This window comes from Arthrobacter gandavensis (assembly GCF_039528575.1).
GTDB lineage: Bacteria > Actinomycetota > Actinomycetes > Actinomycetales > Micrococcaceae > Arthrobacter_B > Arthrobacter_B citreus_B.
Genome location: NZ_BAAALV010000002.1, coordinates 818,039 through 900,761 on the forward strand (window position 1 = coordinate 818,039; position 82,723 = coordinate 900,761).

Below are 82,723 nucleotides of genomic sequence, written 5' to 3' on the forward strand. Positions count from 1 at the left end.
CCGTATCTGCCATCTCGATGGGGGAATGGGGAAGGGAGCTGAACCTAGACTGGACGGGTGACTGACTTCTCCCGCGTTCCGGGCACACCCCAAAGTTTTAACCTTCCGCTGCTGGCTGCGCTCGCCGCCGATCTGTCCGACGCCGGCTACACGGTCGACGGCGTCGCAGCCTTCCTGGGGGAGGAGGCCAGCTCCGCCCTGTCCCGGGACCAGCTGGTTCCTGCCATGCTCGCCTGCAGGGCAGCAGCCGACGGCGGCGCCCCGGCCCCGGTGGCCGCTGCGGTGGCGCTGTGGCTCGTAGGCTCCTCCGTTCCAGCGCAGCAGGTCCGGGACGCATTCCCCCGGACGGGCACGGAGGGGCTGGCGGAGCTCGGACTGGCGGAGGAGGACCCTGAGGCATCCGAAATGCTGCGCGCCAGCGTGGACCTGCGGCCCTACGAGTTCGACGGCCGCGCCGGCAGCACGCACCTCTGGGTGGCCAGCGACCTCGGGGCCCACCAGCGTCCGGGAGTGCTGCCGCACGGGCATGTGCTGGGCATCGGGCAGGCATCCCTGTCCCTGGCCCAGCTGAGCATTAACACTCCGGTGGACCGGGCGCTGGACCTGGGCACCGGCTGCGGGATCCAGGTCTTCCACCTGTTGGGACACGCCCGGCACGTAACCGCCACGGACATCTCCGAGCGGGCCCTGGGTTTCACCCGTTTTAACCTGGTGCTGAACGCCCCGGCCCTCGGACTTGACCCGGACCAGCTGGATCGCCGCGTTCAGCTTCGGCTTGGCAGCATGCTGGAGCCGGTGGCGGGGGAGCACTTTGACCAGGTGGTTTCAAACCCGCCGTTCGTGATCACCCCGCGGGTGTCCGGCGAGGATGAAGAAGACCGCTTCACCTACCGTGACGGCGGACTGCCGGGGGACCAGATCGTTTCCGGTCTCTTCCGGAACCTTGAATCCGTGCTGGCTCCGGGCGGCATCGCACAGATGCTGGGGAACTGGGAGATCCAGGGGCCGGCGGAAGACGGCGGGAAGGACACCTGGAACGCCCGGCTGCGCTCCTGGCTGCCGGAGGGCATGGACGCCTGGGTGATCCAGCGTGAGGTGCTCAGCCCGGCCGAATACGCGGAAATGTGGCTTCGGGACGCGGCAGAGAACCGGGACCGGGACGAGTACGCCGCCTCTTACGCCGCCTACCTGCGCGACTTCGCCTCCCGCGGGACCACCGGCGTCGGCTTCGGCTCAGTGTGGATGCGGCGGCGGGCCAACTCAACGGCAGCCCCGCTGCTCCGGTTCGAGGAAATCACCCACCCGCTCGAGTCCCCGCTCGCACCGCACCTGGCTGCCGCCGTCGAACGTTTTGACTGGATCCAGGCGCACCCTCACCTGGGCGCCGAGCACCTTGTAGTGGCCGAGGATGTCACCGAGGAACGCCATGCCCGCCCCGGCGCTGAGCATCCCGGTGTGATCCTGCTCCGCCAGGGCGCCGGCCTGCGGCGGACCAACCTGATGAGCACCGAGCTGACAGGCTTTGTGTCAGCGTGCGACGGCGACCTGCCCGCCGGGGCGATTATCGCGGCACTTGGCTCGCTTCTGGGCCGTGGGGATCCGGAGTTCGCCGCCGCGCTGGAGGAAGAAGTGCGCAACCTGGTCCTGGACGGGTTCCTCCTTCCGGCAGCACCGTAACCCAGCGCACAGCTAAATTGGTCCGGGTCCGCCCGCCGGTGCAGTTATGGTTACCCTTGTGCTTGGGGTTTCCCCATACTGTCTAAGGATGAGCGAGCATGCGGTGCGCTGCACGCGCCGTTGATCATCCGTTTTGAACCATCCCGTACGTAGGAGAACAGTGCCAGTTAAGGCAACGGAGAAGTCGACCGGCAAGAAGAAGAAGCTGGTAATTGTCGAGTCACCGGCCAAGGGCAAGACGATCGCCGGCTATCTTGGCGACGGCTTTGAGGTCACGGCGTCGATGGGTCATATCCGTGACCTTCCGCAGCCCTCGGACCTTCCCGCCGAGCTGAAGAAGAGTTCGCTGGGCAAGTTTGCCGTTGACCTGGATAAGGACTTCGAGCCCTATTACGTTGTCTCCACGGACAAGAAGAAGAAGGTTGCGGAGCTCAAGGCCGCGCTCAAAGACGCCGACGAACTCTACCTCGCAACTGACGGTGACCGCGAAGGCGAAGCCATCGCGTGGCACCTGCTCCAGGTGCTGAAGCCGAAGGTTCCCGTCCACCGCCTGACCTTCCCGGAAATCACCAAGGAAGCGATCCAGCGGGCGTTGCTGGAAATGCGGGACATCGACATCTCCATGGTCGATGCCCAGGAAACCCGCCGCATCCTGGACCGCCTCTACGGCTACGAGATCTCCCCTGTGCTCTGGCGCAAGGTGGCCCGCGGCCTCTCCGCCGGCCGCGTCCAGTCCGTGGCAACCCGCCTGGTCGTAGAGCGCGAACGCGAGCGGATGGCGTTCCGCTCCGCGTCCTACTGGGACCTGCTCGGCACGTTCTCCACTGCCTCCTCGGAAAGTTTCAAGGCGCGCCTGACTTCGGTTGACGGCGCCCGGATCGCGTCCGGCAAGGACTTCACCGACCGCGGCGAGCTCAAGTCCAAGAACGTCACGCACCTGGATGAAGCGGCCGCCCTGTCCCTCGCCGAAGGCCTGCAATCGGCGTCGTTCACCGTCCGGTCCCTTGAAACCAAGCCGTACACCCGCCGCCCCGCAGCCCCGTTCACCACCTCCACGCTGCAGCAGGAGGCCAGCCGCAAGCTGCGCTTCTCCTCCCGCGTGACCATGCAGGTTGCGCAGCGGCTGTATGAAAACGGCTACATCACCTATATGCGTACCGATTCCTCGTCCCTGTCGGACCAGGCAATCAACGCTGCCCGCCGGCAGGCTTCGGAACTCTACGGACCCGAGTATGTGCCCGAAGCCCGCCGCGTCTACAAAGGCAAGTCCAAAAACGCTCAGGAAGCCCACGAGGCCATCCGCCCCGCCGGCGACTCCTTCCGCACCCCGGCGCAGGTTGCATCCTCGCTGCGCGGAGACGAGTTCAAGCTCTATGAACTGATCTGGAAGCGCACCGTCGCCTCCCAGATGGCGGACGCCAAGGGTTCGACGGCGTCAGTCAAGCTGGGTGCCGTCTCGGCTGACGGGCGTGACGCCGAATTCTCGGCCTCCGGTACCGTCATCACCTTCCGCGGTTTTATGGCCGCCTACGAAGAAGGCCACGACGCTACCCGGGACGAGGACGAAGGTTCCGAAGGAGGACGCCTGCCGGTCCTCAAGAAGGACGATCCGCTCAGCGCCGCCGACCTGGCAGCCAGCGGCCATGAAACTTCCCCGCCGCCGCGCTTCACCGAAGCTTCGCTGGTGAAGACGCTCGAAGAGCTGGGAATCGGACGCCCGTCCACGTACGCCGCGACGATCTCCACGATCATGGACCGCGGGTACGTCACGCAGCGCGGCCAGGCACTGGTGCCCAGCTGGATTGCGTTCTCCGTGGTCCGGCTGCTGGAGGAACACTTCACTGACTACGTGGACTACGACTTCACCGCCGAAATGGAAGAGGACCTGGACCGCATTGCGCGCGGCGAAGCCGGCCGCGTGGAGTGGCTGAACCAGTTCTACTACGGCGACCGGAAAGACACCGGCCTGCACACCATCGTCAACGACCTCGGTGAAATCGACGCACGTGCCGTGAACTCCATCGAGATCGCCGACGGCATTGTGCTGCGCGTGGGCAAGTTTGGCCCGTACCTGGAGCGCCCGCTGCCGGCGGACGCCCCGGAAGGCACCGAACCCGACCGCGCCAACGTACCCGAGGACCTTGCCCCGGATGAGCTGACCGCTGAGAAGGCCATTGAGCTGATGAACAGTGCCGGCCCCGAGGAGCGCGTACTGGGGGAGGACCCCGAGACCGGGCGGACCATCGTGGCGCGCAACGGCCGTTACGGCCCGTACGTCATTGAACTCATTCCGGAGCCCACGGCCGAGGAACTGGCGAACCAGCCGGTGGAGTATTACAAGAACGGCAAGCCCAAGCCGCCGAAGAAGCCTGCCAAGGTTAAGCCGCGCACGGGTTCGCTGTTCAAGTCCATGAGCGTGGAGACTGTCACCCTGGAAGAGGCGCTGAAGCTGATGCGTCTGCCCCGGGTGCTGGGCACCGACGCCGAGGGCAATGAGATCACCGTGCAGAACGGCCGGTTTGGTCCGTACCTGAAGAAGGGCACCGACTCCAGGTCGATCGGCTCCGAGGAGGAGATCTTCACGATCACCCTGGAGCAGGCACTGGAGATCTACTCCCAGCCCAAGCAGCGCGGCGGGCGGCAGGCTGCGGCTCCGCTGGCCGAGTTCGGCACCGATCCCGTCTCGGAGAAGCCGGTAGTGGTCAAGGACGGCCGCTTTGGTCCCTACATCACCGACGGCATCACCAACATCACCGTTCCGCGGTCCATGGCCATTGAGGAACTGACCCGGGAACGGGCGCTTGAACTGCTCGCGGAGAAGCGCGAGAAGGGCCCGGCCAAGAAGCCGGTCCGCAAGCGCGCGACGGCCAAGAAGTAAGACGGTGCCGGCTGCCGCGCACATTTTCCGGTCCCCTGCACAGGGGCCCGGAAAGGTGTGCGGCCGGTACGGCCGCATAATGGGATCATGCGACTAGGAGTCCTGGACATTGGGTCCAACACCGTGCATCTGCTGCTGGTCGATGCACACCCCGGTGCGCGCCCTGTCCCGTTCGCGTCCCATAAACGTCCCCTGCAGCTGGTAGCCCACCTGGACGCCGGCGGGGCGGTAACGCCCCAGGGCCAGCGCCTGCTGGCGGACTTCGTGGCTGAGGCCCGCGACTTCGCCCTCCGCCACCGCGCGCAGGACATGCTCGCGTTTACCACCTCCGCGATCCGCGAGTCCGCCAACGGCCAAAGCGTGCTGGACTTTGTGGAGCTGGAAACCGGCGTGACGCTCAAGGAGCTCAGCGGCCGGCAGGAAGCTTCCATGACCTACCTCGCGGTCCGCCGCTGGTTCGGCTGGGGCGCCGGCACCCTGCTGGACCTGGATATTGGCGGCGGGTCCTTCGAAATGGCGCAGGGACAGGATGAACTGCCCGACGTCGCTGTCTCGGTGCCGCTGGGCGCCGGACGGCTCACCCGCGACTGGCTGCACGAAGACCCGCCCGGTCCTGCCGCCGTCCATGCCCTGCGCAGCCATATCCGCGGCGTCGTGCAGGAAGCCGCGGCAGAGTTCAAGGAGTATGGTTCCCCCCACCTTGCTGCGGGAACCTCCAAGACGTTCCGGTCCCTGGCCCGCCTCACCGGGGCCGCGCCTTCCGGTGCCGGGGTGTACGCACGCCGCAAGCTGCGCCGTGCCGACCTCTCCGCCCTCATCCCGCGGCTGGCAGGGATGACCGCGGCCCAGCGGGCGGAGCTTGACGGCGTTTCGGACCTGCGCGCCCCGCAGGTCCTTGCCGGCGCCCTGGTAGCGGAAGCAGCAATGGAAGCCTTCAGCATCAAGTCCCTGCGGATCTGCCCCTGGGCACTTCGGGAGGGACTCATCCTGCAGCGTTTCGACACGCTGCGCTTCGACACAGGAAATGCCGGCCCTCTGGGCAGGCCGCCTGCCGGTCCCCACATCCTCCCGCCGGGACCGGCCGGGGCACTGGTCCTGGCTGCGGCCGGCGAACCGAACGGAAGTGCACCACTATGACACTGACCTCCCCCCAGAACGTGCAGCCCGCGGCGAACCTACCGCAGATCCCCGTGGCGCTGTCCAGTTCGTCCGTATACCCGCTGTCCGTCCATGACACGTTCGCCGTGGCACACGACCTGGGCTACGACGGCGTGGAAGTGATGGTCACGGGCAGCCAGATCAGCCGCAACCCGGAGACCATCCGCGGCCTGATCGAGCGGTACCAGATGCCGGTGCTTGCCATCCACGCGCCGACACTGCTGCTGACGCAGCAGGTATGGGGAAAGGCCTGGACCAAGATCGAACTCTCCGCCGCGATGGCCGCGGAAGTCGGAGCGACAACCGTAGTGGCACATCCGCCCTTCCGCTGGCAGTCCGGCTACGCGGAGAACTTCGCTGAGGGTGTCCGCCGAATCGCAGAGGAATACGGCGTCACCATCGCGGTGGAGAACATGTACCCGTGGAGGGTCCGGGGCAGGGAGGCAAAAGCCTACCTCCCGCACTGGAATCCCCTGCCGGAACCTTATGAGCATGTGACCTGGGATTTCTCCCACGCCGCCATCGCCGGAATGGACTCTTATGAGGAGATCCGCAAGCTGGGCAGCCGGCTGAGCCACGTCCACCTCACCGACGGAACACCCAACGGCAAGGATGAGCACCTGCTTCCGGGGCAAGGCACCCAGCGCTGCGCGGAAACCCTGCAGTATCTGTCCGAAACCGGATACACCGGCACTGTGGCGATCGAAGTCAGTACCCGCAAGGCAAAGGAAGCAGGGGAACGGGAAGAGATGCTGCGGCAGACCCTTGAATTTGCCCGCGTGAACCTGAACCAGGTGCTGGACGAATAGCCGCCGCTTAAACGAGTGGGTGCCGGCGGTCAAACGGGACGGTTGGGGGGAAACGTCCGCGGATCGCCGGCACCACCGGGCCGGTAAACCGGCCCTTCATCACTCGCACCTCCAAGAGGCAATAATTACGATACGCACCAAAGTTGTGGACCGGCACAGAGCTGCCTGAATGTCTGCTTGGAATCTTCGTATTCGGGCGCTGCGGGGCACCGTGCGAGAATCGGGGCATGCAGAATCTTCCCCGACTTTCTTTCCTGGGCTGCGGCTCCATGAACGAGGCCATCCTTGGCGGCATCCTTGCCGGCGGCTTCCCGCCCGAACTCATCACCGCCACGGTGCGGCGGAGCGAACGTGCCGGGCAGCTCCGCGAACGACACGGCATCACCGTGCTGGCCGAGTCTGAGGACGCCGGCGCCAACCGCACCGCCGCGGAATCCGCGGACGTCGTCATCATCGGTGTTAAGCCCGTGGGCGTGCGCGCCATGCTGGAAGACGTTGCTGCCACGCTTCGCCCGGAAGCCGTCGTCGTCAGTGTTGCAGCGGCCGTCCCGCTGGAGCTGATGGAGGCTGCCCTGCCCGCCGGCACCCAGGTGATCCGAACCATGCCCAACACGCCAGCAAAGCTGGGCCGCGGCGTGACCGCACTTGCGCCGGGTTCGGCTGCAACTGCGGACTCCGTGAAGCTGGTGCGTTCCCTGCTGTCGGGCACCGGCCGGGTATTCGAGGTGCGCGAAGACCAGATCAACGCCGTTGGCTCCGTCAGCGGATCCGGCCCCGCGTACGCCTTCTACCTTGCCGAGGCAATGGCGAAGGCGGGAGCAGACCTGGGCCTGGATCCGGAACTGGCAGCACTGCTGGCCGCTGAGACCATTGCCGGAGCAGGCGCGATGCTGGCAGAACCCGAAGCGGACGCCGCAGCCCTGCGGAAGGCCGTGACCAGCCCCAACGGCACCACGGAAGCAGCGATCGGCGTTTTTGACGCCCGGGGGCTGCCAGGCATCATCGCCGGCGGCATGCACGCCGCAGCGGACCGCTCAGCGGAGATCACCGCCGGGCTCAGCGCTGCGCGGCAGCCCTAGGGCCGGGAGGCGAAGCGTTCCAGCAGGTCCACGTGGCCGGACACGATCAGCACGTCCCGGCTGGAGACCTTGGTGTCAGCCTGCGCATAGGTGAAGTCCTCGCCCGGGGACTTCACCCCCACCACCGTGACCCCGTACTTCGAGCGGACGTTGGATTCGCGCAGGGTGAAGCCCTGGGTTTCCTTGGGCGGGTACATCTTCACGATTGCGAAGTCGTCGTCGAACTCGATGAAGTCCAGCATCCGTCCACCCACCAGATGGGCGGCACGCTGCCCGGCGTCGGCCTCGGGGTAGATCACATGGTTGGCGCCGATCCGGGTGAGGATCTTTCCGTGGGCCGGGGTAATGGCCTTTACCCACAGGTGCTCGATGCCCAGGTCCACCAGGTTTACGGTAATGAGCACGCTTGACTCGATGGACGTGCCCACGCCCACGACGGCGGCAGAGAAGTCCTGCGCGCCAAGCTGCTTGAGCGCATCGATGTTGGTTGCGTCCGCCTGCACCACGTGCGTGAGCTTGCCCGACGCTTTCTGCACCAGGTCCGGGTCCCGTTCGATGGCCAGGACTTCACGGCCCTGCTTCACCAGCTGCTCGGCGGTGGCGGAACCAAAGCGGCCCAGTCCAATAACCAGGACGGGGGCATTGTGCGGCGGTCTCTCAGCCAATGATGGGCCTTTCCTCAGGGTAGTGGTACAGCGGCTTGCGCTGGCGCAGGGCCAGGGCGGCCGCCAGCGTGATTGTTCCGACGCGGCCGGCGAACATCAGGCCGGCCAGGATGTATTTGCCCGACGGCGGCAGCTCGGGACTGAGCCCGATGCTCAGGCCCACGGTGGCAAACGCGGAGATCACTTCGAACAGTACCGGCTGGAGGGTTTCCTCCGTGACGACCAGCAGTCCGATCGTGGCCACTGCCACCATGGTGGCGCCCAGGATCACCACCGAAATGGCCACCCGCAGCGCTCCGGCCGGAATGTTCCGTCCGAAGGCCCGCACATCGGTATCGCCGCGTGCCTCCGCGACGATGGCCAGGAAGATCACGGCAATGGTGGTGACCTTGATGCCGCCCGCGGTGGAAGCGGAACCGCCGCCGGCGAACATCAGCATGTCCGTGATCAGCAGGGTGGAAGCGTCCTGGTCCGCCATGTCCACCAGGCTGAACCCGCCGGAGCGCATCATCACGGAGGCGAACACCGCATGCAGGATCTTCTCGCCCACTCCCATCCCGGCGATCGTGCGCTGGTTGAACCATTCAAACAGGGCCCACAGCACTGAGCCGGCGGCCAGCAGGATCAGGGAGACCAGCACCGTGAGCTTGGTGTGCAGGTTCCACCTCCGTGTCCGCATGCGGCTCTGCAGCAGGACCATGATCACCGGGAAGCCCAGGCTGCCGATGAAGACGCCGGCCATGATGGGGATCAGCACCCACAGGTCATATTCGTACGGCACCAAACCGTCCGAGTGCGGCGTGAACCCGGCGTTGTTGAAGGAAGAGATGGAGTAGAAGACGGCGTGCCAGATGGCCTCGCCCGGAGACTCGCCCAGGATCATGAACCGGGGTGCGAGCACGGCAGCCAGTGCGAGTTCGATGAGCACGGTGGTACTCACGACGATCCTCAGCAGGTTGCCCACCTCACCCAGGCGGCCGGTGTTCATGCCTTCCTGCGCGATCAGCTTGCCGCGGACGCCCAGGCGGCGGTTCACAGCCAGCGCCAGCAGCGATGCCATGGTCAGGATGCCCAGGCCGCCCACCTGGATGGCAATCAGGATGAGGACCTGGCCAAAACCGGACCAGTAGGTGGCGGTAGAGACCACCGTCAGCCCGGTCACGCACACTGCGGACACCGCCGTGAACAGGGCATCGTGCAGGGCTGTGGCCTCACCGGAGGACGACGCTACAGGCAGGGCCAGCAGCGCCGTAAAGAGCAGGATCACCAGCGAGAAGACGATCAGGGCCAGTCTCGCCGGGGAAGAATTGGCCACGGCGTCAATGAAGTCCCGGCCTGCGACGATGAAGCCGAAGGGACGGCGCTGCCGCGTCTGCAGCGTGTGCTGCGGTTGGGATGCCATGGGTCGAAAAGTCCAGTTCTGTGCGCGGGGTCCTGCCAAGTAGTAAACCACTTAACCGGGCGTCCGGCGGTGCAGGCCGTCCGGGGCGGATCGCGTAGCCTGTGAGCATGACGAGTACCGGGCTGGGCCTCACCGCTGTGCCCACGCACATCGTGTGGGACGAATCGCTGCTGGCGTATAACTTCGGCTCCACGCATCCCATGAGTCCGCTGCGGCTGGACCTGACCGCCCGCCTGGCGAAGGAGCTCGGTATTTTCGATCTTCCCCAGGTCACCCTGGGTGCTCCGTACGTCGCGGAGGACCGCCAGCTGGAGCGGGTGCACGATACCGCTTACGTAGCAGCCGTGAGGGAAGTCAGCCGGAATCCCCAGACGTCCAACGCTGCCCTGGGCCTCGGAACGGAGGACGATCCCGCGTTCGAGGGGATGCACGAGGCCAGCGCCAGGCTGGTGGGCGGTTCCCTTGCCGCGGCTGAGGCCGTGATCTCCGGCCGGGCCCGCCACGCGGTCAACTTTGCCGGCGGAATGCACCACGCGTTTGCGGGAAAGGCATCCGGTTTCTGCATCTACAACGACGCCGCTGCGGCCGTCGCGCGGTTCCTGGACGCGGGCTACAGCCGGGTCCTGTATATCGACGTCGACGCGCACCACGGGGACGGCACCCAGTCCATTTTCTGGAACGACCCAAGGGTCATGACCATCTCGGTCCACGAAACCGGGATCTCCCTTTTTCCCGGAACGGGGTTCGCCAATGAATCCGGAGGGCCTGACGCGCCGGGCACAGCCGTGAACGTTGCACTGCCGCCCGGCACCCGGGATGCCGGGTGGCTGCGCGCCTTCCACGCCGTCGTCCCCCAGCTCACAGCCGCCTTTGCGCCGGAAGTGATCATTAGCCAGCACGGCTGCGACGGCCACCGCGATGACCCGCTCTCCAACCTGCGCGTATCCGTGGATACGCAGCGGCAGGCAGCCCTGACCATTTCCGGGCTGGCAGACCAGTTCTGCGAGGGACGCTGGATTGCCACAGGCGGCGGCGGATACAACGTGGCCAGCGTGGTTCCGCGGTCCTGGACGCTGCTGCTGGCAGTGGCCGCGAATACCCGGATGCCGCTGACCACCCCCGTGCCCCAGCCGTGGCGGGAGTACGTCCGCGAACGGCACGGAATCGACACCCCGGCAGAGATGGGTGACGGCGTGGATATGTGGTGGCGGTCGTGGGAGGTTGGATACGACCCGAATGACGACATTGACCGAACGGTCATGGCCACCCGCAAGGAAGTCTTCCCGCTGCACGGTCTGGACCCCTGGTTCGACTGAATGGACCGCTCTCCTGCCGAAACTGAGACAGCACAGATATGCCGCTAAGGTAATGCATATGGTCATTGACGATGTTTTCGCTGTCATAGCAGAGGGAACCCGGCGGGAAATCCTCGGCGCGCTGCGCTGCGGCGACAAGTCCGTAGGGACATTGGTCCAGGAACTGGAGGTCAGCCAGCCCACGGTATCCAAGCACCTGAAGGTCCTCCGCGAAGCGGGACTGGTTGATATGCGCGCTGAAGGCCAGCGGCGCTTCTACTCCCTGAAGACCGGCCCCCTCGACGAAGTAGTACTATGGCTAAGCGCATTTGATCTGCCATCACTTACAGCCGCCCAGGCCACCACACCTCGCCTGGCGGGCGTCGCCGCCGGACACAGCGGTGAAGCCCGCGGCCGTTCCCTGTTTGCCGGCCTTCCCGGTACAACACGGCAAACCACTGCTGCAGCAGCCGCGGCCAAGATGCCGTCCGGTGCCGCCGAAACCCCGGCAGCAGCAGTCGATGCCAGTGTCCAGCAGCAGCTGGGCCGAACTGTAGGCCGCGCCGCGGAACGCGCAGCCGATCTGTTGGGAGCTCTACCGAAGTTCCGCCGGCGCCGCCCGTAGGCGGCACCCCAACCCGATCCTGGATCGCTTACCGGCGCTGACCGGTCTAGCGTGGTTAACGGGTGGGGGCATCGATAAGGAGCAACACATGGACGCAACACTCACCCGCGTGCGCGACGAAGTTTTCCGCCGCAATCCCGGCGAAACAGAATTCCACCAAGCAGTCGTCGAAGTCTTCGAATCCCTGGAACCGGTGCTGCGCAAGCACCCCGAGTTCGGTGAAGCCGCAATCCTGCAGCGGATCTGTGAGCCCGAGCGCCAGATCATTTTCCGTGTGCCGTGGGTGGACGACCAGGGCCATGTCCGCATTAACCGCGGCTTCCGCGTCGAATTCAACTCCGCCCTCGGCCCGTACAAGGGTGGTCTGCGCTTCCATCCCAGCGTCTACCTGGGCATCGTCAAGTTCCTCGGTTTCGAACAGATCTTCAAGAACGCCCTGACCGGCATGCCCATCGGCGGCGGCAAGGGCGGATCGGACTTTGACCCGCGCGGAAAGTCCGATGCCGAAGTCATGCGCTTCTGCCAATCCTTCATGACGGAGCTCTACCGGCACATCGGTGAATACACTGACGTGCCCGCCGGGGACATCGGCGTCGGCGGCCGGGAAATCGGTTACCTCTTCGGCCAGTACAAGCGGATCACCAACCGTTATGAATCCGGTGTGCTCACAGGCAAGGGCGTCAGCTGGGGCGGCTCGCTGGTGCGCCCCGAGGCAACCGGCTACGGCGTGGTCATGTTCGTCGAACAGATGCTCAAGACCCGCGGACTGAGCCTGGACGGGCAGCGGGTGATCGTCTCCGGCTCCGGCAACGTGGCCGTCAACGCAATCGCCAAGGCGCAGGAACTGGGCGGCAAGGTTGTAGCCTGCTCCGATTCCTCCGGTTATGTGGTGGATGAGGCAGGGATCGACGTCGACCTGCTGCGCCAGATCAAGGAACACGAGCGTGGACGCATCTCCGAGTATGCCCAGCGCCGAGGCGGCAAGGTCTCCTTCGTGGCCGGCGGCTCGGTGTGGGACGCCGGTGCCAATGTTGCCCTGCCCTGTGCCACGCAGAACGAACTGAGCGAAGACGATGCCACCTCGCTGCTGAAATCCGGCGTCGTGGCCGTGGCAGAGGGCGCCAACATGCCCTGCACCCCCAAGGCGATTGAGGTCTTCCAGGAGGCGGGCGTGCTCTTCGGCCCGGGCAAGGCGGCGAACGCCGGCGGCGTGGCCACTTCCGCCCTGGAAATGCAGCAAAACGCCAGCCGGGACTCCTGGTCCTTCGAGCACACCGAGCAGCGGCTGAGCCAGATCATGGTCAACATCCATGACCGGTGCGCCGCGACGGCCGACGAGTACGGATCCCCCGGGAACTACGTGGTGGGCGCCAACATCGGCGGCTTCGTGAAGGTTGCCGACGCGATGCTGGCCCTCGGCGTTATCTAGCGCACGGCACCGAGCCGGACGTGGTCCGGTGTCAGCTCGCTGACGCCGGCCACGCCCATCAGCGCCATGGTCCGGGCGGCCTGGGCAGCGAGGATGCTGATGCTGCGGTCTACACCCGCCCGCCCTCCGGCCATGAGGCCGTACAGGTAGGCGCGGCCAATAAGGGTGAAATCAGCGCCCAGGGCCAAGGCGGCGACGATATCCCCGCCGTTCATGATTCCGGTGTCCAGGATGATGCTGGTCTTGCCCTTGAGCCGCGCCGCGACCTCCGGAAGCAGCTGCAGGGGAATGGGCGCACGGTCCAGCTGGCGTCCGCCATGGTTGGAGAGCACGATTCCGTCAGCGCCGTGGTCCACGGCCTGCTGCGCGTCGTCAAGGGTCTGGACGCCCTTGACCACCAGGTTCCCCTTCCACACTCCGCGCAGCCAGTCCAGGTCCTCATACGTGAGGGTGGGATCGAACATGGAGTTGATGAGTTCTGCCACCGTCCCGGAGTACCGGTTCAATGAGGCGAAGGACAACGGCTCATGGGTCAGGAAATTGAACCACCACGCCGGCCGGTAGGAGGCATCAAGCACGGTCTTCAGGGTCAGCGCAGGCGGAATGGTCATGCCGTTGCGTACATCCCGCAGCCGTTCGCCGGCCACCGCGGTATCCACGGTGACCATGAGGGTGTCGAACCCGGCGGCTGCGGCCCTGTTGATCAGTTCCAGGGACCTGTCCCGGTCCGTCCAGAGGTAGAGCTGGAACCAGTTCCTGCCGTCGGGCGCGGCCGCTGCAACGTCCTCGATGGACGCGGTCCCCATGGTGGAGAGTGTGTACGGGATGCCTGCTGCCGCGGCAGCCTGTGAACCCGCGTACTCGCCCTCGGACTGCATCATGCGGGTGAAGCCCGTGGGGGCGATGCCAAACGGCAGGGCCGAGGACCGGCCAAGCACTGAGGTGGAAAGGTCCACCGTCTCAACGTTCCGCAGCACCCCGGGACGGAACTGCAGGTCCGCGAAGGCCTCCCGTGCCCGCCGCAGGGTGATCTCGGCCTCGGCCGCGCCGTCCGTGTAATCGAAGGGTGCCTTGGGGGTGCGCCTCTTGGCCATGTCCCGCAGGTCCCAGACGGTGCTGGCGCGCTGCAGCCGGGCAGTGGTTCCCAGCTGCGGCTTCTTGAACTGCATGAGGGGAGCCAGATCCTGGACACGGGGAATCCGGCGGGTCAGGGCCCGGGGTTTGGACGTCACCAAATACTCGCTTTCACTGCAGGCTGTTCTTGGCACCCGAGCCTACGCCGTCCGCTGCGGGACCCGCGTCACAAAGAAAGATTGTGAACATGTGAACTTGCGGTGCTTCCGGAACCGGCCTACGGTCTTACCCATGACTAACCGTTGGTATGCGTATTTTTCGTTGGCTCTGGAGGAGCCCGCGCGATAATACGCTGACGCCAACCTTCAGAGCCAACAGGACAGGGATCATTCCCTGTCCTTCGCCATATCCGGCGGGTTCTGGAGACGAGTCCCGCCGGTCCACCCTCAAACGGATACGGGACCATGAACCTCACCGCCACACAGCACACCAAGACCACCTCAGACCAGCGGGTACGCGAATTCCGCCCGCTGCCGGCACCGGAACAGCTGCTGGCCGAACTGCCGCTTTCTCCTGAACTGGCCGCCACTGTGCGCAGCGGACGGGAAGCTGTCCGGGCGGTGCTCGACGGCGTTGACGACCGCCTGCTCGTCATCGTCGGGCCCTGTTCCATCCATGATCCGGACGCTGGCCTGGAGTACGCCCGGCGCCTGGCAGCCGTGGCGGAAGAGCACCGCGATGACCTGCTCATTGTGTTGCGGGCCTACTTCGAGAAGCCGCGGACCACGGTGGGCTGGAAGGGCCTGATCAACGACCCGCACCTGGACGGCAGCCATGACATCGAGGCCGGCCTGTACGCCGCCCGGAGGTTCCTGATTGCCGCCGGTGAGCTGGGACTGCCGGTCGCCACCGAATTCCTCGAACCCATCAGCCCGCAGTACGTCGCGGACCTGGTCAGCTGGGGAGCCATCGGCGCGCGGACCACAGAAAGCCAGATCCACCGCCAGCTCGCATCCGGGCTGTCAATGCCGGTCGGCTTCAAGAACGGGACGGACGGTTCGCTGCAGATCGCCCTGGACGCCTGCGCGGCAGCGGCTGCTCCGCAGTCCTTCCTGGGGATCGACGGAGCCGGCCGCGCCTCCATGGTCCGCACCGCCGGCAACGCGGACACCCACCTGATCCTGCGCGGCGGAAGCGCCGGCCCCAACTACTCAGCGGCCGACGTCGCTGCCGCCTCGCAGGCGCTGGCGGCCAGGGAGCTGAACCCGCGGCTCATTGTCGACGCCAGCCATGCGAACTCCGGCAAGGACCACCACCGCCAGGCGGAAGTTGCACTCCAGCTCGCCGCCCAGCTGGAATCGGGAACGGAAGGCGCCGGTATCCTGGCAGGGATCATGCTGGAGAGCTTCCTGGTGGGAGGTGCCCAGGCGCATGACTCCGCCAACCCGGGGCCGCTGGTCTACGGCCAGAGCATCACTGACAAGTGCATGGACTGGGAAACTTCGGCAGGGATCCTTACTGTCCTGGCCCAGGCAGCACGCAGCCGGCGGAATGCGTCATAGGAGCCGCAGAATGAGCGGCAAAACTTCCACTATGGTTACTCCAGCCACTAGAGTAGAGTGCTAGACGGTCACGAGATGGTCATCAAGGCGACACGCCGCCTTCAGTTGTATGGCGCAGGTTGCTTCCGAGCGAAGGAACAAGAGATAAATGGCAGACGAGAGCAATTTCTCGGACGTGCGGTTTCTGACGGTGTCAGAGGTCGCGGATGTCATGCGCGTGTCCAAGATGACCGTTTACAGGCTGGTGCATTCCGGGGAACTCCCGGCAGTCCGTTTCGGGCGGTCCTACCGCGTTCCGGAGTCTGCGGTGCAGCAGGTTCTGCGCAACGCCGTCATCGACCGGCAGTCCGGAACGGCTTAGGCACTTTTCAGTCCGTAACCTGATTCGGGGCTGCTCCCGGCGCTGTCCATCAAGGCTGCGCGGAGGCGGTACCCTGTTAAAGAACGTTTCATTCTGGCTAGTAATTGCCGGAACCGATGCTGGCGGGCCATGAGGCCTGACGGAAGCGGGGACCGGCATGGCTCCTAATTTAAGTTTGTGAGGACTCTGTGGGTTCAGTAATCAAGAAGCGCCGCAAGCGTATGGCCAAGAAGAAGCACCGTAAGCTGCTTCGTAAGACCCGCCACCAGCGCCGCAATAAGAAGTAAATTCTTCTTAGCTGCCGCGAAGCCCGCCGTCCGAACAGGACCTGGCGGGCTTCCGCTTTTAAGCCACTGCTGCTCCAGTGCTCCGGCGGGCTGCTGTTAGCGGGAACGTACCCAGGAGAATCCGCGCCACAGCCCGTAAGCCGCACCTGCGAGTGAAGCCGTCTTCAGGCCCAGCGTTGCCGCCCGGCGTCCGGAGCGGAAATCATAAACCGGCCAGTTGTGGTCACGGGCATGGCGGCGCAGCCGCGCGTCCGGGTTGATCGCCACGGGATGCCCCACCATGCTGAGCAGCGGCACGTCGTTGTAGGAGTCGCTGTACGCCCAGCAGCGCTCCAGGTCCAGGCCCTCCTGTTCGGCCAGTTCCTTCACACCGGCTGCCTTCGCCGGTCCGTGCAGGAATTCACCCACCAGGCGCCCGGTGTAGAGCCCGTCCGTGACTTCGCTGACGGTTCCCAGTGCACCGGTGAGGGAGAGCCTGCTCGCAATCACAGAGGCGACTTCAACCGGGGTACCGGTAACCAGCCAGACCGGGCGGCCCGCTTTGAGGTGCTGTTCGGTCAGTGCACGGGTTCCCGGCCAGATCTTGGAGACGATCATCTCGTCATAAACTTCTTCGCCCAGGATGCGGACGTCCTCGGCGGCCAGTCCGGTGGCGAACGCCAAGGCGGCGTCCCGGACGCTGTGCACGTCCTTCAGGTTCTCGCCTTGGAGCATAAAACGCAGCTGCTTGACGGCGAACCCCGCCGCTTCGCGGAGCGTAAAGACCTTCTTTTGGTACATTTTCCGGCCCACGTGGAACAGGCTGGCACCGCGCATCAGGGTGTTGTCGACGTCGAAGAATGCTGCTTCTCCCGGGTTGCCTGCCGCGGCCGGAGAATCGGCGGCACGGACGAGCGTGGGACGGGGCATGCAAGAAGTCTACTGAAAAACCTCACCGGAACGCGGAAGCGCGGCTTGGGAGGCTAAGTTGGAAGTCATGAAAGATGCCTCTTCCGGAGCCCATGTACCTGAGCTCCTTCTGCTGACCCGCCCAGGCTGCCATCTTTGCCAGGCCGCCCGTGAGGTTCTGGACCGGGTCTCGGCCGATCTCGGAGTCCCCTGGCAGGAACGCTCGATCGAGGAGGACCCCGAGCTTCAGGAACGTTTCGCCGAAGAGATTCCAGTGCTGATGATCGACGGCGTGCAGCGCGATTTCTGGCAAATCGATGAAGCGCGCCTGCGCCGCCTGCTGGCAGCGTAACCGGGCGCTACACACACTTGGACGCCGGGAGAACCGGTCATAAAGTGGAGAATCTCTCGGGGCCGCCCCGCCTGCAGGAGCCGCACCGCAGCCCATAGCTAACGAAAGTTGCCGAAGTGAGTATGCCGGATGATCCAGACGCCGCGGGTCCTGCCGTGTCTGCGCACGGGCGGCACATTCCGCCGGCCTCCCTTGCACGGCTGACGGTTTACCTCAGGGTCCTGGGGACCATGCTGACTGAGGGCGTTGAGCGGGTGTCGTCCGAGGAGCTCGCGGAAGCGGCGGGGGTGAATTCTCCCAAGCTGCGCAAGGACCTTTCCTATCTGGGTTCCTACGGAACGCGCGGGGTTGGCTATGACGTGCCTTATCTCAGCGGCCAGATTTCGGCAGCCCTGGGCCTGACCCTGGACTGGCGGGTGGCGATAGTTGGTGCCGGGCACCTGGGACGTGCCCTGGCCGGGTACCCGGGTTTTGGGTCCAGGGGCTTTGAGGTGGTGGCGCTTTTTGACGCCGATCCGCTGACCGTGGGGCAGGAAGTAGGCTGGCTGCGCATTTCTGACGTGCAGTCGCTGGAAGCCGTGCTGGAGAAGACCCGGGCCAACATGGCTGTCCTCGCGGTTCCCGCTGATGCGGCGCAGGAGATGTGCACACGCCTGGTGGACGCCGGAATTACGAGCATCCTCAGCTTTGCGCCGGTGGTCCTGCAGGCGCCTCCGGAGGTCCAGATCCGAAAGGTGGACATGGCCACTGAACTGCAGATCCTTGCTTACCACGCGCAGCGCGCCCAGGTTTCCGCACTCGCAACCGATGCCCAGGCGCGCCTGATGCGCTGAGAGCCTAGGCGGTCCTTCCGCCATGGGTTGCGAAATACCGGCTGCTGGCCGGCATGAACGCAAGACCGGTTCCCAGCCCAGCCAGCAGGGCCCCGGCCACATGGACAAAGGAACCATCCCGGAACCCAAAGAACAGGGCTGCGGCCACCACCACGCAGGCACCGGTCCGTGCCCAGCTCCTGCCGTCCCGTACCAGGGAAGCCAGCAGCAGGAAGATTCCGAACGCGACCGCGGCAACGGCAACATCCGCAACCCTGGCAAGCGAAAGGATCGTCTCAACCGGAACGCGCAGCTCCGCCAGCTGGGCAGCTGCCTGGGGGGCCGGCCGATCCGGATCCAACGCCGCACGCAGGCCGGCAATCAGGCCCAGCACACCCCCTGCAGTGATGAACAGGACTGCGGCCTTCACGGGAAAAGGAGCCGGACGCCTGGTCTTGCGGTCGGAGATCCGCGGCGGCCGCGGTGCTGCTGCAGGAGCCGACGGCATGTGGCTCGGGCGGGACGGCGTTTTGGCTGCGGGGCGCGGCAGTACCGGCGGTTTGGCAGGTTGCCCTGCGGGGACGGCTGCCGGGCTGGACACCGTCCGGGCGGTACTGTCTGCGGGCAGGTTCACCGATCCGTTGAGGACAGACTCGCTCCGGCGCGGGCGGTGGGCAGCGGGCGAGGAAAGAGCCAGTTGGATGACTGCGTCCGGGAACCGGGCCCAGCCGAACAAGCGGCCCATGCCGGCGTGGCCGGCAGCGGGTTTGGGCGGATGCGGGGCAGCATCGCCGGTTTGCAGATCCCGGCCCGGGGACGAATCATCCTTTTCGGCGGGCCGGTGAAGACCGGGATGCAGGATGCGGTTGGCGAGGGAGTTGGTGCCTGCTCGGGATGAGCGGGGCGCTGCGGGAGGAGTCGTCATAATCGTCGCCGCCTTCACAAGACCGGGAGAATCGAAGCCCCGCCGTGCTCCCGAGGGTGCCCGGCGGAGACTCAACGCTACGCGTCACTGCTTCTGCTGTGACCTGTGCCGGCCTGAACCCGTGCGCGGACTGCCCAGATTCTCTTGCATGGGCCCGGGGCCCGGCACGGATTCCCTAGTAGGCACGGTAGGGATTGAACTCCCGGCGCCGGAAGTAGGGGTTGCTCGGGCGCAGGTAGAGCATGACGATTCCTGCGATTCCGGCCAGTGAGGACAGCAGTGAGAGCCAGCCAAGCAGTGAGGTGACATAGACCGGCAGGGAAACCAGCAGCCCGACGGCGGAAAAGGCGGCAAACACTGTGCCCAGGATCCGAGCCCAGTTATGTCCCTTCAGGATGAACCAGGCGATCAGGACGTACAGGCCGAGTCCAATGATGCTCAGGACCACGGAGAACCAGACGACGAAGCCTCCGGCGTCCTGGATGTCCACATTGGCGTCCCGCAGAGAATCCAGCTGGGCAACGGTGAGGACGTCCGGCAGGCGGAAGGAAGTCACGAGGTTGCTAATCAGGGACAGCACCCCGGCGGCGATGATCAGCCAGAAACCAATGACGACCTCCCGGGGCGCCGGTCCCTTTGGCTGGCTTTGCTGCGGTGCCCCCGGGTAGCTGTAGCCGGAGGGCTGGGCCGGCTGGTACCCGTAGGACTGTCCGTACTGGCCCTGTCCGTACGGACTTTGGCCGGACTGCCCCGGGGGCGGCCCCTGCTGGCCGTACGGCGTGCCCTGGGGATCGGATCCCTGTGCCGGATGCTGCCCGGGCTGCGGAGGAATGTGCGGCTGGGCCTGCTGCTCAGGCGTCTGGCCATACTGGCCATAGCGCGGTTCGGGCCGGGGATCGCCTGCGGAGCCGTCGCCGTGCGCGGGGTTTCCTTGATCCTGGGGATCGGGAACGTTGGGAGTGCTCATTGGGGCCCGCCTGCCGTGTGGATTGGCCTGCCGGCAAGTCGCCGGCAGGGCAGATAACCCATCTGCGAAGTCGGAAGCCAGTCTATGCCTCCAGACTGTCCCTCCACACGGGGAGCGGAGCATTTCCCGCGGCTCGGCAGCGCTTAAAGAACGCAGATCCGGGGCGCGTTCAGCGCTCCGGATCTGCGTGGATGTCCTGTGGAGGATCAGGCCTTTACGAAGGCTGCGTCCACGTTGATGGTCACCTTGTCGCCCACGAGGACGCCGCCGGTCTCCAGCGCTGCGTTCCAGGTCAGGCCGAACTCCTTGCGGCTGATGGCCGTGGAACCGGAGAAGCCGGCGCGGGTGGCGCCGAAGGGGTCAACGGCCACACCGTTGAATTCGACGTCCAGGGTCACCGGGCGGGTGGTGTCCTTGATGGTCAGGTTGCCGGTGAGCTTGTAGCTCTCACCCGAGCCTTCAATGCCGGTGGCGGTGAAGCGCAGTTCCGGGAACTGCTCCACGTCGAAGAAGTCTGCGCCCTTGACGTGTGCGTCGCGGTTGGCATCGTTCGAGTTGAAGGACGCGGCGTCGATCACGGCTGTGATCTTGGAGTCGCTGAGGTCCTGGCCAACCTCCAAGGCGGCGGTCACCTTGTCGAAGTTGCCGCGGACCTTGCTGATGCCGGCGTGGCGGACGGTGAAGCCAACCTCGCTGTGGGAGGAGTCGAGGTTCCAGGTGCCTGCTGTCAGACCGGTGGGGATCATGTGTTTCTCCTTGGTTTTAGTTGGTGGCAGGCACTTTGTGCCATCGCCAGTAGATGCATTTGCATCCACTATTACACACATTGGTCAAAGGTTCAAGCGTTTGTGAAGATTTAATCTTCCCCGGCGTGTCTGCGAGACTGGGAAGCATGTCCCGCGCCTCAATCCACCTCGTCCGTCACGGTGAAGTCTTCAACCCGGACGGCGTTCTCTACGGCAGGCTGCCCGAATTCCATCTCTCCGACCTCGGCCGCCAAATGGCGGACCGGGTAGCAAAGCACTTCGAAGAACGCCGGAACGACGGCGCGAAGCTGGTTTACCTGGTCGCTTCACCGCTGACCCGCGCCCAGGAAACGGCGGCTCCCATCGCCCGCGCCCTCGGAGTTGAAACGGTCACCGACGAGAGAATCCTCGAAGCGGAGAACCGCTTCGAAGGGCTCCCCGGGGTGAAGCGGCAGCTGCGCAATCCCAAGTACTGGCCGCTGCTGCGCAATCCCATGAAGCCCTCGTGGGGCGAGCCATACGCTCAGCAGGTGGACCGGGTCATGGCTGCGGTGCATGAGGCGAGGATCCGCGCACTGGAGCTGGGCGGCAGCGGCGCCGAAGCCGTCCTGGTCAGCCACCAGCTGCCCATCTGGGTCACCAGGCTCGCCGCGGAAGGACGCAGGCTTTGGCACGATCCCCGGAGCCGGGAATGCACACTCACCTCCGTGACGACCCTTGACTTCAACGACATGGAACTCACCGGGGTCCGGTATGCCGAGCCGTCAGCCGACCTCCTGCCCGGGGCAGCGAATCTGCCGGGCGCATAATACAATTACTACGCGTTGTAGAAGTGGCCGCCCCCTGCCGCGATGAAAGCTGGAGATCCGTGAAGAAACCGACAAGCGAAACACCGCCCTCCGCCATGCACCGCAGGTCGTTCCTGCGCCTTGGTGCCGGGCTGGCGGTTGGAGTGCCGCTTGCGGCTGCACTGGCCGGATGCTCGGCGGACGATCCGCTGGCTGAACAGGCCAAGGCCGGAGACAACAAGAACTACATCGCCGGTGACGGTTCCGTCACTGAATATGCCCCCTCCGAACGCGGTGAGCCGGTTCGGCTGAGCGGAACCCTCTTCGACGGCACGGAAGTCAGTGCTACGGACTGGGCCGGCGACGTCGTCGTCCTGAACTTCTGGTACGCCGCCTGCGCTCCCTGCCGGAAGGAAGCTCCGGACCTCGTGGAACTCCATGACACGTATGCCCCGGAAGGCGCCCGCTTTTATGGGGTCAACATCCGGGACGAGGCCAAGACCGCAGAGGCTTTCGAGCGGAACTTCGCCATTCCCTACCCCAGCTTCGAGGACCGTAACGGGGGAGTGCTGCTGGCCATGACCAGCTTCGTGCCGCCGCAGGCCGTCCCCACCACGCTGGTCCTTGACCGCGAAGGCAGGGTTGCCGCGCGCATCCTGGGCCTGGCGGACAAGGGCACCCTGAAGACCCTCATCGCCGACGCGCTGGCCGCGTAGCCAAGGTGCCGCCCGTGCTTCCCGCTGCCGCCGTGCCGGCAGCCAACGTCTTCGCCGAGACGATCCTGAACGGATCGATGCTTCTGGCGATCCCCGTTGCCGTGCTGGCCGGGCTGGTTTCCTTCCTGTCCCCGTGTGTGCTGCCCCTGGTGCCGGGCTACCTCGGCTACGTCACCGGCCTGACCGGAATCGACCTGCAGAAGCAGCGCCGCGGCCGGATGTTCACCGGGATTGCCCTGTTTGTCCTGGGTTTCTCCGTGGTGTTCGTGGCCATAGGTGCCGGAATCGGACAGCTCGGTGCCTGGCTGCGCGGTGCCGAGCAGGCCTGGATACAGCAGGTGCTCGGCGCGTTGATCATCCTGCTGGGCATCATCTTCATGGGCGGCCTTTCCTGGTTCCAGCGGGACCGCAAGATCGAGGCGCGCCCTCCCGCCGGGCTCTGGGGCGCCCCGCTGCTGGGAGTTACCTTTGGGCTGGGCTGGGCTCCGTGCCTGGGCCCCACCCTCTCTGCCGTGCAGCTGCTCTCCTTCTCCGGGGATGACGCCTCCGCCGCCAAGGGTGCCCTGCTGACCTTTGTCTACTGCCTCGGCCTGGGCCTGCCGTTCCTGCTGATCGCACTGGGCTTCCGGCGCGGCATGGGAGCCCTGGGCTTCTTCCGCCGCTACCGCGTGGGCCTGCAGCGTTTTGGCGGCGGCATGCTGATCGCCCTTGGCCTGCTGATGGTCACCGGCATCTGGAATCTTTGGATCAACCAGCTGCAGGGCTGGCTGGACAGCGTGACCCTGCCGATCTGATGAATAAACCTCCAAACCCGTCCCCAGAGAACAATGAGAACCAGTTGAAACCTGAACCGGAGAGCGAAATGACGCCACAGCCTCCCGTGGAGAACACGGAAGCGGATACCGCTGCTGCGGACCGCCCGGGAGAAAAGGCTGGCAACGACGTCGCCCTTCCCGCCCTGGGCCTGCGCGGCACCCTGCGCTGGGCGTGGACGCAGCTCACCAGCATGCGCACGGCGCTGTTCCTGCTGCTGCTGCTCGCGGTGGCCGCGGTGCCCGGCTCGCTGTTCCCCCAGCGCCCGGCCAACCCCGGGGCGGTAACCCAGTACATTCAGGACAATCCGGACACCGGGCCCTGGCTGGACCGGTTCCAGCTGTTCGACGTGTACTCCTCGGTCTGGTTCTCGGCAATCTACCTGCTGCTGTTCATCTCCCTGATCGGCTGCGTCATTCCCCGTGCCAAGGTCCACTGGAAGGCGCTGCGCTCCAAGCCGCCCCGCACACCCACACGGCTCTCGCGGCTGCCCGAATACGGGACCCTGGCCGTGCCTGCGGGCACCGGACTCACCGCTGCCGGCGCCGCCCGCGACGCCGCAGCCGTGCTCCGCAAGCGGGGATACCGGGTTGAGGCCCGGGACCTGGACGGTACCCGTCCGTCTGTCGGTGCCGAGCGCGGTTTCGCCAAGGAAACCGGCAACCTGATCTTCCACGTCTCGCTGATCGGCGTGCTGGCCTCCGTCGCCGTCGGCGGGCTGCTGGGCTACAACGGGCAGCGCATCGTGGTCGAAGGGGATACCTTCGTCAACACCCTGGTTGGCTACGACACCTTCAGCCCGGGCACGAACTTCTCCGAATCCCAGCTCAGCCCCTATTCCCTGACCCTTGATGACTTCGATGTCACCTTCGACCGGCAGCCGAACGGCAACGTCCAGCCGCTGGACTTCACTGCAGGTGTCACCGTGCAGGAAGACCCGGAGGAGGAACCCCGCTCCGAGACGCTGAAGGTCAACGAGCCGCTGAACGTTGGCGGCACCAAGGTCTACCTGGTCGGCAACGGCTACGCCCCGGTTGTCACCGTCCGCGACGGTGAGGGTGAGATCGCCTTCCAGGGCCCGGTGGTGGGTGTCCCGACCGACGGCGTCTACACCTCGCTGATGGTCATCAAGGCACCGGACGCGAAGCCGGACCAGCTTGGATTCGTCGGGTTCTTCCTGCCCACGGCCATGCTGGATTCAAACGGTGTCTCCTTCTCAGGGGACCCGGATCCGGTCAACCCCCAGCTGAACCTGAACTCCTACTACGGCGACCTTGGCCTGGACAACGGGGTACCCTCCAACGTCTTCGTCCTGGACACCGAGGACCTCACGGAGCTGAACAACCGCGACCTTGATTCCGGCGGCATTGTCCTGGGCATGAACCAGAGCTACGACCTGCCTGAGGGCAAGGGGTCCATCAGCTTTGACGGGCTGCTGCGCTACGCCGCGCTGGATGTGCACTATGACCCGGCGAAGACGGCGGTGGGCATTTTCGCCGCGCTCAGCCTGGCCGGGCTCTCTGCGTCGCTCTTCATTGCACGCCGCCGCGTTTGGGTTCGTACCGGAACCGCCGACGATGGACGCATAATGGTCGAGTACGGATTGCTGGCCAGGGGCGAAGACCCGCGGCTGGAAACTGAGGGCGAAGCACTGCGGACCCTGCTTGAAAAGAAGTGGCTGGCGGGCGCCCCCGCCGCAACCCCAGCGGAAGGCCCGGAAACCCTGGCCGATGCATCAGTGACCGGCAGCACCGGACGCACGGAAGAAACAGGTAAGGACTCCTAATGCCCTCCATTGACTACCAGCTCGCGGAATACAGCGACCTCTTTATGCTGCTGGCGGCGTTCACCTATACGGTCGCGCTGCTCGCCTTTGCCTGGGATCTGGCAAAGAGCAGCAAGACGCTGAAGGCGATCGACCAGAAGGCCGCAGTCCAGGCCGCTCCGAAGGTCATGGCGACTGCGGGAGCTCCGACGGGACCGGCGGACTCCAGCCGCCAGTGGAACACCGGCGAAGCAGTAACCGCTGACGACGCGATGGGCTACACCGGTGCCCGCCGCAACGCTGCCCGCGTCGCCGTCGCCCTCACCGCGCTGGCCACGCTCATCCACGCAGCCGCCGTGGTTTCCCGTGGACTCGCCGCACACCGCGTGCCGTGGGGCAACATGTACGAGTTCTGCACCACCGGCGCCCTGGTGGTCTCGGTGGTCTTCCTGCTGGTGCTGCTGCGCCGCGACATCCGGTTCCTGGGCACCTTCGTGGTTGGCCTGGTGCTGATCATGATGATGGCAGCGACCATCGGCTTCCCCACCCCGGTTGGGCACCTGATTCCGGCACTGCAGAGCTACTGGCTGATCATCCATGTCTCCGTTGCCGTGATCGCCTCCGCCCTCTTCACCCTGACCTTTGCCATGTCCGTGCTGCAGCTGCTGCAGGCTGACCGCGAGGCCAAGGCCCGCGCCGGCGGCAAGGAGCGCTTGGCGTTCCTGAAGATCGTTCCCTCGGCCCAGTCCCTGGAGAACTTCTCCTACCGCATCAACGCTGTTGCCTTCGTGCTGTGGACCTTCACCCTGATGGCCGGCGCCGTGTGGGCCGAGCAGGCCTGGGGCCGTTACTGGGGCTGGGACACCAAGGAAGTCTGGACTTTCGTGATCTGGGTTGTTTACGCCGGCTACCTGCACGCGCGCGCCACCCGCGGCTGGACCGGCACCCGTGCCGCCTGGCTCTCGATCGTCGGCTACCTCTGCGTGGTCTTCAATTTCACGATCGTGAACGTCTACTTCGCCGGCCTGCACAGCTACTCCGGCGTCTAGGATCTCCACCTCAAAAACCCCGCTCCGGCTCCTGCCGGGGCGGGGTTTTTGCGCCGGACCCACTCCGCAAACGCTCTGAACGGTGCCAGACTGGGCCAATGAGTCTCCGCGCAGGGTACATCCGGCGAGCAGCACTTGTCCGGGTCGACACGTCTGGGCGTTCATGAAGCCGGCGGGCAAAGCCGTCATCGCGCTGACCGCGTGCTGCATCGCCCAGTTCGTCCTGACGGTCAACGGCTCGATCGTGAGCATCGTCCTTCCCGACATTGCGAGGGAGTTCGGCTCCTCGATGACGTTGCTGCAGTGGACGGTAGGAGTCTACGTCCTCGCTTTCGCGTGCCTCCTGACAGCGGCGGGCAACATGGCCGACCGGCTCGGCCGCCGCCGCATCCTGATCGCCGGACTCGCCGTAATCCTGATCGGCTCCCTGGTCTGCGCGCTGAGTTCCGATGCCGCTGTGCTCATCGCCGGGCGCGTCGTGCAGGCCGTCGGCGCAGCAATGCTCGCTTCGTCGGGGCTCGCCGCTGTCTCGGCCGAGTCAACCGTCACCGCGGTGCGGGTCCGCGCGATCGCGTGGTGGGCCGCGATTGGCGGTGTCGCCCTGGCCGCCGGACCCTTCATCGGTGGCGTCCTCAGCGAGTACTTCGGATGGCGCGGCGTGTTCTGGATGAGCGTCCCGGTCGCCCTCATCGGCCTGATCCTGGTGCCGGTCTCCGTCAAGGAGTCACGCAACCCCTCGCCGCAGCCGTTCGATGCCGTCGGGCAGATCCTGCTGTCGGGGTTCCTCGCTGCGCTGGCCTTCGCGATGATCGAGGGCACGCAGCTTGGCTGGACCTCGGCGCCTATCCTGATCGCGCTCGGGGCCGCGGCTGTGCTCCTCACTGTCGGGCTGCTGCGTGCCCGGCGCCGGCCGGATCCCCTGATCCCGCTCCGGCTCTTCGCCGACCGCCCCTTCGTCCGGGCCTCGCTCACCTCGATCATCGGCTTCGCCGCCGCCGCAGGCTTCTTCTATGTCGCCCCGCAGTATCTGCGCTCGATCCGCGGGGAGAGCGCGCTGGAGGCGGGCATCTTCCTCCTGCCGCTCGCGATCGCCGCTCTGGCTTCCGCCCAGCTGTCCGGGCGGATCGTCGCGGCCGGGCGGGCGGGCCAGGACCTGGTGGCGGGCGGAGTGGTCATGGCACTCGGTTCGGTGATGCTGCTGGTGTGGTCGGACGGCTCGCTGTGGGTGGTCGCGGCGGCGTTCATCATCTTCGGATTCGGCTACGGACTGCTCAACGATCCGCTCAGCGTGGAGGAGCTCGCATCGCTTCCCGACTCGGAGGCGGGCCTGGCTTCGTCGCTGTTCTCGACGTCGAAGCAGACCGGTCAGCTCTTCGGCATCGCGGCGGTGGGCACCATCCTGTCCGCGGCCTCGCCGGACTTCGCGCCAGCCTACCGCGATGCGGGCGGGTGGGGCTGGGCTGCACTGGTAGTCTGCGGCGTCGCGGTCTCCGCCCTCAATGTCCCGTCCCTGGGAAGCCGCGCCAAACCGATCCGCACCCGCACCACCACGACACCGGACGGGCCTTCCCGTTAAAGGCGGCTAGCTGCTGCTGGGCTTCTCGTCGTCGTTCTGCTTGGAGCGCTTCTCACGGTCGGCGATTTCCTGCTCGCGGCGCTTGAGCTCTTCTTCCTTCGCCTTCTGCCGGCGTCGGATCTCCAGGTTGCGGAGGAACTCGGGATCGTCGTCCGGGGCGGTGGGACGCCGGGGCGCGCGGGGCTTGGGCTCAGGTCCGTGGCCGGGGCGGCCAAAAAGGAACCAGAGGATCGCGCCAAGGACCGGCAGCAGCAGGATCACCGCGAGCCAGAAAGGTTTGGAGATGCTGCGCACTTCATGGGCCCGGGACATAAGGCAGTCGATGACGGCGTAGATAATTACGGCTGCGACGACGATGACGCCGAGGAGTACGAAGCGGGGCATGCCACCCAGTGTAGTGGAGCCAGCTGGAGGCGGCCTGAATGGTTTCCAAAGGCACCCAATTCGTGATCCCGTGAACTGTCTGGGAACCGGATCAGGTGCGTACCCGTAGAATGGGGACGTGGCTTTCTGGAAATTTACCGCTCTCCGCCTTGGTCTGGTGGCAATCTTCTTCGTTGCAGGCATTTACCTGCAGCTTGGGCTGGTGCTGTCTGCCATCGTCTCTGCCGTCCTGGCGTGGTGCGTGACGTACCTGTTCTTCCGGGACATGCGCGACGCCGCGGCCGTAGGCCTGCAGAGCCGCTTCAGTGAAAAGACGCCTCCCTCCCGTAACCGTGCCGAGCTGGACGACTCCGCTGCCGAGGACTCGCTGCATGACGCGAACCCCGACGTCACCATCGACGCCGACCGCAAGCCCCGCGAAAACTAACCCACCCCTGCCTCCGCCGGCATCTTTGCTAGGGTCGACGGACAGTATTGCCCGGCTTCAGCCGCCGGGCCGCGGCAGGGGGAGCGCTTGGAGAATTCAGAACTGAAGGACCGCCCTGGGCAGGGCGAAATCGCCTACAACCGGCGTTGGCTGATTGGTCTTGTAACCGGACTCTTCGCACTCGGAATTGCTGCGGCGGCATGGATGGCGAGCGTGGCCGGCCGCCTGCCCGATCCGATGGCAAGCCACTGGGGCCCGAACGGCGTGGACGGTTACATGTCCCTCTGGGGCAACGCAGGTATTGCCGTGTTCGTCGGCGGGGGCAGTGGAGCGCTCATTGCCGGACTGTCCATCCTGACCCGCGGCTATTCGGCTTTTACTGCCCGGCTCGGTGTTGGCTTCGGAGTCGGTTTCGGAATGCTCATGACGGGCCTGGCGGTGGCTGTCGCCGCAGGCCAGCTCGATCTGGCAGACGCCTCACAGGCGGAGATCTCCGGTCCGGTGATGTGGGCTGCCGCCGTGGCCGGCTGCATTGCCGGTGGCGTGAGCGGCTGGCTGTACCGGCCCGCAGAAGTGGACCGGACTCCCAGCCCGGCTACGGACGCTGCGGCGGCTGAGGCAGCCAGTGAAGAGTCGGCCCTGGCCGCCGATGCGCGCCGGGCCGCTGCCAGCGGGGAAAGCCTGGTCATCAAGGTCTCCATGGGACCGGCCAAGTGGCTGCTCTGCCTCGGAACCGGCGCAGTAGTTGCGCTGAGCCTGGTGTTCCTCCATCCCGCCCTGGCCCTGCTGGGGATTCCAACCGCCGTGCTGCTGTGGATCTTCTGCTCGGGCAAGGCCGTGATTGACGACGCCGGCGTGCGGGTGTTGGCTGGCGGGTTCTGGAAGCTGATGCCGCTTTCCCACAGAGAGATCCAGGCGGCTTCCGTCCAGGACATCCAGGCGATGGACTTTGGCGGCTGGGGCTACCGGCTGACCGGCGGCAGCGTCGGCTTCATCATGCGCAGCGGTCCGGCCCTGGTCCTGACGGCAGGATTCAAGCAGCGTTTCGTGATCTCGATGCCCGACGCCGGGACTGCCGCCCTCGCCTGCGCGCTGGTAAACGCGCACCGGACTGGCCTCCGGGATGAATCCCGCCCACCTGGGGTCTGAATTGACGGCTCCATGCCGGGTTTCGCCACTTTGGGTCCCTAAGCGTCGCTAGGGTGGCTGCTATGAGGTCACTTCTCTCCATCTCAAGGCGCTGGGCGGCTCCTGCTGCGGCTGCTGTCTTTTTCGTCGCCTGGTGTGTGGCCGAGTGGGGAGAGATGGGGCCGATCATCGGTTTCTTTCCGACCTATTGGACTGGAACCGTGCCGCTGCTGGTGCTGACGGCGGCAATCGGGACAGCCGTCCGCTGGCCTGTCCTGTCTCTTTGCCTGACTGCGCTGCTCCTGCTGGGCCAGCTCTTGCGCGCCGTATCATCGATGGATTCCTCGCATTGGGCCATGTATGTTGGCTCGTTTATAGCGCTGGGCCTGATCGCCTGGACCGGCAGCAGGCGGATACGGATTATCGCCGCCCTCTCCAACGTCTTCTTCGCTGCCGTGATGACCTTCCTGATGCTCTCGTGGCGCTATGGGCACGGCCGCGGATTCGGGGCGGACTGGCTTCCTACGTTTTATGCCGGCGACAGGGCAACCCTGGCAACCTTCGCACCCCAGCTGTTCCTGCAGCTTCTTCTTATCGCAGGGTCGTTTTTCGCCGCAGGCCTGCTGCTGGCACTGGTCCAGGAACGGGGAAGTCTGTTCCGGGCCCGTGAGCTGGCCCAGTCCACGTTGAAGGACCGTGAAATCGACCTGGTGGTGGAGCAGGAACGGACCCGCATCTCCCGCGACCTCCATGATGTCCTGGCACATTCTCTGGCAGTCATCGCCGCGCAGGCTGATGGCGCACGCTATTCGGTGAAAGACCAGCCCGAACCGGTGCTCAAGGCGCTGGAAACCATCGCCTCATCCGCCCGGAGCGCCCTGGTGGATGCCCAGCGGGTCATCGAGGGAGTCGAGGATGACGGGATGAGAGCACCGCAGCCGAGGCTGAATGACATCACAGAGCTTATTGACGGCATGAGCAGCAGCCTGGAAATCACCCGGGGGACGTCCGGGCACCCAGTCGATCTCTCCGACGGCCAGCAGCTTGCCGTCTTCCGGATTGTGCAGGAATGCCTGACTAATGCCTTGAAGCATGTGGGCCGGGGAACAACGGTCCGTCTGCACTTCGACTGGAGCGGTCCGGGACTGACGATGCACGCGGCCTCGGGCCTGCCGGAGCGCCACGGGTCAGAGGAGGCCCAGGCGCGCCGGCCGGGGCGGGGGATACCCGGGATGCGGGAACGTGCGCATCTGGCCGGCGGCTGGCTTACGGCGGGTCCGGATGGAGAGCAGTTCCGGGTGACTCTGTTCCTGCCGTACGGCCCGGGGGAGAACCGTCCCGCTGCGGCAAGCCTGGCTGAAGACCCGGCACCTGACGAGCCGGAGCACGAAGACGCGACAAGGCTCGCCTTGAGCACTGGCGAAGAACGGAATAACAAGAATGCCTGAGTCGAATACGCGGATCTCGGTAGCGCTGGTCGATGACCAGCCCCTGTTCCTGGCCGGGATCCGGATGCTGGTGGAGAGCCAGAAGGACATGGTTTTCAGCTGGGAGGCCGGCGATGGACTGAAAGCGGCAGAGCTGGCCGCCGAACTGCGCCCCGACGTGATCTTGATGGACCTGCGCATGCCGGTCGTTGATGGGGTGGAGGCCACCCGTCGAATTGTTGCCGAAGCGGAGGGCACGGGATCAGACCCGCCCCGGATCATTGCCTTGACAACTTTCAACCGTGACCAGGCCGTTGTCCAGGCCGTTCAGGCCGGAGCCAGCGGCTACCTGTTGAAGAGCGCCGAACCCGAGTTCCTCCTCGCAGCGATCAGGACAGTGCACACTGGCTACTCGGTGATCGCACCGGGATCGATCCACTCGCTGTTCGAGCATGCGGCCCGCAGTGCTCTTCCCCGGGAACCGGATCTGTCCGCTATCGAGGTGCTCTCGGCGCGGGAGAGGGATGTGTTCCTGCTGGCCGCCAAAGGGCTGAGCAACCAGGAGATAGCGCAGAGCCTTTTCATCTCGGAAGCCACGGTCAAATCCCACCTGAGGAATGTGCTCGACAAATTGGAACTGCGTACCCGGATCCAGCTGGTGTCCTTCGCCCACGAGCACCGATTGCTGGGTACCTGAGGTGGAAGGGGGCAGGCGGATTCCGCGGGGACGGCAGTGTGTGTCCGGCCACCTGGGTGTCCTGGCGGCAGCAGCACACGCTCTTTCCTGGTTTGGTGCGGGCGCACTTATGGCGGCATCAGGCATGGGAACCTCGAACGGATGGAACCAGGCTGCCTGGATTGTCATCCTCGTTGTGCTGCTCGGATCTGCTGCCCTGCTGCTGGGCGTAGTCCTCGGCGTCGTCCGTTCCGGCCCGCCGGGGCTGCGCCCCGCCAATGTTCCGGTGTTAGGCCAGCAGCCGGGTCAGCACCAGCGCCAGGCCGTAGATCACGCTGAAGCCAAGGTTGATCAGGCCGGTCTGCTTTAGCACCGGAATCAGGCTGCGGCGCTTCTTGCCCTTGAGCATCAGCCAGCTCGGCATCAGGCACGCCGGCAGCAGCAGCAGGACCAGCAGCACCCAGGGGTAGTCACCCACCAGGAGCAGCGGAAGCAGCAGTGCCAGGGCCAGCATCATCACGTAGCTGATCCGGGCGGCGTCGTCGCCCAGTCGAACGGCCAGCGTCCGTTTGCCCGACTCCCGGTCGGTGGGGATGTCCCGCACATTGTTGGCCATCAGCAGGGCGGTGGCAATCAGCCCGGTGGAGACCGCACCGATCCAGGCGGCGGCATTGACCGAACCGGCCTGGGTGTAGGTGGTGCCCAGCGTGGCTACGAGCCCAAAGAAGACAAAGACAAAAACGTCGCCCAGGCCCAGGTACCCGTACGGGTTGCGGCCTCCGGTGTAGCCCCAGGCCGCCGCAATGCAGCCGACCCCTACGAGCAGCAGGAACCAGGCCTGGGAGAGGATCACCAGGGCAAGCCCGGCAGCCATGGCCAGGCCGAAGCAGAGGAACGCTGCGTACTTCACGTGCTTGGCAGCTGCTGCGCCGGATCCGGTGAGGCGCAGCGGGCCAACGCGGTTGTCATCGGTGCCGCGCACGCCGTCGGAATAGTCGTTGGCGTAGTTAACGCCCACTTGCAGCAGGACTGCCACCGCGGCGGCGAGCACAGCGTTGAGCCAGCGGAAGCCGCCCAGGTCGAACGCAGCCGCGGAACCGATAATCACCGGAGCAACCGCCATTGGAAGTGTCCGGGGGCGTGCCCCCTCGAACCATTGCGCCGCTGTGGCCACAGTCAATTCCTTCTATGTTGGCTTGGTGCTGATGCTCTCCGGCAGGAACCGCACCTGCCGGCCAGCTACATTCTCCCGCACCTCTGCCGGGAGCGCGAAAACGCCCCTCCGCGCGCCGAGATAGCAGAAAGTGCACGTCCCAGCGCTGAGACGTGCACTTTCTGTCATCTCGATGAGAGAACAGGGCAGTCCTAGCCGCGGGCGGCAGCGAGCAGCCGGCGGACGGCCAGCCGGTCGGTCTTCCCTCCGGGCAGCTGGGGGAGGCGCTCGAGCTCCACTACCACCTTGGGCACGGCGGGGGCTCCGAGTGCGGAGCGGACGGCGCTGCGCAGCAGGCCCGTGTCCACGGAGCCGACGACGACGATTCCCACCACCGCGCCCCACTCCGGGTCATCCAGTCCCATGGCCACTGCCTGATGCACCTCGGGAAGCTGTTCAGCTGCAGCGGCTACCGCAGCACCGGAGACTTTCACGCCGCCGGTGACGATCACGTCGTCGAGCCGGCCCGTCACCGTGACGATGCCGCGGGCATCCACCGAACCGGTGTCATCGGTACGGAACCAGCGCTTCCCGGAATGGAAGGCAAACCGCTCGGCGCTTAGCTCCGGCGCACCCAGGTACCCTTCGGCCAGCATATCTCCGGCGATCCAGAGCCGGCCCTGGTCCTCCTGGACCTCGACGCCGGGCAGCGGAACGCCGTCGTACACGCAGCCCCCGGCTGTCTCGCTCATGCCGTAAGTGCGCACCACGTTCAGCCCGGACTCCGCTGCCTGCGCCAGCAGGGAACGGCTGGAGGCAGCGCCGCCGAGCAGGATCGCGTCGAACCGGCGAAGCACGGCGAGCGTGTCCGGCGCCGGATCGGTGAGCAGGCGGTGCAGCTGGGTCGGTACCAGGGACGTGAGCCGGGTCCGGTCCGTCAGCGCCTGGGCCGCCGTGGTGAAGGCCTCGGGGCTGAAGGGCGCCCCGGTGTCCATGAGCACGGGTTCGGTTCCCGCGTAGAGCGAGCGCACCAGCACCTGCACCCCGGCAATGTAGTGCACCGGCAGGGCCAGCAGCCACTGGCCGTCCCGGCCCAGATGCATCGCGGTCGCCATGGAGGACGCCGCGAGGGCATCGGTGCTGAGCATGGTCTGCTTGGGCGTACCGGTGGAGCCTGAAGTGCTGATCACCAGTGCCACGTCGTCATTGGGCAGTTCCCCGGTGAACGTCTGCGCCGGATCGGCATGCGGGGCGACGGCGGGGCCTTCCCCTGCCAGCGCGGCAGCAAGCGGCGGCAGCAGGTCCCCGGCATTGAAACCGGCCGGTGTGTGGACGGGAAGCAGTTCCATGACGTCCTAGAAGTAGTAGGGGAAGTTGGACCAGTCCGGGTCCCGTTTCGCCAGGAACGCTTCCTTGCCCTCCACCGCCTCATCCGTCATGTACGCCAGCCGGGTGGCTTCGCCGGCGAAGACCTGCTGGCCAGCCAGTCCGTCGTCTGCGAGGTTGAAGGCGAACTTGAGCATGCGGATGGCCTGCGGGGACTGCCGGGCAATGTCCGCAGCGTATTCCAGGGCCACCTTTTCCAGGTTCTCGTGGTCCACCGCTTCGTTGACGGCGCCCATGGCAACCATGTCTTCGGCAGAGTATTCGCGGGCCAGGAAGAAGATTTCCCGCGCACGCTTCTGGCCGATCTGCCGGGCCAGCAGCGCCGAACCGTAGCCGGCGTCGAAACTGCCGACAGTGGCGTCGGTCTGCTTGAACTTTCCGTGCTGGCGGGAAGCGATGGTCAGGTCGGAAACAACATGCAGGCTGTGCCCGCCACCGGCTGCCCAGCCGTTGACGACGGCGATGACCACCTTGGGCATGGTGCGCATCAGGCGCTGCACTTCCAGGATGTGCAGCCGGCCGGCGCGGGCCGGATCAATTGTTTCCTGGGTCTCGCCGTCGGCGTACCGGTACCCATCCCGGCCGCGGATCCGCTGGTCTCCGCCGGAGCAGAAGGAGTGCCCGCCGTCCTTGGGGGAGGGGCCGTTGCCGGTGAGCAGGACGGTGGCAACATCGGGAGTCATGCGGGCATGGTCCATGGCCCGGTAAAGCTCGTCCACGGTGCCCGGACGGAATGCGTTGCGTACCTCCGGGCGGTTGAAGGCGATCCGCACGGTGGGCAGGTCGCGCACCACGGCGCCGTCGGCGTCGCGCTCCACCTGCCGGTGGTAGGTCATGTCGGTGAAGTCGTCGAAGCCGCCAACCACCCTCCACTGCATGGGATCGAAGATGTCAGAGACCTGCTCGGGTAGTTGTGTGCTCACGGATCGAGTTTATCGCGGTCACAAAAGTCGGCTTTCGGAGCGGCAGCCGGAGCATCTTCGCCGGTGCCGGACCGGAATCCGCACGCACGCTGTTGACCCCGGAAGACGGCGCGTAGCTTGAGTAAATGGCTAGCAGCTCCGTGACGGGGACAGACGGCCCCGCTTCCGATGCACTCCTGAAACTCGGCAGGTTCTTCACCCGCTGGGACGAGACGGCCGACGGCCGTGCGGTCTTCCGCGAAGGCGGGCGGAAGGGCGACGCGTTCTACCGGAACCGGTGGAGCCACGACAAGGTGGTCCGCTCCACGCACGGGGTGAACTGCACCGGGTCCTGTTCCTGGAAGGTGTACGTCAAGGACGGGATCATCACCTGGGAAGCGCAGGAAACCGACTATCCCACGGTGGGCCCGGACCGGCCGGAGTACGAACCCCGCGGCTGCCCGCGCGGCGCTGCGTTCTCCTGGTACACCTACTCACCCACCCGGGTCCGCTACCCCTATATCCGCGGCGTCCTGCTGGAAATGTACCGTGAGGCCAAACGCTCTTCCGGCGGGGACCCGGTGCTGGCCTGGGAAGCGCTGGTGGCTGATCCCGAGAAGCGCCGCACCTGGCAGCAGGCGCGGGGCAAGGGCGGGCTGGTGCGCTCCAGCTGGCAGGAAGCCCTGGAAATGACGGCGGCGGCGCACGTTTCCACGATCAAGAACTTCGGCCCGGACCGCTGTACCGGCTTCTCCCCGATCCCGGCCATGTCCATGGTCTCCCACGCTGCCGGAGCCCGGTTCATCAACCTGATCGGCGGGGTGATGAACAGTTTCTACGACTGGTACGCGGACCTGCCGGTAGCGTCCCCGCAGGTTTTCGGTGACCAGACCGACGTACCTGAATCGGGGGACTGGTGGGACGCGACCTACCTGATGATGTGGGGCTCCAACATTCCGGTGACCCGCACCCCGGATGCGCACTGGATGGTGGAAGGACGCTACCGCGGCACCAAGGTGGTTTCTGTCAGCCCGGATTACGCGGACAACACCAAGTTCGCCGATGAGTGGCTGCCGGTCCAGGCCGGCTCCGATGCGGCCATGGCGATGGCCATGGGGCACGTGATCCTGAAGGAGAATTTCGTGGACCGGCGGGTGCCGTTCTTCGAGGACTATGTGCTGCAGTTCACCGACCTGCCGTTCCTGGTCACCCTGGTGGACGGGCCGGACGGCACAACAGTTCCGGGTAAGTTCCTCACCGCACAGGACCTGGGCGGCGAGAGCGCGCAGGCTGCGGACGCCGCGTTCAAGACCGTCCTGCTGGAGCGGTCCAGCGGCGCCGCGGTGGTGCCCAACGGTTCACTGGGCTTCCGGTACAACGACGACGACGCCGGCAAATGGAACCTGGACCTGCAGGGCGTGGTTCCCTCGCTCTCGCTGGGGGACACTGCCGGGTGGTCCGGAGAGACCTCGGGCGTGGACCTGCCCGTTTTCTCCGATCCATCCGGTGCCGGATCCGTGGTGCACCGCGGCGTGCCGGTCGCGGAAGTTGCAGGCCGGAAGGTCACCACGGTCTTCGACCTGATGCTCGCCCAGTACGGTGTGGGCAGGGAGGGGCTGCCGGGAGACTGGGCGGCAGGGTACGACGACGCTGCCACCGCCTGCACCCCGGCCTGGCAGGAGGAACTGACCTCCGTCAAACCCTCCGCAGTGATCCGCACCGCCCGGGACTTCGCCGCGAATGCGGAAAAGTCCCGCGGCCGGTCCATGATCATCCTGGGTGCCGGGATCTGCCAGTGGTACCACGGGGACGTCACGTACCGGGCCATCCTGGCCATGCTCATGCTCACCGGCTGCGAAGGACGCAACGGCGGCGGCTGGGCACACTACGTGGGGCAGGAGAAATGCCGCCCCATCACGGGCTGGGCGGCTATGGCGTCGGCGGGGGACTGGAACCGCCCGCCGCGCTTTATGATCGGCACCGCGTTCTGGTACATGCACACGGACCAGTTCCGCTCCGACGGCTATTCCACGGACGGCGTGCAGTCCCCGCTGGCGGAAGGCCACCTGCGCGGCATGCATTCAGCCGATGTGATTGCCAAGTCCACCCGGATGGGATGGATGCCGTTCTTCCCGCAGTTTGACGCGAAGAACTCACTGGACGTGGCCGATGAAGCCGCCGCCGGCGTCGAACGCGGCGAAGCCGAAACACCGGCCCGCTGGGTGGCGGACCGGCTGAAGGGCGGGCAGCTGCGCTTCGCGGTGGAGGACATTGACGCCCCTCAGAACTGGCCGCGGACACTGATCCTCTGGCGCTCCAACCTGCTGGGCTCCTCAGCCAAAGGCGAGGAGTACTTCCAGAAACACCTCCTGGGCACCCTGAACAACGTGCTGGGTTCTGATCACGGGGACGCCCGGCCCAAGGATGTGGTGTGGCGGGAGGAAGCACCGCAGGGCAAGCTGGACCTGCTGGTCTCAGCCGACTTCCGGATGACCAGCTCCACCCTGCTCTCCGACGTGGTTTTCCCGGCCGCCACCTGGTACGAGAAATACGACCTCTCCTCTACAGACATGCACCCCTACGTGCATGCGTTCACCCCGGCCATCGCGCCTCCGTGGGAATCAAAGTCGGACTTCGAGCTGTTCCGGCTGCTTTCCGTGGAATTCTCCCGTCAGGCACAAAAGCACCTGGGGGTCCGCAACGACCTGGTGGCCACCGCACTGACGCATGACACCCCGGGGGAGATCGCGCAGCCCGGCGGCCATGCCCCGGACTGGAAAGGCACGGACATCCCGGCTGTGCCTGGAAAGAACATGCCGAGCCTCGCCGTCGTCGAACGCGACTACACGGCCATCGCGGACAAGTTCGTTGCCATGGGCCCGCTGGCGGAGAAGCTGGGTTTCACCACCAAAAACATCACGTACAAAGTCGACAAACAGGTGCGGCAGCTGGCGCAGAAGCACGGTGTCTTCGATTCCGGTGCAGCCCGCGGCAGGCCGGCTGTGGACACCGACGCACGGATGGCGGAGGCAATCCTGCTCTTCTCCGGCACCACCAACGGCGAACTGGCGGTCCAGGGCTTCGAAACCCTGGAACAACGCACCGGCACCCCGCTGGCCGACCTGGCGATCGGCGCCGAAGATAAGCTGATCACCTTCCGTGACACGCAGGACCGCCCGACGCCGGTCATCACGTCCCCGGAATGGTCCGGTTCGGAGTCCGGCGGCCGCCGCTACGCCCCGTTCACCATCAACATTGAACGGCTGAAACCCTTCCACACGCTCACCGGGCGGATGCACTTCTTCCTGGACCATGACTGGATCCGGGACATGGGGGAGGCCCTGCCGGTGTTCCGCCCGCCCCTGGACATGAACCGGCTCTTCGGTGAACCCAAGCTGGGCACCAAGGGAGAACTGTCCGTGGCGGTGCGGTACCTGACCCCGCACAACAAGTGGTCCATCCACTCCGAATACCAGGACAACCTCTTTATGCTTTCGCTCTCCCGCGGCGGCACTGCGGTCTGGATGAGTCCCCAGGACGCGGACCTGATCCAGGTCGCGGACAACGACTGGGTGGAGTGCGTGAACACCAACGGGGTGCTGGTGGGCCGCGCCATCGTTTCCAGCCGGATGCCCGCCGGGGTGGTCTACGTCCACCACGCACAGGAACGCATCATCGATACGCCGAAATCCGAGGCCACCGGACGGCGCGGCGGCATCCACAACTCCGTCACCCGGATCCTGGTCAAACCCAGCCACATGGTCGGCGGATACGCCCAGCTCTCCTGGGCCTTCAACTACCTGGGCCCCACGGGCAACCAGCGGGACATTGTCTCCGTGGTCCGCCGGCGCTCGCAGGAGGTGAGCTACTGATGAGGATCATGGCGCAGACGGCGATGGTCATGGCACTGGACAAGTGCATTGGCTGCCACACCTGCTCGGTGACCTGCAAACAGGCCTGGACCAACCGGGCCGGTACCGAATACGTGTGGTTCAACAACGTTGAAACCAGGCCGGGGCAGGGCTACCCCCGCCGCTACGAGGACCAGGAGAAGTGGCGCGGAGGGTGGGAACTCAACCGGCGGGGGAACCTGAAACTGAAGTCCGGCGGCCGGGCGGCGAAGCTTTTTGGCCTGTTTGCCTCACCCGTGCAGCCTGAGCTCAGCGACTACTACGAACCCTGGACCTACGACTACGAGAACCTGATCCAGGCCCCGGCCGGGAACGATTTTCCGGTGGCCCGGCCCAAGTCCCTGATTACCGGGGACAACATGAAAATCCAGTGGTCGGCGAACTGGGATGACAACCTGGGCGGCGCACCGGAGACCGCGCAGCAGGATCCCGTGGTGGAAAAGCTGCGCCGGGAGGCCGAGGACAAGGTCAAGTTCGAGTTCGACCAGACCTTCATGTTCTACCTGCCGCGGATCTGCGAGCACTGCCTCAACCCGTCCTGCATGGCATCCTGCCCCTCCGGCGCCATCTACAAGCGGGAGGAAGACGGAATCGTCCTGGTGGACCAGGACCGCTGCCGCGGCTGGCGGCAGTGCGTCACCGGCTGCCCGTACAAGAAGATGTACTTCAACCACCGCTCCGGCAAGGCGGAGAAGTGCACGTTCTGCTACCCGCGGATCGAAGTGGGGCTGCCCACGGTGTGCGCGGAGACCTGCGTGGGGCGGCTGCGGTACATCGGCATCTTCCTGTACGACGCCGACCGCGTTACCGAAGCGGCGGCCACCCCCAACGAGCAGGACCTCTACGAAGCGCAGCTGGACCTGATGATGGATCCGAATGACCCGGAGGTCATTGCCGCCGCCCGCGCAGAGGGCATCCCGGAGGACTGGCTGGACGCCGCACGCCGGTCACCGGTGTACGCGCTCGCGAAGGAGTTGCGGGTGGCCCTGCCGCTGCACCCGGAATACCGGACCATGCCCATGGTCTGGTACGTTCCGCCGCTGTCTCCGATCGTGGATGTGCTCAAGGACCAGGGGCACGACGGCGAGGACGCCCGCAACCTGTTCGGCGCTATTGAGGCGCTGCGCATCCCGGTGGAGTACCTTGCCGAACTCTTTACCGCCGGGGACACGGACCTGGTGACCGCAGTGCTGCGCAAGCTGGCGGCCATGCGTGCCTACATGCGGGCCATCACCCTGGGCGATGCCCCGGACGAATCGATCGCCGCCGACGTCGGAATGACCGGGGAATCCATCGTGCGGATGTACCGGCTGATGGCTGTGGCCAAATACGAGGAACGGTACGTGATTCCCAGCGCCCACCTGGAGGACGCGCACAACCTCGAGGAAATCGGCTGCTCACTGGATACCGACGGCGGGCCGGGCATGGGCCAGACCGGAGTTTTCGGTGAAGCGTCCGGGCGTCCCATGCCTGTGGCCGTTGAGAACTTCAACGCACTGGAAGCCCGGCAGCGCGGCGACGACCCGGCCGGGAACCGGGACATGACGGGCCGGGTCAACCTGCTGAACTGGGACGGCCGGGGAGGCACGCAGGGGCTGTTCCCGCCCGGTCCCCAGGACGGGGGCGAGCGGAAATGAGCCTGCTGGAGAAGCTGCTGGGCAAACCGGGCAAGGGCACTCTCGCGCCCGAAGCGTACGCGGACAGCAATCCCCGGCGCAGCGCCGTCGTACGCCAGGTCGCGTCCCTGCTGCTCCAGTACCCGGACGAGGACCTGCTGGCGTCCCTGCCGCTGCTGCGCGGCGCCCTGGAAGAGGAAGGCGCGCTCACCGACGGCATGGAGGAATTCCTGGACTCGTTCACGGACCGGCCGCTGACGGATCTCCAGAGCGAGTACGTCCAGGAATTCGACCTGTCCAAACGGCACAGCCTGCACCTGACCTACTGGACCGACGGCGATACGCGCCGCCGCGGCGAAGCGCTCGCCGCCTTCAAGGAGGTCTACCGGGAGCACGGGCTGCTGCCCGAGGGTACGGAACTGCCGGACTACCTGCCGCTGGTCCTGGAGTTCGCGGCCAAGGTCTCACCGGCGGACGGCTATGAACTGCTGCAGCGCTACCGTCCGTCCGTGGAACTGCTGCGGCTGGCGCTGCGGGACGCCGGCCTGCCCTACAGCCACGTCCTGGCGCTGGTCTGTTCCACACTGCCAGGGGTCTCGCCGGAGGACGCGCAGACGGTGATGCGCACCGCCGGCTACGGCCCGCCCACTGAAAGCGTGGGCCTGGAACCCTACAGTTCGCGGCTGCTGCCGCTCTCTGAGAGGAACCGGACATGATTGCCACAGGATCGCGTTTCCCCGCCGATGTGCTGCCGCCCGAAAACGTGACCGTCACCCTGGGCGACGTCATGCTCTGGGGAGTGCTCCCGTATGTGGTGATAGCCGTCCTGGTGCTGGGTTCCATCTGGCGGTACCGGTACGACCAGTTCGGCTGGACCACCCGGTCCTCGCAGCTCTATGAGGCGCGGATCCTTCGCATCGCTTCTCCGCTGTTCCACTTCGGGATCCTGGCAGTAATCGCCGGGCACTTCATCGGGCTGGTGATTCCCCAGTCCTGGACAAAGGACGTGGGGATCTCCGAGGGGCTGTACCACGCGATGGCCCTGGGGATCGGTCTCATCGCCGGGATCGGAACCATGGTGGGGGTGGTCCTGCTGATCTACCGGCGCCGCACCACCGGACCGGTGTTCATGGCCACGACCCGGAACGACAAACTGATGTACGTGGTCCTGGTCGCGGCACTGTTCGCCGGCCTGGCAACAACCCTTATTTCCGTGTTCGACCCGAACATCACCGATTACCGCGAAACTGTCTCGCCCTGGTTCCGGTCCATCTTCATCTTCCAGCCGGACATCGCCGCGATGACCGCTGCGAGCCTCTCCTTCAAGATCCATACGCTGTGGGGCCTGGCCCTGTTCGTGATCTGGCCGTTCACCAGGCTGGTGCACGCCTTCACCGCTCCGCTGCAGTACATTTTCCGCCCGTACATCGTCTACCGCTCCCGCGGGAAGCGGAAGACGCCCGGCGCGGTGGCGCCGCGCCGCGGCTGGGCGCCGGTGGGTACGCCGGACCGGGACCGCAGGGGAGTTCCCCGGCAGTAAGGACTTCGCGAAAGGACAGCCATGGCATCCGCACCCTCCGCACCTGCCGCCCCGGACCTGAAATCCGGGCAGCTGCTGAACCTGGTTACCGCCACCGTAGCCTCCACCGTGGGTTTCTGGGCCTGGACCATCATTGGCCCGCTTTCCGCCCGATACACCCAGACACTTGACCTGAATCCATCCCAGGCTTCCATCCTGGTGGCCATGCCCATCCTGGTGGGTTCCCTGGCCCGGATTCCGGTGGGTGCCTGGACCGACCGCTACGGCGGAAGGCGCATGTTCACGCTGGTCCTGGGCGCGACGGCGCCGCTGGTGCTGCTGACTGCGCTGGCGGGTGAATCGGAAAGCTACGCGCTGCTCATCATCGTCGCGTTCTTCCTCGGCATCGCCGGTACGGTCTTCGCGATCGGCATTCCGTTCTGTTCCGCCTGGTATGACCGCAGCCGCAAGGGCTTCGCCACCGGCGTCTTCGGCGCCGGAATGGTTGGCACCGCCGTGTCCGCGTTCTTCACGCCCCGGCTGGTCACCGGCGTGGGGTACTTCAATGCCCACCTGATCATTGCGGGGGTAGTGGCGCTGATGGCGGTGATCAGCTGGCTGGTGCTGCGTGAATCCCCGGCCTGGAGTAGGCCCACCGAGCCAACGCTGCCCAAGATCCGGCATGCATTCACGCTCAAGGCCACCTGGCAGCTGTGTTTCCTCTACGGCATAGTCTTCGGCGCATTCGTTGCCTTCTCCAACTACCTGCCCACCTATCTCGGCAACGTCTACGACTGGGACGCCACGGACGCCGGAACCCGCACCGCAGGCTTTGCCGTCGCTGCGGTGATTGCCCGGCCCATCGGCGGTACTGTCGCAGACAAAATCGGGCCCAGGATCGTCACCCTCGTATCCTTCGCCGGAACCGTGGTCCTGGCCATGGTGGTGGCGTTCCAGCCCAGCCAGGAGCGGGTCTACGGGACGGCGTTCCTGCTCATGGCGCTGTTCCTGGGGCTGGGCACGGGCGGCGTCTTCGCCTGGGTGGGACGGGCCGCTCCGCCCAAGGACGTGGGTACCGTCGGCGGGATCATAGCCGCTGCCGGGGGACTGGGCGGCTACTTCCCGCCGCTTGTCATGGGTGCAACCTACGACGCCGAGAACTCCAGTTACTTCGTGGGACTCACCCTGCTGGCGGTCTTCGCGGCGCTGGCGCTGCTGCTGACCTTCACCGTGCGCAACGGCGGAAAAACCGACGAACGGGCGGCGGCGCCGTCGTCGTAGCCCTTGGCCCCGGCGGGCGCCGGAGTAGAGTCGGACGATGGGTGCAACAGAGCTGATCCTCATCCGCCATGGCGAGAGCGCCGGCAACGTCGCCGCAACCCACGCCCAGCGCACCGGAGCCGAGGTGATCGACGTCGGGCTCCGGGATCCGGATGTGCCGCTCAGCGCTGACGGGGAGCGGCAGGCCGTGGCCCTGGGCGCATGGCTGGCGTCGCTGCCCGCCGAGGAGCGGCCGGATTCAGTATGGTGTTCCCCGTACCTGCGGGCCCGGCAGACAGCTGAACTGGCAGGGCTGTCCCCCTTCCGGGTGGATGAACGCCTGCGGGACCGCGAACTGGGAATACTTGACCTGCTGACTTCCCGCGGCGTCGCCGCACGCTATCCGGTGGAAGCCGAACGTAAACAGTGGCTGGGTAAATTCGCGTACCGCCCGCCGGGAGGGGAGTCCTGGGCAGACGTTGCCCTCCGGCTGCGCTCGCTGCTGCGGGACCTGGACGACGCCGAGGACGGGCGCCGGGTATCGGTCGTGTGCCATGACGCGGTGATCCTGCTGCTGCGCTACGTCTGTGAAGGGCTGCTGGAAGCCGAGCTGCTGGATATCGCTGCCGCGAACAGTGTGCGCAATGGTTCGATTACCCGTCTGGTGCGTCCCTCCGGTACCGGTTTCTGGAACGTTGCCGCCTTCAACGGAGTGGACCACCTGGCCGCTGGCGGCGCCCCGGTCACCGAACATGCAGGAGATGAAAATGTCCACCCGCGCTGAACTGGTCACCCCCGCGCTGCTGCGCTCCTGGCAGGTCTCCCGGGATGCCGAAGGCAAGGATGACAGGGGTACCGTCCTGGTGGTGGGCGGTGCGCGGCGGACACCCGGTGCTGCGATCCTCACCGGCCGGACGGCGCTGCGTGCCGGTGCCGGCCGGCTGACGCTTGCCGTGGCCGAAGCGGCCGCCGTTGCCTCCGCCGTTTCGCTGCCTGAGTGCGGCACTGTGGGCCTGCAGGAAAAGGGGCAGCGCATCGACGGGAGCGCTGCTGCCGACGCACTCGGTGCGGATCTTGAAACCGCGGACGTCCTGGTGGTGGGACCCGGCCTGGACAACGCCGAGGACACCGCAGACCTGCTGCGCAGTATCAGCCCCAAGATCCCGCAGGACGCAGCAGTGGTGCTGGACGCGTACGCGCTGGGTGTGCTGCCCGGTCTGCCGGAACTGGGGGAGCTGCTCTCGGGGCGCCTGGTGCTCACCCCCAACCGAACCGAAGCTGCACGCCTGCTGGACACCGATGAAATAGAGGACGCCGACGCCGCAGCCCTGGATATCGCCCGCCGCTACGGTGCGGTCGTGACCAGCAAGGGGCGGATCACCGCCCCGGACGGCCGTGCCTGGGAAATACCGGCGGGCAATCCCGGCCTGGCCACCTCGGGAAGCGGAGACGTCCTGGCCGGAGCCGTGGCCGGCTTCCTTGCCCGGGGAGCATCTCCTGACCAGGCAGCCTGCTGGGGCACGTACCTGCATGCTGCGGCGGGTGACCGGTTGTCTTCTTCCAAGGGCCCGCTGAGTTTCCTGGCAAGTGAACTGCTCGAAGCCATGCCGCAGGTGATGACGGAACTGACGGTGTAATACCGGAGCGGCTGGCTGTGGACCTGCTCGTCACGTTCCGGAAACCGTCATCACGATGCTTCCCTGTACCTGGCCGGATTCGAGTCTTGCCATGGCAGCCGCGACGTCGGCCAGCGGGAACCGGCTGTCAATGTGCGGTACAACAGCGCCCGATTCCAGCAGCCCGTTCAGCCGCTCAAGTTCCGCGCCGCTCTCCTTCGCCAGCACATTCCTGAAGCGCCTGTGGCCCCGGTCCAGCATTGAGAGGAAGCGTCCGGCCAGTTGGCGCTCGATCATTCCTCCGGTCACCCTGCCGCCTTCCTCACCGCCCACCAGTGCAGCGGTTCCACCCGGTTTCAGTGCCCGCCGGAGCCTGGCGAGGGAAGGGTTGCCTGCGATGTCGATGACCGCGTCATAAGCACCTGCTGACGCGGCGAAGTCCTCCGACTGATAATCCAGGACGTTCTGCGCCCCCAGGCCACGCACAAAACCGGCCTTGCCGGCAGAGCAGACGCCGGTCACCTCCGCACCGGCCGCAACCGCGAGCTGCACGGCGAGACTGCCCACCCCTCCGGAGGCGCCGGTGACCAGCACCCGCTGCCCGCGGGACACCCGTGCGGCGTCGGCCACTGCCTGAAGCGCGGTAAGCCCGGAGACCGGAACGGCAGCAGCCCGCTCGAAATCCAGGCCCTCGGGCATCGGCGCCAGCTTGCGTTCCAGTGCCGCGGCGTAGCCGGCGAAGGAGCCCTTCCCGATGCCGTACACCCGGTCTCCGGGTTTGAACCGCGTGACATCCTCGCCGACGGCCATGACGGTGCCGGCCAGATTGTGCCCGGCCACCTGCTGACGAGGGGAACGGAGACCAAAGAACACTCTGAGCAGATAGGGAGTACCCGTCATCACGTGCCAGGCTCCTTTGGCAAGTCCTGCGGCGTGCACTTGGACGAGGACGTCGCCGGCCGAGATCACCGGAATCGGCACCGTTTTTATCGTGAGTACGTCAGTGCCGCCGTAACCGTCCTGAACCACGGCGGTCATCTGTGGAGGCAGGGCGGCGCCTTGCCCCGGCACAGTTCGGCTGAGCGGAGATCGGGAGCTGGTTCCAAACATAAGAAGCCCTTCTTTGTCTCGTTGCCTTACTTAGTAAGGCTGACGCTACCGTACAAAGTAAGGCGGCGGTAGAGTTGGCGGAAATGAATGAACAAACGGATTTCTCCCGCCGCCCGCTGACCCGCGAACTGGTGCTCCGCCGCGCCGTCGAACTCGCTGATGAAGGCGGCCTCAGTGCGCTCACCATGCGCTCACTGGCGCAGGCCCTGGGGGTCAAGCCCATGTCCCTCTACCACCACGTTGCCAATAAGGATGACATCCTGGACGGCCTTGTGGACCTCGTCTTCGCGGAAGTCGACCTGCCGTCGGACGGGCCGTGGCGCCGGGAGATGGAACACCGGGCGGCATCCCTGCGGAGCGCCCTTGCCAGGCATCCCTGGTCGGTGGGGTTGCTGGAAACGCGCACGTCTCCGGGCGCTGCCACCCTGCAGCACCACAATGCCGTGCTGCGTGTGCTGCGGGAGGCCGGTTTCAGCATTGAGGGAGCAGGGCATGCGTATGCGCTGCTGGACAGCTATATCTACGGGTTCGCGCTGCAGGAGGCGGGCCTGCCCGTTGGCACTCCGGACTCAGACCCCGAGGTCGTGGAAGCAATGGCGAGGTCCTTTTCCCCGTCTGACCTGCCCTACCTCGCCGAAACGGCCATGTACCGCGTGATGCAGCCGGCCTATGCCTTCGGAGACGAGTTCGGATTTGGTCTGGGGATCATTCTGGACGGGCTGGAGGGACTCCTGGCACGCGAGCGGGAATTGGGTGCGGAATAGCGGCCGGCTGATGCCTGCGCGCGGCCTGGCCGATAGTGTGGATTGATGGCAACACCTGACCTCCCGGCCCGATCACGCCGCACTGTCCTGCAGGAAGCGCCGCTGTCCTACCGCTTCACCAAGACCGACGGCGCGGCCCTGGCCTTCTATGTCGGTGCGATGCTGCTGCTGAGCCTGACGCCGGTGGCGCTCGCGGTGACCGCCGTGATCACGGACCCGGTAACGGCGTCGTACGCCGTGAACTTCACGTTCTACCTGATCGCCGGAATCCTCGCACTGGTTGCCGCCCGGGAGTACGTGGTGCGCGAAACCAGGATCCTGGCGACGCGGCCCTGGCTCACGCTGGGCGTGATCCCGCTGTCCATCATCGCGATGCTGGTCGCCACGATGATCCTGGTACTCCTGACCGGCCCGCCGGAAACCGCAGTGAACCAAGTTGCGGCACAGGACCTGATGACGTCGGTGTCCCCGTGGCTGATCGTGCCGCTTTTCGTAGTGCTTGCCCCGTTTGTGGAGGAGTACATCTACCGCCACCTGCTGATTGGAAAGCTGTCGCGGCGGGTGAATATCTGGGTGTGCAGCCTACTCTCCGTGCTTGTCTTCTCCGGCATCCACGTGCTGGGGGAGTCTGAGTTCTCCCTGGCCGTGCTGGTGCCGTACCTGGCCATGGGAGCTGTGCTGGTGGGAGTCTACGTCTGGGCAGGAAATAACTTCATGCTGTCCTACTTTGTGCACGCGGCGAAGAACCTGCTGGCCGTGGTCCTGACCTACGCTGTGCCGGCGGAGCTGCTGCAGCAGTAAGGCAATCCAGCGGCCGCCTAGCTGATGCAGAACTCGTTGCCCTCCGGGTCCGCCATCGTGTACCAGAGATGCGGACCCTGGCTGGCCTCCCAGAGGAACGTGGCGCCGCGGGCTTCAAGGGCTGCGCGGGTGGCGTTGATGTCCTCGCCCGAGAGCCGGATGTCCAGGTGGATCCGGTCCTTGACCGTCTTGGGCTCCGGAACCGGCTGGAACAGGATGCGCATGGGAGTCACCGGGGATCCCGGCGGAACCGGCTGCAGGACCGCTGATCCGGCCGCCCACATTCGGGTTCCGTTGTGGTCAATGACGTCATCCGGGGAGGCAAAGCCCTTCGCGAGCATTTCGTCGATGAAGTCCTGGTTGGTTTCCTCGACCGGCCAGCCGAGGGTTTCCGCCCACCAGTCGGCCTGGTCGTGGGCGTTCTTGCAGTCGATGCAGATCTGGATGTCGTAAGCCATAGGGCCAAACCTAGAGCAGCTTCGGCCGTGCGGCCTTCATAATGCGGACAAGTGCCGTCCGGAATCGGGCCTGCCCCTAAACTGGGCGGCACATATGGCAGGGGGAATGATGCTTGAGTTCCACGACGACGCAATGCTGCGGCTGCAGGGCATGCAGCCCAACTGGATGGCACCAAAACCCATTCCTGCAGGCTTGGACGCCCTTCTGAGGTGGCCGGCGCTTTTTCGGAACCTGCCGCAGCGCGAGGCCACTGCTGTGCGGGAGGCCTGTGCTGCCGTCTGGTGTGCGGGATGGACTGCTCCGGACCGGCGGGACGTAGCGGACCTTGTGGCGGAGATCGAGGGCGGAATCGACCTTACGGAGTATCGGCGTCGTATGCGGCTGCGTTACCCGAATGCCCCGGAAGAACCGTCACGTGTTTGACCGCCCCTGCCTGTTCTGCGAAGTCCGTGAGATGAGGACGAGACCCCGGTTTCGACCGCAATACCGCCGAGGACGGCTGATGCCACTGCCAACTGCCCACTGCCTCACGAGCATCATCTCTGTGTTGAACGGTTTGCGCTTGTTTGGGGAACGATGGTCAGTGAACGGGCCGCCGGTTGATGCCAAGCCAACATGGTTCCGCTCTGCGGAAAAGGGTTCCGGGCATTTTCATTGTGGCTGGTCAGCCGCTCTTCCTAGGCTGAAAGCACATTGGAGTACAGCCACAGGGGAGTGTAGATCGTGCGGGTTGGGGTCGTAGGGGCAGGGGTTATGGGGCGGGGCATCGCTGCCGCCTCGGCAGTCGCAGGACATGAAGTTCTGCTTTACGACGTCATTCCAGGCGCTGCACAGACTGCCCTGGACGGAATTGAACAGAGCCTGGCGCGCCGGGCGCTCAAGGGCAGGATTACGGAGTCAGAGGTTGTCCTCGCCCGTGGGCGGCTCCGGGCAGCTGGTGCACTGACTGAGCTCAGCCTCTGCCGTATCGTCGTCGAGGCAGTCATCGAGTCGCTTGAGGCCAAACAGCAGGTTTTTGCAGCACTGGAGGACAACGTCAGCACGGATGCGATCCTGGCCACCAACACCTCGTCCCTGTCCGTGGCAGCCATCGCCCGCGGAACCGCGCATCCGGAACGCTTCCTGGGAATGCACTTCTTCAACCCCGTCAGCGCCATGGACCTCGTGGAGATCGTCCCGGGCCCGGCCACGGGACCCGAGGTACTCGCCGGCGCACAGGCCTTCATCCGGGGCCTGGGCAAGACGGATGTCGTGGTTAGGGACAGCCCAGGTTTCCTGGTGAACCTCGCTGGTCGTGCACTCGCCACGGAAGCCCTGCATATCGTCCAGGACGGCGCGGCCAGTTTCCGGCAAGTGGACACCGTCGCCCGGAGGAACCTTGGTTTTCCGTTGGGGCCCTTCGAGCTCATGGACCTAACCGGCATGGACGTGAACTATCCGGTGACAGCCAATCTTTTCGAACACAATTTCGCAGACGACAGGCTGCGGTCGACCTGGTATCACCGCTGGTTGTTCGAAGCCGGCATGCTGGGCAGGAAGACGGGGCAGGGATACTACGCGTACCCCGAGCGGACGCCTGAGCCATCTGCTCAGGACGTACTGGCGCCATCCGGCAACGACGTGCCTGCGGTAACGGTCGCGGGCGGATTCGCCGCGCTGCTTAAGGACTGGCTTACGGAACGAGGAGTGCCTGTCACCGACGTCGTGGCAGATGCGGCCCTCTGTGTGGTGGCAGCGGAGGGCCTTGATGCCTCCCGAACGGCCGCGGCCCTGGGGGTTGACCCCAGACGGACCGTTGCCCTTGATCTCTGGGATCCCGACGCGCCCGTTACGGTCCTCATGGTTCCGCCCGGTGTCCCCACTGAGACCGTGGGAGCCCTGGCGGCGCATCTGCGTCGCAGGCAGGACGTGGAGGTGATCGCCGACACTCCCGGATTCATTGGCCAGCGTTTGCTGGCCGCGGTCATTAATCTGGCTTGCGACATTGCCCAGCGGAGGATCGCTTCGCCGGCTGACATCGACACTGCCGTGACACTCGGACTTGGGTACCCCTACGGACCCCTGGCCTGGGCTGATCAAGTGGGGCCTGAAAGGATCGTCCGTGTTCTCGATGGCATGTTCGAGGCGACTCGGGACCCGCGTTACCGCTGCAGTCCCTGGCTGCGCCGCCGCGCAGCGGCCGGCCTTTCCTGTCTCGAACCGGACTATGAACCCGGGGCTCCGCTTTCCCAGCTTTGAACCCAGCAGCAACAACCGTTACAACACGAAGGAATGACCAGATGTCGGTATATGACGCATACGAGCACCTGCTGATCGAGGAAGTTGAGGAGGGCATTCTCAGAGTCACCATGCACAGTCCGGGACGGCTTAATGCCGCTCACGCAGGAATGCACACCGAGCTGGCCCGGATCTGGAAAGACATAGACGAGGATCCGAACGTCAACGTCGCCATCCTGACCGGATCCGGGGGAGTCTTCTCAGCGGGCGGGGACCTGGACCTGGTAAAGGACATGTCGGAAAATTTCGATGTCCTGACCCGGGTCTGGAAGGAAGCCCGTGACCTCGTCTACAACGTCATTAACTGTTCTAAGCCGATTGTCTCCGCGATGGAAGGTCCAGCCGTGGGCGCCGGGCTGGCCGCTGGCCTGCTTGCCGACATTTCCATCGCCGCGAAGGATGCTCGCATCATCGACGGACACACCCGCTTGGGCGTGGCGGCGGGGGACCATGCGGCTATCGTATGGCCTCTGCTCTGCGGCATGGCCAAGTCGAAGTACCACCTCATGCTTTGTGAGCAAGTGACAGGTGAGGAAGCCGAACGCATGGGCCTCGTTTCGCTGACCGTCGACGCCGGCGACGTTCAGGACCGGGCGCTTGAAGTGGCTAGGAAACTGAACCGCGGTTCCAAGACAGCACTTCGTTGGACCAAGTACGCGCTCAATAACTGGCTGCGGATGGCAGGGCCAACCTTTGACGCAAGCCTGGCGCTGGAGTTCATGGGTTTCAACGGGCCGGACATCAGGGAAGGCCGGGCCTCCGTGCTGGAGAAGCGCCGTCCGCAGTTCGGCGCTCCGGCAGAGACACGCTGAACATGGTTGCAAGCGACGTGGGCGCTGTGGGACATATCCTCGTCGAGGCGCCTGCCCCGGGAGTAGCGCTGGTGCGCATCTGCCGGCCGGAGGCGCGCAACGCCCTGTCCATGCCACTGCGTGAGGAACTTGCGGACGTCTTCCACGCGCTGGAAGCGGACCACGCCGTCCGGGCCGTGGTCCTGGCCGGGACGGATGGGTTCTTTGCCGCCGGCGCGGATGTCAGGAGCATGGTCGGGGTTGGGCCCATTGAGATGTACCAGCGTCACACAGAGCGGCTGTGGGGAGCGGTGGGTTCCTTCAGCCGCCCGGTCATCGCCGCCGTTAACGGGCATGCTCTCGGTGGCGGACTTGAACTGGCGATGAACACTGACATCATCATCGCCGCCGATTCAGCGAAGCTCGGTCAGCCCGAGGTCCGCCTGGGCATTATGCCGGGCGCAGGGGGGACCCAGCGGCTGCTGCGGGCAGTTGGAAAATTCCACGCAATGCGGCTGTGCCTGACGGGTGAGACCATCACGGCCACCGAAGCGCGGGATATGGGACTCGTCTCGATGGTGGTCCCGTCCGCCGAGGTGGAAGAGACCGCTGTCCGGATGGCGCAGGATATCGCGGCCCTTCCGGCGGTAGCGGTGGAACAGATCAAGGAAGTGATCACTCTGGGCGCGGATGCGCCGCTGGAAGCAGCCATGGCTCTGGAGCGCAAGGCGCTGCAGCTGCTATTCGCCAGCGCGGACAAGGAAGAAGGACTGGTCGCTTTCACCGAAAAACGCCGTCCGAACTTCACGGGCCGGTAACAATGATTGTGGGGCAGCTGCTGAAGCAGCTGCCCCACAATCATTCCCAGTTAGTCGGCGAGGTAGTCCGCGGACTGGAGCAGCGGCGGGACCAGTTCGGCGGCGATATCCGCCGCCTCAAGCTGACTGGTCCGGGCGATGAGGGTCAGGGCATACAGTTCGCCGCTGCACCGGACAGGAACAGCTACGCCGCCGAGGTCCGTGTTCCAGCCTCCGATGCTGGACACATACCGACCCGATGCCGCCGCCAGACGTTCCTCGAAAGGTGTGACGGGCTGGCCGCGGCGTTCAAGGTCATAACGGATGGATGACGTCAGTCGGCTCTTCTCGGGTTCCTCCGACGCTGCGACAAACGCCAGCCCTGCCGCCGAAACCGAGATGGGCAACCGTCCGCCAACTGCGAGGTTGACACTGCTGGAATTACGCGGACGCGTAACGCTCATAAACGTCATGTGCAGGCCGTCCCGGGTTGCCAGGGCAGCAGTGAGCCCGGTCGTATCGGCAAGGCTGTCCAACGCCCTGCGCGCCCGTCCGGCGATCGGAAGGTTCACCAGGACCGGGTAGCCCAGACGCAGGTTTTTCGGAGTCAGATAGTAGGCGCCGGAATCAGAACTGACTCTGAGATACCCCAACTGGACCAGACTGTCCGTGAGCCGGGAAACAGTGGAAGGCGGGAGTCCGGTGGCACGTGAAAGCTGTCCGTTGCCCATGGAACCCGTTGCGCGGGAGAGGACTTCAAGGATCTTTAGCCCGCGGGCGAGGGCTTCTATGGGTCTGGTAGGGGAGCTCACATATCTGATCGTAGCGATCAACCGCTGCCCCGGCTGAAACTGGACGCACGTTCCGACAGGCGGAAATAGCTTCCGACAATTTTCATTGAAGCCTGCGACAGTGCCTCATTAGCGTGATGGGACGGGCAATGCCGAGAACCCCGTATCCACTCCGAAACGAAAGTCGAGCTGTCCATGTCAATGACGACTGCGCGCCGAAAGCTCTCCCTCTCAGAAAAAGTTGCGACCGGTTACTCACGTTATTTTCCTGATTCTTTGATATTTGCGCTTGTACTAACCGTCATCGCCATGATTCTGGCGCTGATCTACACCGACTCGGGGGTAGGGGAGGTGATGGACGCCTGGTTCGTGGGTATTCCCATGCTCTTCACCTTCGCGTTCCAGCTGGCCTTCACTTACGCCGCAGCCCTAGTCCTCGTTGACACTCCCAGAATCCAGCAGCTCATCCGGCGTCTTGCACAGCTGGTGCGTACGCCGCAGGCGGCCTACATTTACACCGGTATCTTCGGTGCGCTGACGTCATTCGTCGGGTGGTACATCGGTCCAGTAGTCACCGCCATTTTTGCCCGGGCCGTGGCCAAGGAATTGAAGGGTGTCGATTACCGTCTCATCTCGGCCATTGCTTATTCATCCTTCGTCATTTCCCTGACTGGTATTTCCGGAACGATTCCGCTGTTCGTGGCATCGGAAGGCCCGCTGACGGAAACCCTGGGTGGGCTCATCGGCCTCCAGGACACTACGTTCTCCGTCATGAACCTGGCCTCGGCCGCCATGATTGTCCTGGCCACGACGGTCACGTTTTACTTTATCGCCCGTAACAAGAAGCACGTGGTGTCCTTCGCTGACCTTGCCGTCGGTGCCGCCGACGAGCGGACGGACCGTGTTGAGGACGAAGAGAGCGCCGACCTGGCAGACGGTGGCAGCTTCGCCTCCCGGGTCAACCGAAGCCGGCTGCCGATCCTCATCATCGGTCTGCTGGGCCTTGGCTACCTGGTCTTCTACTTTGTCCAGAACGGCCTCAGCGGCCTGGACCTGAACACCGTGGCCTTCATTGCTCTCGTCATGGGACTGCTGGTCCAGCGAAACGCAGTGACATACTCCGCGTCCTTCGCCCGCAACCTCGTCTCGACCGGCTCAATCATGCTGCAGTTCCCCATCTACGGGGGAATAGCCTCAATTTTCGCCGTGACGGGCCTGGCCGGCGTGCTCACCGAGGGTCTGGTGAGCATCTCTAACGAGTACACCTACCTGACGATCACATTCCTCATCACGGGGGTGCTGAACCTCTTCGTCCCCTCTGCGGGATCACAGTTCGTTGCCACAGCTCCCTTCTTCATTCCGGCGGGTGAGAGCTTCGGGATCGACAACACCTTGACGGTGATGGCCATCACCTATGGTGACATCTGGACCAACCTGATTCAGCCGTTTTGGGCACTGCTGTACTTTCCGATCCTTGCCGCTGGTACTCGCCTGAGGGTTCGGGACTTTCTAGGGTACTGCCTCCCCATTCTGGTGGTGGTCGGCATCATCTGGATCATTGCCCTGAACTTCATTCCGCTGCATCTGTGACCGAGAAAAACCAAAATAACCCTGAAACAACGTACGTGAGGCCATAAGCATGACCACTCCCCACCGCCCTGCGGTCCGCCCGCCCTACTACTACGAGTCCCTGGACTGGGCAGGGCTCGTCAAGGAGTACGAGCCGCCCTTCGAGTTCATGACCGGGGCCCGTCTATGGTCCCGGGACCAGATTGCTGAGGAGCAGCTCAAACGGCTGCGGGGTGCAATGTCCCGCGCCGCGACGGTTCCGTTCTACCAGCGGTTGTGGGGGGAAGCCGGTTTCCATCCGGAGGACGTCAAATCGCTTGAGGACCTCTCCCGGATGCCCCTCTACACGATCGACGACATCCGGGACAGCATCGAACGCCGGCCGCCGTTGGGCGACTATCAAGGCTTGGGCTTCGAAGACGGGGCAGCCACCCCCTTGCGCCTCTACACCAGCGGCGGTACCACCGGGGCGCCCCGGCCGACCATCTACAGCCAGTGGGACCGGGAGGTAGGCGCTATCCTCAGTGCGCGGACCTTCTACATGCAGGGGGTCCGCCCTGGCGACGTCGTGATGAATGCGTGGGCATACTCGACCCACAATGCAGCATGGATCATGGACCATGCGCTTTGGCACTGGTTAGGGGCCACCCCCCTGACCACCAGCACCGGAAATGTCACGCCCACGGAGAAGCAGGTGGAGCTGGCACACCTCTTTAAGGCATCCTCCATCACCGCCACCTCTGATTATCTTCTGCACATCGCGGACACAGCACGGAAGATAGGCCTTGACCCGAAACATGACCTCTCCCTGAAAACCCTGCTTTCGTTTGGGGACACAGCGGCCGTAGAAGAAGCCTTCGGGGTACCCACGTACGACTCGTACGCCTTCCATGAAGTCCAGTACGTGGCCGCCGAGTGCCACGCAAAAGACGGACTGCACGTCTTCGAGGACGCCTTCATTGTGGAAGTCGTCGATTTCGAAACAGGTCAACCGCTGCCACCCGGCCATCGGGGCAACCTCGTGGTTACAGCGCTTTACAAGACTGGAACATCGCAACTGCGCTACAACATCCAGGATATTTCTGCCGCGTATGAGGATGTCGAGTGTGCGTGCGGGAGCCGGCACCGGAAATTGGACTACTTCCAGGGACGAAGCGACACCATGGTGAAGCTGCGCGGTGTCAATGTCTGGCCGGAGGCGTGCGGCAGGATCGTCCGTGAGCACCCGGGCGTGACCGGTGAATACTTCTGCATCGCCCAGCGGGTTCAGCCTGAGGGCAAGCCAGCTCGGGACGCCATGACGATCATGGTCGAAACGGTAGAAGGAGCGGAGGGCTCCTTCCAGCTGCGCGCGGAATTGGAGAAACTGCTCAAGCAAAAAGTCGGAGTCCAGATCGACGTGGAACTCGTCGGCCGTGATTCGCTTCGTGGCCTCACCGGCCACGGAGAACGTGCCAAGCTCAAGCGGTTCGAGGACCAGCGGACGGTGAACCGGTGAAGGCGTACGTTCAGCAGGAGCACGGCCGGCCCGTGGAGGCTGTCGAGATGCCCGATCCTTCTCCGCAGCACGGAGAGATCGTGGTGTCCGTGGCCAGCTGCGGCCTGAACCATCTGGACCTGTGGCTGAAACAGGGTTCCACGGGCGATGACCTGAGACTGCCGCGGGTTCCCGGGAGTGACGTTGTTGGGCGCGTCACTGAGCTGGGAGCGGGCGTTGATCCCGCGCTGGCCGGGAAGAACGTGGTCCTCTACCCGGGTAGAGGCTGCGGAAACTGTGACTGGTGCTCGTCCGGGCATCCCAGCGCCTGCCGGGGGTTCCGGATCATGGGATATTCCTTCGACGGGGGATATGCCGAGCAGGTCGTCGTACCTGCTGAATCAGCCATGGTGTTGGGCGATGACCCGGATCCTGCCTGGGCTGCGGTGCCGGTGGCCTACGTGACGGCTTGGAACGCCCTGGTGACTAAGGGCGGGCTGGAGAAGGGAAAGACGGTAGCGGTCTGGGGAGCTGCGGGAGGTTTGGGTAACGCCGCGCTCCGCCTTGCAAAGGCCATGGGCGCCATCCCATTGCCGATCGTCGGTTCCGAGGAAAAAGCCTCCTGGTTGGCAGCCACGGGATGGTCCGGGGACATTGTTGTCAGAGGAGAAGACGTGGCGTCCGAAGTCCGGTCCCTCACCGGCGGACGAGGCGTAGACGTGGTCCTGGATCATGTCGGCGCCGCTGCGGTCAACAGCAGCCTGCGGATGTTGGCGGTACGTGGACACCTGGCCTTCTGCGGGGTCACCACAGGGCACAGCGTGGAGATGGATCTGCGGCAGATTTTCGGAAAGCAACTTACGGTTGCGGGAACATGGATCGGTGATCCCTCGGACATGCGTGATGTCGTGCGTTTCCTGGACCAGAATCCGCAGGCACTGCCAGTCGTCCAAGCGTCCTATGCATTCGATGACGCCCGCGCTGCGCAGGACGCCCAGTCCGATCCCGGACGCAGCGGAAAGGTAGTACTGCGTTCGAGTGGACCTGCGCAGGCCTAGTGGGGAGCTGGCGGATGTCACCTGTTTGACCGCCCCGCCCTGTTCTGCGATTGTTTATAGAACGATTGGTCGGTAAATCCGGCAGCCGTGCGGGCAGCGAAGCCCGGCGGCGAACTGGCAACTCTTTGGGAGCAGACATGGCTGAGGCTTTTCTCGTTGGCGGAGTGCGGACCCCGGTGGGCCGCTACGGAGGTGCGCTGTCCAGCGTCCGTCCCGATGACCTCGCAGCACTGACACTGCGTGAACTCGTAGCCCGCGAAGGCCTGGACCCCGCCGTCGTGGACGAAGTCATCCTCGGCAATGCCAACGGTGCAGGCGAAGAAAACCGCAACGTGGCACGCATGGCTGCCCTCCTGGCAGGGTTCCCGGACACCGTCCCGGGCATCACCGTGAACCGCCTTTGCGCCTCGGGCCTCTCCGCGATCATCATGGCCTCGCACATGATCAAGGCAGGCGCCGCGGACATCGTCATCGCCGGCGGCACTGAGTCCATGAGCCGTGCTCCCTGGGTAACCGAGAAGCCGACCAAGGCCTTCGCCAAGCCCGGAGACACCTTCGACACCTCGATCGGCTGGCGCTTCGCCAACGAACGCTTCGTCTCCGGCGATCTCTCCCGCGACGGGAAGATGACGTACTCGATGCCGGAAACCGCCGAAGAACTGGCTTCCACGGACAGCATTTCCCGCGAAGACGCCGACGCGTTCGCCGTCCGCTCGCACGAAAAGGCCCTGGCTGCCATCGCCGCCGGACGCTTCAAGGACGAAATCGTTCCCGTCACCATCAAGGGCCGCAAGGGCGATACCGTCGTAGACACCGACGAAGGACCCCGCGAAGGCACCACCCTGGAGGTCCTCTCCAAACTGCGCCCCGTGGTCAAGCCCGGGGGCATCGTCACGGCAGGCAACGCCAGCTCCCTGAACGACGGCGCCTCGGCGATCATCATCGCCTCCGAGCGCGCTATCAAGGAATACGGCCTCACCGCCCGCGCCCGGATCGTCGACGGCGCCTCCGCCGGTGTCCCGCCGGAAATCATGGGCATCGGTCCTGTTCCGGCCACGCAGAAGGTCCTGCAGCGCAGCGGCATCAGCCTGGACCAGGTTGGCGCCTTCGAGCTCAACGAAGCCTTCGCCACCCAGTCCCTGGCCTGCATCCGCCGCCTCGGCGTTGACGAGGGAATCGTGAACAACGACGGCGGCGCCATCGCCCTGGGCCACCCGCTCGGCTCCTCCGGCTCCCGTATCGCCATCACGCTGCTGGGCCGCATGGAACGCGAAGGCGCCTCCCACGGCATCGCGACCATGTGCGTGGGCGTCGGCCAGGGCACTGCCATGCTGATCGAGGCCGTGTAGTGCAGGACTTTTCGCACTTCACCACGCTCAAGGTCACCGTCGGGGAAGACCGCATCTCTGCGGTCCTGAACCGGCCGGAGGTCCGCAATGCCATTGACCAGGCCATGGTCGATGAGCTGCACGCCCTCTGTGCGGAACTCGAGAACAATCCGAAGATCCTGATCCTCTCCGGCACCGACGGCATTTTCGCCTCCGGCGCGGACATCGCGCAGCTGCGCGAACGCCGTCGGGACGACGCACTGCGCGGCATCAACTCGACCATCTTCCACCGCATCGCCAAGCTGCCCATGCCGGTGATCGCCGCGCTGGACGGCTACGCGCTGGGCGGGGGAGCGGAGCTGGCATTCGCCGCCGACTTCCGCATCAGTACGCCGTCGGTGAAGATCGGCAACCCGGAAACCTCGCTCGGCATCATGGCCGCAGCCGGAGCCACCTGGCGCCTGAAGGAACTCGTCGGAGAACCCCTGGCTAAGGAAATCCTGCTGGCCGGACGCATCCTGAACGCTGAGGAAGCCCTGGCCGCGCGGCTGGTCACCGAGGTCCACGACGCGGAGAACCTGCTGGACGCTGCCAATGCACTGGCTGACCGGATCGCCAAGCAGGATCCGCTGGCCGTCCGCATTACCAAGTCCGTGTTCCATGCGCCCGCCGAGGCGCACCCCGTGATCGACACCCTCGCCCAGGGCATCCTCTTCGAGTCCGAGGCGAAGTTCGACCGTATGCAGGCATTCCTGGAAAGGAAGAAAAAGAAATGACAGTTCCCTCCAAGGTTGGTGTCCTCGGCGGCGGCCGCATGGGTGCGGGCATCGCCCACGCCTTCTGCACGGCCGGTGCCTCCGTCGTCGTCGTCGAGCGTGACGAGCAGGCCGCCAGTGCAGCCTACGAGCGCGTTGCCTCCAATCTCGCCAAGAGCGTTGAGCGCGGCACCACCGAGGAGACCCTCGATGCCCTGGTGGCCCGGCTCAGCGTCTCCACAGACTATGCAGACTTCGCCGGTGCCGGCCTGGTGGTCGAGGCAGTTCCGGAAGACTTTTCCCTGAAGGCGACCGCGCTGACGGCTGTGGAGGAACAGCTCGACGCCGATGCCTGGCTCGCGTCGAACACCTCCTCGCTGTCTGTTTCGGAGCTGGCGGAGAAGCTGCAGCGCCCGGAGCGGTTCTGCGGACTGCACTTCTTCAACCCCGTTCCCGCGTCCACCCTCATCGAAGTGGTCCTGGGCAAGCAGACCTCCGAGGAGCTGGCTTCCGCCGCCCGGACCTGGGTGGCCGACCTGGGCAAGACGCCCGTCGTCGTCAATGACGCTCCCGGTTTCGCCAGCTCACGCCTGGGCGTGGCCATTGCCCTGGAGGCGATGCGTATGGTCGAAGAAGGCGTTGCCTCTGCCGAGGACATCGACGCTGCCATGGTCCTGGGCTACAAGCACCCGACCGGCCCGCTGAAGACCACGGACATTGTGGGACTGGACGTGCGCCTGGGCATCGCGGAGTACCTCGCGTCCACCCTTGGCCCCCGCTTCGAGCCGCCGCAGATCCTCCGGGACAAGGTTGCCCGCGGCGAACTCGGCCGCAAGACCGGCAAGGGCTTCTTCGACTGGAGCTAGTTTGCGCCTGGCAGCAGCCCGCATGCGTCGCCTGTTGAGGGAGCATGCGGGCTGCCGCTTTTAAGGTCTGCGATGTCCGCGAAGCCGGCGCCGTCAGCGGGCGGCGTCGATCCCTGCACGCCACCCCGGAGCCCGGCCACCGCGCGGCGGATGCAGCTCGGCGGCATCGATGCCTGAGGTTTGAAGCAGCCAGGAGATCAGGGAGTTCGAATTCCACATGTCTCCGCCGGGCATCTTCGCACCCCACACCAGGCACGGTACCCGGGGCACGCGCTGCAGCAGCGCCCCGGCGTCCCCGGCGGGCAGGCTGAACAGGTCCGGAGGTTCCAGGGCGTAGGCGAGATCGGGAATATCACCGTCCCGCCAGCAGCGGACCTCATACCGGAACAGTTTCAGTACCCCGAGCCGCTGCGCGCCTACGGGGCCGGTTGCCACCACTCCCCGCGGTTCGGAGCCCTGGCCCCACGCCGGCGTCATCTCAATCGTGTACCGGGTCCCGGCGGTCACTTCCAGGGCTGCATGGAACAGCGGCTGGGGGCGGCGGTGCTCGCGGGCGGAGCGCCAAAGCTCCCACCACCGGCTCGTGTGGATCACCACGTGCCCTCCGGCACCGACGGGCAGCCACCATAACTTCACCTCGGCCCTGCCCATCCGGTGCCTCCCTGGTTCCGGCGCGAAGGCCCGAAGGCTAAGACCTGGCCACCGGCTGCTGCAGCTCAGTCACCCAGTCCGCCTGGTCCGCTGACTCCGACCGAAGGTACACCTCGCGGCACGGACCTGACAGGGTCAAACCCCGCGCAATGATCTCTGCGTGCACTGCCTGCCAGCTCTCGCCGATGCGCTCCATCGAACCGAGGTGGACTCCGCAGACTGCCTCCGTAACCGCCGGCAGCTCTACCGCCTCGGCGCCGTCGGGCACGGGGCCCGTGTGCGCGAACCCGGCGGTGATCCGCAGGCCGTCCTCGCCCATATCGTATTCCGCCACCGGCACACCGCCCGGTGTGCCGGAGGCGGACAGGAGGGTTGCGACGGCATCGAAGAGGGGCCCGACGACGCCGGGGACCTCGGGCTGTTCGGACACCACGGCGCTGCGGGCAGCGAGCCGGATGGCCGGGAGGGGCTTTTCAATGATTTCGATCTGGGCCATGGCATTTTCCTTTTCAATAAGGTGGAGCCTGCGCTCAACGTCGATGAGCCGTGCCGCCGCTACCCTCGCCTCTTCGGCGACTTCCGCTCTCCGGAGGCGAAGCAGGCCGGCGATCCGGCCGGAGTCCACCCCGGAAGCGAGCATCGCGGAAATATCGTCCAGGCCGAAGCCCAGGGAACGCAGCGCCACAATCCGGTGCAGCCTCTCAAGCTGGGACGGATCGTAGGAGCGGTAACCGCTGAACTCATCCACGTGAGCGGGCACGAGCAGGCCGGCGGTGTCCCAGTGCCGCAGCATGCGGTGGGTTACCTGGCCGATCTGCGCGAACGCTCCGATGGTTAACATGTCTCAGTTCTCCTGCCTGCCACAGTGTCAGGGTCAAGTATCGCCTCCGAACGGCTTTCCGGGTGCCCGGCAGCGGTACCGCCTACGCTGGAGGAATGGGGAACCCGTCGAACCGCACTGTTGACTGGGAGGGCGCTGCCAACGCCCGGGACCTCGGAGGGATCCCGGCTGCCGGCGGCCAGGTCCGCCCCGGCAGGTTCTACCGGATGGGCCGCTCTGAATGGCTCACTGCCCGCGGCTGGCAGCAAGCGCGCGACGCCGGTGTCCGCACCGTCATCGACCTGCGCAACGCAGCGGAGATCGGCCGCAGGGATACGGATCCCGTGGTGCCGCCGTCGGCAGTCCACGGCGTCCGGTTCCTCAACCTGCCCACCCAGGAAGCCAACGATCCCGACTTCACCGCACTCACGGGCCCGTACATGAGCTCACCGCGCTTCTACCCGGAGAACCTGCGGCGCTGGCCGGAAAAGTTCGCGGCAATCGCGCAGGCCGCCGCGGATGCCCCGCCCGGCGGCGTCGTAATCCACTGCTCCGCCGGACGGGACCGTACCGGGCTGGTGACGGCACTGGTGCTGGGCATGGCCGGTGTGGAGCCGGCGGACATTGCCGCCGACTACCGTGCTGCCCTGACCGGGATCAACGACTGGCACCGGACCCAGCAGCGGCCCAGGGAGCGGCCGCTGGATGCCCCTGAGCTCGCGGCCCGGGCCAACGCCGCCGAAGCGGAGCTGCTGAGTTTCCTGGCGGATTTCGACGCCGCAGCGTACCTGCGCCGGGCCGGTGCCGGCGAGGAAACCCTCGCCCGGCTCCGGTCCAGGCTGCTCGACTCCTAGGCTGACCCGTGGTCCTGCATGGTCACGTCATTCCGCGGAACCCGGCCGCGGCACGGAACCACCCTCTCAGGAGTGGCTAAGTAGAAAAAAGAGCTCCGGTTCCGGCCCTCGTACGCACCGGGAACCATCAGGGAGGAATAGCGGGAGCACCACTGCGGTGTTCCGGGGCTCGCGGCCAGGGCCTCGGCCACCAGGGGAACGTCGTGGTGCCACATGATCTGCTGCCGGCCGTCGAGGACCAGGTAGATCAGGTCCAGTTCCGGATCGGCGTGGACTTCGACGTCGATCCAGTCGTCGTACCTCATGAGGCGGCCGCCGTGGATCCAGTGGATCTTGTGGCCGGGGTGGAAAGCGGTGCAGCGCGGGTCACTGGAGGGAATCACAGCGTGTCCTTCGAGATGAGTGTCCTTGCCCGCTCCGGTTGGACGCGGGCCGCTTCGTCATCCGAACCACCCGCCGAACATTGGGGTTGGTGCATGGCCAGTCGGAGCTTTTCCGCACCCTGCGGGTGCGGAGGCCATGTCTCGTGAAGCACTGATTACGTTAGCAGGCCGGGGGGACACTGGTACATCCCCCGGGATGCGGCGTGCACGGGCTGAGCGCCAAGGTAGGTATATGTGTATGCATGTATGGTGAAGGAAGTGGGTAACCTCCACTGAACCGATTCAAAGAAGAAGGCATCATGCGTGCAGTTGTATTTGAGAAGTGGCAGACTTTCCCGTCCCTGACGGAGGTCGAGAAGCCGAAGCCGGGCCCGGGCGAGGTCCTGCTGAAAGTGGCGGGCGCCGGCGCCTGCCATTCCGACGTCGCGCTTTACAAGGACTTCGCTGAAGGCGCCCCGGGGTCGATCCCGCCGGCCTTCGTCCTTGGCCACGAGAACTCCGGCTGGGTTGAAGAACTCGGCGAAGGGGTGACCGGCGTGGAAATCGGCGGTGCCTACCTGGTCTACGGCCCGGTGGGCTGCGGTCACTGCAAGGCCTGTTCCCGCGGCCAGGACACGTACTGCGAGAACGCTGCCGAGATGCCCTACCTGGGCATGGGCCTGGGCCGCGACGGCGGCATGGCGGAGTACCTGGTGGCCCCGGTGCGCAACCTCGTGCCGCTGGGCGACGCCGACCCCGTTGCCGCAGCTCCGCTCTCGGACGCGGCCCTGACCCCGTACCACGCGATTAAGAACTCCCTGCCGAACCTGGCTGGCGGCGGCAAATACGCCCTGGTCATTGGCCTGGGTGGACTCGGCCAGATGGCAGTGCAGATCCTTAAGGCCCTCACCGGTGCCACCGTGATCGCAACTGACATGAAGGAAGACGCCATGAAGAGGGCCGAGGACGCCGGCGCCATTGTGGTGCCCGGCGGTGAAGGCCAAGTGGAACGGATCCGCGAGATCACCGGCGGACGCGGCGTGGACGCGGCATTCGACTTCGTTGGAGTGGGGCCGACCATCAAGACCGCGGCTGCTTCGATGGCCCCGCAGTCCCGGTTCACGGTGGTCGGTATTGCCGGCGGCGCGTATGAGTGGAGCTTCTTCACTACGCCGTACGAGTCGACGATGACCAACACGTACTGGGGCACCATCGAAGACCTGCACGAAGTGGTTGCCATGTACCGCGCCGGGCAGATCAAGCCCGAGGTTGAGCTCTACGCCATGGACAACGCGCTGGAAGCGTACCGGAAGCTGGAAGCCGGCGAGCTCAGCGGCCGCGCCGTCGTCGTCCCGCACATGAAGTAACCCTTCCGGCCCCCAAAGCACGACGGCGGTGCCCGCGTTTGGCGGGCACCGCCGTCGTGCCGTTGGACCGGGTTTAGCTCAGCGGCGGCCGCGGCAGGGCTGGCCGCCGCCCGGATGCAGGTCGACGTCGGCGGTAATGGCCGCGAGGTAACCGTCGCGGTAGCCGGTGGCGTTCGGATGCAGGTCGAACGGGCCCCGCTCGAAGATGATCCATGGGTCGGACGAACCAACGCCGTGCCCGGCGAACTCGTCCACCACATCCACGTAGGTGGACCGCCGGTCCAGCAGCTGGGCAGCCAAAACCGTATTGAGCGCATCTGTGCCTGCGTTGAACAGGGCGGCTGCTTCGGGACTCAGCAGGCCGGGGACACCGGCGTCGTCGAAGAGATGCGGATAACCCACCAGCACCAGCTCGGCCTTCGGCGCCAAAGCCCGCAGCTGCTCCAGCGACTGGCGGACCTGGGGGGCCAGGGTCGTCTCGGCGTACGCCTGAGCCGCGGCAAGAGCGGGAGCGCAGGTGGCCGGCAGGGCAGCACCGGCGCAGGCAGCGACTATTTCCGTGAACCGGACGTCGTTCCCGCCGATGGTCAGGGTGACCAGGTCGGTGTCCCGGTTGATGCTGCCCGCAGCCTGCAGCGAGGCGATTTGCTCCGGCAGGTCCACCGGTCCGGCCGGAGGAGATGGGGGAGTGCTGGCTGCCGTGGCCCCGGCGCAGGTCACATCCGCGTCGAGCTCCACTTTGCGCTGTGCGTCCAGCAGGGCCGGGTAGCCCTCGGCTGTCCGCCCGCAGGCATCGAGTACTGCGCCGCCGCCATAGCCCGCTGCATAGGAGTCCCCAAGTGCCACGTAGTCAACGTTCCTGCCGCCTCCGCCGTCCCAGCCGTTGTGCGGTCCATGGGGTCCGTGCGGGCCATGGTGGCCGCGGCCGCGCTCATTGCCCGCGGCGGACCAGCCGGACGGAGCCTCCGCAGCGGCACCGGGTGCGGGCAGCACCAGGGACCCTGCCGTGAGCAGGCAACCTGCGGACAGCAGCGCCGCTGCCCGCCCCCACTTGCGCAACCAGAACATGTCCTTGCCTTCCGCCGTCGTCATCCGCAGTGCAGTGCTAACGGAACACGGTAACGGCCGTCCTGTGCCGGTGGAACAGGAGAGGCGTGCCCGGGTGCGAGAAGGCGAAATGTAAGGAAAGCCCGGGTCCTTGGGTGGTGTGCCGCAGCGCACTCTCATGTAGGCTGGATTCATTACCGACCGTCCGGTCAGTTATCGGGGTGTGCCGCAATTGCGGCGAGCGGCCCGGACCGGAAAACGAACGTCCAGTATCGAAAGGGTCCGTCAAAGATGACCTCAACCGCCATAGACGTGCAAGTCGTCCCCAGCTTCGTCCAGGACGAATGGTGGACCCCGGAGAGCACCTCCGCAAAATCCGCTGAAGTCCGCGACGCTTCGACCGGCGAACTGCTCGCCCTGGTCAGCACCGACGGACTGGACACAGCTGCCGCGCTCGAGCACGGCCGCACAGTGGGCCACCGCGGACTGGCCGGACTCACCTTCCACCAGCGCGCACTGAAGCTCAAGGAACTGGCCCAGTACCTCAACGGCCGCCGTCCGGAACTCTATGAAATCTCCGCCCGCACCGGCGCAACGAAGATCGATTCCCTCGTGGACATCGACGGCGGCATCGGCGTGCTCTTCACCTTCGGCTCCAAGGGCCGGCGCGAACTGCCGAACTCCACCGTCGTGATTGACGGAACCCCGGAGGTCCTGTCCAAGGACGGCTCCTTCATCGGCGAGCACATCTACACGTCCATCCCCGGCGTCGCCGTGCAGATCAACGCCTTCAACTTCCCGGTCTGGGGCATGCTGGAGAAGTTCGCCCCGGCGTTCCTTGCCGGCGTTCCCACGATCGTGAAGCCCGCAACCCCCACCGGCTACCTCACCGAAGCCGCCGTGCGGATGATGATCGAATCGGGCATCCTGCCCGCCGGCTCGCTGCAGCTGATCTCCGGCTCCGCACGGGACCTGCTGGACCACCTTGATTACCGGGACATGGTCTCCTTCACGGGCTCGGCCTCCACCGCGAACAAGCTGAAGAACCACCCCAACGTTATTGAGGGCGGCGTGCGCTTCACCAGCGAAACCGACTCGCTGAACGCCTCCATCCTGGGCCCGGACGCTGTTCCCGGAACCCCGGAATTCGATGCGTACGTGAAGTCCCTGGTCACCGAAATGACCGTCAAGGCCGGCCAGAAGTGCACCTCCATCCGCCGCGCCATTGTGCCTAAGGCCCTGGTGAACGACGTCGTTGCTGCCGCTGCCAAGCGCATCGAAGAGCGCGTTGTGCTCGGCGACCCGCGCGCCGAAGGCGTCACCATGGGTGCCCTGGCCTCGGTTGAGCAGCGCGACGGCGTCCGCTCTTCCGTCCAGACGCTCCTGGACGCCGGCGCCAAGATTGCGTTCGGCAGCCTGGATGCACCGGAAACCGTGCAGGCCGACGGCAGCCGCGGCGTCGTCGAAGACGGTGCCTTCATGGCGCCGGTGCTGCTCACCTGGGACGATCCGAACGCAGAAGCACTGCACTCGGTTGAAGCGTTCGGTCCGGTTTCCTCGGTGGTCGGTTACGAAGACACGGCCGACGCCGTGCGGCTGGCCGCCCTGGGCGGCGGCTCGCTGGTAGCCACCGTCTGCAGCAACGACCCGGAAACTGTCCGCGAAATTGTCACCGGGATCGCCGGCCACCACGGCCGCGTCCACGTGCTGAACCGGGAAACTGCCCGCAGCTCCACCGGCCACGGCTCGCCCGTACCGCACCTCGTGCACGGTGGACCCGGCCGCGCCGGCGGCGGCGAGGAGCTCGGCGGCATCCGCGCCGTCAAGCACCACATGCAGCGCACCGCCATCCAGGGTTCGCCGAACATGCTGACCGCGATCACCGGTGTCTGGCACACCGGTGCCGACCAGAACTTCGACGAGACCCACCCGTTCCGCAAGGACCTGGCCACGCTGAAGATCGGAGACGCGATGGCCTCTGAGCTGCGCGAAGTGACGCTCGAGGACATCACCGCGTTCGCCAACAGCACCGGCGACACCTTCTACGCGCACACCAACCAGGAAGCTGCCGAGGCGAACCCGTTCTTCCCGGGCATTGTGGCTCACGGCTACCTGCTGCTCTCCTGGGGCGCCGGGCTGTTCGTGGAACCCGCTCCGGGGCCCGTGCTGGCCAACTACGGCCTGGAGAACCTGCGCTTCATCACTCCGGTGGCCGCGGGCGATTCGATCCGCGTCACGCTCACGGCAAAGAAGATCACCCCGCGTGAGACCGACGAGTACGGCGAGGTTGCCTGGGATGCCGTCCTGCACAACCAGAACGACGAGATCGTGGCCACGTACGACGTGCTGACCCTCGTGGAGAAGAAGCGCGCCTAGCCTCCACCTCACCTCTCCATCGAGATCGCAGAAACTGCCCGTTAGAAGCTTCTAACGGGCAGTTTCTGTCATCTCGTTTGGGAGGTATGAAAGGGAACGGGATCAGGGCTTGCCGTGCAGGCCGTCGAACATCATTGAAATAATGTCGTCGGCGAGCTTGTCCGCACCGATCGGGCCGCCTGGCTTGTACCACTCAACAATCGAGTTGATCGTGCCGAAGAGCAGCCGGGTGGTGGTGCGCGGATCGATGTCGCTGCGCAGGGACCCTTCGGAGCGGGCGGCGTCTACGAGCTCCGCCACGCGGCGGTCGAACTGGCGGCGCCGTTCAAGTGCGTCGCGCTCAATATCGGTGTTGCCCCGCAGCCGCAGCAGGAGGGTGACGAACGGAAGCCGTTCGGTCAGGACCTTGATGGTGCCCCGGAGTACGAACTCGAGCCGGGCGTCGGCCGGGCCGGTGGAAGCCCGCGGGTCATCGAGAACCCCTTCAAGCCCGCCCAGCGCGTTTTCCAGGGCCAGGCGCAGCAGGTCGCCCTTGGACGGAACGTGGTGATAGATCGCGGACTTGGTGATGCCCAGGTTCTCCGCGAGGATGCCCATCGACGTCGCTTCGTAGCCGTGGCGGTTAAAGACGTCGACGGCGATGTTCAGCACGGTCTGCTGGTCGTAACCCGGGCGTCCACGGCGTGAACCGTTGCCGGCTGCGGAGGACGGGGAAGTCGCGGAACTCGAGGGACTAGGCATCTGCATATTTTCGCATGAACGTTCGGTTGGCCGGGACATGCCCGGCCAACCGAATGATCATAACGGCTGCTAAGCCGGCTTGTTCTCCTGCTTGCGCAGGTCGTAGATGCGGCGCAGCTTGCCGCTGGAGCGTGCCAGCGAGCCGGGCTCCACAACATGGATGGCGCAGGAGGATCCGATATGGATCTTGATCTGGTTCTTCAGCTCAGCCGCTGCCTTGCTGCATTCATCGGCGGACGATTCAGCACGGCGCTCGATCTTCACAGCCAGCTCGTCCATGCGGTCCGGGCGGGTGATCTCCAGCTGGAAGTGCGGGCTCAGGGCCGGAATCCGCAGCGCGATTTCCTCGATCTGGCTGGGGAAGAGGTTCACGCCGCGCAGGATGATCATGTCGTCATTGCGGCCCGTGATGCGGCCCATGCGGCGCATGCCCGGACGTGCCGTGCCCGGCAGCAGCCGGGTCAGGTCGTGCGTGCGGTAGCGGATGATCGGCAGCGCTTCCTTGGTGAGGGACGTGAAGACCAGCTCACCGTGCTCGCCGTCGTCCAGCACCTTGGTGTCATCGAACGGGTCGATGATCTCCGGACGGAAGTGGTCCTCCCAGATATGGGCGCCATCCTTGGTTTCCACGCATTCGCCTGCCACGCCCGGGCCCATGACCTCGGAAAGGCCATAGATGTCGCAGGCGTCGATGTCCATCATCTGCTCAAGCTCATGCCGCATTTCCTCGGTCCACGGCTCGGCGCCCAAGACGGCGTTCTTCAGTGAGGTGGAGCGCGGATCAATCCCGGCGCGCTTCATGGCATCGGCGATGGTCAGCAGGTAGGTGGGGGTAGCCAGGATGGTGTCCGGCTGGAAGTCCTGGATCAGCTGGATCTGGCGTTCGGTCTGGCCGCCGGACATCGGAATGACCGTGCAGCCCAGCTTCTCGGCGCCGAAGTGGGCGCCAAGGCCGCCGGTGAAGAGACCGTAACCGTAGGCGTTGTGGACCTTGTAATTTGACTTCACGCCGGAGGCACGCAGCGAGCGGGCCACCAGTGTTCCCCAGCGGTCAAGATCGCCCTTGGTGTAGCCGACCACGGTGGGGCGGCCGGTGGTGCCGGAAGAGGCGTGGATGCGGGAGACCTCGTCCATCGGCACGGCGAACATGCCAAACGGATAGCTCTGGCGCAGGTCTTCCTTGGTGGTGTAGGGGAACTTGGCCAGGTCGGAGAGTTCCTTGAGGTCGTCCGGGTGGACACCGGCGTCGTCGAACTTCTTCGTGTACAGCGGCACCCGCTCATAGGCGTAGCGAACCGTCTCCTTGAGGCGGGTGAGCTGCAGGGCCTCGATCTGGTCCCGGCTCATGAGCTCCTCGGCGTCGAGGGTGGCGGGATCTGCTGCGGTGGCCTTGATGGCGGAGGCGGTATTCATTGCATAGAACCTTTGGAAGAGGGGTGGGGCTTGATTGTGCAGTGCTGGGAAGGAAAACGAAAGAGCGGGATCCTGCGGGCCGAACCCTAGCTTCGGCGGGCAGGATTGGGAATGGTGCGGGAGCGTCCCCTGAATTCAGCGATGACGCGCGTGGTGCCGTCAGGGGACTCCGCGGTGACCTCGATGTCGTAGACGCCGCTGCGGCCTGCTGCCGCCCGGCGGCTGGCTTCTGCCCGGAGCTTATCGCCGGCACGGGCTGAGGAGATGAAGTTGATGTCCGCGCCGGAAGCCACGGTGATGGTGTCCATGTTCGCCAGGGAATCGGCGCCGCTTGGGTTGCAGGCCAGCGCGAACGCGGTGTCGGCGAATGCGAAAACCATGCCGCCGTGGGCGATTGAAAACCCGTTGAGCATCTCGGGGCGCAGGTCCATGGTGATCACGGCGTAGCCGTCCGCCAGGTCCTGGACCGAAATGCCAAGCCATTCAGACGTCGCGTCGTGCTCAAGGATGGGATGTGCCAGGCGCATTTCGCGGGCCGGGGCAGTGACGCCGGTGTCAGCCATGGGAACCCTCTCTTTTCTTTACCGAATGTTCATTAGGTAATCCTGTGAGCGTTATCACTGTCAAGTCGAGACGGGACTGCGCCGCCGTGGGCCCGTCCCGCTGCGTAACAACCCGGCACTCCCAGCCTGCACAAAGGGTCATGGACTAGCCTGTTGTGGTGATCTCCGCCACAGCTGCTCCCGCTGCGCTGCAGCCAAAGTCCTCGCTCTTGCCGGAATGGCTGGATCCCCAGGTCTTCCTCGCCGACCCCGCAATCGGTCCGTGGGTGGTGCTGCTGATCTGCGGCATCGTCTTCGTGGAGACCGGATTGCTCATCGGCTTCTTCCTCCCCGGAGATTCCCTGCTCTTCACCGCGGGACTGCTGGTTGCCACGGGGGCCGTGCAAATCAACATCTGGGTGCTCATCCTGCTGATCGCCCTCTGCGCGTTCGCCGGAGACCAGCTCGGGTACTTCATCGGCCGCAAGGCCGGGCCCGTGGTCTTCAACAGACCCGAATCCAGGTTCTTCCACCAGGAGAACGTGGAGCGTGCTGAGGCCTTCTTTGCCCGCCACGGCGGCAAAGCCGTGGTGCTGGCCCGCTTCATCCCGGTGATCCGCACCTTCACCCCGGTGGTGGCCGGCGTCGGACGGATGCACTACGCCACCTTCATTGCCTACAACGCCATCGGCGGAGCCGTCTGGGCGCTCTCCGTCACCCTGCTGGGCTACATCCTGGGGGACCGGGTCCCGTTTGTGCGGGACAACCTGGACCTGATCTTCCTGGGCGTCATCGGCCTGACGCTGGTCTTTGTGGTCGCGGGCCTGTTCCGGCCCGGCCGCCGGACGCAGCGTACGGCGAAGCAGCAAGATGCGCCGGAGCAGAAAGGCGTGCGGAAGCCGCGGCCAATGCCCCGCCCCCGGCCCGAAGCTGCCGCCGGGGAGGACTGAAAACGGCGCAGGCCGGGCACCCACAGGGGCACCCGGCCTACGCCGTCGTTCTTCGCTGCTTCCTACCGGGCCGCAGCCGCCGGTGAGCTGACCCCGGGAAGCAGATCCCGGGCATCCAGCGCCGAGAGCACAAAGGCGTAGTCCCAGGCACGGTCCTTCCAGGCCTCGTAGCGGCCGGAGGCACCGCCGTGCCCGCCGTCCATTTCGATCTTCAGCACCACAGGCTCGGAGCCGGTGGTGGTTTCGCGCAGCTTGGCCACCCACTTGGCCGGCTCCACGTACAGCACGCGGGTGTCGTTGAAGCTGGTGACGGCGGCGATACGCGGATACTCGACGGCTCGCACGTTCTCATACGGGCTGTACTCGCTCATGTAGCGGTACACCTCGGGATCGGTGATCGGGTTGCCCCATTCCTCCCACTCCAGCGCGGACAGCGGCAGGTTGGGATCCAGGATGGTGGTCAGCGCATCCACGAACGGCACCTGCGCCACGATCGCCCGGTACTTCTCCGGAGCCAGGTTCGCCACGGCGCCCATGAGGAGTCCGCCGGCGGAGCCGCCCATGGCCGCGATCCGGGCCGGGTCAACCCAGCCCGACGCCGCCATGTGGTCGGTCGCTGCCACGAAGTCGGTGAAGGTGTTCTTCTTGTTCAGCTTCTTGCCCTGGTCGTACCAGGCCCGGCCCATCTCGCCGCCGCCGCGGATATGGGCAACGACAAAGATGACGCCGCGGTCCAGCAGGGAGAGCCGGGCAATGTTGAAGGCCGGGTCCATGGAGATTTCGTAGCTGCCGTACGCGTAGATCAGGGCGGGATTGGAACCGTCCCGGGCCACCTCGGCCCGGCGCAGCACAGAGAGCGGAATCCGGGTGCCGTCAGCCGCCGTCGCCCAGTCACGCTCCGCCACGTACTGTGCGGGATCATAGTTCCCCCGCACCGGGGTTTCCTTCCGCAGCTGCAGTTCGCCGGTGGCCAGCACGTAGTCGTAGACACGCGGCGGTGTCAGGTAGGAGGTGTAGCTTAGGCGGATGATCGGCGAATCGTATTCTGCGTTGGTCAGGCCTGCGGTGTAGAGCTCCTCGTCGAAGGCGGGTTCCGACGGCGCTGCCTGCTCCGGGGTGCCGATGCCGGCCAGCGGCAGGATCTGCACGCGCTCGGTGGTGTCCTTGCGGACCGAAACCAGGAGGTGCGTGGAGGTGACGGACACCCCGTTGACCCGCACGGCGTCGTCGTGCGCCACCACGGTTTGCCACTGCTGTTCGCTCAGCGGCTTGGCGAATTCACCCTCCGCGACCAGGGACACCATGGAGTTCAGGGCGTTCCTGTTGTGGGTAATAAGGTACTGCCGTTCCCCGTTTCGGGTGAACGGTTCTGCTTCATAGAGGATCCGCTCGCTGCGAGGGATCAGGGTCCGCACGGTGTCCGACGCGTCGTCGAAATCCATCACCCGGTACTCGCTGTATTCGGAGCAGCTGACGCCGATCAGCAGCTGCTTCCGGTCTGCGGAGAGGTCGAAGCCCGTCCACATGGCGACGTCGTCTTCCTGATAAAGAACGGTGTCCTCACTGACATCGGTGCCCAGGGTGTGCGCCTTGATCTGGTAGGGACGCCAGGAATCATCGACGACGGTGTAGAAAACGCGGGTGCCGTCCGGTGAGAAGGCGAGCGAGTAGAACACGTTGGAAACGACGTCGGGCAGCAGTTCACCGGTGCGCAGATCCTTGATCCGCAGCGTGAAGCGCTCGTCTCCGGCATTGTCCTCACAGTAGGCCAGCAGGTTGCCGTCCTCGGTGACGGCCAGCCCGCCCAGGGAGAAGAAGGGCTTGCCTTCGGCTTCGGCATTGCCGTCAATCAGGATCTGTTCCCCGGGCACGGGAACGCCGGGTTCGACGACGGGAGGGGTCCAGTCCGCGTGCAGGTCACCGGTGTCCCGGGCTGCGGTGCGGCAGTGGATCGCGTACTGCTGGCCTTCCTCGGTGCGGGTGTAGTACCACCAGCCGCGCTTGCGCGCCGGAACTGAAAGGTCGGTTTCAACGGTGCGGGCCCTGATCTCGTCGAAGATCTCCTGCCGCAGCGGCTCCTGGTCTGCGGTAACGGCCTCGGTGTAGGCGTTCTCCGCGTTGAGGTGCTGAACCACCTCCGGGTTTTCCTTCTCCCGCATCCATTCGTAGTCGTCGGTGAACGTTTCACCGTGGTGGGTACGTTCGACGGGGACTTTTTTCGCGGCCGGGGGAACAGGTGTAGTCATGTCCCGAATATATCGATCCCTCAACCAGCCCGCGATGGGCCGCGCCCCCTTTATGCTGGCGGCTTATGCGCCGCCGCGGCTGCCCCGCGGCGTACCTAGCGGCCCAGCAGGATCCAGGCACTGAACATGCCCGCAGCGGCGAAGAACACCCAGTTGGCCAGCACCAGTGCCAGGGTGTGGGCGAAGGGCCTGTGGCCGTGCAGGCTTCTTACGTGGGCGGGATCCTGGCTGGCAGGCCCGCGGCGGAACTGGGACCACAGGGAGGTGGCCAGCAGCAGGCCACCGCCGGCCGCGGCGACCGGAAAAGCCGGCAGTGTCAGGATCACCGTGGCGCCCGCAGTCCAGAACAGGAGGACGTGCGCCACGACGACGCCGGCCAGGACGGCCAGCGGGCGGCCGGGCCGTCCCGCGAGGGCCGCGGGCAGATACCGGGGTGTGGCACCCGCCGCTGCCAGGAGTGTCAGAACTATGGCCAGCCCGCTCACTGTGATGCCGAGGGTGCCGCCGGTGGACGCCACGGCAGCGGCCACGGCGCAGAACCCCAGCAGGCCCAGCAGGATCGGCACCAGCAGGTGTGCGGCCATGCCGGGCGCGGAAGCCTGTGCGGAAGCCTCCGCGGCAGCCGGACGTATCCGGGTGCGCTCGGACGCTTCACTGCCTGCCATGCTGTGGTTCCTCCTGCCTGGGCTGATAGATCAAAGGTAGCCGCTGCCCCGCCTCCGTGCCGCCACGGCGTCTCCCGCCGCCTCGCCGTCACGGCCGCGCAAAACGGATTCCGCCTTGACGTGCCGTCGCTCACACGCATATCCTGAACGAACGGTCGGTAATTATTGGCCGAACGACTTCCGCGGAGCTGTCCGCGGCCACGTGGAAAACAGTGAGGTGACATCTATGGCTACGCAGGCAGAGTTGTACGCAGTCCCGGCCCAGCAGGACGATGACGCAGCCGGGCAGGCAGCATTCGACGCGATCATCGCCGACGACTCGCGGATCGAGCCCCGCGACTGGATGCCGGAAGGCTACCGGAAGACCCTGGTCCGCCAGGTCTCCCAGCACGCGCACTCCGAGATCATCGGCATGCAGCCTGAAGCCAACTGGATCACCCGTGCCCCCTCACTGAAGCGCAAGGCCATCCTCCTGGCCAAGGTCCAGGACGAAGCCGGCCACGGCCTCTACCTCTACTCCGCCGCCGAGACCCTCGGAACGCCGCGGGACAAGATGACCGAAGACCTCATCGCCGGCAAGGCCCGCTACTCAAGTATCTTCAACTACCCCACCCGCAGCTGGGCAGACATGGGCGCCATTGGCTGGCTCGTTGACGGCGCCGCCATCTGCAACCAGGTCCCGCTCTGCCGCGCCTCCTACGGACCCTACGGCCGTGCCATGGTCCGTATCTGCAAGGAAGAATCCTTCCACCAGCGCCAGGGATTCGAGATCCTGCTCGAGCTGGCCAACGGCACCGAGGCGCAGAAGCAGATGGCCCAGGACGCCATCAACCGCTGGTACGCCCCGGCCCTGATGATGTTCGGCCCGCCGGATGATGATTCTCCCAACTCCCGCCAGTCAATGGCCTGGAACATCAAGCGCTTCTCCAACGACGAGCTGCGCCAGCGCTTTGTCGGCATGATCTACGAGCAGGTCAAGGTCCTTGGCCTGACCCTCCCCGATGACCAGATCCGGTTCAACGAAGAAACCGGCAAATGGGAGCACGGACCGCTGGACTGGAACGAGTTCAAGGAAGTCCTTGCAGGACGCGGCCCGTGCAACTCGCAGCGGCTGGCCCGCCGCCGCGAAGCACACGAAGACGGCGCCTGGGTGCGCGAAGCAGCAGCTGCGTACGCGGCAAAGCAGGCACGAAAGACAGAGGTGGCATAAGCATGGTTTCCGGTTCCACAACGGGCGATGACGGCACGAAGACGGCGGCAACGTCCGGTTCGGTGGCGCCCGACACGGGCGTAAACGCGGCCTGGCCGCTCTGGGAAGTGTTTGTCCGCTCCTCCCGCGGACTCTCCCACGTCCACGCAGGTTCGCTGCACGCGCCCGACGCCGACATGGCGCTGCGCAACGCACGCGACCTATACACCCGGCGCAACGAAGGCGTTTCGCTCTGGGTGGTTCCGGCCGAGGCGATCATCTCCTCCGACCCCGATGCCAAGGGCCAGTTCTTCGAGTCCCCGCAGGGCAAGGACTACCGGCACGCAACGTACTACCGCAAGTCCGAAGGGGTGAAGCACCTGTGAACACGGACAGCGCCACCCGCATCACCCCGGGCAACGCCCTCCGCCCGGAGGACATTGCAGCCTCTGATGCCAAGGCCCCCGAAGCCGTCGCGGAGTACGCGCTCCGCCTGGGCGACGACGCACTGATCCTGGCCCAGCGCCTGGGCTGGTGGGTTGCCCGGGCCCCGGAGCTGGAAGAGGACATTGCCCTTTCCAACATCGCCCTGGACCTGATTGGTCATGCCCGGTCCTTCCTCACCTACGCCGGCACTGCCTGGGACAAGACCGAGGATGACCTGGCCTACTGGCGAGGTGAAGAGGAATACCGTTCCGCCCACATCGTGGAGCAGGAAAACGGCGACTTCGCCAAGACGATTGCCCGCCAGCTGGTGGTCTCCTTCTTCCAGTACGAGCTTTACACCGCCATGCTCTCCTCCAAGGACGAGACCCTGGCGGCCATCGCGGCCAAGGCCGTGAAGGAAGTCGACTACCACCGCGACCACAGCGCCCAGTGGGTGCTGCGCCTGGGCCAGGGAACCGAGGAATCACGCACCCGGATGATCCGCGCCCTGGAACTCATCTGGCCGTACGTGGGCGAGCTGTTCGAGGACGATGACCTGGTTCGCTCCCTCGACGGAATCGCCGTCGTGCCCTCCACGCTCCGCGCTGCCTTCGATGAGAAGGTCGGTGCCGTGCTGGCCGAAGCCGAGCTCGAAGCCCCAGAGGTGCAGCCCGCACCGGGCGGCGGACGCCGCGGCGAGCACAGCGAGTACCTCGGCTACATCCTGGCTGAGCTCCAGGTGCTGGCCCGCCAGCACCCCGGTGCAACCTGGTAACAGCTATGAACGAGACTGAGGCAGCACCCCCCGTCGACGCCGCAGCCAGTACGCAGCTGCGACCCGCGGACCCCGCATCAGCGGCCGCCTGGGACGTAGCGGCGACAGTCTGCGACCCGGAAATCCCGGTCCTGACCATTGAGGACCTGGGTGTTCTGCGGGCCGTTCAGGTCCAGCAGGACAACTCGGTGCGGGTGGCCATCACCCCCACTTACTCCGGCTGCCCCGCCATGGACGCGATCCGCGACGACGTCACCGCCGCGCTCGTTGCCGCCGGCTACGGACCGGTCCGCGTGGACCTGGTCCTGGCCCCGGCCTGGACCACGGACTGGATGAGCGAATCCGGCAAGACCAAACTCAACGAGTACGGCATCGCCCCGCCCACCGGCCGGGCCGCTGCCGGACCCGTCCGGCTGGGCCTTAGCGTCAAGTGCCCCCAGTGCTCCTCACTCAACACGCGTGAAATGACACGCTTTGGCTCTACTTCCTGCAAGGCGCTGTACGTCTGCCGCGACTGCCAGGAACCCTTCGACTACTTCAAGGTGCTCTAAACCATGACAACCTCCACCACCGAGGCGGGCGCAGCTCCCGCCTCGCGCCGCACCGCCTTCCACCCGCTGACGGTCAGTGCTGTCCGCCGGCTCACCGAAGACGCCATCGAAGTCACCTTCGCGGTTCCCGAAGAGCTGACCGGTTCCTTCGATTACCTGCCCGGCCAGTACGTTGCCCTGCGCACCACGCTGGACGGCGCGGAAATCCGCCGCAGCTACTCCATCTGCGCGGAGCCGAAGCCCGGTGAAATCCGGGTCGCCATTAAGCGCGACCTCGGCGGCAAGTTCTCCACCTGGGCCAATGAAAACCTGAAGGCCGGGGACGTCCTGGACGTCATGAGCCCCACGGGCGGCTTCATCTCCAAGCACCCCATGACGGCGCTCAACCACCCCGAAGACATCGATGTCACGGATGAGAACGTGTTTGTCGCCGTCGCCGCCGGGTCCGGCATCACCCCGGTAATCTCCATTGCACGCACCGTGCTGGCAGCGTCGGAGAACGTGCGCTTTGACCTGGTCTACGCCAACAAGGCCGCCATGGACGTGATGTTCCTGGAGGAACTGGCGGACCTGAAGGACAAGTACCCGGCCCGCTTCGCCGTCCATCACGTGCTCTCCCGGGAACAGCGTATTTCCCCGCTGCTCTCCGGCCGGATCGACGCGGAGAAGCTTTCCGCACTCATCGAGTCCGTGCTCCCCACCCGCGACGTGGACGAGTGGTTCCTCTGCGGCCCGTTCGAACTCGTGCAGCTCTGCCGGGACACCCTGGCCGAGCGCGGCGTGGACTCGGAGAAGGTCCGCTTCGAACTCTTCACCACGGGCCAGCCCGGAAAGCCGGAAGGCCAGATCGGCCGCCCCATCCAGGTTGATCCGTCAGCCGACAACTTTGAGATCAGCTTCCGGCTGGACGGGCTGCAGGGCAAGGTGGCCAGCCCCACCCACGCCCGTGAATCCATCCTGAACGCCGCGCTCCGCGTCCGCCCGGATGTTCCGTTCGCCTGCGCCGGCGGCGTCTGCGGCACCTGTCGCGCCAAGGTGGTCTCCGGCACCGTGGAAATGGAAGAAAACTACGCCCTGGAACCGGATGAAATCGAAAAGGGTTACATCCTGACCTGCCAAAGCCGCCCCACCAGTCCCGAAGTCACCGTCGACTACGACGCCTAGGAGCGAAGCCACCGATGAGCGAGCAGAACCAGCCTGAGTCCATGGTTGAACTCAGCATTAACGACGGCGTTGCCGAGGTTGTCCTCAACGCCCCGCAGAAGCTCAATTCACTGGATGAAAAGGCCCTCGCGGACCTGTCCAAGGCCTATGACGACGCCGCTGCCGCCGGAGTGCGCGCGCTTCTGCTGCGCGGGGAAGGCAGGGCCTTCTGCGCCGGACGCGATATCTCCGGCGTCGTACCGGCCGAAGACGACGCTTATGCCTACCTCGGTGACCTGGTCACCCCGCTGCTGAAGAAGATGGCAGCCTTCCCGGCACCCACCTTCGCAGCCGCGCAGGGTGCCTGCCTCGGCGTCGGGCTGGGCCTGCTGGTGGCCACCGACGTGGTCTACGTGGCGGACAATGCGAAGATCGGCTCGCCGTTCGCGAACCTGGGGGCAACCCTGGATTCGGGCGGACACTGGCTCTTCACCGAGCGGCTGGGCGCCCACCGCACGCTGGACCTGATCTACACGGCAGACCTGATGAGCGGAACGGAAGCCGTAGCTGCTGGCCTGTTCAGCCGGGTCTTCCCGGCCGACGAGCTGCTGGACACCACCCGGGCCACGGTTGCCCGCGTGGCCTCCGGTGCCACCGAAGCGTTCCGTGCTTCCAAGGAACTCGTGGCACAGATTCGCGATGCCCGCCTGGGACTCTGGGAGTCGGTCGAGGATGAGAACAAGGCCCAGGGTGTGCTTTGCGGTACCGAGGACTATGCCGAAGGTTTCGCCGCCTTCAAGGAAAAGCGCAAGCCAGTGTTCAAGGGCTAGCTTTCCCCTCTCGTCGAGATAGCAGAAACTGCACGATACAGCCCTGTAACGTGCAGTTTCTGCCATCTCGATGGGAACGGGGAGCGGATATTCGACACGGCGTCGAAACTTCGGGAGAATTGCAGGGCCGGATGCGATCCCGCCCGGTACACGGTGCCTGAGGAGGACCGATGACAGCGCGTGCCGCACGCTTGGTGCGCGGCTGGGCCGGAGCATTCGCGGCCACGGCCGTGGCTGCTGCGTCGCACGTGCTTGGCGGCGGTGCCGCTCCCGAACCGGCCCTCGTGCTGTTCTGCCTGGCAATTTCCGGCATGGTCAGCTGCCTGCTCGCCGGACGCGGGCTTTCGCTGCCCCGCCTCAGCACCGCCGTCGTGTTCAGCCAGGGGCTGTTCCACCTCATTTTCAGCTTCGGTTCCGCCCCGGCCGCCGTCGGTGCAGGCTCGGGCCACGCCCACCACGCGGGTCCCTCGCTGACAGAGACCGGAACTGCTGCCGCCGCGGCCGCCGCATCGGCTCCCGCACACGGACTCCTGATGTGGGTCAGCCACGCCCTTGCCGCCGCGGCCACGGTGTGGATTATTGCCCACGGCGAGCGGACCCTGGTGCGCCTCATCGAAGCGCTCGGCGTCCGACCCGGTGCGCTGCTGCCCCTGTTCCGGCCCGCACACCTTCGCCGTCCCATCACTGCCGTCCTGGCTGTGCGGCCCCTTGGGCTGCGCAACCTCGGCATCCCCCTTCTGACGCTCCGGCACCGGGGCCCACCTGCTGCATTCGTGTCCAGCTAGGCGCACTCCGCGCACCCACACGAATCCCAGTTCCTTCCCGGAACGGAAAGCAGTTATGCCTACCACTTTTTACCGCCAGGCCCGCACCCGTGCCTCGCTCCTTGCCGCAGCTCTCCTCGCAGCCTTCGCAGCGGTTCTCTTCCTTGCAGCACCGGCACACGCGCACGATGAACTTGTGTCCTCCAACCCGGCGGACGGTGCCGTCCTGGATGCCGCTCCCTCCGAGATTGAACTGGTCTTCAGTTCAGAACTCATGGACCTGGGCAACCAGGTCATCGTCGAAGACTCTGCCGGGAAGAACCTCGCCGAGTCCGAGCCGGTCCTGACACGCGAAACCCTGGTCCAGTCCGTTCCTGCCCTCGACGCGGGCGAATACAAGGTCAACTGGCGTGCGGTATCCAGCGACGGGCACCCGATCACCGGCACCTTCAGCTTCACCGTGAACGCTCCTGCCGGGGAAAGCCCCTCACCGGCTGCAACGGAGTCCGCTGCCGCCCCGGCGCCCAGCGAGCCCGCTCCCAGCGCGTCAGCAGATCCGGCAGAAGCAGAGCCGGCAGCGCAGGAGTCCAGCGTGGCATCCCACCTGCCGTGGGCCCTCGCCGGTGTCGGCGCAGGAGCAGCTGCAGCCCTCGCAGCCTGGGCAATCGTGGTCCAGGTCAAGAAGCGCCGCGGCGCCAGCGCCTAACTGAAACTGCCGTCACGCGGCAGTCCCCTCCAGGCCCTGCCCCGGCAGCGTCTGCCCTTTCATTGACCGCGCCTAGATGCGCGGAACACACCTTTGGAGTACCCGAAAATCATGAAGAAAATCACTCTCGCCGCAGTCGTCCTTGCCGTCTCCGCTGCGGCCCTCACCGGTTGTGGCTCCTCCAGCCCCGCAGCCGAAACGGCCCCTGCTCCGGATGATGCCGCAGCGCTGTCCATGACCGGAGCCTGGGCGAAGGCCGCAGAAGCAGACGAAATGACCGGCGCTTTTGGCACGCTCGAAAACTCCGGCGACGAGGACCTCACCATCGTCGCCGCCAGTTCGGCGTCCGCCTCAACCGTTGAACTGCACGAAGTGGCAATGGACGACGACGGAGCGATGGTCATGCGCGAAATCGAAGGAGGATTCGTGGTCCCCGCCGGAAGCGACTACCTCCTGGAGCCCGGAGCGAGCCACCTGATGCTGATGGGCCTGACGGACGGACTGCTCGCCGGAGACACGGTGACGATCACCCTCGAGCTGGCTGACGGCTCCACCCTGGACGTCGACGCCGTGGCCAAGGACTTCGCGGGCGGAAACGAAAGCTACGGATCCGGCGAAGGCCACGACGCCGGGGGCCACGGGGCTGGATCACACGGCACTGAGACACACGGCAATGAGACCCACGGGACTGAAACCCATGGGACTGCGGACCACTAATGAGCGCTGAAACCACACCACGGGGCGTGGGCCGGCGCCGCCTGCTCTTCGGCGGTGCCGCGGCGGGCCTGGGGGCGGTTGCGGCTGCCGGCGGCCACCTGGCCGGCAGCCGGGGGTTCGGGCAGGGAAGCGCGGAGATGGAACGGACAGGGCTGGATGAGGCGGGAAGCAACGGCCGCCAGACAGTTCCGTTCTACGGCCGGCACCAGGCCGGCATAGCCACCCCGCCCGGGTCCTGCGCAGCTTTCGTTGCCCTGGACCTGCGCGACGGCGTCGGCCGGGACCGCATCCGGTCCTGGCTGCGGATGCTGAGTGATGACGCAGCCGCGCTGACCCAGGGTGAACCTGCGCTGGCAGACACCGAGCCGGAGCTGGCCCGGAACCCGGCGCGGCTGACGGTGACGTTCGGGTTCGGGCCCGGCCTCGTGGCCGCCGTGGCTCCGGAACTGGCCCCTGCCTGGCTCGGCCCGCTTCCCGCCTTCGGCATCGACAAGCTCGAAGAGCGGTGGAGCGGGGGAGACCTGATGCTCCAGTTGTGCGCCGATGACCCGCTGACCCTGGCCCATGCCCAGCGGATGCTGCTGAAGGACAGCCGTGCGTTCGCCGTCGTCCGCTGGATCCAGCCGGGCTTCCGCCATGCCTACGGCAGCGAACCTGCCGGCACCACCATGCGCAACCTGTTTGGACAGGTGGACGGTTCCGCGAACGCGCTGCCGGGGACGCCGGAGTTCGAACGGGTGGTGTGGGGCGACGCGGAGATTCCGGCCTGGCTGGAAGGCGGCACCTCGATGGTCGTCCGGCGGATCGCGATGAACCTGGACACCTGGGATGAACTGGACCGGCGGGGCAGGGAAGAAGCGGTGGGCCGCAGGCTCGCCAACGGTGCGCCGCTGACGGGTGAAAATGAGCGGGATGAGCCGGACTTCGACGCCGTCACCGGACTCGGGTTCAAGGTCATCCCGGAGTACGCCCACATGCGCCGTGCACGTCCGGAGAATCCGCGGCAGCGGATATTCCGCCGCGGCTACAACTACGACGACGCTCCGGAACCTGGTGGCGCGGTCTCCAACGCGGGTCAGATCTTCGTTGCCTTCCAAGCGGATGTCGCCGAGCAGTTTGTGCCGATCCAGCAGCGGCTGGACAAACTGGACCTGCTCAATGAGTGGACGACGCCCATCGGATCGGCTGTATTCGCCGTGCCGCCGGGTGCATCGGAGGGCGGATTCGTGGGAGAGGGGCTCTTTAGGTAGGGATTGCCCGGCGGCTGGTAGTCCCGCTAGGTTGGAAAGGTCAGCATGCTGACTAATTGTTTTCTCCCTTGCGGGACATCACCGAAAGGCCACGATGACGCAAAGCTACGATCCGAACAATGATCCAGCCAACCCGGACAAGCCCAAGGAAGCTGACCACGCTGCCGCGCAAAAGGGGCCGGAAACCACGGAAGGAACCGGCAACCATGCCGGCAGCGGCGAAAAGGGCCGCCGGGTGAATCCTGATCCGGCCGAAGGGAACATCACCGGGCTGGAGCCGGGCGGCGGAGTTCCGCCGGGGGAGACCCCTCCCGCCGAGGATCAGATGAGCATGGACCAGGGGCACGACGAGAACTGACGTCCCGTCCCTGGAAATCGAGATGACAGAAACT

Annotated in this window: 81 protein-coding genes and 1 riboswitch; of the genes, 58 read left to right on the forward strand and 23 right to left on the reverse strand. The window is 65.7% G+C overall.

The window, feature by feature from the left end; genetic code table 11:
* Positions 1 to 57 precede the first annotated feature (57 nt).
* The 5 genes from ABFX29_RS07075 to proC all read left to right on the forward strand — a co-directional run bounded on the left by ABFX29_RS07075 (position 58) and on the right by proC (position 7,601).
* Positions 58 to 1,677: a DUF7059 domain-containing protein gene (locus tag ABFX29_RS07075; RefSeq protein ID WP_152226106.1), complete on the forward strand. Its 1,620-nt coding sequence runs from the start codon at positions 58 to 60 to the stop codon at positions 1,675 to 1,677.
* Between the two features lie 160 nt (positions 1,678 to 1,837).
* The gene (gene topA, locus ABFX29_RS07080; RefSeq protein ID WP_152226108.1) at positions 1,838 to 4,555 is read left to right on the forward strand and encodes a type I DNA topoisomerase; all 2,718 of its coding nucleotides are present in this window, start codon (positions 1,838 to 1,840) and stop codon (positions 4,553 to 4,555) included.
* A gap of 87 nt (positions 4,556 to 4,642) precedes the next feature.
* Positions 4,643 to 5,692, forward strand: coding sequence for a Ppx/GppA phosphatase family protein (locus tag ABFX29_RS07085; RefSeq protein WP_152226110.1), 1,050 nt, complete (start codon positions 4,643 to 4,645; stop codon positions 5,690 to 5,692).
* The gene (locus ABFX29_RS07090) at positions 5,689 to 6,522 is read left to right on the forward strand and encodes a sugar phosphate isomerase/epimerase family protein (RefSeq protein ID WP_152226112.1); all 834 of its coding nucleotides are present in this window, start codon (positions 5,689 to 5,691) and stop codon (positions 6,520 to 6,522) included. Before ABFX29_RS07085 ends, ABFX29_RS07090 begins: the two co-directional genes overlap by 4 nt.
* A 227-nt stretch (positions 6,523 to 6,749) precedes the next feature.
* Positions 6,750 to 7,601 (forward strand): pyrroline-5-carboxylate reductase, encoded by an 852-nt coding sequence (proC, locus tag ABFX29_RS07095; protein WP_152226114.1) that lies wholly within the window; start codon positions 6,750 to 6,752, stop codon positions 7,599 to 7,601.
* Here the strand turns inward: proC and ABFX29_RS07100 are convergent.
* Positions 7,598 to 8,266 carry a potassium channel family protein gene (locus ABFX29_RS07100; protein WP_091602010.1) on the reverse strand — a complete coding sequence of 223 codons (669 nt, stop codon included), beginning with the start codon at positions 8,264 to 8,266 and terminating at the stop codon, positions 7,598 to 7,600. The two genes, proC and ABFX29_RS07100, sit on opposite strands and share 4 nt — an antisense overlap.
* On the reverse strand, positions 8,259 to 9,668 hold the full coding sequence (locus ABFX29_RS07105; RefSeq protein ID WP_152226116.1) for a TrkH family potassium uptake protein: 1,410 nt from the start codon (positions 9,666 to 9,668) through the stop codon (positions 8,259 to 8,261). The genes ABFX29_RS07100 and ABFX29_RS07105 overlap by 8 nt, the downstream gene beginning before the upstream one ends.
* Before the next feature lie 107 nt (positions 9,669 to 9,775).
* Here ABFX29_RS07105 and ABFX29_RS07110 point away from each other — a divergent pair, with 107 nt between their 5' ends.
* The 3 genes from ABFX29_RS07110 to gdhA all read left to right on the forward strand — a co-directional run bounded on the left by ABFX29_RS07110 (position 9,776) and on the right by gdhA (position 13,017).
* On the forward strand, positions 9,776 to 10,984 hold the full coding sequence (locus ABFX29_RS07110) for an acetoin utilization protein AcuC (protein WP_152226118.1): 1,209 nt from the start codon (positions 9,776 to 9,778) through the stop codon (positions 10,982 to 10,984).
* 58 nt (positions 10,985 to 11,042) lie between these two features.
* Entirely contained in the window at positions 11,043 to 11,588 is a 546-nt protein-coding gene (locus ABFX29_RS07115; protein ID WP_152226120.1) for an ArsR/SmtB family transcription factor, read from the forward strand.
* 88 nt (positions 11,589 to 11,676) lie between these two features.
* Entirely contained in the window at positions 11,677 to 13,017 is a 1,341-nt protein-coding gene (gene gdhA / locus ABFX29_RS07120) for an NADP-specific glutamate dehydrogenase (RefSeq protein ID WP_152226122.1), read from the forward strand.
* Here the strand turns inward: gdhA and ABFX29_RS07125 are convergent.
* The gene (locus ABFX29_RS07125; protein WP_338079115.1) at positions 13,014 to 14,249 is read right to left on the reverse strand and encodes an alpha-hydroxy acid oxidase; all 1,236 of its coding nucleotides are present in this window, start codon (positions 14,247 to 14,249) and stop codon (positions 13,014 to 13,016) included. The two genes, gdhA and ABFX29_RS07125, sit on opposite strands and share 4 nt — an antisense overlap.
* Positions 14,250 to 14,555: 306 nt before the next feature.
* Between ABFX29_RS07125 and ABFX29_RS07130 the strand changes: the two genes are divergently transcribed.
* The 3 genes from ABFX29_RS07130 to ABFX29_RS07140 all read left to right on the forward strand — a co-directional run bounded on the left by ABFX29_RS07130 (position 14,556) and on the right by ABFX29_RS07140 (position 16,301).
* Positions 14,556 to 15,653, forward strand: coding sequence for a 3-deoxy-7-phosphoheptulonate synthase (locus ABFX29_RS07130; protein WP_152226124.1), 1,098 nt, complete (start codon positions 14,556 to 14,558; stop codon positions 15,651 to 15,653).
* A gap of 148 nt (positions 15,654 to 15,801) precedes the next feature.
* A complete protein-coding gene (locus tag ABFX29_RS07135) occupies positions 15,802 to 16,014 on the forward strand; it encodes a helix-turn-helix domain-containing protein (protein ID WP_055239164.1) in 213 nt (70 codons plus the stop codon).
* A gap of 188 nt (positions 16,015 to 16,202) precedes the next feature.
* Positions 16,203 to 16,301, forward strand: coding sequence for a 30S ribosomal protein bS22 (locus ABFX29_RS07140; RefSeq protein ID WP_003792170.1), 99 nt, complete (start codon positions 16,203 to 16,205; stop codon positions 16,299 to 16,301).
* A gap of 96 nt (positions 16,302 to 16,397) precedes the next feature.
* On the opposite strand, the gene ABFX29_RS07145 is transcribed toward ABFX29_RS07140, so the two are convergent.
* Complete coding sequence (locus tag ABFX29_RS07145; RefSeq protein WP_152226126.1) at positions 16,398 to 17,210, reverse strand: HAD family hydrolase; 813 nt, start codon at positions 17,208 to 17,210, stop codon at positions 16,398 to 16,400.
* Between the two features lie 67 nt (positions 17,211 to 17,277).
* Here ABFX29_RS07145 and ABFX29_RS07150 point away from each other — a divergent pair, with 67 nt between their 5' ends.
* Entirely contained in the window at positions 17,278 to 17,541 is a 264-nt protein-coding gene (locus ABFX29_RS07150) for a glutaredoxin family protein (RefSeq protein ID WP_152226127.1), read from the forward strand.
* Positions 17,542 to 17,663: 122 nt separating this feature from the next.
* Positions 17,664 to 18,374 (forward strand): redox-sensing transcriptional repressor Rex, encoded by a 711-nt coding sequence (locus ABFX29_RS07155; protein ID WP_152227266.1) that lies wholly within the window; start codon positions 17,664 to 17,666, stop codon positions 18,372 to 18,374.
* Between the two features lie 4 nt (positions 18,375 to 18,378).
* On the opposite strand, the gene ABFX29_RS07160 is transcribed toward ABFX29_RS07155, so the two are convergent.
* The 3 genes from ABFX29_RS07160 to ABFX29_RS07170 form a co-directional block, all read right to left on the reverse strand.
* Positions 18,379 to 19,278: a hypothetical protein gene (locus ABFX29_RS07160; protein WP_152226129.1), complete on the reverse strand. Its 900-nt coding sequence runs from the start codon at positions 19,276 to 19,278 to the stop codon at positions 18,379 to 18,381.
* Between the two features lie 175 nt (positions 19,279 to 19,453).
* Positions 19,454 to 20,245 carry a DUF6264 family protein gene (locus ABFX29_RS07165; protein ID WP_152226131.1) on the reverse strand — a complete coding sequence of 264 codons (792 nt, stop codon included), beginning with the start codon at positions 20,243 to 20,245 and terminating at the stop codon, positions 19,454 to 19,456.
* Positions 20,246 to 20,451: 206 nt separating this feature from the next.
* Positions 20,452 to 20,991, reverse strand: coding sequence for a YceI family protein (locus ABFX29_RS07170; RefSeq protein ID WP_152226133.1), 540 nt, complete (start codon positions 20,989 to 20,991; stop codon positions 20,452 to 20,454).
* A gap of 146 nt (positions 20,992 to 21,137) precedes the next feature.
* Between ABFX29_RS07170 and ABFX29_RS07175 the strand changes: the two genes are divergently transcribed.
* The 6 genes from ABFX29_RS07175 to ABFX29_RS07200 all read left to right on the forward strand — a co-directional run bounded on the left by ABFX29_RS07175 (position 21,138) and on the right by ABFX29_RS07200 (position 27,698).
* Positions 21,138 to 21,800: a histidine phosphatase family protein gene (locus tag ABFX29_RS07175; protein WP_152226134.1), complete on the forward strand. Its 663-nt coding sequence runs from the start codon at positions 21,138 to 21,140 to the stop codon at positions 21,798 to 21,800.
* Between the two features lie 95 nt (positions 21,801 to 21,895).
* A complete protein-coding gene (locus ABFX29_RS07180) occupies positions 21,896 to 22,495 on the forward strand; it encodes a TlpA family protein disulfide reductase (RefSeq protein WP_152227268.1) in 600 nt (199 codons plus the stop codon).
* 77 nt (positions 22,496 to 22,572) lie between these two features.
* The gene (locus ABFX29_RS07185) at positions 22,573 to 23,289 is read left to right on the forward strand and encodes a cytochrome c biogenesis CcdA family protein (RefSeq protein WP_152227270.1); all 717 of its coding nucleotides are present in this window, start codon (positions 22,573 to 22,575) and stop codon (positions 23,287 to 23,289) included.
* Between the two features lie 68 nt (positions 23,290 to 23,357).
* Entirely contained in the window at positions 23,358 to 25,094 is a 1,737-nt protein-coding gene (gene resB / locus ABFX29_RS07190; RefSeq protein ID WP_152226136.1) for a cytochrome c biogenesis protein ResB, read from the forward strand.
* Entirely contained in the window at positions 25,094 to 26,122 is a 1,029-nt protein-coding gene (ccsB, locus tag ABFX29_RS07195; protein ID WP_152226138.1) for a c-type cytochrome biogenesis protein CcsB, read from the forward strand. Before resB ends, ccsB begins: the two co-directional genes overlap by 1 nt.
* 163 nt (positions 26,123 to 26,285) lie before the next feature.
* Positions 26,286 to 27,698, forward strand: coding sequence for an MFS transporter (locus tag ABFX29_RS07200; RefSeq protein ID WP_152226140.1), 1,413 nt, complete (start codon positions 26,286 to 26,288; stop codon positions 27,696 to 27,698).
* Positions 27,699 to 27,704: 6 nt separating this feature from the next.
* Here ABFX29_RS07200 and ABFX29_RS07205 read toward each other — a convergent pair whose 3' ends face one another.
* Positions 27,705 to 28,082 carry a PLD nuclease N-terminal domain-containing protein gene (locus ABFX29_RS07205; RefSeq protein ID WP_152226142.1) on the reverse strand — a complete coding sequence of 126 codons (378 nt, stop codon included), beginning with the start codon at positions 28,080 to 28,082 and terminating at the stop codon, positions 27,705 to 27,707.
* A gap of 118 nt (positions 28,083 to 28,200) precedes the next feature.
* Here ABFX29_RS07205 and ABFX29_RS07210 point away from each other — a divergent pair, with 118 nt between their 5' ends.
* The 5 genes from ABFX29_RS07210 (at position 28,201) to ABFX29_RS07230 (ending at position 32,110) form a co-directional block, all read left to right on the forward strand.
* Entirely contained in the window at positions 28,201 to 28,509 is a 309-nt protein-coding gene (locus ABFX29_RS07210) for a DUF4229 domain-containing protein (protein WP_152226145.1), read from the forward strand.
* 87 nt (positions 28,510 to 28,596) lie between these two features.
* On the forward strand, positions 28,597 to 29,658 hold the full coding sequence (locus ABFX29_RS07215) for a hypothetical protein (protein WP_152226147.1): 1,062 nt from the start codon (positions 28,597 to 28,599) through the stop codon (positions 29,656 to 29,658).
* Positions 29,659 to 29,720: 62 nt separating this feature from the next.
* Positions 29,721 to 31,085, forward strand: a complete 1,365-nt coding sequence (locus ABFX29_RS07220) for a sensor histidine kinase (protein ID WP_152226149.1) — start codon at positions 29,721 to 29,723, stop codon at positions 31,083 to 31,085.
* Positions 31,078 to 31,761, forward strand: a complete 684-nt coding sequence (locus tag ABFX29_RS07225) for a response regulator (protein WP_152226151.1) — start codon at positions 31,078 to 31,080, stop codon at positions 31,759 to 31,761. The genes ABFX29_RS07220 and ABFX29_RS07225 overlap by 8 nt, the downstream gene beginning before the upstream one ends.
* 40 nt (positions 31,762 to 31,801) lie before the next feature.
* The gene (locus ABFX29_RS07230; protein ID WP_152226153.1) at positions 31,802 to 32,110 is read left to right on the forward strand and encodes a hypothetical protein; all 309 of its coding nucleotides are present in this window, start codon (positions 31,802 to 31,804) and stop codon (positions 32,108 to 32,110) included.
* On the opposite strand, the gene ABFX29_RS07235 is transcribed toward ABFX29_RS07230, so the two are convergent.
* From ABFX29_RS07235 to ABFX29_RS07245, 3 genes are all read right to left on the reverse strand, one after another.
* On the reverse strand, positions 32,030 to 32,914 hold the full coding sequence (locus ABFX29_RS07235) for a 1,4-dihydroxy-2-naphthoate polyprenyltransferase (RefSeq protein WP_152226155.1): 885 nt from the start codon (positions 32,912 to 32,914) through the stop codon (positions 32,030 to 32,032). The two genes, ABFX29_RS07230 and ABFX29_RS07235, sit on opposite strands and share 81 nt — an antisense overlap.
* Before the next feature lie 191 nt (positions 32,915 to 33,105).
* Positions 33,106 to 34,242 carry an AMP-binding protein gene (locus ABFX29_RS07240; RefSeq protein ID WP_152226157.1) on the reverse strand — a complete coding sequence of 379 codons (1,137 nt, stop codon included), beginning with the start codon at positions 34,240 to 34,242 and terminating at the stop codon, positions 33,106 to 33,108.
* Between the two features lie 6 nt (positions 34,243 to 34,248).
* Entirely contained in the window at positions 34,249 to 35,202 is a 954-nt protein-coding gene (locus tag ABFX29_RS07245) for a 1,4-dihydroxy-2-naphthoyl-CoA synthase (protein WP_152226159.1), read from the reverse strand.
* 125 nt (positions 35,203 to 35,327) lie between these two features.
* On the opposite strand from ABFX29_RS07245, the gene ABFX29_RS07250 reads away from it, so the two are divergent.
* Genes ABFX29_RS07250 through ABFX29_RS07280 form a run of 7 tightly spaced genes read left to right on the forward strand, consistent with a single transcriptional unit; the run spans position 35,328 to position 45,124 of the window.
* Positions 35,328 to 39,053: a nitrate reductase subunit alpha gene (locus ABFX29_RS07250; protein ID WP_152226161.1), complete on the forward strand. Its 3,726-nt coding sequence runs from the start codon at positions 35,328 to 35,330 to the stop codon at positions 39,051 to 39,053.
* Positions 39,053 to 40,729 (forward strand): nitrate reductase subunit beta, encoded by a 1,677-nt coding sequence (narH, locus tag ABFX29_RS07255; RefSeq protein WP_152226163.1) that lies wholly within the window; start codon positions 39,053 to 39,055, stop codon positions 40,727 to 40,729. The genes ABFX29_RS07250 and narH overlap by 1 nt, the downstream gene beginning before the upstream one ends.
* The gene (narJ, locus tag ABFX29_RS07260; RefSeq protein ID WP_152226165.1) at positions 40,726 to 41,424 is read left to right on the forward strand and encodes a nitrate reductase molybdenum cofactor assembly chaperone; all 699 of its coding nucleotides are present in this window, start codon (positions 40,726 to 40,728) and stop codon (positions 41,422 to 41,424) included. Before narH ends, narJ begins: the two co-directional genes overlap by 4 nt.
* Positions 41,421 to 42,248 carry a respiratory nitrate reductase subunit gamma gene (gene narI, locus ABFX29_RS07265; protein ID WP_152226167.1) on the forward strand — a complete coding sequence of 276 codons (828 nt, stop codon included), beginning with the start codon at positions 41,421 to 41,423 and terminating at the stop codon, positions 42,246 to 42,248. Before narJ ends, narI begins: the two co-directional genes overlap by 4 nt.
* Positions 42,249 to 42,269: 21 nt before the next feature.
* Positions 42,270 to 43,508 (forward strand): nitrate/nitrite transporter, encoded by a 1,239-nt coding sequence (locus ABFX29_RS07270; RefSeq protein WP_152226168.1) that lies wholly within the window; start codon positions 42,270 to 42,272, stop codon positions 43,506 to 43,508.
* A gap of 37 nt (positions 43,509 to 43,545) precedes the next feature.
* Positions 43,546 to 44,271 (forward strand): histidine phosphatase family protein, encoded by a 726-nt coding sequence (locus ABFX29_RS07275; RefSeq protein ID WP_152226170.1) that lies wholly within the window; start codon positions 43,546 to 43,548, stop codon positions 44,269 to 44,271.
* Positions 44,255 to 45,124 carry an NAD(P)H-hydrate dehydratase gene (locus tag ABFX29_RS07280; protein ID WP_152226171.1) on the forward strand — a complete coding sequence of 290 codons (870 nt, stop codon included), beginning with the start codon at positions 44,255 to 44,257 and terminating at the stop codon, positions 45,122 to 45,124. Before ABFX29_RS07275 ends, ABFX29_RS07280 begins: the two co-directional genes overlap by 17 nt.
* Positions 45,125 to 45,154: 30 nt before the next feature.
* Here ABFX29_RS07280 and ABFX29_RS07285 read toward each other — a convergent pair whose 3' ends face one another.
* Positions 45,155 to 46,141: an NAD(P)-dependent alcohol dehydrogenase gene (locus tag ABFX29_RS07285; protein ID WP_152226173.1), complete on the reverse strand. Its 987-nt coding sequence runs from the start codon at positions 46,139 to 46,141 to the stop codon at positions 45,155 to 45,157.
* A 155-nt stretch (positions 46,142 to 46,296) separates the two neighbouring features.
* Here ABFX29_RS07285 and ABFX29_RS07290 point away from each other — a divergent pair, with 155 nt between their 5' ends.
* A complete protein-coding gene (locus ABFX29_RS07290) occupies positions 46,297 to 46,977 on the forward strand; it encodes a TetR/AcrR family transcriptional regulator C-terminal domain-containing protein (RefSeq protein WP_152226175.1) in 681 nt (226 codons plus the stop codon).
* 45 nt (positions 46,978 to 47,022) lie between these two features.
* Positions 47,023 to 47,778: a CPBP family intramembrane glutamic endopeptidase gene (locus tag ABFX29_RS07295; protein ID WP_152226177.1), complete on the forward strand. Its 756-nt coding sequence runs from the start codon at positions 47,023 to 47,025 to the stop codon at positions 47,776 to 47,778.
* Positions 47,779 to 47,795: 17 nt separating this feature from the next.
* Here the strand turns inward: ABFX29_RS07295 and ABFX29_RS07300 are convergent, their stop codons facing one another.
* Positions 47,796 to 48,236, reverse strand: a complete 441-nt coding sequence (locus tag ABFX29_RS07300) for a VOC family protein (protein WP_152226179.1) — start codon at positions 48,234 to 48,236, stop codon at positions 47,796 to 47,798.
* A 94-nt stretch (positions 48,237 to 48,330) separates the two neighbouring features.
* Here ABFX29_RS07300 and ABFX29_RS07305 point away from each other — a divergent pair, with 94 nt between their 5' ends.
* The 4 genes from ABFX29_RS07305 (at position 48,331) to ABFX29_RS07320 (ending at position 52,123) form a co-directional block, all read left to right on the forward strand.
* On the forward strand, positions 48,331 to 48,660 hold the full coding sequence (locus tag ABFX29_RS07305; protein ID WP_152226181.1) for an antitoxin VbhA family protein: 330 nt from the start codon (positions 48,331 to 48,333) through the stop codon (positions 48,658 to 48,660).
* Between the two features lie 300 nt (positions 48,661 to 48,960).
* Positions 48,961 to 50,475 carry a 3-hydroxyacyl-CoA dehydrogenase gene (locus ABFX29_RS07310; protein ID WP_275124622.1) on the forward strand — a complete coding sequence of 505 codons (1,515 nt, stop codon included), beginning with the start codon at positions 48,961 to 48,963 and terminating at the stop codon, positions 50,473 to 50,475.
* Between the two features lie 41 nt (positions 50,476 to 50,516).
* Entirely contained in the window at positions 50,517 to 51,326 is an 810-nt protein-coding gene (locus ABFX29_RS07315) for an enoyl-CoA hydratase/isomerase family protein (RefSeq protein ID WP_152226184.1), read from the forward strand.
* 2 nt (positions 51,327 to 51,328) lie between these two features.
* A complete protein-coding gene (locus ABFX29_RS07320; protein ID WP_152226186.1) occupies positions 51,329 to 52,123 on the forward strand; it encodes an enoyl-CoA hydratase-related protein in 795 nt (264 codons plus the stop codon).
* 50 nt (positions 52,124 to 52,173) lie between these two features.
* Here ABFX29_RS07320 and ABFX29_RS07325 read toward each other — a convergent pair whose 3' ends face one another.
* The gene (locus ABFX29_RS07325) at positions 52,174 to 52,914 is read right to left on the reverse strand and encodes an IclR family transcriptional regulator (protein ID WP_170287716.1); all 741 of its coding nucleotides are present in this window, start codon (positions 52,912 to 52,914) and stop codon (positions 52,174 to 52,176) included.
* 180 nt (positions 52,915 to 53,094) lie between these two features.
* Here ABFX29_RS07325 and ABFX29_RS07330 point away from each other — a divergent pair, with 180 nt between their 5' ends.
* The 6 genes from ABFX29_RS07330 to ABFX29_RS07355 all read left to right on the forward strand — a co-directional run bounded on the left by ABFX29_RS07330 (position 53,095) and on the right by ABFX29_RS07355 (position 59,946).
* Positions 53,095 to 54,483, forward strand: a complete 1,389-nt coding sequence (locus tag ABFX29_RS07330; protein WP_246167362.1) for a TIGR00366 family protein — start codon at positions 53,095 to 53,097, stop codon at positions 54,481 to 54,483.
* 49 nt (positions 54,484 to 54,532) lie between these two features.
* Positions 54,533 to 55,960, forward strand: coding sequence for a phenylacetate--CoA ligase family protein (locus tag ABFX29_RS07335; protein ID WP_152226198.1), 1,428 nt, complete (start codon positions 54,533 to 54,535; stop codon positions 55,958 to 55,960).
* Positions 55,957 to 56,997 carry a zinc-binding dehydrogenase gene (locus tag ABFX29_RS07340; RefSeq protein WP_152226200.1) on the forward strand — a complete coding sequence of 347 codons (1,041 nt, stop codon included), beginning with the start codon at positions 55,957 to 55,959 and terminating at the stop codon, positions 56,995 to 56,997. The genes ABFX29_RS07335 and ABFX29_RS07340 overlap by 4 nt, the downstream gene beginning before the upstream one ends.
* A 137-nt stretch (positions 56,998 to 57,134) precedes the next feature.
* Positions 57,135 to 58,346, forward strand: a complete 1,212-nt coding sequence (locus ABFX29_RS07345; protein WP_152226202.1) for a thiolase family protein — start codon at positions 57,135 to 57,137, stop codon at positions 58,344 to 58,346.
* A complete protein-coding gene (locus ABFX29_RS07350) occupies positions 58,346 to 59,101 on the forward strand; it encodes an enoyl-CoA hydratase/isomerase family protein (RefSeq protein ID WP_152226204.1) in 756 nt (251 codons plus the stop codon). The genes ABFX29_RS07345 and ABFX29_RS07350 overlap by 1 nt, the downstream gene beginning before the upstream one ends.
* A complete protein-coding gene (locus ABFX29_RS07355; protein ID WP_152226206.1) occupies positions 59,098 to 59,946 on the forward strand; it encodes a 3-hydroxyacyl-CoA dehydrogenase family protein in 849 nt (282 codons plus the stop codon). Before ABFX29_RS07350 ends, ABFX29_RS07355 begins: the two co-directional genes overlap by 4 nt.
* 93 nt (positions 59,947 to 60,039) lie before the next feature.
* Here ABFX29_RS07355 and ABFX29_RS07360 read toward each other — a convergent pair whose 3' ends face one another.
* Both ABFX29_RS07360 and ABFX29_RS07365 read right to left on the reverse strand, forming a co-directional pair.
* On the reverse strand, positions 60,040 to 60,597 hold the full coding sequence (locus ABFX29_RS07360; protein ID WP_152226208.1) for a hypothetical protein: 558 nt from the start codon (positions 60,595 to 60,597) through the stop codon (positions 60,040 to 60,042).
* Between the two features lie 37 nt (positions 60,598 to 60,634).
* Positions 60,635 to 61,438: a MerR family transcriptional regulator gene (locus ABFX29_RS07365; RefSeq protein WP_152226210.1), complete on the reverse strand. Its 804-nt coding sequence runs from the start codon at positions 61,436 to 61,438 to the stop codon at positions 60,635 to 60,637.
* Positions 61,439 to 61,533: 95 nt separating this feature from the next.
* Here ABFX29_RS07365 and ABFX29_RS07370 point away from each other — a divergent pair, with 95 nt between their 5' ends.
* On the forward strand, positions 61,534 to 62,271 hold the full coding sequence (locus ABFX29_RS07370; protein WP_152226212.1) for a tyrosine-protein phosphatase: 738 nt from the start codon (positions 61,534 to 61,536) through the stop codon (positions 62,269 to 62,271).
* Here the strand turns inward: ABFX29_RS07370 and ABFX29_RS07375 are convergent.
* Entirely contained in the window at positions 62,268 to 62,654 is a 387-nt protein-coding gene (locus ABFX29_RS07375; protein WP_152226214.1) for a hypothetical protein, read from the reverse strand. The two genes, ABFX29_RS07370 and ABFX29_RS07375, sit on opposite strands and share 4 nt — an antisense overlap.
* Before the next feature lie 16 nt (positions 62,655 to 62,670).
* A riboswitch (SAM riboswitch) is annotated at positions 62,671 to 62,803 on the reverse strand.
* A 150-nt stretch (positions 62,804 to 62,953) separates the two neighbouring features.
* Between ABFX29_RS07375 and ABFX29_RS07380 the strand changes: the two genes are divergently transcribed.
* Positions 62,954 to 64,000 carry an NAD(P)-dependent alcohol dehydrogenase gene (locus ABFX29_RS07380; RefSeq protein ID WP_152226216.1) on the forward strand — a complete coding sequence of 349 codons (1,047 nt, stop codon included), beginning with the start codon at positions 62,954 to 62,956 and terminating at the stop codon, positions 63,998 to 64,000.
* A 78-nt stretch (positions 64,001 to 64,078) separates the two neighbouring features.
* On the opposite strand, the gene ABFX29_RS07385 is transcribed toward ABFX29_RS07380, so the two are convergent.
* Entirely contained in the window at positions 64,079 to 65,092 is a 1,014-nt protein-coding gene (locus ABFX29_RS07385) for an SGNH/GDSL hydrolase family protein (protein WP_170287717.1), read from the reverse strand.
* A gap of 246 nt (positions 65,093 to 65,338) precedes the next feature.
* Here ABFX29_RS07385 and paaZ point away from each other — a divergent pair, with 246 nt between their 5' ends.
* Positions 65,339 to 67,423 (forward strand): phenylacetic acid degradation bifunctional protein PaaZ, encoded by a 2,085-nt coding sequence (gene paaZ / locus ABFX29_RS07390; RefSeq protein WP_152226220.1) that lies wholly within the window; start codon positions 65,339 to 65,341, stop codon positions 67,421 to 67,423.
* 102 nt (positions 67,424 to 67,525) lie between these two features.
* Here the strand turns inward: paaZ and ABFX29_RS07395 are convergent, their stop codons facing one another.
* The 3 genes from ABFX29_RS07395 to ABFX29_RS07405 form a co-directional block, all read right to left on the reverse strand.
* Positions 67,526 to 68,164, reverse strand: a complete 639-nt coding sequence (locus ABFX29_RS07395; RefSeq protein ID WP_152226222.1) for a TetR/AcrR family transcriptional regulator — start codon at positions 68,162 to 68,164, stop codon at positions 67,526 to 67,528.
* Between the two features lie 69 nt (positions 68,165 to 68,233).
* Complete coding sequence (gene paaK / locus ABFX29_RS07400) at positions 68,234 to 69,577, reverse strand: phenylacetate--CoA ligase PaaK (protein ID WP_152226224.1); 1,344 nt, start codon at positions 69,575 to 69,577, stop codon at positions 68,234 to 68,236.
* Between the two features lie 86 nt (positions 69,578 to 69,663).
* A complete protein-coding gene (locus tag ABFX29_RS07405) occupies positions 69,664 to 70,140 on the reverse strand; it encodes a hotdog fold thioesterase (protein ID WP_152226226.1) in 477 nt (158 codons plus the stop codon).
* Between the two features lie 158 nt (positions 70,141 to 70,298).
* Between ABFX29_RS07405 and ABFX29_RS07410 the strand changes: the two genes are divergently transcribed.
* Positions 70,299 to 71,069 carry a DedA family protein gene (locus ABFX29_RS07410; RefSeq protein ID WP_246167253.1) on the forward strand — a complete coding sequence of 257 codons (771 nt, stop codon included), beginning with the start codon at positions 70,299 to 70,301 and terminating at the stop codon, positions 71,067 to 71,069.
* A gap of 62 nt (positions 71,070 to 71,131) precedes the next feature.
* On the opposite strand, the gene ABFX29_RS07415 is transcribed toward ABFX29_RS07410, so the two are convergent.
* Both ABFX29_RS07415 and ABFX29_RS07420 read right to left on the reverse strand, forming a co-directional pair.
* On the reverse strand, positions 71,132 to 73,315 hold the full coding sequence (locus tag ABFX29_RS07415; RefSeq protein ID WP_152226228.1) for a S9 family peptidase: 2,184 nt from the start codon (positions 73,313 to 73,315) through the stop codon (positions 71,132 to 71,134).
* Positions 73,316 to 73,410: 95 nt separating this feature from the next.
* A complete protein-coding gene (locus ABFX29_RS07420; protein ID WP_152226230.1) occupies positions 73,411 to 73,980 on the reverse strand; it encodes a hypothetical protein in 570 nt (189 codons plus the stop codon).
* 226 nt (positions 73,981 to 74,206) lie between these two features.
* On the opposite strand from ABFX29_RS07420, the gene paaA reads away from it, so the two are divergent.
* The 11 genes from paaA to ABFX29_RS07475 all read left to right on the forward strand — a co-directional run bounded on the left by paaA (position 74,207) and on the right by ABFX29_RS07475 (position 82,689).
* Complete coding sequence (paaA, locus tag ABFX29_RS07425) at positions 74,207 to 75,190, forward strand: 1,2-phenylacetyl-CoA epoxidase subunit PaaA (protein ID WP_152226232.1); 984 nt, start codon at positions 74,207 to 74,209, stop codon at positions 75,188 to 75,190.
* Between the two features lie 2 nt (positions 75,191 to 75,192).
* Positions 75,193 to 75,555 carry a 1,2-phenylacetyl-CoA epoxidase subunit PaaB gene (paaB, locus tag ABFX29_RS07430; RefSeq protein WP_235471974.1) on the forward strand — a complete coding sequence of 121 codons (363 nt, stop codon included), beginning with the start codon at positions 75,193 to 75,195 and terminating at the stop codon, positions 75,553 to 75,555.
* Positions 75,552 to 76,370, forward strand: coding sequence for a 1,2-phenylacetyl-CoA epoxidase subunit PaaC (gene paaC / locus ABFX29_RS07435; protein WP_055239205.1), 819 nt, complete (start codon positions 75,552 to 75,554; stop codon positions 76,368 to 76,370). Before paaB ends, paaC begins: the two co-directional genes overlap by 4 nt.
* Before the next feature lie 5 nt (positions 76,371 to 76,375).
* Entirely contained in the window at positions 76,376 to 76,921 is a 546-nt protein-coding gene (gene paaD / locus ABFX29_RS07440) for a 1,2-phenylacetyl-CoA epoxidase subunit PaaD (protein WP_082413243.1), read from the forward strand.
* A 3-nt stretch (positions 76,922 to 76,924) separates the two neighbouring features.
* On the forward strand, positions 76,925 to 78,085 hold the full coding sequence (paaE, locus tag ABFX29_RS07445) for a 1,2-phenylacetyl-CoA epoxidase subunit PaaE (RefSeq protein WP_152226234.1): 1,161 nt from the start codon (positions 76,925 to 76,927) through the stop codon (positions 78,083 to 78,085).
* A gap of 41 nt (positions 78,086 to 78,126) precedes the next feature.
* The gene (locus ABFX29_RS07450; RefSeq protein ID WP_152227274.1) at positions 78,127 to 78,894 is read left to right on the forward strand and encodes an enoyl-CoA hydratase/isomerase family protein; all 768 of its coding nucleotides are present in this window, start codon (positions 78,127 to 78,129) and stop codon (positions 78,892 to 78,894) included.
* A gap of 170 nt (positions 78,895 to 79,064) precedes the next feature.
* The gene (locus tag ABFX29_RS07455; RefSeq protein WP_152226236.1) at positions 79,065 to 79,679 is read left to right on the forward strand and encodes a hypothetical protein; all 615 of its coding nucleotides are present in this window, start codon (positions 79,065 to 79,067) and stop codon (positions 79,677 to 79,679) included.
* A 55-nt stretch (positions 79,680 to 79,734) separates the two neighbouring features.
* A complete protein-coding gene (locus tag ABFX29_RS07460; protein ID WP_152226238.1) occupies positions 79,735 to 80,364 on the forward strand; it encodes a copper resistance CopC family protein in 630 nt (209 codons plus the stop codon).
* Positions 80,365 to 80,475: 111 nt separating this feature from the next.
* Entirely contained in the window at positions 80,476 to 81,081 is a 606-nt protein-coding gene (locus ABFX29_RS07465; protein WP_152226240.1) for a copper chaperone PCu(A)C, read from the forward strand.
* Entirely contained in the window at positions 81,081 to 82,331 is a 1,251-nt protein-coding gene (locus ABFX29_RS07470; protein WP_152226242.1) for a Dyp-type peroxidase, read from the forward strand. Before ABFX29_RS07465 ends, ABFX29_RS07470 begins: the two co-directional genes overlap by 1 nt.
* Positions 82,332 to 82,425: 94 nt before the next feature.
* Positions 82,426 to 82,689 (forward strand): DUF6480 family protein, encoded by a 264-nt coding sequence (locus ABFX29_RS07475; RefSeq protein WP_152226244.1) that lies wholly within the window; start codon positions 82,426 to 82,428, stop codon positions 82,687 to 82,689.
* The last annotated feature ends 34 nt before the right edge of the window (positions 82,690 to 82,723 follow it).

What these genes read in the sequence shown, in the direction of transcription:
- ABFX29_RS07085 (WP_152226110.1), top strand. Translation starts at nt 4,643, where the DNA reads ATGCGACTAGGAGTCCTGGACATTGGGTCCAACACCGTGCATCTGCTG.
- ABFX29_RS07090 (WP_152226112.1), top strand. Translation starts at nt 5,689, where the DNA reads ATGACACTGACCTCCCCCCAGAACGTGCAGCCCGCGGCGAACCTACCG.
- proC (WP_152226114.1), top strand. Translation starts at nt 6,750, where the DNA reads ATGCAGAATCTTCCCCGACTTTCTTTCCTGGGCTGCGGCTCCATGAAC.
- ABFX29_RS07105 (WP_152226116.1), bottom strand. Translation starts at nt 9,668, where the DNA reads ATGGCATCCCAACCGCAGCACACGCTGCAGACGCGGCAGCGCCGTCCC.
- ABFX29_RS07110 (WP_152226118.1), top strand. Translation starts at nt 9,776, where the DNA reads ATGACGAGTACCGGGCTGGGCCTCACCGCTGTGCCCACGCACATCGTG.
- ABFX29_RS07115 (WP_152226120.1), top strand. Translation starts at nt 11,043, where the DNA reads ATGGTCATTGACGATGTTTTCGCTGTCATAGCAGAGGGAACCCGGCGG.
- gdhA (WP_152226122.1), top strand. Translation starts at nt 11,677, where the DNA reads ATGGACGCAACACTCACCCGCGTGCGCGACGAAGTTTTCCGCCGCAAT.
- ABFX29_RS07130 (WP_152226124.1), top strand. Translation starts at nt 14,556, where the DNA reads ATGAACCTCACCGCCACACAGCACACCAAGACCACCTCAGACCAGCGG.
- ABFX29_RS07135 (WP_055239164.1), top strand. Translation starts at nt 15,802, where the DNA reads ATGGCAGACGAGAGCAATTTCTCGGACGTGCGGTTTCTGACGGTGTCA.
- ABFX29_RS07145 (WP_152226126.1), bottom strand. Translation starts at nt 17,210, where the DNA reads ATGCCCCGTCCCACGCTCGTCCGTGCCGCCGATTCTCCGGCCGCGGCA.
- ABFX29_RS07150 (WP_152226127.1), top strand. Translation starts at nt 17,278, where the DNA reads ATGAAAGATGCCTCTTCCGGAGCCCATGTACCTGAGCTCCTTCTGCTG.
- ABFX29_RS07155 (WP_152227266.1), top strand. Translation starts at nt 17,664, where the DNA reads ATGCCGGATGATCCAGACGCCGCGGGTCCTGCCGTGTCTGCGCACGGG.
- ABFX29_RS07160 (WP_152226129.1), bottom strand. Translation starts at nt 19,278, where the DNA reads ATGACGACTCCTCCCGCAGCGCCCCGCTCATCCCGAGCAGGCACCAAC.
- ABFX29_RS07165 (WP_152226131.1), bottom strand. Translation starts at nt 20,245, where the DNA reads ATGAGCACTCCCAACGTTCCCGATCCCCAGGATCAAGGAAACCCCGCG.
- ABFX29_RS07170 (WP_152226133.1), bottom strand. Translation starts at nt 20,991, where the DNA reads ATGATCCCCACCGGTCTGACAGCAGGCACCTGGAACCTCGACTCCTCC.
- ABFX29_RS07175 (WP_152226134.1), top strand. Translation starts at nt 21,138, where the DNA reads ATGTCCCGCGCCTCAATCCACCTCGTCCGTCACGGTGAAGTCTTCAAC.
- ABFX29_RS07180 (WP_152227268.1), top strand. Translation starts at nt 21,896, where the DNA reads ATGCACCGCAGGTCGTTCCTGCGCCTTGGTGCCGGGCTGGCGGTTGGA.
- ABFX29_RS07185 (WP_152227270.1), top strand. Translation starts at nt 22,573, where the DNA reads ATGCTTCTGGCGATCCCCGTTGCCGTGCTGGCCGGGCTGGTTTCCTTC.
- resB (WP_152226136.1), top strand. Translation starts at nt 23,358, where the DNA reads ATGACGCCACAGCCTCCCGTGGAGAACACGGAAGCGGATACCGCTGCT.
- ccsB (WP_152226138.1), top strand. Translation starts at nt 25,094, where the DNA reads ATGCCCTCCATTGACTACCAGCTCGCGGAATACAGCGACCTCTTTATG.
- ABFX29_RS07200 (WP_152226140.1), top strand. Translation starts at nt 26,286, where the DNA reads ATGAAGCCGGCGGGCAAAGCCGTCATCGCGCTGACCGCGTGCTGCATC.
- ABFX29_RS07205 (WP_152226142.1), bottom strand. Translation starts at nt 28,082, where the DNA reads ATGCCCCGCTTCGTACTCCTCGGCGTCATCGTCGTCGCAGCCGTAATT.
- ABFX29_RS07220 (WP_152226149.1), top strand. Translation starts at nt 29,721, where the DNA reads ATGAGGTCACTTCTCTCCATCTCAAGGCGCTGGGCGGCTCCTGCTGCG.
- ABFX29_RS07225 (WP_152226151.1), top strand. Translation starts at nt 31,078, where the DNA reads ATGCCTGAGTCGAATACGCGGATCTCGGTAGCGCTGGTCGATGACCAG.
- ABFX29_RS07240 (WP_152226157.1), bottom strand. Translation starts at nt 34,242, where the DNA reads ATGGAACTGCTTCCCGTCCACACACCGGCCGGTTTCAATGCCGGGGAC.
- ABFX29_RS07250 (WP_152226161.1), top strand. Translation starts at nt 35,328, where the DNA reads ATGGCTAGCAGCTCCGTGACGGGGACAGACGGCCCCGCTTCCGATGCA.
- narH (WP_152226163.1), top strand. Translation starts at nt 39,053, where the DNA reads ATGAGGATCATGGCGCAGACGGCGATGGTCATGGCACTGGACAAGTGC.
- narJ (WP_152226165.1), top strand. Translation starts at nt 40,726, where the DNA reads ATGAGCCTGCTGGAGAAGCTGCTGGGCAAACCGGGCAAGGGCACTCTC.
- narI (WP_152226167.1), top strand. Translation starts at nt 41,421, where the DNA reads ATGATTGCCACAGGATCGCGTTTCCCCGCCGATGTGCTGCCGCCCGAA.
- ABFX29_RS07270 (WP_152226168.1), top strand. Translation starts at nt 42,270, where the DNA reads ATGGCATCCGCACCCTCCGCACCTGCCGCCCCGGACCTGAAATCCGGG.
- ABFX29_RS07275 (WP_152226170.1), top strand. Translation starts at nt 43,546, where the DNA reads ATGGGTGCAACAGAGCTGATCCTCATCCGCCATGGCGAGAGCGCCGGC.
- ABFX29_RS07280 (WP_152226171.1), top strand. Translation starts at nt 44,255, where the DNA reads ATGTCCACCCGCGCTGAACTGGTCACCCCCGCGCTGCTGCGCTCCTGG.
- ABFX29_RS07285 (WP_152226173.1), bottom strand. Translation starts at nt 46,141, where the DNA reads ATGACCGCCGTGGTTCAGGACGGTTACGGCGGCACTGACGTACTCACG.
- ABFX29_RS07290 (WP_152226175.1), top strand. Translation starts at nt 46,297, where the DNA reads ATGAATGAACAAACGGATTTCTCCCGCCGCCCGCTGACCCGCGAACTG.
- ABFX29_RS07295 (WP_152226177.1), top strand. Translation starts at nt 47,023, where the DNA reads ATGGCAACACCTGACCTCCCGGCCCGATCACGCCGCACTGTCCTGCAG.
- ABFX29_RS07300 (WP_152226179.1), bottom strand. Translation starts at nt 48,236, where the DNA reads ATGGCTTACGACATCCAGATCTGCATCGACTGCAAGAACGCCCACGAC.
- ABFX29_RS07305 (WP_152226181.1), top strand. Translation starts at nt 48,331, where the DNA reads ATGGCAGGGGGAATGATGCTTGAGTTCCACGACGACGCAATGCTGCGG.
- ABFX29_RS07315 (WP_152226184.1), top strand. Translation starts at nt 50,517, where the DNA reads ATGTCGGTATATGACGCATACGAGCACCTGCTGATCGAGGAAGTTGAG.
- ABFX29_RS07320 (WP_152226186.1), top strand. Translation starts at nt 51,329, where the DNA reads ATGGTTGCAAGCGACGTGGGCGCTGTGGGACATATCCTCGTCGAGGCG.
- ABFX29_RS07330 (WP_246167362.1), top strand. Translation starts at nt 53,095, where the DNA reads ATGACGACTGCGCGCCGAAAGCTCTCCCTCTCAGAAAAAGTTGCGACC.
- ABFX29_RS07335 (WP_152226198.1), top strand. Translation starts at nt 54,533, where the DNA reads ATGACCACTCCCCACCGCCCTGCGGTCCGCCCGCCCTACTACTACGAG.
- ABFX29_RS07345 (WP_152226202.1), top strand. Translation starts at nt 57,135, where the DNA reads ATGGCTGAGGCTTTTCTCGTTGGCGGAGTGCGGACCCCGGTGGGCCGC.
- ABFX29_RS07355 (WP_152226206.1), top strand. Translation starts at nt 59,098, where the DNA reads ATGACAGTTCCCTCCAAGGTTGGTGTCCTCGGCGGCGGCCGCATGGGT.
- ABFX29_RS07360 (WP_152226208.1), bottom strand. Translation starts at nt 60,597, where the DNA reads ATGGGCAGGGCCGAGGTGAAGTTATGGTGGCTGCCCGTCGGTGCCGGA.
- ABFX29_RS07365 (WP_152226210.1), bottom strand. Translation starts at nt 61,438, where the DNA reads ATGTTAACCATCGGAGCGTTCGCGCAGATCGGCCAGGTAACCCACCGC.
- ABFX29_RS07370 (WP_152226212.1), top strand. Translation starts at nt 61,534, where the DNA reads ATGGGGAACCCGTCGAACCGCACTGTTGACTGGGAGGGCGCTGCCAAC.
- ABFX29_RS07380 (WP_152226216.1), top strand. Translation starts at nt 62,954, where the DNA reads ATGCGTGCAGTTGTATTTGAGAAGTGGCAGACTTTCCCGTCCCTGACG.
- ABFX29_RS07385 (WP_170287717.1), bottom strand. Translation starts at nt 65,092, where the DNA reads ATGACGACGGCGGAAGGCAAGGACATGTTCTGGTTGCGCAAGTGGGGG.
- paaZ (WP_152226220.1), top strand. Translation starts at nt 65,339, where the DNA reads ATGACCTCAACCGCCATAGACGTGCAAGTCGTCCCCAGCTTCGTCCAG.
- ABFX29_RS07395 (WP_152226222.1), bottom strand. Translation starts at nt 68,164, where the DNA reads ATGCCTAGTCCCTCGAGTTCCGCGACTTCCCCGTCCTCCGCAGCCGGC.
- paaK (WP_152226224.1), bottom strand. Translation starts at nt 69,577, where the DNA reads ATGAATACCGCCTCCGCCATCAAGGCCACCGCAGCAGATCCCGCCACC.
- ABFX29_RS07405 (WP_152226226.1), bottom strand. Translation starts at nt 70,140, where the DNA reads ATGGCTGACACCGGCGTCACTGCCCCGGCCCGCGAAATGCGCCTGGCA.
- ABFX29_RS07415 (WP_152226228.1), bottom strand. Translation starts at nt 73,315, where the DNA reads ATGACTACACCTGTTCCCCCGGCCGCGAAAAAAGTCCCCGTCGAACGT.
- ABFX29_RS07420 (WP_152226230.1), bottom strand. Translation starts at nt 73,980, where the DNA reads ATGGCAGGCAGTGAAGCGTCCGAGCGCACCCGGATACGTCCGGCTGCC.
- paaA (WP_152226232.1), top strand. Translation starts at nt 74,207, where the DNA reads ATGGCTACGCAGGCAGAGTTGTACGCAGTCCCGGCCCAGCAGGACGAT.
- paaB (WP_235471974.1), top strand. Translation starts at nt 75,193, where the DNA reads ATGGTTTCCGGTTCCACAACGGGCGATGACGGCACGAAGACGGCGGCA.
- paaD (WP_082413243.1), top strand. Translation starts at nt 76,376, where the DNA reads ATGAACGAGACTGAGGCAGCACCCCCCGTCGACGCCGCAGCCAGTACG.
- paaE (WP_152226234.1), top strand. Translation starts at nt 76,925, where the DNA reads ATGACAACCTCCACCACCGAGGCGGGCGCAGCTCCCGCCTCGCGCCGC.
- ABFX29_RS07450 (WP_152227274.1), top strand. Translation starts at nt 78,127, where the DNA reads ATGGTTGAACTCAGCATTAACGACGGCGTTGCCGAGGTTGTCCTCAAC.
- ABFX29_RS07455 (WP_152226236.1), top strand. Translation starts at nt 79,065, where the DNA reads ATGACAGCGCGTGCCGCACGCTTGGTGCGCGGCTGGGCCGGAGCATTC.
- ABFX29_RS07460 (WP_152226238.1), top strand. Translation starts at nt 79,735, where the DNA reads ATGCCTACCACTTTTTACCGCCAGGCCCGCACCCGTGCCTCGCTCCTT.
- ABFX29_RS07465 (WP_152226240.1), top strand. Translation starts at nt 80,476, where the DNA reads ATGAAGAAAATCACTCTCGCCGCAGTCGTCCTTGCCGTCTCCGCTGCG.
- ABFX29_RS07470 (WP_152226242.1), top strand. Translation starts at nt 81,081, where the DNA reads ATGAGCGCTGAAACCACACCACGGGGCGTGGGCCGGCGCCGCCTGCTC.
- ABFX29_RS07475 (WP_152226244.1), top strand. Translation starts at nt 82,426, where the DNA reads ATGACGCAAAGCTACGATCCGAACAATGATCCAGCCAACCCGGACAAG.